The 115,343-nt window shown below is 40.1% G+C and carries 112 protein-coding genes, 2 tRNA genes, 1 other RNA gene and 4 pseudogenes; 54 read left to right on the forward strand and 65 right to left on the reverse strand.

The window, feature by feature from the left end; translation table 11 throughout:
* Window positions 1-451: 451 nt before the first annotated feature.
* A complete protein-coding gene (locus J7R13_RS00005) occupies window positions 452-2,443 on the forward strand; it encodes a M23 family metallopeptidase (RefSeq protein ID WP_208436916.1) in 1,992 nt (663 codons plus the stop codon).
* A 1,017-nt stretch (window positions 2,444-3,460) separates the two neighbouring features.
* Entirely contained in the window at window positions 3,461-4,972 is a 1,512-nt protein-coding gene (locus tag J7R13_RS00010; protein ID WP_208436917.1) for a metallophosphoesterase, read from the forward strand.
* A 53-nt stretch (window positions 4,973-5,025) separates the two neighbouring features.
* On the opposite strand, the gene J7R13_RS00015 is transcribed toward J7R13_RS00010, so the two are convergent.
* From J7R13_RS00015 to J7R13_RS00025, 3 genes are all read right to left on the reverse strand, one after another.
* Window positions 5,026-6,456, reverse strand: a complete 1,431-nt coding sequence (locus tag J7R13_RS00015; RefSeq protein ID WP_208436918.1) for a sensor histidine kinase — start codon at window positions 6,454-6,456, stop codon at window positions 5,026-5,028.
* A gap of 228 nt (window positions 6,457-6,684) precedes the next feature.
* Window positions 6,685-7,239, reverse strand: a complete 555-nt coding sequence (locus J7R13_RS00020; RefSeq protein ID WP_208436919.1) for an RNA polymerase sigma factor — start codon at window positions 7,237-7,239, stop codon at window positions 6,685-6,687.
* A 7-nt stretch (window positions 7,240-7,246) separates the two neighbouring features.
* The gene (locus J7R13_RS00025) at window positions 7,247-7,450 is read right to left on the reverse strand and encodes a NepR family anti-sigma factor (RefSeq protein ID WP_208436920.1); all 204 of its coding nucleotides are present in this window, start codon (window positions 7,448-7,450) and stop codon (window positions 7,247-7,249) included.
* Between the two features lie 169 nt (window positions 7,451-7,619).
* Between J7R13_RS00025 and J7R13_RS00030 the strand changes: the two genes are divergently transcribed.
* The 4 genes and pseudogenes from J7R13_RS00030 to J7R13_RS00040 all read left to right on the forward strand — a co-directional run bounded on the left by J7R13_RS00030 (window position 7,620) and on the right by J7R13_RS00040 (window position 10,585).
* On the forward strand, window positions 7,620-8,414 hold the full coding sequence (locus J7R13_RS00030; RefSeq protein ID WP_208436921.1) for a response regulator: 795 nt from the start codon (window positions 7,620-7,622) through the stop codon (window positions 8,412-8,414).
* Between the two features lie 20 nt (window positions 8,415-8,434).
* Complete coding sequence (locus J7R13_RS00035; RefSeq protein WP_208436922.1) at window positions 8,435-9,448, forward strand: sensor histidine kinase; 1,014 nt, start codon at window positions 8,435-8,437, stop codon at window positions 9,446-9,448.
* A 275-nt stretch (window positions 9,449-9,723) separates the two neighbouring features.
* Window positions 9,724-10,085, forward strand: a pseudogene (locus J7R13_RS09455) (hypothetical protein).
* Window positions 10,086-10,120: 35 nt separating this feature from the next.
* On the forward strand, window positions 10,121-10,585 hold the full coding sequence (locus tag J7R13_RS00040) for a hypothetical protein (RefSeq protein WP_246786235.1): 465 nt from the start codon (window positions 10,121-10,123) through the stop codon (window positions 10,583-10,585).
* 295 nt (window positions 10,586-10,880) lie between these two features.
* Here the strand turns inward: J7R13_RS00040 and J7R13_RS00045 are convergent, their stop codons facing one another.
* Window positions 10,881-11,630 carry a DUF4167 domain-containing protein gene (locus J7R13_RS00045; RefSeq protein ID WP_208436923.1) on the reverse strand — a complete coding sequence of 250 codons (750 nt, stop codon included), beginning with the start codon at window positions 11,628-11,630 and terminating at the stop codon, window positions 10,881-10,883.
* Window positions 11,631-12,503: 873 nt separating this feature from the next.
* Here J7R13_RS00045 and fdhE point away from each other — a divergent pair.
* Complete coding sequence (fdhE, locus tag J7R13_RS00050; protein ID WP_208436924.1) at window positions 12,504-13,382, forward strand: formate dehydrogenase accessory protein FdhE; 879 nt, start codon at window positions 12,504-12,506, stop codon at window positions 13,380-13,382.
* A gap of 612 nt (window positions 13,383-13,994) precedes the next feature.
* Here fdhE and J7R13_RS00055 read toward each other — a convergent pair.
* Window positions 13,995-14,450, reverse strand: a complete 456-nt coding sequence (locus J7R13_RS00055) for a hypothetical protein (protein ID WP_208436925.1) — start codon at window positions 14,448-14,450, stop codon at window positions 13,995-13,997.
* A 790-nt stretch (window positions 14,451-15,240) separates the two neighbouring features.
* Between J7R13_RS00055 and J7R13_RS00060 the strand changes: the two genes are divergently transcribed.
* Window positions 15,241-15,396 carry a hypothetical protein gene (locus J7R13_RS00060; RefSeq protein WP_208436926.1) on the forward strand — a complete coding sequence of 52 codons (156 nt, stop codon included), beginning with the start codon at window positions 15,241-15,243 and terminating at the stop codon, window positions 15,394-15,396.
* 429 nt (window positions 15,397-15,825) lie between these two features.
* Window positions 15,826-16,140 carry a phage capsid family protein gene (locus tag J7R13_RS09895; RefSeq protein ID WP_208437259.1) on the forward strand — a complete coding sequence of 105 codons (315 nt, stop codon included), beginning with the start codon at window positions 15,826-15,828 and terminating at the stop codon, window positions 16,138-16,140.
* 480 nt (window positions 16,141-16,620) lie between these two features.
* Here J7R13_RS09895 and J7R13_RS09465 read toward each other — a convergent pair whose 3' ends face one another.
* From J7R13_RS09465 to clpB, 14 genes are all read right to left on the reverse strand, one after another.
* A complete protein-coding gene (locus J7R13_RS09465) occupies window positions 16,621-17,307 on the reverse strand; it encodes a hypothetical protein (protein ID WP_246786236.1) in 687 nt (228 codons plus the stop codon).
* 873 nt (window positions 17,308-18,180) lie between these two features.
* Window positions 18,181-19,143 carry a phage tail protein gene (locus J7R13_RS00080; protein ID WP_208436928.1) on the reverse strand — a complete coding sequence of 321 codons (963 nt, stop codon included), beginning with the start codon at window positions 19,141-19,143 and terminating at the stop codon, window positions 18,181-18,183.
* Window positions 19,140-20,279 carry a tail fiber domain-containing protein gene (locus J7R13_RS00085; protein WP_208436929.1) on the reverse strand — a complete coding sequence of 380 codons (1,140 nt, stop codon included), beginning with the start codon at window positions 20,277-20,279 and terminating at the stop codon, window positions 19,140-19,142. Before J7R13_RS00085 ends, J7R13_RS00080 begins: the two co-directional genes overlap by 4 nt.
* Window positions 20,276-20,731 (reverse strand): hypothetical protein, encoded by a 456-nt coding sequence (locus tag J7R13_RS00090; RefSeq protein WP_425523222.1) that lies wholly within the window; start codon window positions 20,729-20,731, stop codon window positions 20,276-20,278. Before J7R13_RS00090 ends, J7R13_RS00085 begins: the two co-directional genes overlap by 4 nt.
* Before the next feature lie 166 nt (window positions 20,732-20,897).
* Window positions 20,898-22,361: a hypothetical protein gene (locus tag J7R13_RS00095; RefSeq protein ID WP_208436930.1), complete on the reverse strand. Its 1,464-nt coding sequence runs from the start codon at window positions 22,359-22,361 to the stop codon at window positions 20,898-20,900.
* 230 nt (window positions 22,362-22,591) lie between these two features.
* Complete coding sequence (locus J7R13_RS00100) at window positions 22,592-23,287, reverse strand: phage adaptor protein (protein ID WP_208436931.1); 696 nt, start codon at window positions 23,285-23,287, stop codon at window positions 22,592-22,594.
* 99 nt (window positions 23,288-23,386) lie between these two features.
* Window positions 23,387-24,505 carry a N4-gp56 family major capsid protein gene (locus tag J7R13_RS00105; RefSeq protein WP_208436932.1) on the reverse strand — a complete coding sequence of 373 codons (1,119 nt, stop codon included), beginning with the start codon at window positions 24,503-24,505 and terminating at the stop codon, window positions 23,387-23,389.
* Between the two features lie 280 nt (window positions 24,506-24,785).
* On the reverse strand, window positions 24,786-25,619 hold the full coding sequence (locus J7R13_RS00110) for a hypothetical protein (RefSeq protein ID WP_208436933.1): 834 nt from the start codon (window positions 25,617-25,619) through the stop codon (window positions 24,786-24,788).
* A 62-nt stretch (window positions 25,620-25,681) separates the two neighbouring features.
* Window positions 25,682-27,523, reverse strand: a complete 1,842-nt coding sequence (locus J7R13_RS00115; RefSeq protein WP_208436934.1) for a portal protein — start codon at window positions 27,521-27,523, stop codon at window positions 25,682-25,684.
* Complete coding sequence (locus J7R13_RS00120; protein ID WP_208436935.1) at window positions 27,523-28,848, reverse strand: PBSX family phage terminase large subunit; 1,326 nt, start codon at window positions 28,846-28,848, stop codon at window positions 27,523-27,525. Before J7R13_RS00120 ends, J7R13_RS00115 begins: the two co-directional genes overlap by 1 nt.
* A 103-nt stretch (window positions 28,849-28,951) precedes the next feature.
* Window positions 28,952-29,143, reverse strand: a complete 192-nt coding sequence (locus tag J7R13_RS00125) for a hypothetical protein (protein WP_208437285.1) — start codon at window positions 29,141-29,143, stop codon at window positions 28,952-28,954.
* Window positions 29,144-29,210: 67 nt separating this feature from the next.
* Window positions 29,211-29,402 carry a hypothetical protein gene (locus tag J7R13_RS00130; protein WP_208437286.1) on the reverse strand — a complete coding sequence of 64 codons (192 nt, stop codon included), beginning with the start codon at window positions 29,400-29,402 and terminating at the stop codon, window positions 29,211-29,213.
* A 60-nt stretch (window positions 29,403-29,462) separates the two neighbouring features.
* Window positions 29,463-29,804 (reverse strand): hypothetical protein, encoded by a 342-nt coding sequence (locus tag J7R13_RS00135; RefSeq protein ID WP_208436936.1) that lies wholly within the window; start codon window positions 29,802-29,804, stop codon window positions 29,463-29,465.
* A gap of 623 nt (window positions 29,805-30,427) precedes the next feature.
* Complete coding sequence (gene clpB / locus J7R13_RS00140; RefSeq protein WP_208436937.1) at window positions 30,428-33,007, reverse strand: ATP-dependent chaperone ClpB; 2,580 nt, start codon at window positions 33,005-33,007, stop codon at window positions 30,428-30,430.
* A 459-nt stretch (window positions 33,008-33,466) separates the two neighbouring features.
* Here clpB and J7R13_RS00145 point away from each other — a divergent pair, with 459 nt between their 5' ends.
* Window positions 33,467-34,486 (forward strand): DUF3472 domain-containing protein, encoded by a 1,020-nt coding sequence (locus J7R13_RS00145; RefSeq protein ID WP_208436938.1) that lies wholly within the window; start codon window positions 33,467-33,469, stop codon window positions 34,484-34,486.
* Between the two features lie 443 nt (window positions 34,487-34,929).
* On the opposite strand, the gene yacG is transcribed toward J7R13_RS00145, so the two are convergent.
* From yacG to J7R13_RS00170, 5 genes are all read right to left on the reverse strand, one after another.
* Window positions 34,930-35,130, reverse strand: coding sequence for a DNA gyrase inhibitor YacG (yacG, locus tag J7R13_RS00150; protein ID WP_208436939.1), 201 nt, complete (start codon window positions 35,128-35,130; stop codon window positions 34,930-34,932).
* Between the two features lie 124 nt (window positions 35,131-35,254).
* Complete coding sequence (locus J7R13_RS00155; protein ID WP_208436940.1) at window positions 35,255-35,953, reverse strand: Maf family nucleotide pyrophosphatase; 699 nt, start codon at window positions 35,951-35,953, stop codon at window positions 35,255-35,257.
* Between the two features lie 276 nt (window positions 35,954-36,229).
* Complete coding sequence (gene infA / locus J7R13_RS00160; RefSeq protein ID WP_004856585.1) at window positions 36,230-36,448, reverse strand: translation initiation factor IF-1; 219 nt, start codon at window positions 36,446-36,448, stop codon at window positions 36,230-36,232.
* Window positions 36,449-37,878: 1,430 nt separating this feature from the next.
* The gene (locus tag J7R13_RS00165; RefSeq protein ID WP_208436941.1) at window positions 37,879-38,454 is read right to left on the reverse strand and encodes a disulfide bond formation protein B; all 576 of its coding nucleotides are present in this window, start codon (window positions 38,452-38,454) and stop codon (window positions 37,879-37,881) included.
* A gap of 10 nt (window positions 38,455-38,464) precedes the next feature.
* Window positions 38,465-38,617, reverse strand: coding sequence for a DUF5993 family protein (locus tag J7R13_RS00170; protein ID WP_208436942.1), 153 nt, complete (start codon window positions 38,615-38,617; stop codon window positions 38,465-38,467).
* A 1,163-nt stretch (window positions 38,618-39,780) separates the two neighbouring features.
* Here J7R13_RS00170 and purE point away from each other — a divergent pair.
* From purE to J7R13_RS09475, 4 genes and pseudogenes are all read left to right on the forward strand, one after another.
* A complete protein-coding gene (gene purE, locus J7R13_RS00175) occupies window positions 39,781-40,278 on the forward strand; it encodes a 5-(carboxyamino)imidazole ribonucleotide mutase (RefSeq protein WP_208436943.1) in 498 nt (165 codons plus the stop codon).
* Window position 40,279: 1 nt separating this feature from the next.
* Window positions 40,280-41,434: a 5-(carboxyamino)imidazole ribonucleotide synthase gene (locus J7R13_RS00180; protein ID WP_208436944.1), complete on the forward strand. Its 1,155-nt coding sequence runs from the start codon at window positions 40,280-40,282 to the stop codon at window positions 41,432-41,434.
* Window positions 41,435-41,610: 176 nt separating this feature from the next.
* Window positions 41,611-41,850 carry a hypothetical protein gene (locus J7R13_RS09775; RefSeq protein WP_208436945.1) on the forward strand — a complete coding sequence of 80 codons (240 nt, stop codon included), beginning with the start codon at window positions 41,611-41,613 and terminating at the stop codon, window positions 41,848-41,850.
* Window positions 41,820-42,119 (forward strand): annotated as a pseudogene (locus J7R13_RS09475) (recombinase family protein); the annotation flags it as partial. The gene J7R13_RS09775 and the pseudogene J7R13_RS09475, both read left to right, overlap by 31 nt.
* 221 nt (window positions 42,120-42,340) lie before the next feature.
* Here the strand turns inward: J7R13_RS09475 and J7R13_RS00190 are convergent.
* Window positions 42,341-42,739 (reverse strand): type II toxin-antitoxin system VapC family toxin, encoded by a 399-nt coding sequence (locus J7R13_RS00190; protein ID WP_208436946.1) that lies wholly within the window; start codon window positions 42,737-42,739, stop codon window positions 42,341-42,343.
* Window positions 42,736-42,987 carry an AbrB/MazE/SpoVT family DNA-binding domain-containing protein gene (locus J7R13_RS00195; protein WP_005864558.1) on the reverse strand — a complete coding sequence of 84 codons (252 nt, stop codon included), beginning with the start codon at window positions 42,985-42,987 and terminating at the stop codon, window positions 42,736-42,738. Before J7R13_RS00195 ends, J7R13_RS00190 begins: the two co-directional genes overlap by 4 nt.
* 192 nt (window positions 42,988-43,179) lie before the next feature.
* On the opposite strand from J7R13_RS00195, the gene J7R13_RS09480 reads away from it, so the two are divergent.
* The 11 genes and pseudogenes from J7R13_RS09480 to J7R13_RS00250 form a co-directional block, all read left to right on the forward strand.
* A complete protein-coding gene (locus J7R13_RS09480) occupies window positions 43,180-43,584 on the forward strand; it encodes an AAA family ATPase (RefSeq protein ID WP_281432469.1) in 405 nt (134 codons plus the stop codon).
* Window positions 43,585-43,871: 287 nt separating this feature from the next.
* Entirely contained in the window at window positions 43,872-44,189 is a 318-nt protein-coding gene (locus J7R13_RS00205) for a hypothetical protein (RefSeq protein ID WP_208436947.1), read from the forward strand.
* 634 nt (window positions 44,190-44,823) lie between these two features.
* A complete protein-coding gene (gene ykgO / locus J7R13_RS00210) occupies window positions 44,824-44,949 on the forward strand; it encodes a type B 50S ribosomal protein L36 (protein WP_011181208.1) in 126 nt (41 codons plus the stop codon).
* Window positions 44,950-45,120: 171 nt separating this feature from the next.
* Window positions 45,121-45,912, forward strand: a complete 792-nt coding sequence (locus J7R13_RS00215) for a tetratricopeptide repeat protein (RefSeq protein WP_208436948.1) — start codon at window positions 45,121-45,123, stop codon at window positions 45,910-45,912.
* Between the two features lie 101 nt (window positions 45,913-46,013).
* Window positions 46,014-46,502, forward strand: coding sequence for a hypothetical protein (locus tag J7R13_RS00220; RefSeq protein ID WP_208436949.1), 489 nt, complete (start codon window positions 46,014-46,016; stop codon window positions 46,500-46,502).
* A gap of 68 nt (window positions 46,503-46,570) precedes the next feature.
* Window positions 46,571-47,521 (forward strand): hypothetical protein, encoded by a 951-nt coding sequence (locus J7R13_RS00225; RefSeq protein ID WP_208436950.1) that lies wholly within the window; start codon window positions 46,571-46,573, stop codon window positions 47,519-47,521.
* Window positions 47,522-47,528: 7 nt separating this feature from the next.
* Window positions 47,529-47,689: non-coding RNA, 6S RNA (ssrS, locus tag J7R13_RS00230), on the forward strand.
* A gap of 452 nt (window positions 47,690-48,141) precedes the next feature.
* The gene (locus J7R13_RS00235; protein WP_208436951.1) at window positions 48,142-49,476 is read left to right on the forward strand and encodes an MATE family efflux transporter; all 1,335 of its coding nucleotides are present in this window, start codon (window positions 48,142-48,144) and stop codon (window positions 49,474-49,476) included.
* Window positions 49,477-49,988: 512 nt separating this feature from the next.
* Window positions 49,989-50,597, forward strand: a complete 609-nt coding sequence (locus J7R13_RS00240) for a 5-formyltetrahydrofolate cyclo-ligase (protein WP_208437261.1) — start codon at window positions 49,989-49,991, stop codon at window positions 50,595-50,597.
* 3 nt (window positions 50,598-50,600) lie between these two features.
* Complete coding sequence (locus tag J7R13_RS00245; protein WP_246786237.1) at window positions 50,601-51,437, forward strand: TIGR00282 family metallophosphoesterase; 837 nt, start codon at window positions 50,601-50,603, stop codon at window positions 51,435-51,437.
* A 314-nt stretch (window positions 51,438-51,751) separates the two neighbouring features.
* Window positions 51,752-51,901: pseudogene (locus J7R13_RS00250) on the forward strand (BamA/TamA family outer membrane protein); the annotation flags it as partial.
* Window positions 51,902-52,237: 336 nt separating this feature from the next.
* Here the strand turns inward: J7R13_RS00250 and J7R13_RS00255 are convergent.
* From J7R13_RS00255 to J7R13_RS00280, 6 genes are all read right to left on the reverse strand, one after another.
* Window positions 52,238-52,618, reverse strand: a complete 381-nt coding sequence (locus J7R13_RS00255; protein WP_246786239.1) for a helix-turn-helix domain-containing protein — start codon at window positions 52,616-52,618, stop codon at window positions 52,238-52,240.
* A gap of 779 nt (window positions 52,619-53,397) precedes the next feature.
* Complete coding sequence (locus tag J7R13_RS00260; RefSeq protein WP_208436952.1) at window positions 53,398-53,706, reverse strand: hypothetical protein; 309 nt, start codon at window positions 53,704-53,706, stop codon at window positions 53,398-53,400.
* 305 nt (window positions 53,707-54,011) lie between these two features.
* The gene (locus J7R13_RS00265) at window positions 54,012-54,527 is read right to left on the reverse strand and encodes a DUF6622 family protein (RefSeq protein WP_343212161.1); all 516 of its coding nucleotides are present in this window, start codon (window positions 54,525-54,527) and stop codon (window positions 54,012-54,014) included.
* Between the two features lie 419 nt (window positions 54,528-54,946).
* On the reverse strand, window positions 54,947-56,857 hold the full coding sequence (traG, locus tag J7R13_RS00270) for a Ti-type conjugative transfer system protein TraG (RefSeq protein WP_246786241.1): 1,911 nt from the start codon (window positions 56,855-56,857) through the stop codon (window positions 54,947-54,949).
* Window positions 56,858-57,432: 575 nt separating this feature from the next.
* Complete coding sequence (murA, locus tag J7R13_RS00275) at window positions 57,433-58,731, reverse strand: UDP-N-acetylglucosamine 1-carboxyvinyltransferase (RefSeq protein ID WP_208436954.1); 1,299 nt, start codon at window positions 58,729-58,731, stop codon at window positions 57,433-57,435.
* 166 nt (window positions 58,732-58,897) lie between these two features.
* The gene (locus tag J7R13_RS00280) at window positions 58,898-59,050 is read right to left on the reverse strand and encodes a hypothetical protein (protein WP_208436955.1); all 153 of its coding nucleotides are present in this window, start codon (window positions 59,048-59,050) and stop codon (window positions 58,898-58,900) included.
* A gap of 188 nt (window positions 59,051-59,238) precedes the next feature.
* Here J7R13_RS00280 and J7R13_RS00285 point away from each other — a divergent pair.
* Window positions 59,239-59,313, forward strand: a tRNA-Thr gene (locus J7R13_RS00285).
* Between the two features lie 311 nt (window positions 59,314-59,624).
* Here the strand turns inward: J7R13_RS00285 and J7R13_RS00290 are convergent.
* The 5 genes from J7R13_RS00290 to J7R13_RS00310 all read right to left on the reverse strand — a co-directional run bounded on the left by J7R13_RS00290 (window position 59,625) and on the right by J7R13_RS00310 (window position 62,033).
* Window positions 59,625-60,398, reverse strand: coding sequence for a lambda exonuclease family protein (locus J7R13_RS00290; protein ID WP_208436956.1), 774 nt, complete (start codon window positions 60,396-60,398; stop codon window positions 59,625-59,627).
* 164 nt (window positions 60,399-60,562) lie between these two features.
* Window positions 60,563-60,817 carry a hypothetical protein gene (locus J7R13_RS00295; RefSeq protein ID WP_208436957.1) on the reverse strand — a complete coding sequence of 85 codons (255 nt, stop codon included), beginning with the start codon at window positions 60,815-60,817 and terminating at the stop codon, window positions 60,563-60,565.
* Window positions 60,810-61,007: a hypothetical protein gene (locus J7R13_RS00300; protein WP_208436958.1), complete on the reverse strand. Its 198-nt coding sequence runs from the start codon at window positions 61,005-61,007 to the stop codon at window positions 60,810-60,812. Before J7R13_RS00300 ends, J7R13_RS00295 begins: the two co-directional genes overlap by 8 nt.
* A gap of 6 nt (window positions 61,008-61,013) precedes the next feature.
* Window positions 61,014-61,403, reverse strand: a complete 390-nt coding sequence (locus J7R13_RS00305) for a hypothetical protein (protein WP_208436959.1) — start codon at window positions 61,401-61,403, stop codon at window positions 61,014-61,016.
* A 312-nt stretch (window positions 61,404-61,715) separates the two neighbouring features.
* Window positions 61,716-62,033, reverse strand: coding sequence for a helix-turn-helix domain-containing protein (locus J7R13_RS00310; RefSeq protein WP_208436960.1), 318 nt, complete (start codon window positions 62,031-62,033; stop codon window positions 61,716-61,718).
* A 469-nt stretch (window positions 62,034-62,502) separates the two neighbouring features.
* On the opposite strand from J7R13_RS00310, the gene J7R13_RS00315 reads away from it, so the two are divergent.
* On the forward strand, window positions 62,503-63,609 hold the full coding sequence (locus J7R13_RS00315; RefSeq protein WP_208436961.1) for a YdaU family protein: 1,107 nt from the start codon (window positions 62,503-62,505) through the stop codon (window positions 63,607-63,609).
* A 1-nt stretch (window position 63,610) separates the two neighbouring features.
* Entirely contained in the window at window positions 63,611-65,509 is a 1,899-nt protein-coding gene (locus J7R13_RS00320) for a toprim domain-containing protein (RefSeq protein ID WP_208437264.1), read from the forward strand.
* On the opposite strand, the gene J7R13_RS00325 is transcribed toward J7R13_RS00320, so the two are convergent.
* A complete protein-coding gene (locus J7R13_RS00325; protein WP_208436962.1) occupies window positions 65,506-66,234 on the reverse strand; it encodes a hypothetical protein in 729 nt (242 codons plus the stop codon). The two genes, J7R13_RS00320 and J7R13_RS00325, sit on opposite strands and share 4 nt — an antisense overlap.
* Before the next feature lie 279 nt (window positions 66,235-66,513).
* On the opposite strand from J7R13_RS00325, the gene J7R13_RS00330 reads away from it, so the two are divergent.
* Window positions 66,514-67,110 (forward strand): hypothetical protein, encoded by a 597-nt coding sequence (locus tag J7R13_RS00330; protein ID WP_208436963.1) that lies wholly within the window; start codon window positions 66,514-66,516, stop codon window positions 67,108-67,110.
* Window positions 67,111-68,877: 1,767 nt separating this feature from the next.
* Complete coding sequence (locus J7R13_RS00335) at window positions 68,878-69,228, forward strand: hypothetical protein (RefSeq protein WP_208436964.1); 351 nt, start codon at window positions 68,878-68,880, stop codon at window positions 69,226-69,228.
* A gap of 675 nt (window positions 69,229-69,903) precedes the next feature.
* On the opposite strand, the gene J7R13_RS00340 is transcribed toward J7R13_RS00335, so the two are convergent.
* From J7R13_RS00340 to J7R13_RS00385, 10 genes are all read right to left on the reverse strand, one after another.
* Window positions 69,904-70,518 carry a DUF6990 domain-containing protein gene (locus tag J7R13_RS00340; RefSeq protein WP_246786242.1) on the reverse strand — a complete coding sequence of 205 codons (615 nt, stop codon included), beginning with the start codon at window positions 70,516-70,518 and terminating at the stop codon, window positions 69,904-69,906.
* Window positions 70,519-70,525: 7 nt separating this feature from the next.
* Window positions 70,526-70,861, reverse strand: a complete 336-nt coding sequence (locus J7R13_RS00345; protein ID WP_208436965.1) for a hypothetical protein — start codon at window positions 70,859-70,861, stop codon at window positions 70,526-70,528.
* Between the two features lie 4 nt (window positions 70,862-70,865).
* Window positions 70,866-71,108, reverse strand: a complete 243-nt coding sequence (locus J7R13_RS00350; RefSeq protein ID WP_208436966.1) for a hypothetical protein — start codon at window positions 71,106-71,108, stop codon at window positions 70,866-70,868.
* Window positions 71,105-71,302: a hypothetical protein gene (locus tag J7R13_RS00355; protein ID WP_208436967.1), complete on the reverse strand. Its 198-nt coding sequence runs from the start codon at window positions 71,300-71,302 to the stop codon at window positions 71,105-71,107. Before J7R13_RS00355 ends, J7R13_RS00350 begins: the two co-directional genes overlap by 4 nt.
* 690 nt (window positions 71,303-71,992) lie before the next feature.
* Window positions 71,993-72,277 carry a hypothetical protein gene (locus tag J7R13_RS00360; protein WP_246786243.1) on the reverse strand — a complete coding sequence of 95 codons (285 nt, stop codon included), beginning with the start codon at window positions 72,275-72,277 and terminating at the stop codon, window positions 71,993-71,995.
* A 159-nt stretch (window positions 72,278-72,436) separates the two neighbouring features.
* Entirely contained in the window at window positions 72,437-73,414 is a 978-nt protein-coding gene (locus tag J7R13_RS00365; protein WP_246786244.1) for a DUF6990 domain-containing protein, read from the reverse strand.
* Between the two features lie 256 nt (window positions 73,415-73,670).
* The gene (locus J7R13_RS00370) at window positions 73,671-74,921 is read right to left on the reverse strand and encodes a DUF6990 domain-containing protein (protein ID WP_208436969.1); all 1,251 of its coding nucleotides are present in this window, start codon (window positions 74,919-74,921) and stop codon (window positions 73,671-73,673) included.
* A 1,214-nt stretch (window positions 74,922-76,135) separates the two neighbouring features.
* Window positions 76,136-76,675: a hypothetical protein gene (locus J7R13_RS00375; RefSeq protein ID WP_246786246.1), complete on the reverse strand. Its 540-nt coding sequence runs from the start codon at window positions 76,673-76,675 to the stop codon at window positions 76,136-76,138.
* Between the two features lie 45 nt (window positions 76,676-76,720).
* Window positions 76,721-77,290, reverse strand: a complete 570-nt coding sequence (locus tag J7R13_RS00380; protein WP_208436970.1) for a hypothetical protein — start codon at window positions 77,288-77,290, stop codon at window positions 76,721-76,723.
* 20 nt (window positions 77,291-77,310) lie between these two features.
* Complete coding sequence (locus J7R13_RS00385) at window positions 77,311-77,829, reverse strand: hypothetical protein (protein ID WP_208436971.1); 519 nt, start codon at window positions 77,827-77,829, stop codon at window positions 77,311-77,313.
* 1,122 nt (window positions 77,830-78,951) lie between these two features.
* Between J7R13_RS00385 and J7R13_RS00390 the strand changes: the two genes are divergently transcribed.
* Window positions 78,952-79,497 (forward strand): hypothetical protein, encoded by a 546-nt coding sequence (locus J7R13_RS00390; protein ID WP_208436972.1) that lies wholly within the window; start codon window positions 78,952-78,954, stop codon window positions 79,495-79,497.
* Between the two features lie 171 nt (window positions 79,498-79,668).
* Here the strand turns inward: J7R13_RS00390 and J7R13_RS00395 are convergent, their stop codons facing one another.
* Entirely contained in the window at window positions 79,669-79,908 is a 240-nt protein-coding gene (locus J7R13_RS00395) for a hypothetical protein (protein ID WP_208436973.1), read from the reverse strand.
* A 787-nt stretch (window positions 79,909-80,695) separates the two neighbouring features.
* Here J7R13_RS00395 and J7R13_RS00400 point away from each other — a divergent pair.
* The 12 genes from J7R13_RS00400 to J7R13_RS00450 all read left to right on the forward strand — a co-directional run bounded on the left by J7R13_RS00400 (window position 80,696) and on the right by J7R13_RS00450 (window position 91,921).
* Window positions 80,696-81,622 carry a YopJ/AvrA family T3SS effector serine/threonine acetyltransferase gene (locus tag J7R13_RS00400; protein ID WP_208436974.1) on the forward strand — a complete coding sequence of 309 codons (927 nt, stop codon included), beginning with the start codon at window positions 80,696-80,698 and terminating at the stop codon, window positions 81,620-81,622.
* Between the two features lie 553 nt (window positions 81,623-82,175).
* Window positions 82,176-83,114 (forward strand): YopJ/AvrA family T3SS effector serine/threonine acetyltransferase, encoded by a 939-nt coding sequence (locus J7R13_RS00405; protein ID WP_208436975.1) that lies wholly within the window; start codon window positions 82,176-82,178, stop codon window positions 83,112-83,114.
* Window positions 83,115-83,448: 334 nt separating this feature from the next.
* Complete coding sequence (locus J7R13_RS00410) at window positions 83,449-84,387, forward strand: YopJ/AvrA family T3SS effector serine/threonine acetyltransferase (protein WP_208436976.1); 939 nt, start codon at window positions 83,449-83,451, stop codon at window positions 84,385-84,387.
* A 279-nt stretch (window positions 84,388-84,666) separates the two neighbouring features.
* The gene (locus J7R13_RS00415; protein ID WP_208437268.1) at window positions 84,667-85,605 is read left to right on the forward strand and encodes a YopJ/AvrA family T3SS effector serine/threonine acetyltransferase; all 939 of its coding nucleotides are present in this window, start codon (window positions 84,667-84,669) and stop codon (window positions 85,603-85,605) included.
* A gap of 289 nt (window positions 85,606-85,894) precedes the next feature.
* The gene (locus J7R13_RS00420; protein ID WP_208436977.1) at window positions 85,895-86,830 is read left to right on the forward strand and encodes a YopJ/AvrA family T3SS effector serine/threonine acetyltransferase; all 936 of its coding nucleotides are present in this window, start codon (window positions 85,895-85,897) and stop codon (window positions 86,828-86,830) included.
* A gap of 289 nt (window positions 86,831-87,119) precedes the next feature.
* Window positions 87,120-88,052, forward strand: a complete 933-nt coding sequence (locus J7R13_RS00425) for a YopJ/AvrA family T3SS effector serine/threonine acetyltransferase (protein ID WP_208436978.1) — start codon at window positions 87,120-87,122, stop codon at window positions 88,050-88,052.
* 616 nt (window positions 88,053-88,668) lie between these two features.
* The gene (locus J7R13_RS00430; protein ID WP_208436979.1) at window positions 88,669-89,331 is read left to right on the forward strand and encodes a lysozyme; all 663 of its coding nucleotides are present in this window, start codon (window positions 88,669-88,671) and stop codon (window positions 89,329-89,331) included.
* Window positions 89,328-89,555 carry a hypothetical protein gene (locus J7R13_RS00435; RefSeq protein WP_208436980.1) on the forward strand — a complete coding sequence of 76 codons (228 nt, stop codon included), beginning with the start codon at window positions 89,328-89,330 and terminating at the stop codon, window positions 89,553-89,555. Before J7R13_RS00430 ends, J7R13_RS00435 begins: the two co-directional genes overlap by 4 nt.
* A complete protein-coding gene (locus J7R13_RS09490) occupies window positions 89,488-89,706 on the forward strand; it encodes a hypothetical protein (protein ID WP_246786256.1) in 219 nt (72 codons plus the stop codon). The genes J7R13_RS00435 and J7R13_RS09490 overlap by 68 nt, the downstream gene beginning before the upstream one ends.
* Entirely contained in the window at window positions 89,687-89,905 is a 219-nt protein-coding gene (locus J7R13_RS00440; protein WP_208436981.1) for a hypothetical protein, read from the forward strand. The genes J7R13_RS09490 and J7R13_RS00440 overlap by 20 nt, the downstream gene beginning before the upstream one ends.
* A 246-nt stretch (window positions 89,906-90,151) precedes the next feature.
* A complete protein-coding gene (locus J7R13_RS00445) occupies window positions 90,152-91,111 on the forward strand; it encodes an outer membrane protein (protein ID WP_208436982.1) in 960 nt (319 codons plus the stop codon).
* Window positions 91,112-91,726: 615 nt separating this feature from the next.
* Window positions 91,727-91,921 carry a helix-turn-helix transcriptional regulator gene (locus J7R13_RS00450; RefSeq protein WP_208436983.1) on the forward strand — a complete coding sequence of 65 codons (195 nt, stop codon included), beginning with the start codon at window positions 91,727-91,729 and terminating at the stop codon, window positions 91,919-91,921.
* A gap of 275 nt (window positions 91,922-92,196) precedes the next feature.
* Here the strand turns inward: J7R13_RS00450 and J7R13_RS00455 are convergent, their stop codons facing one another.
* The 3 genes and pseudogenes from J7R13_RS00455 to J7R13_RS00465 all read right to left on the reverse strand — a co-directional run bounded on the left by J7R13_RS00455 (window position 92,197) and on the right by J7R13_RS00465 (window position 93,589).
* Entirely contained in the window at window positions 92,197-92,613 is a 417-nt protein-coding gene (locus J7R13_RS00455) for a hypothetical protein (RefSeq protein ID WP_208436984.1), read from the reverse strand.
* Window positions 92,614-92,986: 373 nt separating this feature from the next.
* A pseudogene (locus tag J7R13_RS09900) lies at window positions 92,987-93,192 on the reverse strand (UDP-N-acetylglucosamine 1-carboxyvinyltransferase); the annotation flags it as partial.
* A 127-nt stretch (window positions 93,193-93,319) separates the two neighbouring features.
* The gene (locus J7R13_RS00465) at window positions 93,320-93,589 is read right to left on the reverse strand and encodes a hypothetical protein (RefSeq protein WP_208436985.1); all 270 of its coding nucleotides are present in this window, start codon (window positions 93,587-93,589) and stop codon (window positions 93,320-93,322) included.
* A gap of 253 nt (window positions 93,590-93,842) precedes the next feature.
* On the opposite strand from J7R13_RS00465, the gene J7R13_RS00470 reads away from it, so the two are divergent.
* Window positions 93,843-94,055: a hypothetical protein gene (locus J7R13_RS00470; protein WP_208436986.1), complete on the forward strand. Its 213-nt coding sequence runs from the start codon at window positions 93,843-93,845 to the stop codon at window positions 94,053-94,055.
* Between the two features lie 15 nt (window positions 94,056-94,070).
* Here the strand turns inward: J7R13_RS00470 and J7R13_RS09780 are convergent, their stop codons facing one another.
* A complete protein-coding gene (locus tag J7R13_RS09780) occupies window positions 94,071-94,202 on the reverse strand; it encodes a hypothetical protein (RefSeq protein ID WP_281432473.1) in 132 nt (43 codons plus the stop codon).
* 2 nt (window positions 94,203-94,204) lie between these two features.
* On the opposite strand from J7R13_RS09780, the gene J7R13_RS09785 reads away from it, so the two are divergent.
* Together J7R13_RS09785 and J7R13_RS09790 are read left to right on the forward strand one after the other, a co-directional pair.
* A complete protein-coding gene (locus J7R13_RS09785) occupies window positions 94,205-94,519 on the forward strand; it encodes a DUF3987 domain-containing protein (protein ID WP_281432474.1) in 315 nt (104 codons plus the stop codon).
* A 110-nt stretch (window positions 94,520-94,629) separates the two neighbouring features.
* Entirely contained in the window at window positions 94,630-94,713 is an 84-nt protein-coding gene (locus tag J7R13_RS09790; protein WP_281432487.1) for a hypothetical protein, read from the forward strand.
* A 144-nt stretch (window positions 94,714-94,857) separates the two neighbouring features.
* On the opposite strand, the gene J7R13_RS00480 is transcribed toward J7R13_RS09790, so the two are convergent.
* Window positions 94,858-94,942: transfer RNA gene (locus J7R13_RS00480), tRNA-Leu, on the reverse strand.
* A 197-nt stretch (window positions 94,943-95,139) separates the two neighbouring features.
* Here J7R13_RS00480 and J7R13_RS00485 point away from each other — a divergent pair.
* From J7R13_RS00485 to J7R13_RS00500, 4 genes are all read left to right on the forward strand, one after another.
* Window positions 95,140-95,748 (forward strand): YqaA family protein, encoded by a 609-nt coding sequence (locus J7R13_RS00485; RefSeq protein WP_208436987.1) that lies wholly within the window; start codon window positions 95,140-95,142, stop codon window positions 95,746-95,748.
* A 12-nt stretch (window positions 95,749-95,760) separates the two neighbouring features.
* Window positions 95,761-96,333 carry a disulfide bond formation protein B gene (locus tag J7R13_RS00490; protein WP_208436988.1) on the forward strand — a complete coding sequence of 191 codons (573 nt, stop codon included), beginning with the start codon at window positions 95,761-95,763 and terminating at the stop codon, window positions 96,331-96,333.
* A 230-nt stretch (window positions 96,334-96,563) separates the two neighbouring features.
* Window positions 96,564-97,094, forward strand: a complete 531-nt coding sequence (locus J7R13_RS00495; protein WP_208436989.1) for a type II toxin-antitoxin system PemK/MazF family toxin — start codon at window positions 96,564-96,566, stop codon at window positions 97,092-97,094.
* Window positions 97,095-97,940: 846 nt separating this feature from the next.
* Window positions 97,941-98,195: a hypothetical protein gene (locus J7R13_RS00500; RefSeq protein ID WP_208436990.1), complete on the forward strand. Its 255-nt coding sequence runs from the start codon at window positions 97,941-97,943 to the stop codon at window positions 98,193-98,195.
* A gap of 39 nt (window positions 98,196-98,234) precedes the next feature.
* Here J7R13_RS00500 and J7R13_RS00505 read toward each other — a convergent pair whose 3' ends face one another.
* Both J7R13_RS00505 and J7R13_RS00510 read right to left on the reverse strand, forming a co-directional pair.
* A complete protein-coding gene (locus J7R13_RS00505; RefSeq protein WP_208436991.1) occupies window positions 98,235-98,543 on the reverse strand; it encodes a hypothetical protein in 309 nt (102 codons plus the stop codon).
* Between the two features lie 290 nt (window positions 98,544-98,833).
* On the reverse strand, window positions 98,834-99,508 hold the full coding sequence (locus J7R13_RS00510) for a hypothetical protein (RefSeq protein ID WP_208436992.1): 675 nt from the start codon (window positions 99,506-99,508) through the stop codon (window positions 98,834-98,836).
* 934 nt (window positions 99,509-100,442) lie between these two features.
* On the opposite strand from J7R13_RS00510, the gene J7R13_RS00515 reads away from it, so the two are divergent.
* Entirely contained in the window at window positions 100,443-101,336 is an 894-nt protein-coding gene (locus J7R13_RS00515) for a VIT1/CCC1 transporter family protein (protein WP_208436993.1), read from the forward strand.
* A 143-nt stretch (window positions 101,337-101,479) separates the two neighbouring features.
* Window positions 101,480-102,022, forward strand: coding sequence for a dUTP diphosphatase (dut, locus tag J7R13_RS00520; protein ID WP_208436994.1), 543 nt, complete (start codon window positions 101,480-101,482; stop codon window positions 102,020-102,022).
* A gap of 425 nt (window positions 102,023-102,447) precedes the next feature.
* Here dut and J7R13_RS00525 read toward each other — a convergent pair whose 3' ends face one another.
* A complete protein-coding gene (locus J7R13_RS00525) occupies window positions 102,448-103,026 on the reverse strand; it encodes a biopolymer transporter ExbD (protein ID WP_208436995.1) in 579 nt (192 codons plus the stop codon).
* Complete coding sequence (locus J7R13_RS00530) at window positions 103,023-103,901, reverse strand: MotA/TolQ/ExbB proton channel family protein (protein WP_208436996.1); 879 nt, start codon at window positions 103,899-103,901, stop codon at window positions 103,023-103,025. The genes J7R13_RS00525 and J7R13_RS00530 overlap by 4 nt, the downstream gene beginning before the upstream one ends.
* Window positions 103,902-104,615: 714 nt before the next feature.
* Here J7R13_RS00530 and J7R13_RS00535 point away from each other — a divergent pair.
* Window positions 104,616-104,933, forward strand: a complete 318-nt coding sequence (locus tag J7R13_RS00535; protein ID WP_208436997.1) for an ElaB/YgaM/YqjD family protein — start codon at window positions 104,616-104,618, stop codon at window positions 104,931-104,933.
* A gap of 3 nt (window positions 104,934-104,936) precedes the next feature.
* Window positions 104,937-105,380, forward strand: a complete 444-nt coding sequence (locus tag J7R13_RS00540; protein ID WP_208436998.1) for a hypothetical protein — start codon at window positions 104,937-104,939, stop codon at window positions 105,378-105,380.
* Between the two features lie 290 nt (window positions 105,381-105,670).
* Here J7R13_RS00540 and glmM read toward each other — a convergent pair whose 3' ends face one another.
* The 7 genes from glmM to J7R13_RS00570 all read right to left on the reverse strand — a co-directional run bounded on the left by glmM (window position 105,671) and on the right by J7R13_RS00570 (window position 114,995).
* Window positions 105,671-107,053 carry a phosphoglucosamine mutase gene (glmM, locus tag J7R13_RS00545; RefSeq protein WP_208436999.1) on the reverse strand — a complete coding sequence of 461 codons (1,383 nt, stop codon included), beginning with the start codon at window positions 107,051-107,053 and terminating at the stop codon, window positions 105,671-105,673.
* Window positions 107,054-107,169: 116 nt separating this feature from the next.
* Window positions 107,170-107,304, reverse strand: a complete 135-nt coding sequence (locus tag J7R13_RS09795) for a hypothetical protein (RefSeq protein WP_281432475.1) — start codon at window positions 107,302-107,304, stop codon at window positions 107,170-107,172.
* A 249-nt stretch (window positions 107,305-107,553) separates the two neighbouring features.
* A complete protein-coding gene (gene ftsH, locus J7R13_RS00550; protein WP_208437000.1) occupies window positions 107,554-109,725 on the reverse strand; it encodes an ATP-dependent zinc metalloprotease FtsH in 2,172 nt (723 codons plus the stop codon).
* Between the two features lie 116 nt (window positions 109,726-109,841).
* Window positions 109,842-111,362, reverse strand: coding sequence for a tRNA lysidine(34) synthetase TilS (gene tilS, locus J7R13_RS00555; protein WP_208437001.1), 1,521 nt, complete (start codon window positions 111,360-111,362; stop codon window positions 109,842-109,844).
* Window positions 111,352-113,526 carry a tol-pal system YbgF family protein gene (locus J7R13_RS00560; RefSeq protein ID WP_246786247.1) on the reverse strand — a complete coding sequence of 725 codons (2,175 nt, stop codon included), beginning with the start codon at window positions 113,524-113,526 and terminating at the stop codon, window positions 111,352-111,354. The genes tilS and J7R13_RS00560 overlap by 11 nt, the downstream gene beginning before the upstream one ends.
* Window positions 113,527-113,578: 52 nt before the next feature.
* Window positions 113,579-114,100, reverse strand: coding sequence for a peptidoglycan-associated lipoprotein Pal (pal, locus tag J7R13_RS00565; protein ID WP_208437002.1), 522 nt, complete (start codon window positions 114,098-114,100; stop codon window positions 113,579-113,581).
* A 202-nt stretch (window positions 114,101-114,302) separates the two neighbouring features.
* On the reverse strand, window positions 114,303-114,995 hold the full coding sequence (locus J7R13_RS00570) for a DUF1013 domain-containing protein (protein WP_208437003.1): 693 nt from the start codon (window positions 114,993-114,995) through the stop codon (window positions 114,303-114,305).
* Window positions 114,996-115,343: the final 348 nt, after the last annotated feature.

The raw sequence follows: 115,343 nt of genomic DNA on the forward strand, positions 1-115,343 counted from the left end.
CAATCGCTGCGTATATGGTAAATCTTAATTCAAATACAAGGACAAAACCAACCATCGCAAGCAGAAACTGCCCTCGTTACTCCTCGCTATATAGACCTCTTTCCCATAAAGAGTCAATATCATTTTTAAAAAATATAGAAAATAAATAATACAAATTCCACGATATTTAAATAGAGTGTTAAAATGTTTTTTCGGAAAATATTCTTTAAAAATGGCACCTCTAAAGAGAGCAAATCCGGCCATAGAGTGCAGGTTCGTGTGTTGTATGGATCTATCCTCTCCAGCACTGTTATTGCTCTTCTGACTTTCTTCGCTATTATGATAAAGAAAAGTCAACGCTGAAGAGTTTGCTTTGTTTATAAAGTTTATAAAAAGAATCAAATTCTTGTAGAAACACACGAAGCTATGTTAGCCCCTTATTATTTAATTTTGAAAAGTACTCTAAGAATTCATGTGGGATAACGAACAACAGAAAAATGATCCTGGGCAGGAGCCCGCTCTTGTAGTCAAACGCTTGCTGCCAGCTCGCAGGCAGGTTTCTATCCGTTGGCTTACAGGAACAGTTCTCACAGGAATCACTTCCTGCATTCTTATGGGCATTGCACTTTTTGCTGCTCTCGATGAACAGCAACGATTGGTAACACCTCCACAATGGTTTACACCAGAAAACCTCTTACAAGCACAAGACCCTGATGCCAATGGATATAAAGGTGATCGTATTTCTCCCACGCATGCACGGCAAAGTTTTGACAGTAAGCGTCAATTTGAATTATCAATTCTACAAAAAAAGGGTGATGAAAAGGTCATTCAGACACAGCACTTCGAATGGATTCGCATGGCTTTAGCCGAAGATCGCCCCCAGCGATATACTTATCCTAAATTTGATTCTTTAAGCATGTTTGCCAGTGATTCGAAAATTTCAACTGTCAAACTACAAGATTCCGGACATATTTATGGAGCGAAGGTAGAAACAAAAATAATCTTACGAAACCGTAATTTTATCATTGACCAAGAAGACTTTGATGGCGCAGATACCCTAACAGATGGTGAAGTGCAACAAGAATTAAAAAAAGCTGGATTTTCTTTGGAAAAAACCAACGAACTCCTTTCAATCCTCACTCTTATTGACCCTTTAAAATTAGAAGACTTATCCTCATCCTCCCAATTTACAGATACCCCTGAAGTCCGTATCGTTCAAGAAAATGTAACCGTTTCCCCTCAAAATCATCGCATTGATCTCACGAAAAACTATGCTGAAGATATTATTCCCATTCATAAAAAACAAAAGATAGCCGATGTTTTCAAAGAGACAAACTACACAAAGGAGCAAATTGAACAGGTTGTAAGCAATTTAGTGAAGTTTAACCATTCGGACACACTTAAAGAGGGAAGCCTTTTACGCATTGGTATTATTACACAAGCTGGAGAAGAAGATCATCTAGTGCGGGCAAGCATTTATCAAGGGATGTATCATGTTCTCACCATTGCTCTGAATGACAAAGGGCAATTTGTTGAAAGTACAGAACCTCAAATGTCCCATGTGCTTAAAACGGCTTTTCAGAATGGTATTCCGCATTCTTATATCAATACAGCACAATTACCCACAGCTTATGACGCGCTCTATAATTCTCTGCTCAGCCATAATATGTCACAATCTCTCTCTCAACGTCTCATTCGTTTGCTAGCCACCAACATTGATATGAAAAGCCGAATAACACCAACAGATCAGCTTGAAATATTTTATGCCGTGCCACAGCAAAACGATAAAGAAACCCAAAACGGCAAAAAGAACAAGAAAACAAAAAGTCTACCCACCAATGTAGATCCAGAAATTCGTTATATCAGCGCTACCTTCGGTAATACAACGTATAAATATTACCGTTATCAATCAAAAGACGGAAGCGTCGATTATTATGATTCAGAAGGAAAAAGCTCTAAACCTTTCTTGCTCCGCAAACCCACTCCAAATGGCATTTTTGGTTCCCCCTTTGGACCACGCAGACATCCTATTTTAGGCTATGTTCGCATGCATACAGGCGTTGATTGGGTTGCACCAAAAGGCTCGCCTATTATTGCTGTAGGAGATGGTATTGTCACAAGAATTGGCGTAACAGGCGGCTATGGAAACCATACAGAAATTCAACACAGCAATGGATATATCAGCAGTTATTCACACCAGAGCCGCTATGCACCAGACATCAAACTAGGTGCTAAAGTACGTCAAGGACAAGTTATTGGCTATGTTGGAACAACAGGAATGGCAACCGGTCCGCATTGTCATTTTGAAATCATTGTCAATGGTGTAAAAGTTGATCCTATGCGCATTCGTATACCTGATAGTAAAGCTTTAACCAATCAAGATTTACAAGCATTCCTGCAAGAAAAAAACAATATTGATTCTCTGTTAGACAACCCAACAAAACCTTCAGAAGATACTTCTTAAGGGACCCCTTCAAAATGAACTCTTCTCAAGGTATCCCAGTCTTAAAGCTCTCTCCAACGCATACTGCCTCAAAACAGCGTAGCGATGCCCGCAAAATAGGCACTCTCTTCCCCTTTCAAATTCGCAAACAATAGAACAATTTGAAAAAGCTAAGAGAGCCAAGCAGAAAGAGAGAATTTCTTTCCCTTTAATGCATTCTCTCAAACCTTGTAAATCCCATCATTCTCTATGCAATCTTCTTTCTTGCTTCTTGCATTGCTTCCCCTTTTCCAACCTTATCAATGTACAGAGAAAAAATATCCGTGTTAAAACTTATAATGGAAGAACAAGCAAACCCATTTTGATCGAGGATTTGGATATAATAGGTACCAACACAGAGTTCTTTGAAGGTTGTAGAATTTATAAAGGCATTTTTTCCTTTCAACCTTAACAAACAAAGAGGAATCTTAAAGTCACCTTTACAAGGTCAACGCTATTTCTTTTGCCCTATTCATACGAAGTTTGAGCAAAAGAATTACAATCTTTGTGCCCCTCAAAACCACAGATTCAAAAAAGAGCTTCTCATCAAACTGTATACAAAGCTATTTAATGACCAAACGGCTAAGACCTGCTTTTTGCTTTAAAGTTTGGCTTTTCACCCCTACATCTACAATGAACATTAAGTGTCCCTCTGGCTCGGAACCGAATGAAAAACTCTTCAAAAACAACCCTGTATACAGTGCTTAGACATTCTACAAAAGAGACTATTCTCTCAGCAAAATGGCAAGGGGAAGTATAGATGTTAAAGCTTATCGCATTCTCTCAAGCTTTATAAAAACCTCATGATTGATGTCGAAATCTACCATTGATTGACGACTGTTTTAAGATGCATCACAAAAAGGTCATAAAGTTTTGTTCCTGGACTCTTCACCCATAGTTTAAAGCACAATCCATGAAAAAATTAATTTTAATGCCTTTCATAGCATCACACCTGTCAAATATTTTTTGGGAATTGTTTTAGTTTTGGATAAGATGTTTATGCAATACAAGTATAAGACAGTAGAAATTTTTTGTAGCATCTTGGTTTGTATAAAGCCTTATTTTTCTCACGCTCAAAGTCTTTCTGTGACACATGAAACAAGACGAAACTTCATTGAAAAATTACCTAAACCTCAACGAAGTGCGTTTGATGATCGTTCAACAGATGTGTACATCGTTAATGAACTTACCAATCCGCCTACTTCTATGGTATTAATTGGTAAAGGTATAGAGCGTGGCAAATGGAAAACAGGTGCGTACTGGGGAAATGCAGGGCCTTCGACTATGATTGCGTCTGGCTCGGTAGGAAAAGCAGCAACAACATCTCATGCTTGGCTTTTTGGATCTGGTGGGTGGGTTCAATACAGAGTACAAGACGATGGAACTCTTTTAAAATTCCGATGGTATAATCCATACAGTGGTGCCAATGAATATTCCGTTACCTCAAGCAACAAAAATTATTATTTTGAACGAATGGAGGGTGTAGGGGATAATGCTAGAACAATCTGGTACGTAAAAAGAAAGACTCCCAAAAATTATACTGTTGTCATAGCAGCTGATCCGCAACCGTGGCGCTTGGATACTGGTGATCCCAACGCGAATAGCAACAGAGAACCATGGATAAAAGTAAATAAAAAAGTTGCAAATGTTATAGAATCACATGCAGCAGCATTTTATATTATCAACGGTGACTTAACTGAGTTTGGTCGACCCAAAACCTATCAAGACTACGCGGATATCTATAAAAACATCGTTTATACTGTATATGAAGGACTAGGCAATCATGATTATTATAATAATATTCGTGATTGTACAATCCCAATATCAAATCTTTCAAAGGATGCATGTGCAATAAGTGCCGTTAAAAGAATGCTCCAAGAAATAGATAAATACAGCAGTTCTTTACCTGAATTCAATAAACATGTGGCTTTTCGTCGGCTCATTCGCTTTGAAACAGCGCATGATATAGTAACAGGGAGTTTAAGTTACTCATGGGATTATGGAGATATTCACTATGTACAACTGCAAAATTACCCAACTTATACTGCTCATTTATCTGATAGTCTCACGAAAGTGAAAATAACGAAAGCCCTGAATTGGTTGAAAAAAGATTTAGCTGCTGCTGATAAAAGAGGAAAAATTACAATTCTCAACTTTCACGATGCGCGTCCCTATTTGAAAGATAATGATTCACACTTTCTGCATCCCAAAAATGCGCGAGATCTTGCTGCATTTAAATCAATCATTACACGCCACAATGTAAAAGCAATCTTTGCTGGACACACCCATTATCAGAACTCTTGTCGCACACAGAATGATAAAGTCTTCGGAAATATCCCTGTATACACAGCAGGACCACTTTTTAGAGGAAACTACTATCTCGTCGACGTGCAAGGAAAAAACATTCACGTGAGAGCTTATAATGGAAGAACAGGGAAACCAATTTTAATCAAAGATTTAGGGCAAAATGGAGCCAAAGTATTCCTCTCAAAGAATTGTAGTAATTTATAAAGGCGTTATTTGCTTTCAATTTTAACAAACAAAAGGGAATTTTAAGATCACCTTTACGAGATAAACGGTGCGTCTTTCGGGCCATTTGTGTTGAGTTTTGGCAAAGGAATCACAATCCTTGTGCCCCCCAAAGAAGATGTTTCAAAAAGGGGTTTTTCACCAAATTGCATACAAAGCTGTTCAACAACCAAATGTCCAAGACCTGCCTTTTGTTTTGGAGTTTGGTTTTTCATACCCACACCATCATCTTCCACAATGAGCATCAATTGTCCATCTTGCTCGGGGCCAAAGGAGATATAAATATGACCAGAACGATGATCAGGAAAAGCATGTTTTAAGGAATTTGTCAGCAATTCACCAAGAATAATTCCAAGCGTTGTGGCATCTCTTGAAGACAAGCGACAATCTTTAAAGTTCGTGTGAATGGTGATATTTTCGCGCAATTCAAAAGGAACCGCCAATTCGACATCATGCACGACAGAACTGAGGAACTCTGCCAATAAAGTTGTCTCCATATCATCACATAAGCGCAAACGCCGATGCGCGGTGGAGATTGTTTGGATACGGTCGCGTGCGGCACCAAGAACAGAACGCACTTCTTCATTTTGGCTCCGATTTAATTGCAAACTAAGCAAAGAAGACACCGTACCAAGAGAATTGCCAATACGATGGCTTGCATCCTGTAACAACATTTCAACACGTTGCCGTTCTTTTTCGGCATGATTGCGTGCTCCTTCCAATTCTTGTGTCCGTTCTTTCACACGTGCTTCTAGGGCAGCATTTTCACTATGAAGCAGCAATTGATACATTTTTAAGGAGCGTATATCGCGGTTAAAACGGTTAATGACAAAATAGGCAGAAATAAAAGTACTCACGACAGAAACAATCGCTGCCAATGTTAAAGCAGCACGCATAAACGCTATACCCTCGCGCTGTTTTTGCCGTACCACATCATCACCATTAATAAAACTTGTCATCAATTGGGCTAAACGCGCCACTTCAATCTTGTGGCTATCAGCGGGCGCAGAAGGTTGAGAAGATTGATCAGGAAGCGTATCAAGAGCATGCATATGAGCAGTCAGAAAAGCTTTGCGTGCTTCGACTTCCTTTTTAAAAGCCGTAAACCATTCATACCATTGCGGATGTGCATAAACAATAAGCGCCGTATAATCGAGAATATCATCAAGCTCCCGTGCAACATTTTCAAAATGTACTTTATCTTCCACCTTTCGGGTTTTTGCATAATTACGGTCAGCAACAGCCATATCAATCAAACCAATGAGCACCAAATCAGCCTGTTCGCGCAATTCTGAACTGGTATTCAACTGAGCAACTTCCCGATCCACGGCATTAGAGAGCAGCATAATAAAAGCCGATGCCAAAAGCGCCATAACAAGAGAAACAACAATGGCCACCCAACGCCAGCTTGATATGGCTGAATCAGCAGAAAAACTTTGAGGAAGCAGCTTTATCTTTGTTGTCATAAAATTTCCATCAGCAAACCTGAAAATTGTCATTTTTCAGCACAAAGGAAGGCTTACCTTATGGATCTTAAGACATAAAGCCCGAGAGAGATTTCCACACAAGCTTCCTTTATTTTCCCTAAGGTTACACGCCAAACACTCTGAATTTCCTCAGATACTGACTTTACTTTAATAGCTATAACGGGAATAAAAAAAACAAGGCTGTCAACTATAATTATTATACTTTTTTTAACCGTTAAATGAACACAATGTACTTCCAGCCGAATAAGAATCTGGTCCATAATCAGATTCACCATTCACCTTGAGAAGTTCCTGTAAGCGGTTACGCGCTCTACTCACACGGCTTTTAATTGTACCAACAGCACACTGACAAATAGCAGCAGCATCTTCATAAGAAAAACCGGATGCCCCAATGAGAATAATGGCTTCTCTTTGGTCAGCGGAAAGCATATTTAAGGCTTTTTTGAAATCTTGCAAATCAAGTGATCCATATTGCGCAGGATGAACGGCCACATTTTGGGTAAACACACCATCGCTATCTTGAACTTCTCTTCCCTTTTTGCGCATTTGGCTGTAAAATTCATTGCGCAAAATCGTAAAAAGCCACGCTTTGAGATTGGTTCCCATTTCAAAACTGTCCTGCTTTGCCCATGCTTTCATAACAGTATCTTGGACCAAGTCCTCAGCTTTATCATGCTTGCCACTTAAAGAAACAGCAAAAGCCCTAAGAGCCGGTAGCACCAGCAGAAGTTCCTGTTTAAAGTTTTTTACGCCCTTTGTCATAAAGGATTCAAACCTTTTCCACATTGTTTAAACCAAATTGCTCTGCGCGCTCTAACCGATCTAAAAGCTCCAACAAACGCTTTGGGAGCGCTTCCTCCTGAATCTCCAGATAAAACTGGCGTAATTTTCGCGCTATTTCGCTATTGGCCCCAAGGAGGTCATCTCCAAACGTAAAATGATTGATAAGATTTTTTTCATCATGGTCGTTCATTTTTCCCCCCCCTAATCCATATACTATCAGTAGTGCTTATAAAAATTTTCGCCTTATGGTTGTAAATATAGTTATATGTAAAAAGTTCCATACGAAGAGAGGAACTTTTTCATCTCTCAAAGATTTCAGCCAACAAAGAGTGCTTCAAAGGTCAAAGGAGTTATAAACCATGTCATTATCCACACGTATCGCACCACATCTTCCCTATCTGCGGCGTTTTGCCCGCTCTGTCACAGGCAGCCAATCTTCTGGTGATACTTATGTTTCAGCGATGTTAGAAGCACTGATTGCTGATATTTCTATTTTTCCCAAAAAATCCAGTGATCGCATTGGTACCTATTGGCTCTTTTGCCACCTTTTTGACCAAACCACGCCGAACATACCAGAACCACTGCCACAATTTGGTCTTGAACAAAAAGCCAGTGCCAAATTATCGTATTTGACACCGCGTGCACGCCAAGCATTTTTGTTGATTGCCGTTGAAGGCTTTAACGAACAAGAAGCCAGTGAAATCATGGATCTTGATGCGAAAGAGTTCCGCAAACTTCTCAACCAAGCATCTACGGATATTTCTCAACAAATAGCCACTGAAGTGATGATTATTGAAGATGAGCCTCTTATTGCGCTGGATATTGAGCAAATGGTAGAAAGTCTTGGCCATCAGGTAGTAGGAATAGCACGAACACGTGATGAAGCTATCATCATGTATCATAAGAAAAAACCACGGTTGATTTTAGCTGACATTCAATTGGCCGATAACAGTTCCGGTATTGATGCGGTCAATGACATTTTACAAAATGACCATATACCGGTGATCTTTATCACTGCTTTTCCTGAAAGATTACTGACCGGAGAACGTCCCGAGCCAACTTTTTTAGTCACGAAACCCTTTAATCCTGATATGGTAAAAGCGCTTATTTCTCAAGCTTTATTTTTTCAAGAGAATGCTTCGAAAGCGGCCTAGAACAGATTAACATCAAAATCATGATCGTTACGCACTTTCCAAAGCCTCCCATGGATAAATCGCATCTAAGCGCTCTCATGCAAGCAATCAGAGGAGCTGATATTTGTGTTTTATACCAAGCCACAAATCTGGTCTATTTATGGGCTGAAAACTTACCGCAACATTTACATAATAAGTGGCGGGTGGGATGTCGTGACAGTGATTTTTTTTCCCTTGATCTTGCAGACAACATGGAAACAATTAAATTGCAGGTTTTAGCCACCGGCAAAATGCAAACCATCGAAGCTCGATTTGAGGATATGGCCAAACAAGCGATTTGGTACAAATTTTCTATTGATTGTCACCACAATGATAATGGAGACATTATCGGTATTATCACCACGGGTGTTGATATTTCAGGATTACGCCGACGTGAGCAAGTGCTGAAAATACTCCTTCGAGAAGTCAGCCACCGTTCTAAAAATCTTCTTGCCATCATTCAAAGTATTGCCAGCCAAACGGCACGTTATACTGAATCTTTGCCAATTTTCTTACGCAAATTTCAAGGGCGACTCCATTCTCTTTCCCATTCTCAAGATCTGATCACCGATTCTGATTGGCGTGGTGCGCAATTTCGCGAATTGGTACAAACGCAGGCCTTAGGCTACTTGATGAAAGAAACAGAACGTTTTTCACTTGAAGGTGTAGATCCTTATCTTTTTCCGAATGCCGCTTTGCATATTGGCTTGGCTTTTCATGAACTCATTGTCAATTCTCTTTCTTTTGGTGCCCTATCACAAGAAAAAGGAAATGTATGTGTACGCTGTGAAACCCACACAAAAATGGATGGAAAAACGCAACTCCTCATCAGTTGGAATGAAAATTTTGCAGCAGGCACTCTTCTCTCTAGCGAACAAAAAGCCTGTTTTGGAAGTGCTGTCCTAGAAAAGATTGTTCCCGTTTCTGTAAATGGTTCTGCTTCTTTCAAATTGACCGAGACAGGAATTGTTTACTGTTTGTGGGTTCCAGATACTTATTTTGATATCTTTATTTAAAAAAGCAGTTTAAAAGCCGAGTGCCGTAATATGAAAAACCAAACATTCTAAGAGTTGTTCTCATCACCACCATTATAGCCTAGTCAAAAGACACTTTCTCCATAAACCAATCGCTGGAACCTAACCCGCTGGAACCTAACCCGCTGGAACCTAACCCGCTGGAACCTAACCCGCTGGAACCTAGAACCTTTAAAAACGTTTATTCGTAAAGAAAAGACCACTAGAACTGGCAAAGTAAGCTCTATGTTGTCAACCTCTTATTTGGAAAGTATTTTATGAATACCCTGGTTTTTATCCTCTTATTGGTTTCCTGTACGGATGATTTTAACAGCTGTTATTCTAACAATACAATGGTTAAAACCTACAAAACAGCGCAAGCATGTGAACAAGCCATGATACCTTCCACAAAAAAATTTGCTTCTTATGGGCAACAAATCTTTGCCCAATGCACAAGCATACAGGAAAACTTACATCAACAAGACGTAAAGTTAATCTGGTACGTGACCAACCAAGGCAATTTTCTGCTTAAAACCCAAAATAGGAACGATAAGATATCTATTCACGAAGAAAATATTTCCCTGCCTCATCCCTTTTTCTAGGGCTTCCCTCTATAAACCTCTTGCATAAAAAACCTTAAAAGCATAAACCCATCAAGCTCTAAGGAAACAATCCATGGAAGAGGCCAGCATAATGGATCATAAGCAAATTCAACCTTCAAAAGACCATTGCACAGAGCAATATGCACACCCTCAAGATCCCCCCTTAGACCCTGCAGTAGAACGCGTGAGAAAAAAACTCATGCTTGTCATGATTATTTCCATTTCAATTACGCTTATTCTTATACTTGCTGTTCTCTTCGCGGTCATATACAAAACCGTAACAATGGGACCAACTCCAAAACAAACAGACCTCTTTTTCTCTCACAATACAAATCAAAAAGCTGTCCACCACATGCTTTCCTTACCGAAAAACACGCAGATTTTGTCGCAAAGCCTCTCAGAGTACAATATTATGTTGAAAATTTTAACACCAGACGGGCAGACAAAATTTATGATTTACAATTATCATACCGGTACACTCATCGCCATTCTTTCTGTTGAGACAACAGAAGAAACATTGAATCCCTTGCCCCGTTAAAAGAATACTGCCCCACTTAAATATCTACTCTGCTTTAAACACTTTCCTCTGCTGCAAACCATGTCCACTCAAAGTGCCTCTGTGGTTTTTCTGCATCTCTTTATCTCATACAGGCAGAGAAGAAACTTTTACCAACAACCCGTCTTCATTTCTGAAAAAACTCTGACGTTTCCTATGGAAAATGCAAAAGCAAGTTTAAAATAGGGAAACTCAAGGAATACTTCTTCTCGAAATGCACCACGCATTGCCAGTTGTTAGCAACATGTCCCACAAGCACTAAACATCAGGCTCTACTTTAAGCATTTTCCTCTGCCGAAGATACAACTACCCGACGACGACGCGGTTTTCTTGGCATCTCCTTATTTAAGGCAGGGAGAGAGGAAACTTTTTCCGTTGATGTATCTCCATTCTGAGGAGCTTCAGACGTTGCCCGTGAAAGTTCAAAATGTGAAATTTCAAGGAATGGTTCTTCTTGCGCACGCATATTACGTCGCCGTGAAATTCGCCGAGTTTTTTTGACAGGCTCAACACTTTCTTCAGCAATGCACTGCTCTTGAGCGCTTTCCTCATCCGACAAAGCATGAACTTCTAATGTATCTTCATACACATGTCCATTTTGTGCTTTGGCGTGCTGACCATGTCCATTTTTTTGCGATGGTGCTTGTGGTACATCCGTATCATAAGCAACAGGGCCTTTTTTTTCACCTTCAGCGTTTATTTCACCGCATTCTTGTTCATTATTTTCATCCCGGTTTTCATCACATCTGGCAGATTGGTTTTGTCCAACCGCTGCCAGAATAATACGCAAGTAGTGCTCGGCATGTTGGAGATAATTCTCTGACATAACACGATCGCCAGCACCTTGTGCATCACGCGCAAGACTTATGTACTTATCAGCAATTTGCTGAGCATTTCCACGAATCTTAACATCCGGACCGCTACTTTCATAATTCCGAGACAAGGGGTTAGGGCCGCGACGATTATTATTATTGTTATTACCATTATTATTGCGACCGCGTACCCGTCTATTTTGTTGTGGCCTCATCTTTATCCCTTTTTGGAGTGTGTGTGTGTCCTCATTGCATTATCTTCTGATAACGCTAATCATGTTCAAAATACGGTTATCAGGCTATCTGCGTTCTATTTTACTCAAATGATACCTACTGATATTTTAATACCTATCGATATTTGATATAAAGAATATATTTTCTGAAAATCACAAAAACATCAGGGAAATCATAAGCCTAAAATTCCCTACTCTTCTGCTAACCAGCGGAAACCTAGTGCTGTTCACATAAAATGCCAAGTGTTTTTTTTTAAATAGACCATATTTTACTAAAAAAATAATCATCTTGTGGAAAAACAAAAAACGAAAATAAGCACCAAGCACCCCCAGCAAATAAACAATTTCTGCCAGAGAACAATAGCGGCTCTTTTTTTTGTTCTAAAACCACCAAGTTTTAAAAACGCCGATATTCCCTACCCCTTTGTGCACCAAACTCACAAGCACCATGCCTCCACGAGTTACTGCACAAACATATCTACTTTATAAACATAGCCTTTCTTCTGTGCTAAAGCAACCCCTTTGTGAACGATAATCCACTACTCTGTTACAAAAGCCCCTAATTTTATAAATAGATTAACAACAAGCATTATTCAAGTCTTATGATCACCAACAGATCAGTCTTCTTGCCAAAATCCAGTCACTACACTACAAATTTCTAGTTTAGCTTTACAAGCTTTATAAATAAATTGAACCCTTTATTTATAATAAATATAATAAACGCACTGTAAAAGCCAAAGATAAAAACACTAAAAAAGATAAGCTTCTGAGAAAGAAACGATCAACATGCTGGGTACGCCAAAAGATTCAGAATCGCCTCAAAAAAATCCAAGGTTTATAAAGAAGAATGATACAATGGGTTCTTCGATTTTCATTATACTGCCTCATCAGGAAACTTTGTTTGCAAAACGCTGTGATCGTTTTGCACAGTTAGCCAATACCCTAGCAAACAAAGAGGCCCTGCTTTTTTTTGCGCATTTTTGTGATGCCCAACAACAATCGACCGAAAAATTTAAAGATTTTGCCATCCCTCTTAGTCGCTTTGGCGCCACTTCAAAGCTCCCTCTTGATCGCTCAAAACTTCTTACTTTGGGCTTTTATGAAAGCATTGTTGAAGATTTTTTGAAACGACTGTCAACCACAACATTCTCTAATCAAGGATTCTCAGCAACAAGACAAGAAGCTTTAAAACGGACACATCAACAAAAAGACCAATGGCGCCTGTGGGGAAACAATCTCTTAAACCACATTCTCCCCCCACAGCAATTAACAGAACATATTTTTATCACCGGCGCATTGCAAATTATGTATTCCTTGGCTGCTTCACAGCTTGATGCACAAAACTTAACCCCACAACAAAACAACCTCTGTCCTGCCTGTAGCGGCACACATTCTGCCAATCTCATTATGGATGTAAAACCGCACAAAACTATAAAATTTTGTTCTTGCCTTTATTGCGGCACTCTATGGAATACCCCATACACCCAATGTACTTTCTGTGAAACAACGCAGAACATTTCCCTCCACACAAGCGAAAATATTCCCGAAGGTATTTTATTTGAAACGTGTGACATATGTGGCTTTTATTGCAAACAATTCAATCAGCATAAAAATCCTACACTCGATGTTTTTGCCGATGATATTAGCACCCCCACGGCTCACTTTTTACACACAACCTCTTCTCATTTTAAGTATAAGAGCTTTAATCCCTTTTCAGCAGAAGACAGAAAGTAACGCACTTCATTCTAAGCTCAAGAGCTTAACACCAGAAAAGTCTCTAAAAGAACTCCACTTCCGGCAGCCGCAAAGGAAAGCTGCCGGAAACGCATGGAGCGATGACAAAAAATTTAAAACCACGGATCTTACACAGAACAATGTAAAAAATACAATATTTCCCTTGCCACCTAACGCGTACTATAACAAGTGCCCAAACAGCCCTTCTTATCAAGAACAATACGGTATTTTTATGGTTTATATTGAAGCGATCTTCAGAGGAAGAATGCACAAGTTCCAATATAAGAAAATGAATGCTCTTCGTGCGCACTAAAGCAAAGTCAAAAATACATTTTACCTCCCTTTTTCATCGCTCAGAACAATATCCATGAAGAAAGCAAACAAGGTTTAGTCTTTGTCTTTTCCTCTTTGTAATGTCTTGCAAATCGTGGGATAAAAAGAAAAATTTCAAAAGAGAAGCGCGTGCTCATTCAACAATGAGAGGATTTTTGTTCGTCAAAATGACGCGAATATAGAAACAGTTATGGACAAAACTAATAAGCTTTTATATTTTTTCATCAAATTTCGCATACTCTTAAGTTTCTATGTAAAAATAAACTTCCAAGTAAAAACTTAAAAATGGTTGCGGACCGTGCCTTTTCCCCCCTCTTTTTCCTTTTCTTTTTCACTCATAAAACAATCCCTTAAAAGAAAATAATTTCCATCCCCCGGTCGCACTATTTTCATACATTTTTTCTTTGTAAGCTCAGAAATCGTGTCCCACATTTCACGAACGGTAAAATAGGCTTCACTTTCTACATTAATACAATGCTGATAGACTTCCTTTTTCATATCAGGCATAACTGAAGCAGCAATTTCCTTGCAATATACGCGGTGATCAAAGACTGGAATCGTCAATTCAACAGGCGCTTTTTGTGCTATTTGTTTATGAGCAGAAAAAGAACTGATCATTTTTACAACAACAACGCAAAACACCACGATACAAAAGAGCACCATGAAAACAAAAGCGATCTTTCGATATAATCTTTTGAAATAAGCTTTTTGTCTTGCGCGGATCCTTTTTTCCATAAAGACTATATCCTTTAACACCTGAAGGTAGCATTCTACGGCAAACATTGATAGAAGCATCAATGCGCATAGTACATGTTATAACCGCAAAAAAACAATATTCTTATACCAAAATGCGCTTTTTTCTTTGTATTATAAACGTTTTATTCTTTTTGTTATTTGAAACTCTTGTTGGAAACTTTTTTCATTTCCTTCATGAAAAGCTATAGAGGCATTACCATAAGAGTTTATGGATGTAAAATGTCATACAAGCAATAGAATGGATTTTTGATCAGAATAAACAAACAATACACGCCCTCATTTTCCATGATACCATCCCCCTATTTGAGAGAGCCACTATCGCTAGTGTGCCCCTATTGCTTTTCGTAAAACTAGAAAAAATTTCACGTCACCTTTCACATTTTTCCCCATTACAATCAATACAAAGAAACCAGAAACGAAGCACGTTCCTACTGTTTTGCTTCTGAAAAGCCTCAGAAAAAATACTTATCCTTTATAAATGCCCCTTTTCGCACCGAGAACTCTTTACTAAAATAAAAGAAAGAAGGACGATATCCCAATTTTATGATAGACTTTTCGATATCATTGAACCATCATTATGGCACAACAAGAAAAGTAAAGATCTCCATATTCTCCAACCCACCAATATAAAACAAAAAGATGTATGGAAGCGGATTTTCGTCACTCTACGCCATTTAAGAGAAACTTTTGAAATGACTATAAAAAATAAAAATGCCAGAGCAGTATCTCTCCTCTCCTAGGCAATAAATCTCAATACAGCATCATCCAAGTGGAAGAGAAAACGGCACAAGAATTTACAGCCACTGTCTCTTTCAACTTACGTGTCACAGCGCTAAACAGAGGTGTTACCACAGGAAACATACTGACAGGAAACGAACAACCACTCTTTTATGATGAAGTGCAAATCGAAAAATTGAGATATTGACTCCAATCGCCTGACAAGTACTGTGTTCAGAATGCTCAAGAAACTGAACATCAACTTATTAATTCATACAACGAACTTCTAAACTTGATGTTTTTCATCCAAGTCTGTGGTTATACCGCAAACAGGATAGACTTTATTGAACAAAGCTTAACGCTCAAGCCCATCCATTACGGATTTAATAAGCCAACGACTCCGACAAGTAAACGTATCATACGCCCTTATGGAGTTCTCAAGGATGAAGATTTAACAGATCCCCAACAACACAACTTCAACCTTGACCTTATCGATCAAGCTTTCCAGCGCGCTAGAGGTACATCCCTCAAAATTCATCCAATACATATCAACAACAGAGAATTCTATGTTCTCTACCTCCACCCCACCCAAGTCACACAATTACAAAAGAACACTGAATTCAGTTTGTGAAAAGATATTCAAAATGCAAATGAAAGAATATCACGCAACCAAAACCACCCTCTTTTTGAAAATGCGCTTGGTATATATCGTAATGTTATTTTACGGGAATCTGCTTATGTGACCAACGGTGTCCATTTAACAAACAACACAGCTCTTGCCAATGTACGCCGTGCTGTCTTGCTTGGAAGTCAAAGTGTGATCATGGCTTTTGGCAAAAACTATAGTTTTGAAACCGTTTCAATAAACAGCGATGAAAATCCACCCACTATGACTCTCGAAACCATCAGAGGCATGAAAAGACACAAGCACAGCAAATTGTCCACCAGTTAAAAACCGCCCAATCCTCTTTACAACTTTACACAAATTGCGCTCAAATTTTTTACCACAGAAGTTCGGTTTAAAAAGCCGTAACAAGTCATTTCTTTCCGTACAAGAAGCACTCCAGCTTATCTATGACAAATTACTCCATACCGACAACACCACAATATGCTTGCCAGCAGACATTCCCTCATTGTTTACTGCACACCAATCCTTTTTTGAAATTTTTACATTTTTTAGAACAACTTAAATGCATTACGGTATGCAAAGATCAAATCGAAGATGTGAACTGGGAAGATTGAACCAATATCGAATGATACAGTTTAGCAGTTTTCTTTATTTTTTTATGCTCCACAGTCTTTCTTGCCTAGAATAAAGTTTTCGTCTATCTGCCGTCCAACATAACCACTTTTCATGCTTAGATGAGCTTTGCTACTTGTACCACTCATTGTCATAACGCTACCAACAGTGAGGCTTATTGGGCTACCAACTTTAAGAAGTTTCAGCTTTAGATTTTCTAGGTCCGTCATAGAATTTAGAAACGTCAAAGTGAGGAGCACTATATCCCACGCCACTAACTATGCTGTGCATAAGATTAGAGAGTGCACTATTCATTGCATCAATATCCGTACTTATTCCACCACTGCCCACACTTATTCCACCACTACCCGCACTTATTCCACCACTGCCCGCACTTATTCCACCACTGCCCGCACTTATTCCACCACTGCCCACACTTATTCCACCACTACCCGCACTTATTCCACCACTGCCCACACTTATTCCACCACTACCCGCACTTATTCCACCACTGTTCGCACTTATTCCACCACTGTCCGTACTTATTCCACCACTGTCCGTACTTATTCCACCACTGCCCGCACTTATTCCACCACTACCCACACTTATTCCACCACTGTCCGTACTTATTCCACCATTAGCTATGCTGCTTTTATCCCCTTCTTCAACATCTTGTTTATGTTTGCCATTGGTAAGATCTGTTTTTTTCAATTGTTGTTCTAAAGCATCTAAGCGCTGCGAGATTTTTGTGATACTTTCATGCGTTTGTTTCAACAGTGCATTCAAAGGGGCATGTCCCATTCTTCCGCTGGCATAAAGCACTACACGGATATGTTCAGGATCATCGATATCAGCAATAGAAAATGGAAAAAGTGCCATTATATTCCTCTTTTTGATGCGTTATAAACAGTCCTATTGGTAGGTTGCAGTGCACCTTTACCGATAAATTGTTGCACCGTGCAAACCAGCCCCCAAATACAATTCACAAGCCACAAATCACACTACCCCAGAACACTCCCCCAGCCACATCCTCTCAGGCACACCCTCTCAGGCACAAACCCATTGAAAAACTCCCACACATTTCAGCAAAGGGTCTTCTTAAAAACGCCTTTTTTATCTCCCGAAAAGCGCTGCTTTCAAATTATGAAGGCAGCGCAACAAATGCAAAATCACCTTGCGCCATTTGACGAGTCATGATCTTTTACCATGCGATTTTCTGGAAGAAATCTGAGTCTGTTTAAGGAAATGACCTCACAAACAAAAGTGTAGTATTCAAGAGATATTTGAATTTACCAGCCACATACCTTTTACAAGGTTAACGCTATCATACACCCCTATCTCTGATAGAGACCGTGGAGTTTTTTTGCATACCCTCATTTTTTGGCAAAAGAGGAAATGCCTTATTATCGTGCCATTCTTCTCAGCCACTTGTTTTGATACAAAGACCAAACATTGCTCCTTAAACAGGAGAAAAACACTAACGACAACGCCTTTGCTTTCTCTCTTACGGGCATGGCAAAAAATGGTAAAGAAATGAAAAAACACACATCCCAACGCTGGATCACGCATCTCACTTTTCTCTGCGCAAGGACGTTGAAGAAAAAGAGATAAAATAAACCAAGGATACATTTTTTAAATCAAAGATTTCTCTTCAAGCTTTATGTACGCTCTATTTTATAACATTTTATCATGTGCCTTTTTCTCGTGTCAGAGTTTTCGCAACAATTTTTACCTCTGTGAGCGTTGTAATTCTCATGTTTTGACAGCATAAATCACTGCCACATTGACGGGGCGCGTTTCATCACCACCTGTTTTTTTCAAAATGACTTTATGCTCATGCATCCCTGCAGAGGCCGTATTCATATCTCCTAAAGTGCCAAAGTAACTCTTATGCGGCCCATCAAAAGCTTTTACATTAGAGTAGTGGCAATCTTCAATTGTATGCTTATGCTCACCTGCTAAATCTGTTTTCCCTTCATGGCTATGTGCTTTAAAAGACTCTTCTTGCCGACTTCCCAAGAGACGTCCTTTATCAACCCCTTGTCCACTATCGAGCCCACGCAAAAACATTCCACGCAAATCGGGAACATTAAATGTTGTATACCCATTTCCTCTACCCCATGTTTCACCAAGAGCAGCGAAGAGATTTGCATAGATCTTGCGAGAATAAGCCGTACCATCGCACAAAAGCCAACCTTCCGGCATTTTTTCCATAGCAAAGGTGCCAATAAAGCCAGAAGGTAAAGGACTTTGCGTTGGATTTGTTAAAAACCAACCATCCGCATTTTTTCCGGCAATGTCACGAGTATAGACGAGCTCATAAAGCCCCCCGCTTTGGATTTCTCCACCTGTTAAAGGGACTATACCATCGGAGGTTACCATATAAACAGGACGTGCAAGCAATTGATTTAAAGAGGCATTTGTTATTCCCCTATTTTGCCCTTGTGCTCTAAAGCGCACAACAATCCCATCGCTATAAGCCTCAAAAGAAGACTTTGTAATCAAGCGAAGCGATGTTCTATTTCTCTCTTGATCGACAGTAAACTGCGTGTCAATCACTCCACTACTATCTAACAAATATTCTTTAATGCGTTGCATCATCGCGCGCGCACTATCATTGACTGAACTTGGAGGTTGTCCCTCTGCCCAGTTTATAATCTCATCGGCATAGGCATTTTCGGATGCAATGAGCGACCAATCATAAATTGAACTCATAGAATATATCCTTTTTGTAAAAAACGAAGACGAGCAAAGAGAGAAGAAAAGAAAGCAGCCATTTTCTTTTCAGGTGCTGGTTTTTTCTCCATTTTCATTTTTTCCATTTTCAGGCCGATTTTGTTATAATCAACATGCAAGAGTTTTGTTTTCGCATTGATATACACAGCATCAGGATTCAAGCGCAAAACTTCCTGAGCAAGAACACCACGATAACGTTGCGGATTTCCTTTATAATTAAAGGTATAAAGCGGATAGCCATTTTTTTCGCCGACAGGGACAATATTTTCTTTGGCTCTGACATCACAAAGTCCTAAAATTCCTCCCACCAATCCAAGCACCTGCTGTGCATCGCGCAAGGGATCTTTTGTAACGGAAGGTATTGTTGTGGACTTTCCTGATTGTGTTCCGTAATTTCCAGCAGATTGCGTTCCTACTTGTAACAAGCGTTCTAATCGGTTCCACCCTTGATTATCTTGTTCTGACCACTTTTGGCGCTCAGCATCCAAAGCATTCTGACGGTTCATATCTTGAATTACCCCGCCTTTCAAAGCATTGCTCTGCGCATTGCTTTGTCCTTGATAGTAGCTGTTTGCAGCATTCGTCTGATCATACAGGGAACGGTCAATCATCTGATTGGCATTCATCATATTATGCACATCTTGATTATATTGCTGTGCAGTAGCATTTGTTGCCAATGCACCAAGTTCATCGGCGAGCACCCCAGTATGGGCGCCAGATCCATAGCGGCCTGCTCCAGACATAGACTGATTAATAGCATCAGAAGTTTTACTCAAAGCATTTTGCAATGCAGCATTAAATTTACTATTACCTCCAATCCAGTCTCCCTTAGCCATCCCAAGAAGATTGGAAGCACTTTGGGTTGGTGCATTAAACCACTGGGTTAATGCTGGATTGTTATACTGACCAGCAGCCTGTTTTAAACCGGTGAGCGCATTTTTTGTCATATCGCTCAAGCCAGCAACGCGTTCACCTTGATAAACATTTCCGCCAATTCCTTTATTATAAAGGTCAAGCGCTTGAGAACTCGCTTGTTTAAAGATATCGGCCGCCCACGCGGGTGGTGCATTTGTTTGTGTTGTTGTTTGCACTTGAGGTGTTTTTTTTCTACTCATGGGTTGAGAACCTTTCTATAATGAATAAGATTACGAGAATATCCGTGATGGGTAAGCATTTTAGCCCATCCAGATCTTCCAAACATATGCATTTCCTCAGCATTGATTGTCCGCGCCCATTGTTCAACCTTATCGATCAATTTGACCAATTGCAGCCCTCCCTCTCCGGCAAGATCTGAGAGGACGACGCGTTTTTTCCCAGTATGGGTTATTTCAATTTTGGTAATAGCAAAGGCACTAAATTGGGTTTTGTTTTTTAAAACCAGCCACAATTGTGCTTGTCCTCTTACCAGTTCTTCAGCAATTGTTGCCAGACAAACATCATCAGGAAAGCGCTGAGCATATTTTTCCAATGCGGCATTGAGAGCCTCTTGATAAGGTGCTATTTTTTCCCATGGCCATTGCTGTGTAAGATAAGCAGAATAAAGATTTTGACTATCCTGTTGCAGTATGGTGATTTTCGTTTTTTCAGCTTTTTTACTGCTTCTCTTGAGCCATCTCACAGCGAACCCTCAGATAACTTTCAGCCTTCCCACAACACAGGCTTACCATACCATTTATTTACTATAACGCAGCAAGGCTTACCGCATCACTCTCTTCATTATAACTTGGCAGATTTCACCGTATGCCGGCAGCCTTTAATTCCACATCGAACCCAGTGACATGAGACCAATTGCGCCCTTCTGGAATTCGCAATTTAAAACGATAAAACCGCGCTCTTGCGCGAGAATGAATTTGCCCAGTATTATGAGAAGGTTGTTTTTCCGGCAACCAAACTGTTTCCTCTTCGAGAGATTGCCGAAAGCGCATTCCCACAGACAAATAAAACTCTCCACTATTTACCTGAGGCATAATATTTTTCACTCGGGTGATGACACCATTTGTCTGTCCCATTTCCTGTGAAGTCACCACACAAGCCATAGGGGAACCAGAAAACGAACCCATTCTCCCCTGATGATCAAATGCACCGAGAATAGGAGATTCATTTTTCCATGCTCTACTGTCAAGAGAAAAGGGTAAATCACCAATGTTCTGAGCAACCCGATCAAGTCCTTCTAAAGTCATTCCAGCCAAAAAAATGGGCAGAATTGTTTTGATCCCCACCACAGCTTTTGTCCATTTTTGCAATCCCCAATCATAAATGAGTAAAATGCATTTATCGGTACTCTCATCGCTATCGACCATCCAATAAACGCGATTATATATCCCATCAATAGCAGCAGACAGAGTATACAGATTATTCTGGTTCGATTTTGCCGTCATGGTTCGATCTACTTTTTCGAAGCCAATGGGTATAATCTGTCCCTCATTGGTTATTTGATAAAATCCACCCTCATCAGCAAAGAAAGCAAGATCACCGCGACAAACGATAGATTCAGCGTTTTTTGCGCCACGTTTATCGTGGATTTTTTGGAAACTGAAAATAATCTTGGAGCCAGGAATAAAAGAACCTGCATAGATTGCAGACCGCATAAAGATGATTGGATTTGTTGTCTCCGTTGCGCCTTGCACAAAACCACCATCGGGAAAGTCTTGATAATCGCAGCTTTTTTTTCCAACGGTCCAACATTCTGCATCGTTCAAGCCTGACCAATGGACTCGTCTTGGATGTTGGGTCAATTTCATCAGACAAACGAAATCGCCCCACACACGAACAATTCCTGCTTGTGGTGGATTTCCTCCTAAATCTCTAAATTTTTTATCATGATTAATATCAATCACTTGAGGCTTATCATTGGCATTAACAGCAATAACATAATCCCCAAACAAAGCGAAAGACCATGGAGCATCAACATTTGCGAGATAAGACTTTCCCTTTTGGCTAATATCTCTCCACCGCATTGTCGTATTATCGAGCAGGTAGAGTTTTTGTCTCGTTCCAACAATAATAGACACCCCACTTTTTGTTTTCACAGCAAGAGCCCCTAAAATTTTATCAGGACAAGGCTCTGTCAAGGGTTTAAAGCTAGGCATAGGAATATAGGACCCATCAGCTGGGAGCACATTGATGAGTTCATCGGTAAAGATGCCATTAATATCAGCAACATCGGGCCGATAATCAGCGATTGGGAAAAAAGCCATTGAGAAACCCCATGAGCAAAATATTTGAAAAGCCTTTGTGATGTTTCAAATCGCAAAGGTTTATTTTTAACCACAAGAGCCCTTGAAAAAAGACTCTGTAACAAGAGCGTAAAACTTAGAAATAGAGAACAATCAAAAATACATTGATGCATTCACGCGTAAGATGCCACCAACACCAACCACCAACATCAGCCACCAGTGCCAATAATCAACGATTGAGAAAAAACGCTTTAAAACTGCATTGGTAGAATATTTGAAGAGCTTTTTCGGCGCGATGTCTCCATTCGTAAAGCTTGAAGCTGTTCTTGATAGTCTCGAAAAGAAACAGCCGCATATTCAGAATCTTTGAGGATATTTTTGTAGAGCTCATATTTTGCACGTGCTTTAATGAGATCAAATGCATAAATCAACCAAGGATTATCATCTTCCATCACCCCTTTATCCCCGAAACGGACAGGAGCATAAAAAAGACGTACACTTTCAACCTGTTTTGGTGTTGGAAAGAGTCCTATTTTTTGATCAAGAAAAGTATAAAAGAGGGGTGTTCCTTGCACAGGTTGTAATCCATATTGTTTTTGCAACGCCTCAAAGGATTTAAAAAGCAAGGGTGTTTGTGTTACATCATCTGTTCCTAAAAGGACGCACTCCAAAGCCTCTTCTGATTCAAGAAAAATTCCCTCTTCTTGACCATACCATGTTTTTCCACTTTGTGTTTTGAAACGCATTTGTCTTCTTTCATTAAAGAAGAAGGGTTCCCGTTCACACAAACGCGAAGCGGCAAAAATGGAATCTTGAATTTGCACGGAATATTCAGCTGTTGTATCGTCAATTTCATCTTGAATAAGCGCAACCATAGAAGCAAAAGTTTTAGCATGATCTAATTGCGAGAGATTGTCATCATTGTGATCACTAAGAACAACGGTCATGAGCAGTCATAATCCTTTTATATATGCAGCATTTTACCTGTCTTCCCCCAAACAGAGTATTCCGTTGGGGGAAGGGTTTACAAGCTTTCACGAATAGCTTTAAGCAGGCGCTCCATAAGTTGGGATCACGATAGTAGCAAAATCCTGCACCCCTTGTGTGCTTCCTGGCACGGTGAAGCAGGTTTTTTTCATACCAATAATGGTTTTTGCTGCGACCCCGAATTCCCGTTCATAATCGAACAGTTCTTCCACTAATTTATAGCGTGTAGCACCGCGGTCTTTTCCAAAAGCAATAACAGCACTTTGTGCTCCAAGCAGAACAGCACGCCGCACATTTGGCACCGCTTTGTTTGTTGAACCTGACTCGACACCTTCGGTAACATGTTCCGCCTCACGCAAGACGACGCCATTATACATGCCCAAAGAGCCATCATAGAGTGGATTTTTGAGACGGCTTCCACTATAGATAGCCTTAGTAATGTCGAGCCACTGCCCCGCATCTGTATTGGTTCGCAATTGTGTGACCTGTGTTGGGTGCAGATAAAGCACATAAACATTTTCCCCCTCGACCCGCACTGGTCGAATTTTTGGATTTGCAAGCTTAGCACGTTCAACCGCTTTATCGATCAACTTGAGATCAAAAACATCACTTTCTTTCAAGTCTTCATCTTTTGTTTTTCCATTGGGGCGCACAATGCGTTTATCGGTTGGTGCGGTTGGCGCATTAAACCCGTAATGGACAGGTTTCAGTGTAATAGTGCGCCCTTCAAAGTTAATGGCTTTTGCAGTATAGCCACAAACTTGAATAAAGAACATCATACTCAAGCGATCCGCATACCAATCAACCAAGCCATTTTTAGCTTCGGTACGCAAATCATGCAGAACACGCTGTTGATCAATCGTGCCTTCATTTTTAACACGCACTGCATGGACAAGTTCATTAATTGCCAAGCGATCATTGAGAAATTGAAGAGCTTCTTCATTGCCTTCAATTGCCTGTCCTTCACTCACCCCATCGCCGAGCAGCTGGACGCGCAAATTAAAGCTAATCGCATCCCCACTTGCTTTCGTAGTTTCATCTTTTAATTGAACGATACTATTTGAATCATTCCCGATCAACGGTGCAATAGGAATTGCCTTTGAGACTTCCTGATTCAACAGTTTAGACCATGTGCGCACTGCCATTGGGTCATTGATTCCGATATAAGTTACGGCCATTTTATCCTCTTAAAATTATTGATATAAAAAAACCGGCAAAGCGCCGGTTGTTGACATTCCACATTTCTGGTTTTCGAATGGTGGATCAGTTGTTGCGTATTTTGTATGATTTTTGTTGAAAATCTTTTCCTCCCCCTTTGCGAAATTTCCTCATCGCATTTCCCCCTCTTCCCACACAACCCACCTCGAAAACTCCCAGCGCATGCACTTTAAAAGCTCTCCCTGAAAGCACCAAACCACATCCCTTTGAAGAGTTTTCCTACCACCTATTTTCTACTTTTTAAGCTTCTCCACCGCCCATTAAGCGGTTAAAAGCAGCTTTATTTTTGGGCTCAGAAACCCAACGACTAAATTCTGCTTCTGACATTTTGTCGAGCATATCCACAGAAAGAGGCCCATTTGGAGTCAAACCGTTATAGGCCGCAAGTGTACGTGCAGAATTTTGTCTTTCCTGCAAATTTTCACCAACATTACCTGAAACACCAGTGTTACTTAAAAAACTCGGGTTATTTAAAGTATTTGTATAGCCAATTTTTTGCGCAATGGTGTAGATCACTTCGGCAGGATTTTGATTTTTTTGCGCACAATCGCGCAAGATTTGTTTCAATTCATTGCCAATCACCACATCCACGACGTTTGGATCTGCCATTTCGGGATAGAGCGAAGCATAAGCAGCCAACTGCTTAGCCCGTGTATCATAAATAAAATCGGCGGCTTGATCAAAATCATGATGCTTTTGTTTCACGCTAACAACGGATTGCTGATAGAAATTCTGCAACTGTTCTGCTTCAGGAGCAGAAGAAGGTTGTTGTTCAGAGACCAATGCCCCTTGTTTGTAGAGTGTTTTTCCCAACCATTGTATATAACCCATAAAATCTTTTTTCGGATCTGGAGGTGTATCAACCCCTAGCGCCTTTTGAACCTCTTGCGCGCGCGCGTTTTCCTGCAATGATTGCTGGTGTTGCTGTCCGTCTTGATGCCCTTGGAAATTTTCTTCTAAAATTTTTGTTTTTTCTCCCCCCACCATTTCAGACGCTTCTCCCTGATCAGCGGTAGAAAGAAAACCTTGTTTCAAATGATTTTGTTCTGCTGGCGTTAAGTGTTCTTGATCCATACTGTTAGCCTTTTCTTTTTTGGACAATAAAATGATATTTTTTCAAATGAAGCCGTTTATCTTTACGCATTTTCTCTCTGCAAAATGGTTTGCAACAGCTGCTCAACGCCAGCATTACCACCAAACACCCCTCCAGCATGGGCACTATCCTGCAAAGGAGCACTTGGGCTCTCTACGCTCTGCTTTTGCGCTTTAATGGCAATTTTATGGATAAGCGAAGCTGGCAAAGGCGAATAATGTAAAAGATCAAGCATAATCTCTGGAGTTGCAAAATTTTGCATCAAAGGCAGCAATTGCATAATAATGGCAAAAGTCCGCTCTTTTTCATTAAGACTTGTTGGAGCATCATCGACCACAATATCATATTCCAAACTGGTGATCATTTCGCGTGTGAGTGGAACATATTGCGCATTTTCGTCCCCAGCAATACGTACCAATCGCCCATCGGAGAGATAATTTTGAATGAGATAGAGAATAATTTTTCCCTGTCGTTGCCGGTATCGACGCAAACCATCAAAGAAAGAAGCCAACAAATTGAGTGACGATTGGCGGCGTTGTTCTTCAAGAATTCCTGGTTGGTTCACCGCCCTTGTCCCAACGAATTCAGAAGACAAACCAGTGACTTGTTCTATAGCGCTTTTTGCTTCATTAAACAGCTGGAAGAAGCCCTGCGGGAATTGGGCAACGGGTTTAGGTTGGATTCTTCCACCCGAAACAGCTCCACTTTTAAGCCAAGTAATACTATCGGCCCTCGCCCAACTTTCCACAGCCTGTCGATCATCATCGAAAGCATCCCGTTCAGCCATAATTCCGCCTTTAGACTGACTATTCAGCAAGTGCATGATTTGACTAAAATATTTATTTGCCCAGCGTTGTGGATCTTTTGTTGGTTTCACAATACCATAAAATTGCCGGCTCAACTTATCAAAGGTACCGGTAATACATTCCCAACCCAATTGGTTAGGCGGAACCAAAGGTTTATCGGGTGCGTCGAGCAATTTTTTGCCCAAAAAGGCCCGTTTGACAACTTTTCTTGTCAACCGCGTTGCTTGAAGATGCGGAAAATTTTTACAAAAATTTTGGAAATCTCGTTCCGAATAATCGATAAACTTCCCACTTAAAGGATCAAGAACTCTATAAACAACCTCGCGTTCGAACCAACGACATTCAGCCAAAGTAACCATTTTAGGACGTTGATAACTACTCGCATCATCCCCATCACCATAAGAGCTTTGCCTCTCACCACTCCCCGTTTGAGGTAAAAACGTACATTGTTTAACCCAATCGGCATTAAGATCACTCCAATGGATGTGGGGGAACATTTCTTGAGCAACGTTCAGTGGTTTTTCATCAATATACCATACACGCTGTGCATCAATCAGATTTGGTTTTACAGCACTTGCATCCCAGACCATTTTCATCGGGTCCAATCGTGCAATCACCGGTTTTCCCTGTGGATCTTCTTCATAGTCAAGGCGGGTATCTGTCCAGCCCATTCCGCAAATAATCGCATCTTGAAAAGCATCCGAATCTTCATACTCTCCATCAGCCTCATCACGAAACCATTCAGCCGCTCCAGTAAGGATTTGGTTAGCAAAAGCCGCTCCCTCTTGGCGTGGAATAAATTGCACTTGTCGTTTATTATTGCGCTCGGTACCGATCACCGCATTGATCAAAGGGGCAATGCGGTTAAAGGTCATAACCGGTCTATTTTGTTCTTGCAACACGGCAAGATCTTGCGCATTCCATTGCCGCCCATTATAAAAATCGTAGTCCTCTTGGGCATTTTTGCGCCATTGCTCAACATGCACAATATCATCGTGATACCAACCGACCAGTTTCTTAAAGAGCGCCTGATGTTCAAGCGTCTCTAAGGGATCAAAAGAGTCTGTAGAAATATTCATTAAAAAGCCATCCATGAAGTTTGAGAATGGTGAAACGAGCGATAAACGTTTTTACGGGGACGAACATTGGGCTGTTCATAAGCCACACACATCAGCCCGAAACTATCGGCGCCATGGCTTGCCCAATCATGTTCAGCCCCTAATCCGATATTACGCTGTTCGTCACGCTTTTCGTGATACCAAGCGAGCGCTTTTCGGCCAGCATGTGTTGTCTCTCGATTAAACCATATAGCAGGAAACAATCGCCTAACAGCTTCGATGCGCATTTTAACGGCCCCCACGCCTTGATTAGGAATCACCTTGGTTTGAAAACCAGCTTGTTGAAGAGCACTTTCAAAACTGACATTATAGACACGATCTTTGGTTGCGCCATCATGAGGCAAGACCATCAACGCCTTATCATACCCCCTCTGAAACACCCATCCAACATGTTCTGAGAGAGGCTGTCCTTGTGCTTCATAGTAATCGAGAACACGGATTTCCCGTCCAACAAATTGCGCTACCCACAAAGCGGTAGCATCAGCCTTTGCCCCTGTTCCTCCAATATCCCAAAAGATCTTGATCTGTATCAGCGGATCACGCGGAACAGTAGTAATACGCCCTTCGCGTGAAGCTTCAAGCAACGCTTTTTGATAATAAGCACCTTGAACAGATTGGAGATATTCCCCTTCCCAAATATGATTATACTGTTCAGGTCTTTGTTCTAAATCCGCCTTTCGATCACGATTTAGTTTTTGGGGAAAGAGAGGATTATCGCGCCAATTAATTTCCACACCTTTGATATTGGGATCATTCACATTGCGGAAACGTTTTTCCACGGGAGCATTTTCATGACAAGGGTTCCATGTCACCCACAATTCGGCATTCCAATCTTTTCCTTCTTCGCGCAAAGTTGGAATAAGTGTTTGCCAAGCGGTCTCCGTCACGGGTTCTGCCTCATCTACCCAACAGAGGAAAACACGACCCATTGACTTAATACTTGCGATATTACGATCAAGCCCTGCAAAAACATAGACGATACGTCCATCTTTTGACTTGATATATTTGTCACCAATTTCATAATAATCTCGAAGGAAAGGATAAGCTTCAATCGCCCGTTTAATTTCCTCCAACGAACTTTCATTGAGTGAATTTTGAAATTGTCGTGCACAGAGAATAATACCCCGTTCACCAGCCTTTCCATGCCGATATCCGATCACAGCAGACATGAGGGCAAAAGAACGTGTTTTCCCAGATCCCCGTCCTCCCCAAGCGGCACGCACATCAGCTTTTCCAGTAAAGACAGGAAGTAGCTTTGGAATGAGAGCAATTTGCGCTGTTGTCATGAATCCTCAAACACGGCGATCTACAAAACCATACATTTCAAAGACCACCCTCCCAAAACTCTACAGTCTTGAAAATCTCCCCAAGCACCACAATTCTCAAGCATCAGAGTTTTTCGTTTCCTGCCCGCACAATTTCTTGACAGACACCGCATCCTTTGCCTTCACCGGTACAATTTTGGGCACGTGAAACTGTTTTAACATCACCTCCCATTTCTCCCGTCACCTGCAGAGGGAACAGCTTTGTAAAAAGCACAAAAATAACACTATAAACACAACAGTCTACAAAACCGTACATTTCAAAGACCACCCTCCCAAAACTCTACAGTCTTGAAAATCTCCCTAAACACCACAATTTTCAAGTATCAGAGTTTTTCGTTTCCTGCCCGCACAATTTCTTGACAGACACCGCATCCTTTGCCTTCACCGGTACAATTTTGGGCACGTGAAACTGTTTTAACATCACCTCCCATTTCTCCCGTCACCTGCAGAGGGAACAGCTTTGTAAAAAGCACAAAAATAACACTATAAACACAACAGTTTACAAAACCGTACATTTCAAAGACCACCCTCCCAAAACTCTACAGTCTTGAAAATCTCCCTAAACACCACAATTTTCAAGTATCAGAGTTTTTCATTTCCTGCCCGCACAATTTCTTGACAGACACCGCATCCTTTGCCTTCACCGGTACAATTTCAACACGTGAAACTGTTTTAACATCACCTCCCATTTCTCCCGTCACCTGTAGAGGTAACACTTTAGCCAGAAGCGAAAAAAAAGGCACAGGATTATTCAAGGCATGATATTGGAGATAAGAGACTAACCCATCCTCACCATAGTGATGTCCGGCTTGTTCAGCAGCTGTAAGAAGGGCTTCATTAAAGCGCGTTGTTGTTTTATTTAAAGCACCTTTTGGCCGCCCTCTTCGGCGTAAAGGAAGGCAACGTTCATCTGCCATCATCCTGTTCCTTCAAATAAAGAGAAACGCATTGCACAACATAAAAAAGAGCGTAAAAATCAGTAACGAAATTCCACGCACAACCAAGAGCCTTTTGACCAAAGATCAAAACCACTCGGATGACTTAGGCCATCTCCTTTTCAGAGAAACACAACTCCTAGAAATTCCTCAATCAGATAGAAACTTATTGATGACACAACAAAGCCCAATTGATGAACGCACAAAATTCCGGATAAATCGATAAAATTCAAGTATTATAAACTGACCACTGCCTCTCACTTGAAATCTACCCTAGGAGAGTGCAAAATACACCATTTTGGCAAGCAGAAGATCTAAAATCTTACAGATTCCAGCAGGTACTCTCAAACAGAACCGATAGGAAAAAAACAGAACCGATAGACAAAACCCGAAAAAGCATCACTTTTCACAGAAGATTTCTTTCCACGTAATGAACGCCTACCCCATCATTTCATACGCTTTGCAAAAACGCGCAATTCCGATTGTATCATTATGATACCTATTGAGATTTACCTTGTCAAGTTTTTTTATGTTCTCATGAGCATTTTTTGTCAAGCTTATGGCCATACTCCACCATAGGCATATTCCTCTTCATGAGAATTTTCTTAATTTTCAGATAAAAAAATCAAATGATCACCTTCTTTTGCAATTGTCACGGTTGATTCATCATGAATTTTTCCAAACAAGATATTTTCTGCCATGGGATCTTGAATTTCTTTTTGAATAATCCGTTTGAGAGGACGCGCCCCATAGAGGGGATCATAGCCTTTATGGGCAAGGAATTGTCGGACTTCTGGTTCGATATGCAAGATTATTTTGCGTTCATTGAGCAAATTTTGCAAATGTTGGATCTGAATATCAACAATAGCTTCCATATCCTTGCGTTGCAATCTTTGAAAAAGGATAATCTCATCAATACGATTAAGAAATTCAGGACGAAAAGCAGCTTTCACGACATTCATAACATCATTTTTTGCCTGATCAGTTGTTTGCCCTTCAGGTAACGCAGTTAAAAAATCAGCGCCAAGATTTGAAGTCATAATCAACAAAGTGTTGCGAAAATCGACGGTTCGTCCTTGACTATCGGTTAAGCGCCCCTCATCCAACACTTGTAGCAAGAGATTAAAAATATCGGGATGGGCTTTTTCAATTTCATCAAACAAAATGACCTGATAAGGTCTTCTACGCACGGCTTCGGTAAGCACGCCGCCTTCTTCATAACCAACATATCCGGGCGGAGCTCCAATCAAGCGCGCACCGGCATGTTTTTCCATATATTCAGACATATCAATGCGCAACATTGCATTGGAATCTTGAAAGAGAAAAGCAGCAAGCGCTTTGGTTAATTCGGTTTTTCCCACACCGGTAGGACCGAGAAACATGAAGGAGCCGAGTGGGCGATTGGGGTCTTGTAGCCCCGCACGCGCACGGCGTACAGCGCGGGAAACAGCTTGAACGGCTTCGCCCTGTCCCACCACACGTGTGCTAATTTCATCTTCCATACGCAAGAGTGCTTCTCGCTCTGCCTCAAGCATACGATCAACAGGAATACCAGTCCAGCGTGAAACAATACGCGCAACATGTTCAGCAGTAACAGTTTCTTCAACGAGATGATTTTGTTGATCATCATTTTCAGCAATGCTCAATTGTTTTTCGAGCTCAGGAATGACACTATAAGCGAGCTCTCCAGCCCGTTGAAACTGTCCATCACGTTGTGCAATAGCTAAAGCATTACGTGCTTCTTCAAGTTGTTTTTTCAAATCGGCGGCATGCCCTAATTTTTGTTTTTCAGCCTGCCAAGCGGTTGTCATTTCCGCAGACTGTTGTTCCAATGTATTCAGTTCATCCTGCACAGTTTTGAGACGTTCTTTTGCCGTTGGCTCCACATCTGTTTTCAAAGCTTCCCGTTCAATTTTCAACTGGAGGATACGCCGATCAAGTGCATCAAGTTCTTCAGGCTTTGAATCGACTTGCATACGCAACCGCGCCGCCGCTTCATCTACCAAATCAATGGCTTTATCGGGCAAGAAACGATCAGTAATATAACGGTTAGACAAGCGCGCAGCCGCAATTAAAGCACTATCAGCGAGACGCACTTTGTGATGTTGTTCATATTTTTCTTTAATACCGCGCAAGATAGAGATTGTATCGTCAAGCGTTGGTTCAGGCACGAAGACGGGCTGGAAGCGACGCGCAAGAGCGGCATCTTTTTCGACATATTTGCGATATTCATCCAAAGTCGTAGCCCCCACACAATGGAGTTCTCCGCGTGCAAGTGCTGGTTTTAACAAGTTAGAAGCATCCATAGGGCCATCGGATTTTCCAGCACCAACGAGATTATGCAATTCATCAATAAACAGAATGATTTGACCGTTTTCCGCTTGCACCTCAGCAAGTACAGCTTTGAGACGTTCTTCAAATTCCCCACGATATTTTGCGCCAGCGATAAGCGCTCCCATATCCAGAGCATAGAGTTGCTTATCGCGCAAAGTTTCAGGTACATCCCCATTAACAATACGCAGCGCCAACCCTTCAACAATAGCGGTTTTTCCAACTCCAGGTTCACCGATGAGAACAGGATTATTTTTGGTCCGCCGTGAGAGAACCTGAATAGTCCGGCGAATTTCTTCTTCACGCCCAATAACAGGATCCAGTTTTCCTTCCCGTGCATCTTTTGTCAAATCGCGCGCATATTTTTGTAAAGCATCATATTGGCTCTCGGCATGGGGGCTTGTTGCTGTTTTTCCTTTACGCAGAGCATCAACAGCTTGATTAAGCGCTCGCGGGGTCAAACCACCCTTTGTTAAAATATCAGCTGTTTTTGCGGATTTTTCCATGATAAGCGCTTGTAATATACGCTCGACAGTAACAAACTGATCACCGGCTTTTTTAGCAAGATCCTCGGCCATTGCGAAGACTTTAGCCAACGGCTGTGACATATAAAGTTGCCCATTTCCCCCTTGCACTTTTGGCAAAGCCTCAAGCGCTTGCTTGAGATCCTCTTGAATAAGAGACAGATCACCACCCGCTTTTTGGATCAGTGACGCTGCCAATCCTTGAGAATCCTCTAACAACACTTTGAGAAAATGCTCTGGCATAAACTGCTGATGATCAGAAGAAAGGGCATTATTTTGTGCTGATTGTAAAAAACCTTGCAACCGTTCGCTATATTTTTCCAAGTTCATTTTTTTCCCTTTCTTGCACCACCACCGCACTTTAACTCTCCAAGACACCCCCAAAAAAGAACCGCTCATCACAAAACACTATGAACGAGGCTGCATGAAGAATAGCCGTAGTGCTAAAAGGAATATGGGTCCTCACAAGCTCCATAGCAAGAGGGAGAGAACGACGTAATGTCATTTTTCAACAAAGCTGCGGTTTTGTTATAAACGCCCCCCATCAAACACCATCACCAAAGCCTTATCCATCAAACGCCACCATTATCTCCTTCATCAAGACTCTATCATTAAGAAGTTTAACAACAGAAGAATACATGAAAACATATCTTTCTTTATAAAAAGTATTAATTTACAAAATGTAGTTTATCTAAAAATATTACTTATATTTTTACTTAACAAAATATTGAATATATACTTCAATACATATAAAATTACACTGTCTTTATTGAAAGAAAGGAGTTAAATATGTACTACAACATAAAAAAGATACTCTTAATTTTTTTATTCCTTCTCATAAGCAAACCAAGCTACGCTGTTTTTGCCGGTAAAGTTATTACAATGCAACACGAATGGCCTGACAACATGTCATTCGATACATTTTCTTTCTTTCAGCAAATAACCCATGATGGTGGACCTAACTCCATCTATTTCTGGGGGAACCAATTTCAGTTCCGAAATGGAAAAAGCGGACATATTGGTTTATTCAACAGAGGGACCCGCACCATACACTTCTCTATCTGGAATGCGACGGGATGGAAAAGTGATAAATGTAAACATTTTACTCATGAAGGCTCAGGAGTGCGCTGTGAAATTGAATTTCCGTGGAAGATTGGACGTCGGTACAGATTAGATGTTTCCAAGAAGGGAAATCTGGTTACAGGAACAATAATTGACCTTATAGCTGGTAAAGCAACAAAAGTCGGTGTCATCGAAGTTCCAAACACATTTGGTAAACTGCATAAATCTTCGAGTTTTGTTGAAGACCATTCACGCTGGAAGAGGCATCTTTCCTCCTGTTATGTGTTAAGTCCGCAAAGTTCCACCTTTTTCAGCCCTATAGCTGATTACAAATACCAAGCGCTCATAAAGGCCTCTGCTGAAGGGCACTGTAAAGATCCTTACGTCGTCCAAATATTATGTAAGTTCAGTACGTGCATGAATAGTATAAGCGACCTTGGGGGATTAGCCTCTCCCGGTATTCCAGAGATTCCCATTGTCGACAGGCAAGACCTGTCGGCACAAACTGTTGCGGATAAATTAAAAAAAGAGGAGCTTATCGTCATCCATTTACAAGATGGTGCTTGGACACCCAATATCTTTTTCCCATCTCCTAGCGCATTTCAGTGGAAATCAATTTTTGTGGACAATCGAGCAGCCTTGAGTTCCTCAATTCACGACAATCACGGTACAAAAAAAATAACCTCAGGACAGCAAATTATGTATATGTCTGATGGGAAAAGCTGGAAAATTATGCAAACAAACTAACTTTCTTCCTTACAGATACAAATCCCTCACCTTGATTAAAAAAACCAGCGTGAGGGATAGTTTTTTACCTCCTCACCACTGTTTTTCTCACTTTCCTGATTATTTTTAACCCTAATTGTTTTATTCTAGATAAAAGAATGCTTTCATTTTAAAAAATTCTTTGCTCCTTCAGACGCCTCACTTCTCCTAGCAGCTAAACCTCTATCCGCTCTTCACGTCAAAGAGTTAATTCTCTCTAAGACTCACATAACCTGCCAACAGCTCTCAAAAGCTAAAGTTTCTCAACGTGCAAAAAATCTTTTCATGAGAGCTCAAACACCTGATCTTTTTCCAGCTCCAACGCCCCTCATTTTTTAAAAAATGCCTGACTTCTCCCACCAGCTGCAAATCTCTACCTGCACCATAAACCTTATTTTCAACATTTTGAAAGGCCTTGCTACTTTCTATTCTTCTTCATCACTTGTTTGCGGCGGCGGCGGCAAAATATAAGCACCCGAAAGCCACCGATTGAGATCAACTGCGCGGCATCGTGTTGAACAGAAAGGATAGGCATTTTGTTGTGCCCTCTGACCACAAATTGGACAAGGACGCGGAGGACGCGTTAGAGATGTCTTTTTTTGCGTTAAATCTGACTCTTTTGGCATTTTGTATCTGTGTGATTTTTTGGCAGTTTTTTTTCATTTTTTGCTGTTTGCTTTTTTCATTTTACTGTTCTGCTTTTGTTGTTTTTACACGACTCCCTTGTTTTAGCCAGTGGCATAAGTTTTTCTAACGGATCTCTCCGGTCCAATGAGGGAGCATTGGATAGTGATAAGCTGTAAGAAGATCCATTGTTTCAGCCAACGACAAGCCAACCACATTGGAATAAGAGCCAGCAATATAGACGACAAAAGCACCAGCTATTCCTTGAATAGCGTAACCACCAGCTTTTCCTTCCCATTCTCCAGAAGCAAGGTAGGCATCCATCAAAGGCGCAGTTAACCGTCTAAAACGAACACGACTTTCGACCAATTTCACGGTTATTTTTCCACGTTCATTGAGTGCACAAATAGCACCATAGACCTTGTGAGAGCGTCCAGAAAGGAAGCGCAAACATTCATATGCCTCATCTTCACCCTTTGGTGAGGGAAGAATGGTGTGCCCCACAGCAACCACCGTATCAGCAGCCAAGATGACAGTTTTCTGAGCTGATGCTTCTCCTAGATCATTTTGACTGCGCCATAGCATAATTTCTTGTGCCTTAAGCGCTTTTTCTTTAGCCAACCGTTTTGCAAGAGAGGCAGGATGTTCTCTTAATTTTGGTGTTTCATCGATATCGGTTGCATACACTTCATGAGGATCAAGCCCAATCTGCGCTAAGAGTGCCAAGCGACGCGGAGAAGCAGAAGCAAGCACCAATTTGATTTCTTGGACAGGATTTTCCGATACACGCTCTTTTCCTAAGAAGGTTTTCTTTAAGTTTCTCATTTTAGCCCCCTCAGAATGCTTTTAAGCCCTTACCCAATTTTTGGTGCTAAAAATATCCTTTACAGATTGATTTCACACATTGTTGGCTTTGATCAAAAGGCTATTTTCCAAATCACGACACAATTGCACGTGCGAGCCCGTGCTTGGAAAAACCATATCCGCTCTAAAATCACTGTATTTTCTATTTCTTTTCATTTTTCATTTCTAAAAAGATATTTCAAGGTATTTTAGACACAACACGAACAGGTTTTACAGAAAACAACCATCACCCATAACTTACTTATAGCGATATATAATGCGCCCTTTTGTCAGATCGTAAGGGGTCATTTCCACCATGATTTTATCACCGGCTAACACACGAATACGATTTTTGCGCATTCTACCAGCGGTATGAGCAATAATTTCATGATCATTTTCTAATTTCACACGAAACATTGCATTAGGTAAAAGTTCGGTCACAATACCAGAAAATTCCAAAACTTCTTCTTTTGACATAAAAAAACAATTTCCTTTGTAGTGCACATGCCTTTTAGGCCGTGCGTTATTTTTCAGCGTTCATATCCTATTTTGCTAGTTTTGTGAACAAAAATTCAACAAAAAGGCAAAGGTTTTTCTTTATTACATTGGTTCCTTGACGCTCTCAAAAAGCTTTAGCGCCTCAATTCAGTCTCCCTGTTTAGTCCCCCAATTTAGTTCATGATGCACATGACTTTTGAGCAGATTCAAAAAGAAACAAGAAACTGTCAACACATTCCCACAAGCTCTTTATACCTCTTTTTTACTCCACAAGTCCAGCTCTCCTTCAGCCATTCACTCCACGTTTTGCTTCATTTGATTTTTCTCATTTGCAAAATTTTGTTCCACCCTCATACCCTCATCTTCACGCTCCTTTTATTCCCCTTAGCACTCTTTTCTCCCCACCCCAACCTCTCTTCCCTCTCGACCTCTCCTTCGCCTCCGTCCTCTCCTTCACCCCACATATACACGCTCACAAAAGCACGCCTCATATCCTACGTCTTTGCGTTACTCTTTTAAAGATTCACATTTTTACGCTTTTACATATTTACAGAAAATAGTAAAATAAACCTCTGACAAAAGTACCCTGAAAATATATTTTTTATGACAGTTTGATACATATGGAATGGACGAAAATTCATCCACCTTACCATTTTTACTGCTCAGCACGGTCAGATAACCCCTCAGATAATCTCTGTCACCTGTACTCCAACATTTAAAAATGATCTTATTGGGTGTTTTTATCAATATAGCTAGCAACTCTTAAAACAAGGAAGATTTCTTTTTGATTCACTCTATTTCTGCTGTAAGAACAGCGTTAAAATGTTTGTCTCTTTCTCAGCACAAAGACTAACGCAATCGATACATGAAAATGGAAAAAGAATGGGTTGTATTGCCAAGCATATAAGCAAAAAAAAACACTTAAAAAGAAAGACCCATTCATCACAAACAGACCCTAAAAGAAAACCATTTAACAAGAGCTTTCTAAACTTGAAATCCACAGCTCTAGAAGCATTGAACACACTCCTCAAGCATTAATGAATACCAAACTGCAGAGTCCGCGTAACACAGAATTTTAAAGGTACAAGAGTAAAAAAATCTCATCGTAGAGGTGTGAAGATCTTAATCAAAAAGTTTTCCAGACAAACTTATGATAAAGTTTTCGATGTGTAGAATTCTTGAGCATTTGGCAAGGGGCTTTTGCATAAAGAATACAGCAGCTCAATGTTGCGGATTGATAAAAGCGATACTCTACAAAGAAAATCAAAACTCTGGAAAAATCAAAAATCTAGATTAGATTTCCCTCAGAAGTTTTATAAAAAAGAGGCACCAATGGAGACATCACCGCCTCTTTATCTCTCACCATTAAGATACATATCCGGAGATTTTATTGAAAAAACACTTTAAGATCAGGAAGGAAACCAGTTTGACAACAACTCATATCTCACGGGATCATCAGCACATTGCCCACCACCGCATTCAAGTATGGTAGAAATCAAATTTGCTGCAATCAAAAACACAAATAAGAAACTTGCTGTCCTACTCAAGATGGGAAAAGGAGAAAATACTTTAAATTTGTGCGCCACTTCACCTAAAATCATGACAATGGAAACCGCAAGAGTACAAAGGACGGAAATAATGAACGCCCAAGTATAAAAATGCAACCCAAAAAATGTTGAGCCATATCCAAGATCATCTGGTGTGATATGCAAAAACACCTGCCTTGCAGCGATAGCACTGGTGACCATACAACCGAGAATAACCATACCATAATGGGTATTTCTCACTTTGTAGTGAATATTGAGTAAGAACCCACATCCTGCAAGCATCAAACCAACGCGTTGAAGAAGACAAAGGGGACAAGGTAACTCAAACTTCACCAGCTGATAATAAAAGGCTATCACCAAGACAGTGGATAACCCAATAAGCCCTAATGTATTCAGAAATATAACAAAATAAAGATTTTTTTGTTCAATATGTTCCATTGCTATTCTCTCAAAAAGACAAGTTCAAAGACGAAGTTGCGTGGTGATTAAAAGTGAAAAGAATGACAACCAACAAAATCGTCCATAAGGCATAACTGATATTTTTCTTGCCAGATATCGTCGTTAGTGCTGCACCTAAAGCAATTAAAAATGGAAGAAACATGGCTTGAAGTCTCCTTTCCTTACTTATTGGTCGTGTAACATATTACAAAATTAGGCAAAAAAGAGACGGTCAACCTACTATTAACACCTCATCCTTCACTTTTCAAGATAACAATGATATAAGAGGCATATAGGACACGAGAAGCGAAAATCAACAAAAGATTTGACCCTATATTTTCCTTTAGTAACAAGCAAAAGAGCCTATTTGCCTCTTCTAACACTGAAAGAATGGTTTGCATGATGAAATAAATATCATGTACTGAATATTGAGACTTTCACATGTGTCTTTTCACAATGGCCTCTCGTTATTTTTTAAACGCATTTTTGCCATTTATTTTTTTCTCTTACAAGCAATGGTTCAAATTGCTACACTTTTTACATTTTATGACTCTTTCTCTTCACTTTAGGCAATAAAGAATCACAAGAATGTCTGAAAGCCTTACAACAAGCGCTATCACTATTCATTTCCGACAACCATCGCCCGTTTCCAATCACTCTCCCCAATCACTCTCCCCAATCACTCTCCCCAATCACTCTCCCCAATCACTCTCATTGTATATTTTGGCAAATCTTGTTTTCAAAACGTGATTTTAGAGTAATAAACCGAAAATCAAAAAAAGCTTTTGTCTCATCTCGTATACCCCTTTCCCAAAACAAACACGCTGAGCACCCCTTTTCCTGAAACGGGAGGGGAAAGTCTCTACTTTAAATCTAAGATTGTTTTAAGCATCACTCCACAAAAGGGTGTTTTCTCCCACAAAAGGGTGTTTTCTCCCACAAAAGGGTGTTTTCTCAATAACTAGAGTAAACTGGATATATTCCCAGAGCACCCGAACGTGATTGAGATTTTTGGCTTGAAATTGACACATTCGAAGAAATCCACAGAGTTGAGAATGCTTAAATTTTTGATAAAAAGTATTCTCTGCACCAAAAACACTGTTTATAGAAAAGGAAGGATCCATCACTTTTCTTTCAAATTTTTGTCAATGCCCTTTCAAATTTTTGTCAATGCTTGTAAATTTTCTGTCTGTAAACTTTGTAATCTACCCTAAAAGCACGGTTGAAAAACTGTTGGGGTATCACCAATTGACTTTGCAAAGAGAGTGTACAACTCTTACAAAATAAGGGAGAAGAATCGCATTGGACATTTAAAAAGGATATAAAATGGCTAAAAAATCATATGATGTAGCGATTTTAATGGGCAGCCAATCAGATTGGCAAACAATGCGTCATAGTGCGGATATTTTGACATGCCTTGGTATTTCTCATATTTCGCAGATTGTCTCGGCACACCGAACCCCTGAACGGCTTTACCAATTTGCGAAAGAGGCAAAAGCATCAGGTTTTAAAATTTTGATAGCCGGTGCGGGAGGTGCAGCGCATCTTCCTGGTATGTTAGCAGCACTCACGCCTCTTCCTGTTTTTGGTGTTCCAGTGCACTCACAGTCTTTATCTGGTCAAGATTCACTGCTTTCCATTGTGCAAATGCCAGCAGGCATACCGGTTGGCACATTAGCGATTGGCAAAGCCGGTGCCATTAACGCAGCGCTCTTAGCTGCAGCGGTTATGGCTGTTTACGACGATATGCTTGCACAGCGGTTACAAGATTGGCGTCAGCAACAAACAGCCAGTGTTGCACAAACTCCAGTAACTGAGGTTTAAGATGACAGAATCTTCCACCACATCCACCGCACCTACCACATCCACCACATCCGACACATCCCTTGCATCCACTATGTTACCTCCAAGGAGCACAGTCGGTTTTATAGGCGGAGGACAATTGGCACGCATGCTCGCCATAGCGGCAGCAGAACTAGGATTTCGAACGGTTGTTTTTTGCCCTGAAGCAGATTGCCCAGCTGCGCAAACAGCCAACGACCATATTGTTGCTGCCTATGATGATCTTTCGGCATTAGATCATTTTATTTCTGTGTGTGATGTTGTGACCTATGAGTTTGAAAATCTTTCACTTCAAACGGTTCAATATATAGAGAAAGCCAAAAATGTTTATCCCTCTTCCAAGGCATTAGAAATTACGCAAGATCGGCTTTTTGAGAAGCAATTTTTGCAAAAGCAAGGCATCCAAACGGCATCGTGGCATGCTGTTGACAACATTTCTTCTCTCCTTTCAGGTCTTTCATCGTTAGGCGAACGTGGTCTTTTGAAGACCCGCCGTTTGGGCTATGATGGAAAAAACCAGATCATGCTGAATCATCCAGATGAGCAAGCGCTTGACGAAGCCTTGAAGAATTTTCAGGAACAACCCTCGATTTTGGAAGAAATTGTTCCTTTTTTATCGGAAATTTCGGTTCTTTCAGCACGCACGAAGCAAGGGGAGCATATTTTTTATGATTGCCCTGAAAACCTGCACAAAAACGGCATTCTTCACAAATCATTTGTTCCATCACGTATTCCGCTCAAAGTGCAAAAACTTGCGCAAGAAATAAGTGTAAGGGTGATGGATGCTCTCAATTATGTTGGTGTTCTTTGCATTGAATTTTTTGTCTTGATAGATGGAGATCTTTTAGTGAATGAATTGGCACCTCGTGTTCATAATTCTGGTCATTGGACGCAAAGAGCGTGTATAACTTCACAATTTGAACAACATATCCGTGCTATTTGCGGGCTTCCTTTGGGCAGCACACACCGTCATAGCAATTGCCAAATGATCAACCTTCTTGGCAATAATCTCAGTGAATTCAAATATTTTCTCACACAAGACAACACATCGGTCCATTTATATGGTAAAAGCTCTGCACAACCTCTACGCAAAATGGGGCATGTCATCCAATTAACAGGACCAGCCACAAAATTTTGATGAGCCAGCCACTAGATTTTGATGAGAGAGTATTTTTCTAACAAAACGCCTCCTCACACATAATCAAAGGAAGAGGAAACAGAGGAAAAGCACCATCTCTCACAAAGACTCTTCCAGAAATTATTGCTGGTTTAATTTCTGGAACAAGTGGTGGAAGTGGTGCAACTATTGGAGCAATGGCTGGTGCCGCTGTAGGAGCAGCTGCGAGCATAGCTTCTATAGCAGCAACTACTGGAGCAGGAGCGCCAGCTGCTGCTGGTGGGGTAGGCGGTGGGGCTACGGCAGGGGCAGGTAACAATGTAAATGCTTCTAAAATGACAGGAAACTCTTTTAAAGATAGTGGTAGTAAACCTCCATCGGGAGGAAATCCGCGTATAGCTGGAGGGGTAAGGTTTCACAAATTGAACGGCATTTAATTCAAACACGCACAAAAGAAGCCTTAAATGTTGCTCGTCAGCGTGGTATAAAACTTGGCCGGTCAAAAGTAAGTAAAGCTACGCAATTAAAGCTGGACAATCACATTGATGAAATTCAAGCATTTATAAATGTTGGTTTATCACAGAACCGTATTGCTAAGACATTAGGAGTTAGTGTGAACACCTTACGTTTATTTATTGAACGTAAAAACATCAAGCTTACGAAAATAAAGCCTATCATTACCATGCCAAGAATATTGGAACATTAAGATAAACTGCGCCAATTTGATAGTTCTTTTCCATGACGTGATGCATTGAAATATGTTTATTATTTACGTACAAAATACGTAATAAATAAATGATATTTATTTAGTGTTTATTCACTAAATAAGAAATATCTTAATACCTGTAATTACTATGTGTTCAACAAAAGGTGGTGTTGGAAAATCCACATCTATAGCTTATTCTTTTATAGGTATTAGCTTACTCATTAAGAAAGGAGTTTTACTAACTGTCCGTTTTTCTTTAACAGGTCTATTGCTAATTTATCAAACGAAACAAACGTCTCACCACCTAGCCAATTTCCCTCATAAGATATAATTCCATCAGCAAAATCACCACCAGCCTCTAAAATAGCAAGTCCTGCTTCAACAGCTGGTCTATTCATCACTATATTACTGGTTGCTAGCAGATCGCGTAACATTCCAGCTACATCTTCTTTTGATAGTCTTGCACCTCGGCGAAGTATCCAAACAAGTTCGCATAGACAAGATAGAGAAATAGCTATGAGAGAAGCTTCTCTTAAGATCTTACTTGCTACTTCCCCTTGCTTTTTATCATCTTGTAAAACAGCACGAGCTAGAACATTTGTATCTACAGAAATCTTCATTTTTTCCCAGCCCAACTAGAAGCCGTAATTTCGTTCATTTCTTCAATGGTTAGAGGTTTTTTTAGTTTTCCAGAAAATCGTCCAATAAAGCTCTCAATTGTGCTTGTAGGTTGTGATGCTTTTATACGAAGTTCGCCACCTGGTAGTTTATCAAAGTCAATCTTCTCACCTGGTTTAACACCAAGATGCTGTAGTAAATCTCGCTTCAGCGTAATTTGTCCTTTTGCTGTAACTGTTAATGAAGGCATAAAAAATTCCTCTTACTATATAATTATCCAATATATATAAAAGTAATGTAAAAATCAATTACACTTAAGAAACGAAATTGTGAAATAAACTCGTTTGCATACTGGAATGTGCACACCAGATCATACCTTATTTGAAATTAACAACATATAAATATTTATTTGGTGTTTATTCATTGAATAAGGAATATCTTAATGCCTGTAATTACTATGTGTTCAACAAAAGGTGGTGTTGGAAAATCCACAATGGCATTAGTATTAGCTAACGTTTTTGCTAAAGCTGGATCTAAGGTGAAATTAATTGATGCAGACCCAAATCAACCACTTGTGACATGGATGAAAAGATCTGTAGATACACCGCCCAAAAATATAGAAGTTTCTGGAGATATTACAGAACAGAATATTGTTTCTTGCATTGATGATGCTGTAGAAAAGTTTCCATTTGTTATTGTTGATCTTGAAGGTTCTGCTAATCTTGCGGCTTCTTTTGCTATAGGGAGAGCGGATTTAGTTTTGGTTCCTATGAGAAAAAAACAACTTGATGGAGATCAGATAGGAAAGATCATTGCTTTAATAAAACAACAGAGTCAGTTTTTTTAAAAGAGAAATACCTTTTCGTATCGTATTTTCTATGACCAATACCTTAAACAGTCGCGAAGGACAGCATATATAGAGAAAACGTTAGAAAAAGCTAATGTTCCTATTTTACCTGCTTCATTAACTGAAAGAGGAGCTTTTAGTGCTCTTTTTCAGATAGGGGGATCACTCTTTGAGTTATCATCCTCTGATGTGAATAATCCTCAAGCAGCACAAGAAAATGCAACGGTTTTTGCTAATGCTGTTGTGAAAGTATTAGAGACTGAAAATTTATTAAAGGATAAAGTAGCATGACAAAAAGAGCTGAAGTTCCGTTACCTAATTTTGAAAATTTACAACCATTTACAAAAGCGCAAAAAGTAAATGAACGAGTTTTAGGTGAGATAGGTCAAAAAAATGGCTTTACAACACGTCATAATGTAGAAAACAAAACGTGTGTTGGACGTAGAAGACGTAGCTTAAAAACAGCACGACTAACACTTGCAGTTGAACCAGAAGTAAGAGACAGTTTTTGGGTTTTAGCTGATAAGCTCAATGAGGATGGTGGTAATTTTCTTAATCGTCTTATTGAAGTTTACATAAATAGTAATAAAATAGAAAATACATAATAAATATTTTATAAATCGGCTGAACAATATTCCACAACTAGCTTTCACAGGTACAAGTTGCCCACAATCCACTACGTGTCATGATGGACAACTCTAGTTATGGAAAATTGTTGTTTTTATTAAGCTTGCTTACTCGTATAGGTTGGTCACTACAGCGCTATATGGAGGCGCGTTCTCTTCCCTATATGTCGCTTCGCTACGCTTTTTAGAATGAGAGACTTTCCGCCTCTCAAACTCTCTGCAACGCTCACCAAAATCGTGAAAGCACAAGAAAAGCAGAAAGAAGCTTTGAGATTTTCGCATCTCTTTTTCTCTTCCAATGAAGACAGCATAAGGGATTTAACTAAGGGATAGTCCATTGACAAGAAGAAGAGTTCTTGTTAAAAGGGTTTCAGTTTTTTTTGCAATTTTCGCTTCTTCATTGTACGAATGAAATCTGTTAAGCGTGTCTTTGTTTTAAGGGATGCGTTTTTCCTTTTTTGGTCACAATGAAAAAGTAGAGAGTATGATGTCGTAACAGTCTCTCAAGAGGCACGCACATTGGTTTATAAGAGAGCAGTGTGGTGTTGTATTGAGGTTATAAGACTAAAATTATGATATGAGTTCACACAAGTGTGTATAAACGGTGAGTATGATGAAAATTAAAAATTCGCTTAAAGCACTAAGGGAGCGTCACCGTAACAATCGTTTGGTGCGTCGTAAAGGTCGTGTTTACATTCTCAATAAAACGAATCCACGTTTTAGAGCACGTCAAGGTTGATATTCTGTCAATCTTAATGGTGCATGAGGGCTGATGGTTTTTATGCCTACTTTTTGTAGGCATGAGAGCTTTTAGCTTTTGAAAGTTTGTTTTGGGATTACAGGTCCATTATTTGATCGTCATCGCTTGATTGCCATTGCTTGATCGTTTGTGGTTTGAGGACTTGTCGCGATGAGGTTTTTTATTTTTTTAAAATCTTTGCGATTACGGGGGGGGGTTGTTTTCCAGCAAAGAACTTTGCGTCCTTTTGCAGTTTTTTTACTTGCTGTTGTAGAGTGTTTTTGTTTAATTTCTGCTGGATACGGGCAAAGTCCTCCTTCACTCCCTGAAGATCCTCCTTCTCCGCAATTGCTGATACCGCTGGATGACCTCCTCCCCAGCCCTTCCCCTTCAAGACCAGCAACATCTGATTCATCCGCGACCATTCTTGAAGATTTTGACTTAAACACCCCACCCCATTCTGACAGAGTTAAACAGCGCAAAGAAGCAGAAGTTGTACGTTTACTGAAAGAATTAAAATCTTGTGCGAATGTTGAGCAAGCAAGAAAGATAGGTCAACAGCTTCAACGTTTATGGTCACAATCGGGCAGTGAGACGATTGATCTTTTGATGTCATGGGCTGAAAATGCTATCAGTGCTGACAATTATGGTCTTGCCCTTGATTACATTGATAATGTCCTTGCTCTGTACCCCACTTATGCTGAAGCGTGGATAAGACGTGCTTGGGTTCATATTCAACTGAGTGATTTTAAACTTGCCATGCTTGACCTTAACCATGCGGTCGAACTTGAACCACGCAATTATATGGCATTTTTTGAACTTGGCGTTACTATGGAAGCAACGGAACGCCCAAAGCTTGCCCTCAAAGCCTATGAAAAGGCTCTCGAATATTACCCACAAATGCAGAAGCTTCAAAAACGCATTGAAGTTCTTTTAGACGAACAAACACCCCAGCCCCTTTAAACATGCTCTTCATGACATTGCTAACACCCTTGCATTAACCCCACCTATACTGAAGCATAGGCAAAACATGCTTTCATCTTCCACCCGCGGTTAAACTTACCATGCTTGACCTTAACCATGTGCTCTTGAACTTACCACCACGCAAACAACTTAAACCACCACCCTCAAAGCCACTGAAAAGTGCTCAAATATTACCCCCAAATGCTCAAAAACTTCAAAAACGCATTGAAGATCTTTTAAACAAACACCCAAAACTCTTTAAAGATGCTTATAAAAGAGAAAACAATGATGATGAATTTAAATGCACTGTTGTCGGTTATTTAGTTGAAAAGCGAGAATATCCTATTAAAAATAATAATGACGGTAAAATTTCATCACAAGATGTTGCATACCTTTATTTAAATGATGGTCGTGTTCTATTTGTCACTGCACATACTGCTTTAAGAGACTTTTTTGAAATCGTAAATCAATTCGGATTACCAAGTGATAATAAAGGTTTAAATATCTCTATTAGTCTCATTAAAAAAGATAAATCTTGGTATATGATGAAAATATTAGGAGCTGGTATCGATAATGAACATCAATATTAATCTATAAACAAACAAGCCCTCTGCTTGCAACAGAGGGCTTCAAACAGGGGATAACATTGGGATCGACAATGTCAAAAATAAGTGAACTAAACAAATTAAAAAAGCGTATTAAATACGCAAATTCACATCTTAACACTACACTTGGTATAGAAACAATGAATAAATTTGTACCAAGTGTGCCTGTTCCTGTTAAGAATATCCGTAAAATTACCAGAGAATTGAAAAAATGGCAAGCGGAAAAGAAATTTAAACAGAAAAAAGAAAATTTTGCTGTCCGTGCTTATAAATATAATGAATTAATTCCTAATAACGCTTTTCATTTTAATGCATATCCAGAAACAAAAAAACAACTTTATCATTACGATAAATACTTAAAAAAATTAAAAAGAAATATCATTAAAAAAGATGAATCCGATAAAATTGTTTTATCTAAAAATTTCTTTAAAGCTAAAGATGAGGTTGTTAGCGATATGCTTAAAAGACACTTCATAAAAAAGAAAGATCTTTTAAGAAAATATGACACACTACCTACACCAGTAATGAAAAGTCTCTCTGAACTTACAAGAGCTACCTTCAATATAAAAGCGATTAAAGATAAAAGAAATTTTTTTTCAAAAGCTGATCTAAAAGGTTTTAACGTAAAATATCATCAAAATTTCATTAAAGCAGCACAAGTTGCAAATTTACCTGAATTAGAAAAATGGATAAAAAAACAAGGTCAATACATGTCTTACTATCTTTATTTACAAGGTTTTACAATTGCTGATTTCTATTTAAATTACATGATAGGTGTTGATAGAAAAGAACTTATTTCATCTACAATAGAAAATTTAAAAACTATCATAAATGAAAAATCACATGTCTCATTAAAAATAGATCAAAAAGAGCACGCCACCGCCATCAGATATCATCTCCTCGCCCCCAGCAAGCATCCAGCAACGTGCAAAAAAACCACAGCCCCAAAGAGATTGCGTTGGAATCATTTTATATCTAGCAGAAGATCTCAAACTGTTTTATAGTGAGCGAGGTGTTCTGCGCTTCTCGACAGGAAATAACGCATTCCTGAGACCTTAGTGATCTCCAAGGGAGCTGTCCCTGATGAAGCCCGTGGGCTTTTTCATATGGCGCCCACCTATTTATGTAGGTTCTTGGGGTCAACTTTTTCCATCGGCTGTCGTGGATCACCATTTTTTGCATAAATAAAACAAATCGTTATCGTCCTTTTTCGTGTAAAGTAAATTGCTGTGCTCTTTCTCAAGAGACCCAATGCGCCTTTGACAATGAAGAGAACGCGTATTAAGTCTTGTACCAAAAAATCTTCCAGAAAATTTTATTGAAAATAGAAGAGCAAAACGAACAAACGTTTGCTAAGGATATTTTATAAACGACTGTAGCTGCTTGGGGCATAATGCTCTACAAAAAACGCATGGCATGAAGCCAAAAAAATGAATAAAGGTGCATTGCGCTTCTTCTTTAAGAACTGGGCATCTCCTCTTCGCTTAATGAGTTCTCATGATGCATCTTTTACGAAAGATTTGCGATGGAAAGACTTTACGGAAAAAATCACGGAAAAAATCAATGTGTTTTGTTTAAAAGATCCAAGCTTAATATACCCTTCAATATGGAAGGGTATTTCACCATGTTTGTTGTGATGAAGCAATTGCTCTCTCTTGGCATGCTGCTGGCTGTTGGATTTATCTCTCAGATGATGATTTCCTTCACAGATGCAGCGCTTGTGGCGCATTTAAGCGTTCAAGCCTTGAGTGGTACAATGTTGGCTCTGAGTATGTTGAGTTTTGTTATGTTGTTAGGGCTAGGTATACTTACCGCGGTTGCCCCAAAACTTGCACAAAGCTTTCGCAGACAAGATAGATATACATTGAAGGCATGGTTTGATCAAGGAATATGGCTTTCCCTTTTGATTGGAATGATGAGTGCAATCCTTTTACTCAATACGAGGAATATTTTGTGTTTTCTAGGCCAAGATGGGGCAATTGCCAATAGAGCACAGGAATATAATAATGGCGCTGCTCTAGGGGTGGTGTTTTTTTATCTTTATGTGAATAGCCGCGGATTACTGTCAGCAATTGGTAATCCAAAGCCCTTAACTTGGGTTATGCTTGCGGCTATTCCTATAAATTTTCTTCTCTCTTGGCCGCTTATTTTTGGTATAGGTCCTGCAAGCGGATTAGGTGTCTTTTGTGCTGGAATTGCAAGCAGTTTGATCCGTATTTTGATTGTGATGGCAGTGGCAATAATTCTGGCGCGCAATTCTGCTTTTCATTCCTTTCACCTTAATTATTTGAGACCAAAGTTAGAGATTTCACGCATAATACAATTGCTGCGCGTAGGGCTCCCCATTGGTATACGTATTCTTATTGCGGAGGGCTTTCCTTCTATCATTGCATTCATGATTACGGCTTATGGGGTCGAAGCTTTAGCCGCGCATACGATTGGGATGCGTCTCGATATGCTTATTTCTGTGGTAACTTTAGGGATTTCCAGCGCAGCCACGACAATAGCAGCGTGGTATAGAGCAGATAGAAATAATATAGCTCTAAAACAGTTGCGTATGAGTGTCACAGTTTTTGCTGTAGCTTATGTCTTGCTTTTATCAGGAGTTGTTTATCTCTCTTATGGATTTATCCTTACAACCATCTTTGATATTTCTGAAGACAGCGTTGTTGTTTTCTCTTGGGAATTGTTTCCACTCGTCTTATTGTCTTTTGCTTTTGGCACTTTAGGAGCTATGCTCAATGGCATACTTGTGGGATTGCTTGATACGTTTTGGTCAACAATTGTTGTCGCAATAAGCTATTGGGGAGTAGGCCTCTTTGGGGGGATGCTCATGGCGCATTTTTTGGGATATGGTTTTATTGGCTACTGGCTTGGTATGATTGGTGCAAGCTTAATTGTTTCTCTCTTTAATTATATGCGCGTGGATTATTTAATAAAACGCACTTCTATATTTTAGGTGGGGTGCGTATTATAAAAGCACTTGTAAAGCACTCACTGTGAAGACAGTGCACCTCACCCCGTCCATAGAGGCTGTTTACTTCTATGAAGATAACAAGATAAGTTACAAAACTTGCTTAATATGCAAAAGAAGTGCCTTTGTTTGTAGCCTTAAGATTATCTATTGAGTTTATAAAATAATATGAGTTTATTAAAATCATTCAGCTTCAATTTAAGAGTAAGTTTGGTAAATTGGAATACTTTCATACCGTAAAAAATGATGAGAAAAAGCGTGCCTCTCTTTATACGCCATTGAGGAGTCACTTAAAGAGGAGTCATTTAAAAAAGGTATTGTTTTTATAAGTCATGACAATCGCGGTGCCAAGGTGCATGCGCTTGTCAAAACAATCGTAGGTGCTATTCTTTCAAGTTCTTTTTATTGCGGGTTTTATTTTATTACACTACAGCCGATTGATAGAAGGGTAAGCAATTGATAGAAGGGCAGCAATATACATCATGATTGACGAAACAATGGTACAAAGCACAAAGCCTCCACAATCTACTTCATCGCTTCGCGCACAACTGCGCAAGAGCGGACTAACCCGTCGTGATGCTCTTTCAGCACAAGAACGTGCTGCCTTTTCGCAGCGCGCCTGTTCCCACCTGATAAAAACCCTTGAAGAAAAGGGAGAAGATTTTTCGCGCATGATTTTAGCAGGCTATTGGCCAATCAAATCGGAAATGGATCCACGTCCTTTATGTGATGCAATAGCGTTACGCGGTGGAAGTTTAGCACTACCAGCAGTGCTTGATTCCACCACCATGGTTTTTCGTGCCTATTCACAGGGCACAGCGTTAGAGCCAATGCGCTTTGGCACATGGGGTCCTGGAGTAGAAAATGCTCATGTTGTACCGAATGTGATTATTGTTCCCCTTTCCGCGTTTGACAATCAATGTCACCGCCTTGGCTATGGGGGGGGATATTATGATCGTGCAGTTGAAGCTCTTGAAAAACAAGGTCATCAAGCACGTTTATTGGGCTTAGGCTTTTCATGTCAGGAAGTTGAATCCATTCCCCATGCAGAACATGATCTGGTCGTGCAGGGAATTTTTACAGAAAAAGGTTTCTTAAAACGCTAAAGTATGATTAAAACGCCTATGCGTTTTTTATTTTTAGGTGACATTGTTGGAGCAACGGGCTGTAAAGCTGTTTTTGAACGGCTTCCATGGCTTATTGAAGAATGGCAACTTGATTTTGTTGTGGTGAATGGTGAAAATGCGTCTCATGGTTTTGGCATCACGCAAGAAACTTATCAAGACCTTCTCATGGTAGGTGTTGATGTTGTGACAACGGGTAATCACGCTTTTTCATGCCAAGAAACATTGCGCTATGCCCATGAAAGCGACCGTTTTTTACGTCCAGCCAATTTTCCTCAAGACACTCCGGGAAAGGGCTCTGGTATTTTTACCGCAAAGAATGGAGCGCGTGTTCTTGTTGCCAATCTTTTGGGGAATGCTTTTATGCCGTGCAAGGTAGATGATCCATTTGAAACGGCTGAAAAGATTCTGTACGCTTGCTCTTTGATGGAACAGGCAGATGCGATTATTTTTGACTTTCACGCAGAAACGACGAGCGAGAAGCAATGTCTTGGACATTTTCTTGATGGCCGTGTGAGTGTGATTGTAGGAACGCATACCCACATTCCCACGGCTGACGCACAAATATTAGAGTATGGCAGTGCTTATTTATCGGATGCGGGAATGTGTGGAGATTATAATTCATCGCTTGGCATGGATAAAGAAGAGCCTTTACACCGTTTTCTTTATAAAACGAAGCAAGACCGTTTTGAACCAGCATGTGGTCCTGCAACGCTTTGTGGTCTAGCGGTTGAAATTTCTGATCGCACAGGTTTAGCAGAAAAGGTCTCGGCGGTACGCATTGGTCCTCATTTAAAGCCTGAAGTTCCAGATTTTTGGTAGTCTTTTTTAGCGGCTTCTTTGCTGCCGCTCTCCAATGTTCCCTTTTTAGTAATCTTTTTGGCAAGACAATCCTTCAAGCCTCCCAACTTTTTTCTCAAAGAACTTCGCGCCCCCAAACTTCACCCTGAAGAAGGCTTCACCCCAAAAACCTCATTACAAAGATTCCCAAAAAGCATGTAAAAGAATAATCCCTCATAAGAACTATAATGGTAATAAAAGGAGTATTGAGAAAAATCTCTCCGCTCTCAAATGCTACACCCTTTCTTCAAATGAATCCGAAACCTTTGGCCAAAACATTCCCTCATCTGCCCTTCTTTTTCTCAAAAATAACATGGGGAGCCGGCATTGGAGGTCGCTATATCACAGGTCTTGGTCCTTTACGCATGGATTTAGCTTTCCCTCTTAAGCGGGGGGAAGGTGATCCTCATATTGGTTCTTATGTGGATATAGGGCAAGCGTTTTAATGAAAAAAAACTGTGCGTTTATCAGCTTTCTTATTTGGTCTTTCATTTTCAAAATGATCTTCAAGCTGAAAAGGATTCCGTTGGTTTTATGGAATTTTTATCACAGCAGCTCAAAACCATAGCTTTTAAGACAATTTAAAAATATAAAAATTTCCGACAAATTCGCCCAACACAAATGAGCCATCCTTTAAGAAAAGGATGAAAGATGAAATTTTCTATGATTTTTAAAATGAAGAGAAGGTGGCCATATTGGGATATTTCTGCGGGGGGAAATGTTAACAACCCCTTCCCTCAAAAAGAACCTATAGGATAATTTATATTTTAGCAAGAGAATATTTAAAATTTTTCATTCTCATGAGAAATTAAGCACAAAATCGCCTTCTTTTTTTGAGGTTTAAGCACTCTAAAATTTTTCAGGAGCAAGTATTCCTCTTTGCACGATACTCCCTCATCACAAGGGTATGGGGGGTATGAGGCATTTTCTTTTGTTAAGAGATCGGAATAAAAAAAGGTAAGTGGAACATCCAGTATATCAGCAATTTCTTTTAGGCGCCCTGCCCCTACACGATTTGTTCCTTTTTCGTACTTTTGGATTTGTTGGAAGGTCACGCTTAAATGGTGACCTAATTGTTTTTGAGACATTTTCAACATTTCTCGCCTAAAACGAATTTTCCTGCCGATAGAAATGTCGTTAAAATGTGGATTTTTGGCTTTCACTTTCAGGTCCCCCCCACTGGGTGCGAGCGCCCTCGCATGAGTATTCCGGGAGTTAAAAGCACTGAATCCGAGTCAGCTTTTTGCTTTTAGTGCTGAGAGCACCTGGACATAGCAAAAACTCCCGGAATTCCGGGATACCTACAAAGTAGGTTCATTTTTATGCTCGGACTTTCGGGCTTTTAATCCCCTATTGATCGTCGCGTATACGATCAAAATCACAAGGTTTATTCATAAGGCAATTTCAGGAGATTGGCAATAAAAATTAAACCATTTGAGACGTTCTCAATATTTCTCTTCTCGCCTAAAACGAATTTTCCTGCCGATAGAAATGTCGTTAAAATGTGGATTTTTGGCTTTCACTTTCAGGTCCCCCCCACTGGGTGCGAGCGCCCTCGCATGAGTATTCCGGGAGTCTGAAAGTACTGAGTTCAGTCAGCTTTTTTTGCTTTTAGTGCTCATCGCACCTGGACATAGCAAAAACTCCCGGAATTCCGGGATACCTACAGAGTAGGTTAATTTTATGTACTGAACTTTAGGGCTTTCAGACCCTAATGATCGTCGCGTATACGACCAAAACTACAAGGTTTATTCATAAGGCAATTTCAGGAAATTGGCAATAAGAATTAAACATTTGAGACATTCTCAATATTTCCCTTCTCGCCTAAAACAAATTTTTTTTTACCTCACAGCAAGCGATACATCGGTGCTAACGTTCTCTTTAAAAACACACCGATAATTACAAGCAGCTTCAAAAAACAGCCTACCCAATGAAGTCCTAGCTAGAGGGTTGCATGCACAACGCAATAATGGCACACCGATTCCCGCAAGCGTGCTTCACATATTGTACGCCTAGCCTGTACAGAGTCTGCCGCTCCTAAATACTCAGACGTAATGCTACTGGGCCGTACAGTAACCGCAGTTGCATCCTTAAACACACCGGCTCTACCCATATCATAATGGATTCCTACCCATATCATAATGCTTGACAAAAGCATCATGCCATCATAGCAACCGCTTTGCGTATGGGTTCCACAACATAGTTCTACAAACTGTTGAAGCATTGCCAAGCGAAGAGTTTTCTTGCCCACCTACGCCAATGAGATCATCACTATCCTCTTTTTGAATCGTAAAACAAAATGATTTCCCATGAGCGATAAACCATCTGCTCAAAGTCCAGCTAGCTTAAACTCATAGCACTCTAAACCTTTAGGATCGCTCTGCCCCCAAGGGAGCATAGTCAGATATATCATTTCCGTCACGTATTCACACACGCTGGGACAAAAAAATCTAAAACTATGAGACAACGCTGCATTTGTATGCAGCGTTGTTGTTAGGAATAAGCTTCTATTGAGATAGTTCTGATGGGAAACACCCACAGCTAATGGTATAGGGACTAATTTGGATTCTTTCGAAATGCTATATATAAATTTAATGTGCCGCCCCAAAGCACACCATCAGTGAACCCACTTAAAAGACCAAAAAGAAGGTTAAAATCAAATGCATATTTCAAATCAGGTTGAACCTTGAGAAAAACAATCAATGTGAATTTGATGACAAAAGCGATAAGAATAAATGTCAGCGTCAACGGCGTACCAGGCCGAATAATGAAATCCGTTCCCTCTTTGATTTTTAAACGCGGAGTAGCACGCCAGAGCAACCAGCCAACGCCAAAGCCGATCATCAGCCCTGCCAACATTGCGATTGCTCCCCAGCCCCAGAACGCCAGCTGGTTAATCACATCGCTTGCGCCCAAAAAAAGAAAAACTAACGGCAAGAGAAAAAGGCGGTTAACCTTTATTTCCCTATCTTTCAATGCGATTATTCCCCTCGCAATAAGAAAAATAAGCAAAATCCAAACCCATATAGGGGTTCCGTTCAGAATGTTAAACAATGACATCTTATGCTCCATGATGTTTGATGTTTGATGTTTGATGTTTGATGTTCATAGGGTGCTGCTCCCGCCGTGTCTCCAAAAAAAGAAAGAATAGAAATAAAGCTATCCCACCAGCAAAGAAGTTTAAGAAGATCTGAACTGGTTTACGAATGAACAATAGAATAAGGGAGAGCGCGTAAATCAACTTTTTAAATATTGCAGCCAATATTCCACGGATTATATTGAACACACCCCGCATTATAGTTGATGTAAAGCTCCTTTTTGTGTCTGAATTTTTTTCTTGGGTGTTTATCTTCTGAAGAGATATGCTGTTCATCACTTCCCCCATTTTCAAGCCACTCTATTCTAAAAATAGTACTATAAAATCAGTTATTTCTCATTATATCATCCCAAAATACAAGAAATTTATTCATTTTAACTACAAAACAGGTGTTTTATTTAGAAGCAAAGCTAGTTTTATTAGCAAGAGTTGTTAAATCCTTACGTCTAAAATAGATAGCGCGTCCACAACGAATAGGGGGCTGTCCTTGTACGAGAATGATCTGTTCGTCTTTTCGCATTTCTCGTGTTATCTCATGTGGATAAATGAGAGGTCTATGCTGGGTGTTGATATTTTCTAACCCTCTTTTATGGAATGCTCCCAGTTGTTTGCTTGAATCTTTCACTTCAATAGTCATTTGACCACATGCCTTAGAGATACTTTCTGCTGTTTTAGTATCTTTGATAGCGGCATAGCTTACAAAAGCACAACTTTCAAACCATGACTTAGCGCCTGCTTGACCAAAATGGTTTTCAAGTTGTCCTACAGCTTGATAAAAGAGCATAAGGGATATCCCGTATTTACGTCCACGGTCACGCGCTTCCTCTAGGATGTTCATATATCCTAAAAGGTCAATTTCATCTAAGACAAAGAGTACTCTTTTTGCATAATTACCATCAGCGTTTTCCATAGCTCTGAGAAAAGAGCCAATAAGGATACGCCCGATACCCGGATAAGATTTTAAAACTTTTGAGGGGATATTTAGAAAAACATCAATATTTCCCTTTGTTATATCGGCAGTTTTAAAGTCATTCCCACTGATAAGGTCTGCATAGTGAGAGAGAGAAAGCCATTGTAGATCTTTTGAAGCAGTAGCATAGACACCTGAGAAAGTTTGTTCAGCCATGTTTGTAAAGACGCCAAGGGTTTCACGGATGAATTGTGATGGTGATGAAGACTGTAGTAGACGTAGTCTTTCAATAACAGAGGGTTCTGACTCTAATAGAATAGTGTGAAGGGTTTTTAAGTTTTTTTCCTTTAATGTGTACTCATCAGAAAAAACCACATGGGCAAGTAGTCCCGTTAACAAATTATGTGCATGAGATGTAGATAATTGATCCGTTGAAGTTGATTTGTCGTTTTCGGCAAGAAGGAGTCTAGCGATTTCAACTAAACCAGCTTCCCTTTCATAGAGAGGGATATTTTCATCTAACAACCAATCTAAAGGATTAAAAGTTGCTGTTGATTTCCCCTCAGGGTCTAGAACATAGACGGCATTTTTGTTCATACTCTTTCGTGCTTCTTTTACGATCGGAGCAATTTCTCTTGTCGGGTCAAAAACAACCATTGGACCGGAATATTTGAGACACGTAGGAATAACCGTACTTGTTGTTTTATAACCGCTAGAACCAGCAAAAAAAAGCATGTGCGTTGAATCAAAGTTAAGTTTGTATGTTAACAATGGCTGGCGACCACCTTTTCCCCACGTTGTTTTATCTTGTGGATTAAAAGCGACGTCCTTAACAATATCTTCGTCGACTCTATAACGTTCTCCAATGATGACCTCACCATCACTAGGGAAAATCTCTCCAAGGCGTTTCATCCTCATCCATTGCATACCACCGAAGATCGTATTTTTTGAAATTTTCAGAGACGAAGCTTTTGCTAAAGAAAGTTTCACCGTGTAACCAAAGATAACAATGCCAATAAGAACACCGGCCAAAACCATCCTATCAAAATATGGGAAAACATCATTCCACGTCATGTTATTTTGCCCAACATAAGGGCTTAATCTGATGTATTCATTTGCACTATAATAAGTTGCAAACAAACCAAAAATAATCATGGATGAAAGAGTGATATTTTTTCTGTTATGCTTTTTTTGTAATAAGATGAATGAAGAACATGAAAGTGCAATAAGGATTAAAATATCCAGTGGTTTTGATCTTACAAACCAATAAGCATCGGGCGTCGTTCCATTTTCTGTAATGTTATTGATAGTTATATTTACGAGAAAAGCTACAATGATTGAAAAGATGAAGGGTAATATTAAAAATATAATCTGTTTTTTGTCTGACTTATTCATGATTTTCCCCCCGCATATCAGAAAACGCTTCTCTTCCTATTTTTTCGAAGTCTTTGTATTTTTTAAATTGTGAAAAAGCAAATAAAAAGAATGACTGATTTCATCAATGATAAGCAATAAAATTAAAAGAGGAGCTCAAGGGTGAAGGATTGCGTTCTGAAATCTCTGATAAAATTATCGATGTTATTCAACAACGTTCTCAACATTTGAAATTTTAATCTCCTTGTTTTTGGCTCTCCCTGCCCTAAAGGATAGTGTTTTACAGCGCTACGGATCATGAGAGGCACCTCGCCTCTCAAATAATAATCGCACTCCAAAATCATGACATCAGCCCCGCGTTTATTGCGAGAACTAACCAGCCTTAGTTCTTAAGGTCAAAGCACCCCAAAAAGAGATCGTAAAGGGGAGTCTAAAAGAACGAGGTCCTCTCAACTGCACTTCAAAAACTTTTGCACAAAATAAGAATTCTTGCGAAAAGCAAACTTCTCAAAAGTTATTCCAAACATCCCCTCTCAAGGGGGCAGCAAAAAACATCCCTCGCAGAAAGCTCTTTAAAAAAATATCCCCGAAGGGGATCAGGCTGTTACCCGTTGAATGAGTGCGCCACATTGGGCTAATTTTTCTTCTAACTTCTCAAACCCGCGATCAAGATGATAAACACGATTGATGATCGTTTCACCCTTAGCGGCCAGAGCAGCAATAACAAGAGAGACAGAAGCGCGTAAATCCGTAGCCATGACGGGTGCACCTTGTAGATTTTCTGTTCCATAGACAGTTGCTGTCTGCCCATCGAGCTTTATCTGAGCACCCAAGCGATTGAGTTCCTGAACATGCATAAAACGATTTTCGAAAATTGTTTCCGTGATATGAGAAATACCTTGAGCCCGTGTCATGAGCGCCATGAATTGGGCTTGGAGATCGGTTGGGAAAGCGGGATAAGGACCTGTTTTGATATCCACGGGCATTATTTTTGTTTGACGTGGATTTCGTTTAACGTGAATTCCCTGAGGTTCTATTTGAATATCGAGTCCAGCTTTTTGGAGCACACCAAGCACTTGGGTAAGATGATTAGGATTTGCATTTTTAAGAAAGACATCCCCCCCCACCATAGCAACGGCCATTGCATAAGTTCCTGCTTCAATTCGATCCGCAATGACACGTATTCTAGCCCCATTGAGTTTTTTCACGCCCTCGATAGTGAGTGTAGATGTTCCCTCACCGAGTATTTTTGCACCCATAGCGTTGAGGGTTCGAATAAGATTTGCAACTTCTGGTTCACAAGCAGCGTTATCGAGGACAGTTTTTCCCTTTGCCATTGTCGCTGCCATAAGCAACACATGTGTTCCCCCAACAGTGACTTTGGGAAAGCGGTAGTGAGCACCCTTTAAACCACCCCTTGGAGCTTTAGCACGAACATACCCATTTTCGATAGCAATATGCACTCCTAAAGTTTTAAGCCCCTCAAGAATAAAATCGACAGGTCTTGTTCCGATAGCGCATCCTCCAGGCAGAGACACATATGCTTCTCGGCATCGAGCAATGAGGGGTCCGATCACCCAAAAGCTTGCGCGCATTTTTTTCACCAATTCGTAGGGCGCACGTGTTGTAGCTATTTTCTGAGCGGTAAAATGGATTGTTCTTGAACCCTCACAATCGTTGTGGGCTTCTTGTCCGTCGACGGCATATCCGACACCATGATTATTGAGAATACGAATGAGCAATTCGACATCAGCAAGATGCGGAATATTTTCTAAGGTAAGAGTTTCTTCAGTAAGTAGTGACGCAATCATAAGAGGCAATGCGGCATTTTTTGCTCCTGAGATAGGAATTGTTCCTTTAAGTTTTTTCCCGCCAACAATTTGAATAGAATCCATAGTGTTTTCCCTTTTCCCCTTTGAGTGTCCCCTTCCAAAGGTTTTACCCCCGAGAAGTTATTTTTCTTTATGATTTCAGAATGAAATCGATAAACTTAGAACAAATTTCAAATATTAGAACGAATCATTGAGAAGTTTGGTTGCAAAGGTGCCATAAGAAACATTCTCAGAGCTCTGTTTGTGCTTTTTTTCGACTTTGCTCTTTTCGGCGTTTCAGGTTTTGGCGCAATTGTTGAGCTAGTCTTTCTTGGCGTCGTTTTGCTTTTTCATCTTTATGATTAATTTCTTCTTGTTTTTGTTTTTGATGCATCTGTGTCATTGCGCAACCTTTTGAGCAGTGTTGAGTTTTTTTTCAAGCAACTTCACGGCTTTTGTATAAGAAACTCATAGCTTTTGTATAAGAAATGTATGTCATGAGACAAGGGGGATTTTCTTTCAAGAATACACAAATGTTCTCTTGCCTATTTTATGACAATATGGCACAAGACAGCGCACAGATTGAAAAGGGCTGCGGTAGCTCAGTGGTAGAGCACTCCCTTGGTAAGGGAGAGGTCGAGAGTTCAATCCTCTCTCGCAGCACCATTGCATCTCACAGCACCATTGCGCAGAACATTTTAGCATTACAGTATTTTTACCACCACCATACCTTTCTAGTATTTTCTTAGCACTCTAGCAATACTTGCTTTTATAACATTTCAATAATACCTACTTTCTTAGCATTTTATTAATATTTACTTCCCTAGCATTTTATCAATATTTACTTTTATAGAATTTTATCAATACCTACTTTCATAGAATTTTAGAAATACCTACTTTCCCAGCGCTCTAACAATACTTACTTTCCTAGCATTTTAGCAATACTATTGTTGTGATATTTTTGTATATCTTCAATACTATCCCGCTCCTTGTTTTTTCTTTCTTGTCCTACGGCTTATTCCAGTTTTCCGTCCAAGTTTCGCGCCTGTACTCTTCTCCAACGTCCTCCCAGCTCTTGCTCCTCGTCCCCGATGTACGCGCTCTTCCAGAACATTTTCCATTCTGATACCAAATCCTGTCTCAGCAGACTTAATTTGTTGTACCATAATCTCCAAAGCCTCATTAAAACGGCTAATCTCACTTTCAAGCTTTCGAATATAAACTTCGTCACGATAAGCGCGCTTAATCAGAGGTGGCATATCAGGCCAATAAAGCATCAAATCCACCCATTCACGTTGCGCAATCCATAATCCTCCTTGACATTGTGCTTTATGCTCTTGCGGAAAACTCTTTTGTGTGAAATGAGGGATCAAGATTTCAGGTTTTTTTGTTTTGATTTCCAACAATCCGTTTGTTCCCACAAAAGCATCGGGAGAAAAGCCTTTCCTACGATCATCAGCAAGCACAAATCCTATACATTCAGGCTCTGTGTGCGTGAGTGTTCCATAAAGCTGGCGCGCATTTGGTTCTAATTTTGTTCCTCGTCGCATAGAAAGTGTTGTTCCCTCATCGACGGTTTTTCCCGTGATTCTTTCCCCCGCGAGTTTCATCATCACAGCGTGATATTTTGAAGTTTTTTGCCCTTGTTTTTTTTGCGCCATCACCATTTCAAACAAAGAAGCCGTAATCAAACCATTGCGTGCTTTTTGCCATTGTTCTGTCCCCTGAATACAATCGATAATAATTGGCATGATATTTTATCTCCCCCATTTTTAACACATTGTTTTTGAAGCGCTTTTTTACTTAAGCACCTTCTCTTCCCCTTAAAAACATCTGTTCTTTTGAAAGCACCTATTTTTTGAAATATTTTATCACTGATCAACCTTGACCTTTTTTACAGTTTATGGAAAGCCGTTTAGGCTTGCTCTATAAGACATCCCCCCTCACAACCAATCTCCTCAAAACACCATAACCTCACAAGCCCCAACAGCCACGCCCACACAGCCGCACCGCCCCCCCACACAACCGCACCCCCCACATAGCCCACGCTCACCCATAACTGAAGGACACAGCCCTGAAGCATTTTTCCCCTAGAATCCAACAACCCCAACGAAAAAACGCTTAAAGACTGTGCCCTTTTCTTTATTGACTCATAATCCCTCTCACTCATGCTGTTCCACGACGCAAAAATCATCTCGAAGATATTCTTCCGACAAGTTTTTCGCGGCACACTCTGCAGCCTCTCGCGATATGAAAAGAACTGCGTTGTATTTTTGTGGTTCGAGTCTGATGGTAGTTTTAGTATTTCCAGCGTAGTAAAGTGGAATCCCCTGATAAAAAGTCTTGAGATAGCTGGCCATGATTTTTCACCACCAGTAATCGCTCAAGACATCACAGGGGCGCAAGCGATGTTGCTTTTCATAAGAGCCATAGAGATTATCTTCATAATCGCGTGCAACTTTGTCCTCTAAACAAGCATGGTATGCATCACTATTAAGAATAAATGGCTGGACTTGTGTATCTTGTTCATCGATTTCATGATTTGCGATGTAGAAATCAGCGAGTTGTTCACTCACATCCTCCGCATGAAGTGTGGTAAGATCAAGACGTAAAAGTCTGTGAACAGTTTCATATTCTTCGATAATCTCGAGCACTTCTTCGATTTGGTCGAGTGGTCCCTCATAAGCATCACTCTTTTCTTCTTCACAAAGAACAATGAGAATTTCATCCTCTTTAACGAATGGAATATTTTTCATAATTTCCCCCCTTTCGATAGTTGATAAAGCACAGCTTTGTCTTGACAAGGCTGAATATACTATTAGTCTTATATCCTCTATGGGAGATATGTCAAATATTTTATCCTCAATAAAAGATACATTTTTAGTCTTTACGACGTCCAAACGGCACACATGAAGAAAACCTTGTCCTATTTCATTCACCCCATGCCTTTGTGTTGTTCTCTATTTGTTCTTAATCAACACAATCACAAACAGACAGGAGAGCTAAAATGAGTGATTTAGAATTGATAAAATACTGGTGCACTCTTGATAAAGAAACACAAAAAGAGTTTATTCTGATGCTTCGCCAGTTGGTCGCCGCAAGAGAGTCAAGATCGCCTGTCTTTCCTCAGGAGAAAGCTTTGAAATAAGATCTATAAATTCTTTATCTTCAAAACTGGCACCTTCCCCATAAAGGATATAATTCATACTGATATTAATTTCATGACAAATCCGCGCGAGTGACTCAATTGTTGGCTCTTTCCCTTCAGCGAGAATGGAATGGAGGTACCCTGCTCCTTTTCCGGCTGCGAGAGAAATAGATCGCTTTGACCGTCCACTTTTTTCAAATGCTGCATTCAATCTTTGACGCCAACCATCAATATTCATAGTTTCACCATATAGCGCGTCTTTAAAGAAAGACACGTCCTTTTGCAAAATGGACTTGATTTATCCTCTAAAAAGGATAAAATTAAGTAAACAAATTTTACTTTTTTGGGGAGGCAAAAGCATATTTTCGAGTCACAAAAACCATTCACCACCTCAAAGAATGCAAAAAGGGCTTTCGAAAGCGTCCCCCCGAAAGCCCATACGTTTAGAAATATTGTTCTATTTATCCTTTGTCATCGACATAATCTCAAACTGTAAGGTTGCACGCACTGAAAGCACGTCCAATCATTGATTAAACTTCAAAAAACAACCTAAAGCGCCATCAACGAACAAAACAAACTGCAACAAAGCCGAACCAGTTTGACTCAAGCGTCTCAACTTCAATCAAATTTCAATGCATGCATAAAGATACTGTTCTCGGTTTTATTGTGAAGTGAAATGTATAAAAAAGAAGAAAGTAGATTGAAACATGAAATACGCCAATCAACAAGAAACTCCTTGCTATGAATCGTCTAGGCTTCCTTATGTTTGTTGGTATCAGAATGATTTTCTAGGGGGAGTTCGTGGAATGCGTGCACACGAAATTGGAATCTATACGATTCTTCTCAACGAAATGTACGCCCGCGGTCGTCCTTTAGAGTTATCGGTAGAACGTTTAGCGCGTCTTTGCGGTTGTGACAAGCGAACTTTCACGAATGTTTTAGAAATGCTGATAGAAGAAGGAAAGATTTTAAATTTAGCGGGTGGTTTATGGAATAAGCGGTGTGAAAATGTGTTTCAAGAGCGAGCAAAATTGCTTGAACAAAAATCCTTTGCGGGGCGTTCTTCAGCAAAAAAACGCAAAGAAATCAATGCTGAGATTCAACAACTGCGCAACGAAAGTGCAAGAGATGATAAACAAAACTTAGAAGCTCAGAAGGAAGAAGAAAAGGAAACACCTAACGGTGTTTCAGAAAAGCACTTTTTTTCTTTTTCTGCAACAAAGGAGGAGTGTGCGCGAGGAGAGATATTTACACAGCTTTCTTCTCCACTCCCATCCACAAAACCTTCTCCACTCCCGCCACCACAACGAGATGTCACGAAGAACCCTGCTCACTCTAGCAGCAAAGCAGACAACCCTTTTGCTGCTAACGAGAGTGGAGAGATCCTACAAAACGCTAGCAAGAAAGCTAAGAGCCTTCTCGCCACACCAGAAAACACAAAAATCACCCCAAAGACACGCAGCAAAACCAAGAGCGACGAAACAACAATATCCAAAGGCGCAATCCCCAAAGGGCACCGACTTCCAAGCGATTGGCAAGCAGATATCAACGCGGCGATCTCAGAAGGTTTGAATGAAGAACAAGCCCGTTGGCAAGAAAAAAAATTTCGTGATTATTGGCATGCAAAAAGTGGCAAAGAAGCGCTTAAAGTCGATTGGCAAGCCACATGGCGCAACTGGTTTCGCCGAGAAATTGAGCGGATAAAGGAACAGCAGGAAAAACTTGCGACTTTTTCCGCTCATCCCTCTCTCACACCACAAAGCAGCAACGACGAAACTCTCTACCGCACGCTTATCAACTACCGTATATCTTAACATGAGCACGATTTTTGAGATAAAACAGCAGCTTATCGCACAAGCAGGTGCAATAGCAGAAATGCTACTTCCACAAGGGCACAAACGCGGCAACGATTGGATTATAGGCAACACGCGTGGTGAAGCGGGAAAAAGTTTATCGGTATGCTTAAGCGGAGAAAAAGCAGGGCTTTGGTATGATTTCGCAGAAGGAAAAGGAGGTGATCTTTTAGACCTATGGTGTGAAGTCAAAGGGATCAGCCTTTCTCAAGCGCTAGAAGAAGCCCGTGCCACTCTCAATCTGACGCGTCCAAAACCCTTTATGGCCCCTCGTCATTCTTATCGGCGCCCCCCCCTTCCCACAGGTAGCACACCACAGAATTTGGTAAAAACCTATCTCCACAAAGAACGCCATATCCCCCTTGAGATTTTAAAGCGTTACCGCATAGGAGAAGATGGAGAAAAAATCATCTTTCCCTTTTATAAACCCGACGGCACCCTTGCCCTCGTAAAAGAACGACGAGCACAAGCGGGAGCAAAACCAAAACCTACAGCAGCACAATGCGAACCGATTTTGTTCGGCTGGCAAGCTCTTTGCCCTACAAACCACGCACCCACCGCCACAAACCACGCACCTACCACCACAAACCACACACCCACCGCCACAAACCACGCATCCACTACCACACAACACGCTTTTTTTTCGACAAATCGTACAATTGTCATCACTGAAGGAGAAATTGATGCACTTTCCTTAGCTGCCTATGGATATCCAGCACTTTCCGTACCGTTTGGAGGGGGAAGCGGGGGCAAACACAACTGGATTGAAAATGAATTTGATCATTTAGAACCTTTTGAAACCATTTTTTTAGCCACCGATATGGACAAACCAGGTGAAGAAGCAGCACGTGAAATTGCCAGCAGGCTTGGCCGTCACCGCTGCTACCGTGTCCACTTACCCCGCAAAGATGCGAATGACTGTTTAACCGCTGGAATTGATGCAGACACCATAAAAGCAGCCTTTTTGTCAGCGAAAAGCTTTACACCAGAAGGATTACGGCATGCCTCAGACTATAAAGATCAAGTCATAAGGCTGTTTTGGCCAGAACCTGAACAGCATCTTGGTTACACGGTCCCCTATCCTAAACTCAACGGCAAACTGTATTTCCGCCCCGCAGAATTAACACTATGGAGCGGCGCAAGTGGTGCTGGAAAAAGCCAACTGTTATCAGACTGTATTCCCCATTGGATCTCTCAAAAGAGCCGCCTTTGTTTAGCCTCACTGGAAATGAAAGGAGAACAATCGCTGCGCCGTTTAACAAAACAAACGGGAGGCTTAGAACACCCCACAAGAGAGATGATTGAGCGGATACTTCATTTTTTAGATGATGGGCTGATTCTTTATGAACATGTTGGCAAATCGAGCGTAGACACATTGCTGGATGTCTTCGACTATTGCCGCGCACGCTATGGCTGCGATCAATTTATTATCGACAGTCTCATGCGCCTTGGCATCTCTTCAGATGACTATGCCGGACAAGAACAAGCAGTTTATAAAATGGTTGATTGGGCTGTTTTAAACGCAGTACACATTCATCTTGTTGCCCATGCACGCAAAGGTGGTTTGGATAAAGATATCCCCGGTACAGAAGATATTAAAGGCGCCTCAGAAATTGGTGCAAATGCCTTTAACATCATCACCATTTGGCGCAATCGCTCATTAGAAGATAAAATTTTTGCCGCATCCCTCAAGCAAGAAAAAGTGGAGTTAGCCAAACGTCCCGGTGTGATTATGAATATCGCCAAGCAACGTTCAGGTGATTTTGAAGGAAAAATCGGTCTTTGGTTTGATCCACAAACCTATCGCTATCGCTGTTCCTCTGAACGCCCATTAACGCCAAGGCGTTATCTTGAACGCTAAACCCAAAACACCACCCTCTCGAAGAACGCTTTCCCTACCACACGAGCACACCTTGCTCCATGATAAATAAAAGGAGAGGTAAATCCAAAAATCAAGCAAAACACCCATCCATTCGAAAACCAAAGCCAGTCCACCCCAAGACGCTGCGCTCCCCCATAAGCAAAAGCAAAGACAGCACCCACAATGCAGGAAAACACCAACCCATTTAAAAGCCACAACGACCTCCGCAAGACCGAATCGCCTCGCTCCCGCATAAGGAAACCCCGCATAAGGTAACCCAAGAGCAACTTCAACAATATAGCCAAAGCCAGCCCTATCAAGAAAATCCCCGTAAGACCAATGCTCCTTACTTCCCCATAAGCAAGCCAAAGGACAACACCCACAAAGCAGCAAAACGCCAATGCCTTCAAGAATAAATCCCACGTAACCCCAAGGCACTTCGCTCCCACGTGACTAACGACAAGGACAGCGCCAAGGACAATACCTATCATGCAGGAGAACACCCATCCATTCGAAAACCAAAGCCAGTCCACCCCAAGATGTCCCCCTTCCGCATAAACAAAACGAAAGAAATCGATAAACATGAAAGTATACCCCATCCCCATCCAGAACTTCCACCATGTAACGCCCAACCGCCTCATTCCCATGTAAATCAAAGCAAAGATAAGGCCCACAATGCAGAAAAACGCCAACCACGGCAAAAACACATCCCACATAACAGCCATATTCCCCGCTCCTTCATAAACAAAAACCAAAAACAACACCCACAATGCAACAAAACCCCACCGCCTTCAAGAACAACACATCACCAGAACATCAACGCCACCGCTCCCAATCACCGACATTCAAGCAAACGGCCACTAAAGCAAACCACCCCCATTCCCAAGCCTGTCCTCAAGGAAATACCCAGCAAAGCTTCCCCCCTCAAACACCCAGACCAATTTACATCCGATTTTTTTTAAAACAGAAAACCAAACGACAATTTTTAAAGGAGAAAAAATGATATGAAAGATCAAGAGACAAGAAAAAATAAAGAGGACCCAAAAAACAAGACACAAACTTTCCCTCTCTCCCACCAAGATAAAGAGAAACAGCACATTGGCCACTTAAAAACGCAAGAATTTACTATTGAAACGAGTAATCCTTATTTTCAACCAACCCATCCAGAAAGCTCCAGTAACCCGCGCACCATCAAAGCCATTGCCAATGCACAAAGCCGTCCTATCGCACTTTTATACGCAAAAGGGCATCTCAGCAAAGCACAATATAAAGCAGCAGAACGCTTTTATGTTTACTGGCGTCAAAGTCAGGCAGATCTCCACATGAGTCCTGACTACGCACGTGAAAAGGTTGAGAACAGCCAAGGTTACACACACCCCATTGAACGTCAAATAGAAGCATCCAACCATTTAAAAACAATCAAGGTCGACCTCGGTGTTCTTGGCTATTCGCTTGTAGAAAAGGTTGTTGGTTACGGTCAAGCAATCAAAGAGTTAAACGCCTCAAAACGCAAACAAAATTCCCTCGCGGATCATTTACGAGATTGTTTAGACTTGTTAGCATTTCATTGGGGATATGCAAACCGTAGGGACTCTCAATAATCTCTCACTTCCCATAACAGGACAGCAGATTGAGGCATCACACAACGAACCAAACAGCCAATGAAACAGTGCAAAACACAAAAACAAATCGGAAGGACCGTCCGAAACACCACAAGCCTATGTCATTGAGCACCACCGTCATTAGGAAACGGCTTCATGAGCAACCTCCTCTACCGGAGCGCATCTCATCGGCACCATCCCACCAATCTCCATCACACCAGCAACAGCTTCCTTCAGTGTCCTTTCTCCACAAACATCTACGCCATTGGCAAAGCTTCACAAAAAACCATTCCCACCGACAATGAATCATGTGATCTCATTTTCACAAAATTATATCTTTCTTCTTGAAAAGAGATGAAAGGGTGTGTGCCTATACCATCTAGCCTTGTAGAAAGCAGAGTTTTTTATCAACGAACATCCTCCACTGACACACCCACCACCAACAACACTCACCCCCACAAACAATCTACTTCGCGGGAAATACTCTTCCTGAAAGGACTTTGGCTCTTATAAAAATTTGTAGTTTTTAAGATTTTTATCTGTTTAAAACTTCATTCAGTAAAGAGATGGGCATAACTCTTATTATTTTTCATGCATACACAGATTTTCATACTGATTTTTCTTCTCAAAACTCTATTTTGCAAAGAATAAAAGATTTTTTATAACAATGTCATAGTGTCTACAACCCTTTAAGACAGGATAATAAACCACACTTTGAATTAAAGTGATGTGTTTAAGAGTATATATCACTGTATAATTTGGTAATAAGATAACAGTTATTAAGCCATTTATCCGCCGTATACTGTTTCAATATGTTTATTTTTGAAACACAAGCCTTTTATAGAAACATACCTTATAAAGTTTGTGTAAACAAAATAAAATCAAAAAAAGACCATAAAGAAGACCATAATATCCCAATCACTATAGATTTTTTATCTTCTTTTGCTATTATGCTGACCTGCTAATTATCTTAGCATACAATCACTCCAAATATTGAAAATGCAAGATGAATATTCATAGAAAGTGCAACAACCCGTCGATATAGGATAAAAAAAACACAAATTCATTTAGCTATCTTTATTTTCCCATGGAACACACTCCCACCCTTAAGGAGTGTGTCCCAGCCTTCACGGGACACACTCCCACCCTTGAGGAGTACATCCCAAGCCCTCACGGGACACACTCCCACCCTTGAGGAGTACATCCCAAGCCCTCACGGGATGCACTCCACCCTCAAAGGAGTACATCCCAAGCCCTCACGGGATGCACTCCACCCTCAAAGGAGTACATCCCAAGCCCTCACGGGATACACTCCACCCTCAAAGGAGTGTATCCCACAACCCTCACGGGACACACCCCACCTCAAAGGAGTGTATCCCAACCCTCACGGGATACACCCCACCTCAAAGGAGTGTATCCCAACCCTCACGGGATACACCCCAATCTTCATAGGACATTCTCAGCTTTTATAGGCACTTCATTCTTACAAGCCCTTCTGTCGTGGTATAAAAAAGAAGCTTACCAGCAGCTACTTTGTCATTGATTTCTCTATAACTATATGTATGGACCCCTCAAACTTCATAAAACATTTATTAAAATAGATTCTGAAAGAATTAATTGAGGCAAATAAGGGTAGATTTTGTCAAATTATAGACAAAATATATTCTTTTTTGTGATTGTTGCATTTTTACTATAGTTATTTAAATGGATTTTATATATGATCCGTTCTGATATTTATTTTCAAAATAAATACTTAGGAGAAAAACTATGAATATCAGATATTTTTTTATAGCAAGTGCAGTAACAAGTGGTTTAGCTCTTGCAATCCAATCATCTGATAGTATAGCCAATAAACAACCCTCTCCTATTGTTGCTTCTTATACTGTTTATGAAACTGATTCACAGCTTCTTAAACCTGTAAGTAACACATCGGATACATTGAATATACTAGAAGTGCAAAGTAATGATGAAACACAAACAGAAGATACGGAAGCTTTATACCAAAAAGGTACAGAACTTTTGTCGCAACTCAGTGAATTCTTACGTACTCTTTTCATGCTTTGCATACAAGCATTTCTTGCAGGATCAGGGGGAGATACAGCATCTAGCAGTTCTTAAAGAAAAATCCTACGCATTTTGATGTATTACACAGATAAATATTGAGCAGCCCCCATAAAATGGGGGCTTTAATTGTATTTTTCTTTTTTTCAACGATGATATTGTTTTGTGCTCTATAACATTTTTGTTTTCGCTTAACGTTCTTGTCCTCCTAGAGAGCTTAGATTCTTAACCACCACCAATCCTCACAAAATTGGTTTCACCCGAGCGCTCCCCTGCCGATCGCCTGTTTCTTGATCACTTGTGCGACTCACTTCATAAGCACACGCTCACCGGTCGAGCCCTATCCTGAACAGTTGGTTCAGCTTTATTCTTATCCGAAAGGAGAGGGAATCAAGCACAGACAAGATTTTTTAAGACAAAATAAAGGGTCCTCCCCTCACCATCGCGAAGAACCCTATTTTACACAGTATGACAGATAAGAATCATTTTTCCCAAAAACAAAACAACAGCAAACACAAATCTTTTCTTCAACGATGAGAGAACAGTGAATTTGGTATTGATTATTTTATGTGACTTTTTTTTAGGCCTTGATTGAGGTTATTTTGAGTCCCTTTTCTTTTAAAATCTGCCTGTGATTCTTTATTTTCCTTAAAAATTTTGGAAAAGCCCTTCATCTCGTAGAAAGGGATCCCTTTCTCAACGCCCCTTTTCTCAAAAATGTGTTGATCTCAACTAATCAATGCTTACATCGATAACCTGTAATTTTCCATCCTTAAGAGTGACAATATCGGGACAGTACTTCCTCCCTCCAGCGTTAAACATCACTGCCTCATCACATACAATGGCTCCTTGTTCCTTTAATTGCTGTTTTTTCCATTCGACTCCTTCCCTATGCAAAGCTCTTTTTTCATTGCACAAGTTAGGGTCTCTGACTCTAAAATACCGATAATGATTCACTTTCATGGATAATTTCTCTGCAACCCGTTCAAGTACAGCATAACTGGGCTGCTCTGTTTTGGTCACCTCTTCTGCCATCAGCAAAGCACGTTCAAGATGGCTTTCGTCAAGAGTTGCAGATTCGGTACCTGCATCAAAGCCTAGATGATCTCCTGCTGCAAAACTCCTTTGATAAGAGCGTAAAGTCTCAACATCGCCAAGCAAAGCAAGAGCGCCAAGATGCAGCAAAGCGTAAGGTGCTCCAATGGTTTCCTCTGTCGACCAAGCTATAGTATCCTTTTCTAAAGGTGGAGCGCTATATTGAGAGCGAAGCATTTCACGAAGACCAAAATCCCCCTTCGCCCACTGTAAAGCTTCATCAAGCGCCCGCTTTAAACGATTCTTTGTCACTCTCTCTTCAAAAATTTCCAGTCCTTATAGCCACAAACGTCAGATGCACCGCTGGCAAAGCTAGAGAATTATAAGGATTAATAGTCTGGCAAGCAGCAGCAAAAATACCAGTCATAATTAAAAGCCCACAATCAAATTTTAGGCAATTTTTACTGACTTCGTCATGAATGAGAAATTGCACTTCGCGATCTGGCAAGAAGATAGTGGCCAAATAATCCCCTTTTCCATCAATTTCAATCGACCACCCCAAGCTCTTTAAAAGCGCTGTTGCGCTTTCCATAGTCAGAATTTCATCATCCTCATAAATTTCATAGAGCTCGTCTTGCTTTTTCTTCTCAGACATCTGCTTAATCCCCTTCTACTGAATCTCTGCCTGCTTTATCTCCATCACCTTCATTTGTTTTTATCCCTCCATCTGCTTGATCACTCTCTCTTCCTCGATAATTTCTCATACGCTGTATGAGGTTCTTGTCCGGCACTCTTTTTCGCTCTTTTCTTAACTGAAAGTACATTCTCGCCTGCTTGAATCCAGAATAATAAAGTGCCACAATGCGTACGGTAAAAACAGAAACCAAAAACGTTACGATCACAAGCCCCATGGTAAATAACTGTATAAGGTAATTGTTTGTTTTTCCCTATCGCCCTTTTTATCCAGATCATTTTGATAACAAGGTGTTTCATCTTGCTGCCGAATGACTTCTTGCAATTTTGCGATATTTTTTTCTACAACAGCAAAAAGAGTCCGTAGTGCAGCAACAGAACCGGTATAAAAGCAATAACACACACACCACGATGACTTCGAATAGCACAAAGACAGAAAAAAGCGTAGTATCCTGCGCCACAGTTACTTTCTACTTTGCCAAAATTGGTATAGAAAGAACCCTTCTGCCCATCTCAATGATAAAAGAGAGGCAACAGATCACGATCTCATCTCTTCTTGAAAAAAAACACCTGTTCAGACAGAAAAACGCGCAGCGCTTTCTCAACTGCCCACTTCTTCCCCTTCATTTGCTCCTCTCTTAACGCATGAGAACGCATTTAACGACCGCTCAAGTGTATGCGCATTCTTTCATTGCTTTATTTGTTGCTGGAATTACCTTATTGCACACTTTCGCATAGTGAATAAACGCCACAACTGTTTCTTTAACAAAACATCAAGGGATACCCTCAAAAAGAAGCAACCCCTTTCTAGGCTCTGTCTCTCTTCTCTGTGTCCCACTTTTCTCTCCCTCTCTTGTTCTTTCTTTTTTGTTCTCACAACACAGGCAAACACAGCGCACAACTTTGCACCGCTTTGCTTCATTATCCTGTCGCCTTACAGGAGACTCTCAAATGCTTGATAAAAGAAAATAAGACGCCACGGTGATCATATTGCCTAAAATGGCAAATACCCATGACACTGAAAGATAAACCCAAACGATATGGCAAGAAAGAACGCAGACTGCCTCAGCATCTATCCTCTAACCAATTTATCTTATGCTTCAGGTGTTTTTTCTAATTTCTGTTTTGTTTTTTTCAACTTACGCTCTTGAGCACTACTGAATGCCCAAAGGATAGACAAAGATGTGAAAAGAGAGACCCAGATAAAAACCGGTAAAAGAAAGATAAGATAACCCACACCATCCCATCTTTCCCACTGAACCAACTCTCTTAAAGGCTTAGCACAAACAGGAAATTCCAAAGCCATCATGGTAAGAAATGTGCAAAACAGGATAGAAAAGCTACGCGATAGCATTTTATATTTTTTCAATAAAAACATCACAAATTCTCTGCACGAAAGAGAACACGCTTCTTTTTCAAACAATGAAATTGTTTCCCCTTCATTTTTCCCTTTTTTATTTTTTATTTTCGTTAACTTTTTGGGCTGTTGTTAATGTTATATAAAGGAGTTCTTTGTTTCTTTCAACAATTGATTACTTTAAACCCCAGTTTTTATATCCATAAACTTTAGCGCACCATCCTTGATATAAAGAATATCATGGCAATAATTTTCCTCATCAACTTGGCACATCATTTCCTCTTCATAAACAATGAAGCCCTGTTTCCTTAATTGTTGTTTTTTCTCTTCCACTAATTTTTTATGGGAGTCTCTCTTTCTATTGCATAACTGCGGGTCTCTGCTTCTGAAATACTGATAACTTTCCACTGTATCTTGAGGAAACAAATCCACTGCAACCCGCTCAAGCAAATCATAACTGAGCTGCTTTGCCTTTACACATTCTTGAGCCAACACCACAGCACGCTCAAGATGAATTTCTTTGATGTTTATATCGAAGAGACCTTCCTCAAAGCCAAGTCGATTGCCTTGTGCAAAGCTTTTGCTGTAAGATTTCAAGGTCTCAACATCGCCAAGCAAGGCAAGAGCCGAAAGATGCCGCAAATCATAAGAGACCAACTTGGATTCCTCCTTTACCAAAAATAACGTGTCCTTTTCCCAAGGTGAAGTACCACAATGAGCGTGAATCTTTTCACGCAGATCAACAGTTTTCATAGCCTTTTCTAAAGCTTTCTCAAGCGCCTGCTTTAAGCGCCCCACAGAGACCCTTTCTTGAAAAATTTCCAGTCCTTTTGCATTAAAATCCAGTTGTAAACCTGGCAAACTTTTAGAATTATAAGGATGAAGAGTTTCGCAAGCAGCAGCAAGAATGACGCTTGTGACCACAATTCCACAATCAAATTGGGGGGAATCCTTCACTTTCTCATCATTATAAAGAAATTGCACTTCACGATCTGGTAAAAAATAAGTTGCCAAATGATCCCCTTTTCCCTCAATTTCCACCGACCACCCTAGACTTTTCAACAGTGCTGTTGCACTTTCCATAGTAAGAATTTCGTCATCATCATAATCTACACAAGGCTCTTCTTGCTGTTTTTGTACACCTGTGTGCTGCAGCATGACTTCTTCTTTACACATTTGCTGAACCGCTGGTTCGTCCTTCCATGACCTCTCCAGAAGTGTGTTATGTCTAAGCACGCGTTTCAGTTCTTTTCTGACTTGGTAAAACATCCTAGCCCGCTTGAATATAGAACAACAAAGTGCAAAAAATACAATGATTATGAAACCCGTAGGAAGCGCTATTAAATAGATTGTTACTATCATTGTTAGTAAAGAATTAATGTCCATTTTCCCCTCACCCTTTATACGGGTTGTCTTATAGACGGCTTATGTTATGCCATCTGAAGATTGCTTCATCGAGTTTCTGGATATTTTTTTCCAACAAATATCCCAAGAAGACCTGAATCCCCCACATAACTGGGATTAAAATGAGAGCGTATATCATTATCAGTAACTGCACTCCAATAACAGTAGCAAAAAAATCTTTATGCCCCTCTAAGAAGAGTGGTATACCAAGGACTGTACTCCCCACCAGAATGATGACAACAAGAGAACAGATGACTTTATAAGTTTTCGCTGAAAGAAATGCCTCTTCAAACAAGAAAGAGCGTGGTTTTCTATACAACTCTTTCTCAAACCGTTCAAGCAAGTCATAACTGAGATGCTTTGTCTTAGCACTTTCTTTGGCCAACACCACAGCATGCTCAAGATGAATTTCTTTGATGTTTGTATCGAAGAGACCTTCCTCAAAGCCACGTCGACGGCCTTGTGCAAAACTTTTTCTATAAGAGAGTAAAGTCTCAACATCACCAAGCAACGCCAGAGCTCCAAGATGAAGCAAAGCAGTATGCCCTCTTTTAGTCTCATCCCTTTCCCAAGGTGGAGTACCATATTGGGCACGAAGTACTTTACGAAGATCAACAGCTTTCATTGCCCATTTTAAAGCTTCATCAAGCGCCTGCTTTAAATGCCCCACACGCACCCTTTCCTCAAAAATTTCAAGTCTCTTAGCCTCAAAATTCAGTTCTAGATCTGGTAAAGTTTCAGAATTTCTAGGGTCAAGTATCTGGCAAGCAGCAGCAAGAATGCCGCTTGTGACCACAAGTCCGCAATCAAATTGGGGAAAATCCTTCACTTTCTTATCATTATAAAGAAATTGCACTTCACGATCCGGTAAATGATAGGTCGCAAGATGATCACCTCCTCCTTCAATTTCCACCGACCACCCTAGACTTTTCAACAGTGCTGTTGCGCTTTCCATAGTGAGAATTTCGTCATCATCATAATCTACACAAGGCTCTTCTTGCTGTTTTTGTACACCTGTGTGCTGCAGCATGACTTCTTCTTTACACATTTGCTGAACCGCTGGTTCGTCCTTCCATGACCTCTCCAGAAGTGTGTTATTATGTCTAAGCACGAGGCGCAGTTCTTTTTTTAACTGGCAATACAATCTCCAACGCTTGAATAAAGAGTAATACAGCGCAAGAATGAACATGCTAATGAGAACGAACACAACCTCTCCAAACAATTCCGCTCCAAGAATTAACCCTATAACATCACTGCGCATTTTCCCCTCATTTCTCTTTAGACGTCTCGTCTCGTAGAAATTTGTCTCGTTTGCAGATTACTTCTTCCAATTGTTGAATGGTTTTTTTCAACTTACACGTCACGATGATGCGAAGCACCAACATAACGGGTATGAAGACCAGAATACACAACCATATAACTTCCTGTAATATATAGAGAACAGAAAGAATGACTTTTTGCCACTCTGCCGGCTCCCAATCTAAAAAGATTGAGAAAATAAAAGCCGCTCTACACAGCATCAAGATGACAGAGATGTAAAAGATGACTCTATAATTTTTCGCTGAAAGAAACGCCTTTTCGAATGAAAAAGGGTGCGGTTCTTCATCAAGCGTTGAATTTTTCCCCTTCATTTGCCCTCATTTTTTTCATTTTCTTTAATTTTTTAAGCTTTTCTTAACCTTGTATAAAAAAACTCTTTGTTTTTCTTAACAACTGATTGCTTTCAATAAACCTTTATATTCATAAAATTTAACGCATCATCTTTTATGGTAAAAACGTACAATGACATTTGTGTGGATGTACGGGATAAGAATACGACTCCGAGAATAGCGAAGCTATTTATTGAATAGAACCATAAGAGTACATATTTTCCTTTTCTCTGACGTTCTATAGACAAATGGTTTTGTCTTGTTGTTTCGCTTCTTCTCTCAATTGCTGAATAATTTTTTCAATTTACGCTCCTGTGTAAAAGAGAGGTAAAAGGACAAGAAGACATGCCCAAAACAAAATGAGTCATAGCAACATCACGTAACCAACCACATTCCACGAAACGAGCCCGCCTTTTTTCTCCCGCCTTTTTCCCCCAATTTTTCGCAATGCATCAACACTGTAAGAAATTTTAAATGCAGAGGAATTTTCATACATCGCTATGATCAAGCGAAATGCTCTTTGATGATGTTAGTGTCCAGAACATTCTTTTATAATCTTTTTTAAAAGAGAGAGAGAGATTCTCCAAATAACGAAAAAACAGCCTTTTTCTCAAAGAGTAAATCCTGCTTCACTTTGCTTTCTTATTTTACTTGTTTCTCAACCATTGCATCGCGTTCTTGCAGCACTTTTTTCAGTTCTTTTTTTACTTTACAATACAGCCTCGCACGCTTGAAAAACAAATAATAAATGGACAAAATGAGCACGTTACTTAAAAAGCCCATTATTACCGAAAACAGAAAAGAGAGGCCCAAGAGTGTTGCAAAACTACTCGTCATTTTTTCCTCCACGCACGTCCTGCATGCAAATTGTTTTCTCTTGTTGCGCAGTTGCCTCTTCCAGTTGCTGGATCGTTTTTTTCAATTTACCAGTCAATTTTATGCACAACAGCGCAATGAACGGTGCAAAGAAAAGAAAACATGACACTACACAATTTACCAGCAGAAGGAAAAAAACACTCGTGTCACTCTTCCAACCTGCCATATTTGCTGTAGCGAGTGAGGCACTTAAAAGCACTATGATAAGAGAGAGGATACAGATTATTTTCAACTCTCTTGGCCAAAGAAACAGAGATTCTTTAAACTGAAAAACAGGTACAGCTGCATCAAATGCTGAATTTTGTTCCGTGGTTTCCCTCTGGTGAGAATTCAATGAATGCGTTGTATTCTTTTTTAGTTCCTCAAGCATGTTGAAGTATAATCTTACACGCTTAATGAAAAAATAATGAAGCCCGATGGTAGCCATGCCAACCAAAATGGCCATGATGATGAGTCCTAAAAGACCCCAAAATCCTAAAAAAAGAAGCACTTGTTCCCCTTTCGCCTTCTGTATCCTTATCGATTGCGTTGCCGCTTAAGCAAACGTTTCCAATCTTTTCATCCTCTTTTTCACGCACTGATTGAGTATACCATAGAGCACTAAAAGCACTGGTAAAGAGAAAGCAACCAATACCACGATCAAAAACACTAATTGAGAGAACAGCGTATGCACAGCAAATAATGCAGGATCACTATTCATCAATTGTTTCAGGTCCATTCCTTGTAATTTCTTCTGTACCTCTATACCAGTTAAGATGATAAAAGGTACAAAGATGAGGACAAACACACTCAGAGAGACAATGAATATTCTTTTATAATCCTTTTTTGAAAGAGAGAGAGATTCTTTAAACGAAGAGAGATAAACTCTCGTGTTAAACGTTGATCCCTGCTCTTTTCCTTCCCTCTCATGACCGCTCAAAAGCTGTGTTGCGCCATTTTTTAGTTTTTTAAAGGTCTTGGAAAGCGCTTGTGCACGAAGAAGACGCTTAATAAAAGAGTAATAAACTGCAACAATTGCCATAGAGCCACAAAAACTTACCATGATACTCATTACAATCATTGAGCCAGTGGTTAAGAGTGCCATCAATATTGCCAAAAAATCCATTTTTCCCTCCCTATCCTGTTCTATGAAAGAATTGGATCGTGCTGTTCGGATGATTTTTCCAATTTCTGGATCATTTCTTTTAATTCACGATTCAAGATAAAGTGGAAAACAAAAACAAGTGGAAAGAGTACTCCAGTAATACCAAAGATCGCTTGCAGCATCATACACAGAAAGGCCCAAACGCCATTCCACCCAGCGGCACGCAAAAATTCTGTCATAGACATTCCACCCAAAGAAAATTGTGCCAAAGTTAAATCTTTCAAATTTTCCAGAAGCGTTTTGTGAGCACTTCCCTGAAGCATTGCTTTAAGCTGTTCCTGGGATACAACATGAAAAAATTCCAGAGGCTTTATGTATCCTACAGCAATAACAAAAACCAACGCTAGAAGAGAGAGACAGAAGAGAATGACATAATCTTTTTTTGAGAGAAACAAAGCTTTTTTGAAAGAAGAAAGCTGGGATTCTTTCCCACACATTCCTTGTGACGCAACAGCTGCCTCACCCTGGAGAGATTGGTGTTGTGATTTGTTCATACACATACTTATAAGCCCCTGCTTCTTCACTTTTTCTCTGCTAAAGCTCCCTCACTATTCCCCATACACGAACATATACAAGAAAAAGCCCTCAGACCCCTATAAATGTACGTTTATTGCCAAACCAAAAAGCAGCATGAATAGCGCTACAGCTCTTTGCATTGTGTTTAACCAACAGGCAATATGGAGGCATTTGCTCACTTATGCATTAAAAGTGTGTGTAGCAGTCTTAATGAAAATTTTCAAGTCTACCCTTTAAAGTTCCCATCAAGAAGATATCTGGCCTGTTTCCAAGAAGGCTCCCCAAACCTTTGCAAAAGAATAGACCTGTAGAAAAAAACAGCTGTTTTAAGAGTCCATCCTATCATTTCAGAACATTCATGGTCAGGTTCATTTTTATAAAACAGCAAAGAGAAAGAGTTTATATTTGCACTCTATAAAGGATATCTTTATAAAGAAAATGGCTAATCAAAAAAACCAGCCAAATTGGATAATTTTCTCACTCATTTTGCTATTAACATTGTATTATCGCTCTATTATAGATATTTTATTTGAAAAGATAAGGACTCTTGTGATACTATATATAGGAGATTGTGTTTGCTTTTTTCAGATATATTCTGTTTAAAATATGTTAATTTTTTCCTCTAAAAAGGATATGAAAAATGCCCAACAAAGTGATGCGCATCAAGCTTCTTAGCACTGTACAAAACAACGGCTTCTCAAGCAAAGCTTGAAAACTTCTGCAGAGACTCCTCGAACAGAGCGAAAAATAAAACAACATTTCAGGAAACACTCTGCTTATTACCGAAAGCATGAGAGACCATTGTATTTTTTGTTCCCATTTTGCAAACAGTGCTCTTCAATTTCTTAACAGTTTGAAAATTTCTAGAGAGAGAAAATCATCAGCTATAAATGACACGATAAAAGTAGTGATGCACAATTTGTGACAGAGATTATTCTGCCATTGAAGGAACGTTGCTCTCCTTTGAGAGAAACAAAACAACCCTGCCTCTTTTATCATCAATCCCCTTCCGTTGTACGTTCCTCATGGGGGTATTCTCTCAAGTGTTTTTTTAATTGCCCCCCTCTTAAACAGACAATTTCTTTCCAATCCAAATGGTTAAGTTCATGAAAATACGTAAAAAACGCGGTAGACCCAGAATAACAGGCAAGCTAAGAGAACCCAATGGCCGTATTTCACGTGCGCAAAAACCACACACACCATCTCCTCAACAGACCATTGAAATGCGTGCTAAACACTTTGGTTTGACCATAGAAGAGGCCAAAAACCCACTTGTCGGTACCTATATTGGGCGTCTTTGTTTACTTGGATATAAACAAGAGATATCGAGCATCAGTAAAGAGCAATATGATACTGCGCAACGCTATCTACAAATCAGAAACGACTATTTATGTGCAAAAGGTTTGCCAAATGGCTATTATGATGATTTTACGCACGCATCCGATGAAAAGGCACAAAAACAATGGATTCAAAAAGCAACCGATCGCTATGAGAACATGAAAGAAGTGATTAAGGAAACACAACATCTGTATCGCCAACATGACTTTCATGCCGCGTTACAATATCTTGTTGTAGAAGACCAACCACTTCCCTATCTGGTCTGTTCATTGCGCATTATTCTTAATGCGCTTCATAAATATTTTGAAGGTTAAATTTATGCCCGCTTTGTCTTTCCTGCTTCCCGCTTTTTTTCTGCTGATTGTCTAAAGAACGAGCACAAATGAAAATAAAGATGCGTCAATATTTCCATATTACGCCCCCATCTCCATACAGTATGACACTCTGTTGTTCCATGAACAACAGCTTAAAAATTTATTGCAAAACTAAAGTGTAAGAACGCAAAGAAAAAAGAGGCTTCCCCACCAACAGCCCACCACACCAGCACCCACCACCACAAAAACCGCCTGCATCAAAACAAGCAACTTCAGTGTCTTAATCTTGACACAACCACATTTTTCTTCCCCAAAAGAGAGAAAAATCGCTCTTTTTCCGCATTCAAAAAAACTTCCGATAAAAACAGCAAGCGTCGCTCCACAAAGCGGATGAGCTAAAATAAAAAACACAAGATTATACTTTTCTATTGACAGTATACGAAAAATAGTATTTAATGACATCTGCGGGGTATGTTTTTTTGTGTCTATATTCTCCTTTCTCTCTCTCTAGAGCATACCTCTCTACAAATCATAAATATAAATTTCTACGAATTGTGAACTGTGCTTTTTAAGACATCAACAGTGTCCTTTAAGGCAATGGTTCTTTAGGGCAACGGAAGTGGGTGTATGAAAAAGACAGCACTGCCTTTATTTTGTCTCCTTTTTGCATCAACCAAACAATTACGAGAAATATAATAATCGTTATAACACCAACGTAACATGTTTATAAAAGGTGTCACATATCTGAAATGTCAGATCATCAGCAAAAACAACCACAATTGATGCATCCATAGATCTCTTCCTCTCATAAAACATAAGCTTGAACGGAACATTCACGGAATATTCAGGGCAAGACTTTCCCAATATGGTTACGAAATCAATCACTGCGGTGATCAAGCGAAAAGACCTCACAAATCTCTTCTTTTTTAATGCCGAAATATTTTAATACCAAGACAAATTCGCAAACGCACTTAAGCTGCGAATAATTGAGAGATTTGTATATACTGAAAACGCTGAGATTCTTGATTCTAAAAGACCTCTCATACGACTCTGAAAAACTCTCTTATAAAAATGACTCAAACTTAAAAGATAGTTCCATTGCATGATATCCAACGTTAAAAAACAATATTTAAACATAATTAAGTCTTAATTGCGAGAATAGTGTTTAATACCGACTGTTAGCATGTGGATTAATGTCATGAAGCCACAAGATTCAGAAAGTACTGGCCAGAGTTCATCGCAAACACAAGAAGATGAAAGCAGAAATCAGTTATTAACAAGTCTTCTAGAGCACCCTGAGAGCGCTACCAAAGCAGAAAATATCCCATACAATTATGAAAAATTAAAAGATATTATTGTAGGTCTAGAAAATGATATCGCTAATGGGGAATGGATAAGAACTGATTATGCCGAAATGGATTTTGAGTTGATGCCAGTCCTCATAGAGCGAGCAAACCGTAAATATTCAGGCTTGAATCTTAAACTTGCTCTAACGCCTCGCGAATTTATCCGATTAGTAAAAAAAGACATTGAAAATGGGATTTACGCTTCTAGATTTATCCTTAGTATAAAGTGCGGGGGAATTCATTTTGCGGTGATCGATCATCGAACCATTGAAGAAAAGACATCCTTAATATTTTTTGAGCCTACAACTCTCAAGAGTATGCAGACCGAGATGCTGGCAATAAGGACACAAGCAACGGTTAAGTGTTATCCCTTACCTGATTGTTTTCTTTCCATAGCGGCCATGGGTATTCAACATAGTTTCTCTGAATGTGGGACGTTTAGTTTAGCTCTTGCCAAAAAGCTTCATACCGAAGCTAACAGCTTAACAAAAATGCACGAAGATAATGTGAGCGGTGTGTTACGCGAACTAGGGACTCCTTTGCAATCTGAACAATTGGACCAGTATCTTCCACCTACTTTTTACAAGCACCTGCAAGGGAGAAAACGTTTTAGGAAGTATGTAAAATCAAATCCGGAAGCTGAACATAAAAAGGTGAACAAAAGAGGCGAAACTCTTGCTGAAAGGTTTGAGAAGAACTTAGTCACAGTAGAGGGGAAAGCTATCTCTGTTTCAGCACATAGAAAAAGGATACGTGAATACAAATCTCTGATGATATAGATTTTTAATATTTTTGCGCATCTGCAGAGTAAATAAAGCGCTGCCTTCAGGTTAACCGGTTAGGATAGATCAAATTCGCGTTGATAGATTTACCTCTTGTTTCAGTTTATAAAACGCAAGCAATATGAGCAGTTTGCCTCTTAGGATGAAATGGAGCTGTTCTCTCAAAAACAGATAATCAGCATTCTCAAAAATTCCACGGTTATTGCGCGGTAATAAGAGCATAAGAAATGAAAAGCGTGCAAAGAATTTTCATTGTAAAACATCGAGCTGAAGTTACCAATACACCCAAGTTTTTTGCTTTTTACAGATTTTGAAGAAACAAAAGAGACAAGAATCGCAGCTCTAAAAAGCCTATAATCCTCATTTATGAAACTTTCTTACGAAAATTTCTAAAACTTTAAAAATACTCTCACCGGCTTACTCTTCAAGGTAGGAAGAAAATCGATATAAGATACTATTTAAAAAGAATTTTGCTCTCATTTATGCGGTAATTTTGCCATAATTTAGGAAATAATATTAAGTGTCAATTATGAACATGGAGGTTAAGATTATGAGACCACAAGGTTCAAAAGATACTGCGCATAGTTCACCACAAATGCCAGAAGGTGCGTGTGCAAAGGAATCATTAGAAAATCTTTCTGCGAATTTAGAGAAGCTCAGCCTCGAAAAAGAAAAGAATATCCCATTCAGTCATGAAGAATTAGAAAATATTATTGCAGATCTAGAACGTGATCTTGCTGATGGGAGCTGGGTCAGAGACAATTCCCATTATGCAAGCTCAGATCTTAAAATGATGCCCGCTCTGGTAAACAAGGCAAATCATAAGTATCCTGGCATGAATCTTAAACTTGCTATGACACCTGAAGAACTTTCCCTCTCAATAAAAGAAGCAATTGATGCTGGAATTCAATCTTCCAGATATATCACTGGTGTCAAAGACGGGGGACTTCATTTTGCAGTACTCGATCATAGAACGATCGGTGACCAGACATCTTTGATACTTTTTGAACCTGCAAACATCGATTCTGTACTGTCATCAATGCTAGCAGTAAGGACACAAATAGCCATCCAAAAACAACAATTGCCTCATTGTCATTCTACTACGGTGGAAATGAACATTCAACGAAGCCGCTCTGAATGTGGGATCTTTAGTTTAGCTCTTGCTAAAAAGCTTCATACCGAATCTGAGAAGCTGACAAAAATGCACGAGGATAATATTAGCGGCGCGTTATGTCGATCGGATGATTTTCTACCTTATAATAAAGTAGATCCGTATCTTCCATCGAGTTTTTACAAACACACACAAAGTAGAAGACGTTTTAAAGAATATGTGCAATCAAATCCAGGTGCGGAAAATGAAAAAGTTAATAAAAAAGACGAAACGCTTTCACAGAGATTTAAGAAAAGCTTAGTTAAAGTAGAAGGAAAGACTGTTTCTGTTTCGTCACATCAGAAAAGAGTGCGTGAATATAAATCTCTGATGATGTAATTTTAATATTTTTGCTACCATGCATGAAGAAATTTGTTGTAAGCGATACAATAAGTCTGGCAAGCAAAAGGAGTGCTAAAAGCTTTCATTTTAAAACATGAAGCTACAAATACACGCATGCTTCTCACTTTTTACAGATTTTGAAGATGCAAAGGATAGCAATATCATGACATCAAAAGAGCCTATCATTCTACTTTAAAAGCCTTCTCACAAAAATTGCTGAGATGTAAAAGATATTTTATCGCTTTACCTTTTAGCATCAATGCCAAACATTGTTTCGTCAGAATTAAGGAAATAATATTGAGCACCGATTATGAATACGGAGGCTCATATTATGAAACCACACAATTTAAAGAATACCGCTCATAGTTCATCACAAATGCAAGGAGGTGCGTGCGCAAATGAATCCTTAGAAAGTTTTCCTGCAAGTTCAGAGAATAGCGCTGCCAAGGAAGAAGGAAGTGTCGTATTTGATCATGGAAAATTGGAAAGTGTTATTTCAGAATTAGAGAGTGACCTCGCCAGTGATCGTTGGATTGATGGTGATTATGCTGAGTCAGATCTTGAAATGATGCCCTCTCTGATAAAGCAAGCAAATCTTAAATATCCAGAAATGAAACTTAACTTTGTGAGGGCACCTGAAGACTTTTCTCTATCATTAAAGGAAACACTTGATAACGGAGTTCAATCTTCCCGATATATAGTGAACACAGGGATGAGCATAATACATTTTGCAGTCATCGATCATCAAACCATTGATGGCAAAACATCCCTGATATTGTTTGACTCTACAAAATTCGATAATATAGGTTCGATTGCAGTAAAATTGGGAATACAAGAATCTCTTCAGGATTGCCCATTGTCTGATTATCATTTTTCCATGGTAGAAATGGATATTCAGCGTAGTTTCTCTGAATGTGGAATTTTTAGTTTATTCTTTGCCAAAAAGCTTCATACTGAATCTAATAAATTGATGAGAATGCATCAAGATAATATCAGCGGTGTTTTATGTAAACCAAATACTCCTGTGCCTCCTGAAATTGTGGATCAATATCTTCCTCCCAAATTTTACAAACACACACAAGGTGTGAGACGTCTTAGGGAATATATAAAATCAAATCCGGGTTCTGAAAATGAAAAAGTCAATAAAAAAGGCGAAACTCTGCCAAAGAGATTTGAAAAAACCTTAGTTGAATTAGCAGGAAACGCTGTTTCTGTTTCAGCACATAGGAAAAGGACGCGTGAGTATAAATCTCTGATGATGTCATTTTAGTATTTTTTCCACTATGCACGGCAAGTAAGCACTGCATTCCGGTTTATAGATGAACAGGCTTCTCACTTCCAGATTTTGGAGATGCAAAGGGCACCAGGATAATCCCTATAAGAGATCTGTAATTTTCATTAAAAAGCTTTTTAATGAAAATTACTAAGATATAAAACATCACTTTGGCACCTCACTTTTCAAGAGAAGTAAGATCAATATATAACCATAATGAAAACACAATTGAGGGGATAGTGTTGCGTATTGACTATGAATACGGAGGTTAAGATTATGAAACCACAAGGTTCAAAAGATACTGCGCATAGTTCATCACAAACGCCAGAAGGTGCGTGTGCAAAGGAATCATTAGAAAATCTTTCTGCGAATTTAGAAAAGTTCAGCCTCGAAAAAGAAAAAAATATCCCATTCAGTCATGAAGAATTAGAAAATATTATTGCAGATCTAGAACGTGATCTTGCTGATGGGAGCTGGGTTAGAGACAATCCCCATTATGTAAAGTCAGATCTTAAAATGATGCCCGCTCTGGTAAATAAGGCAAATCATAAGCATCCGGGCATGAATCTTAAACTTGCTATGACACCTGAAGAGCTTTCCCTCTCAATAAAAGAAGCAATTGATGCCGGAATTCAATCTTCTAGATATATAGTTGGCATCAAAGATGGGGGTCTTCATTTTGCGGTGCTCGATCATAGAACGATCGGTAACCAGACATCTTTGATACTTTTTGAACCTGCAAACATCGATGCTGTAATGTCATCATTGCTAGCAATAAGGACACAAATAGCCATCCAAAAACAACAATTGCCTCATTGTCATTCTTCTACGGTAGAAATGAATATTCAAGAAAGCCATACCGAATGTGGGATATTTAGTTTAGCTCTTGCCAAAAAGCTCCATACCGAATCTGACAAATTGACAAGAATGCATCAAGATAATATCAGCGGTGTGTTATGTACACCAGACACTCCTTTACCTTCTGATAAGGTAGATCCGTATCTTCCTCCTAAGTTTTACAAACACACACAAGGTACAAGGCGTCTTAGGGAATATGTAAGATCAAATCCGGAAGCTGAACATAAAAAAGTCAACAAAAAAGACGAAACGCTTTTAGAGAGATTTGAAAGAAATTTAGTTGAAACGGAGGGAAAAGCTGTCTCTGTTTCGCTTCATCGGAAAAGAGTTTCTGAGTACAAATCTCTGACGATGTGATTGTAATATTTTTGCCAACATGCATAGCAAAGAAGCGCTGTATCCAGGCTTATCGATGAGCAGGCTTCTGACCTTTTACAGATTTTGCAGATGCAAAGGATAGCGATATCATGGCATCAAAAAGGTCTATCATTCTGCTTAAGAAACCTCCTCACAGAAATTGCTAAGATGGTAAATATCACCTTGGTAGCTCACTTTTCAAGAGAAGTAAGATCAATATATCAACATAATTAAGACATAATTTGGTAGAAAATATTCCACATTAGCCATGAATATGGAGGTTAAGATTATGAAACCAGAAGGTTCAAAAGATACCGCTCATAGTTCATCAACAACACAAGAAGGTAAGAGTGCAGATGAATCATTGGCAAGCCTTCTCGCACGTTTAGAGGATAGCGCTGCCGAGAAAGAAGAAGAAAGTGTCATATTCAATCGTGAAAAATTAAAAGATATTATTTCAGACTTAGAGAATGACCTCGCCGATGGCCGTTGGATGAATGCCTATTATGCCGAGTTAGATCTTAAAATGATGCCAACCCTGGTAGACCGAGCAAATGATAAGTATCTGGGTTTAAATCTTAAACTTGCTATGAAACCTGAAGACCTTCCTCTGTTGATAAAAGAAGCAATTGATAACGGAGTTCAATCTTCCAGATATATAGTGAACACAGGAACGAACAGGATCCATTTTGCAGCCATCGATCATCAAACTGTTGACAACAAAACATCCCTGCTATTTTTTGAACCTACAACGTTTAATAATAGAAGCGCGGCTATGTTAGGATTGAGAACAAAACAAGCCATTCAAGATTGTCAATTGCCTGATTGTTATTTTTCCATGGTGGAAATGGATATTCAGCGCAGCTACTCTGAATGTGGGATATTTAGTTTAGCTCTTGCTAAAAAGCTTCATATCGAAGCTGGTAAATTGACAAGAATGCATCAGGATAATGTTAGTGGTGTGTTATGTACACCAGACACTCCTTTACCTTCTGACAAGGTAGATCTGTATCTTCCTCCTAAGTTTTACAAACATACACAAGGTGCAAGGCGTCTTAGGGAATATGTAAGATCAAATCCGGAAGCTGAACATAAAAAAGTCAACAAAAAAGACGAAACGCTTTTAGAGAGATTTGAAAGAAATTTAGTTGAAACGGGGGGAAAAGCTGTCTCTGTTTCGCTTCATCGGAAAAGAGTTTCTGAGTACAAATCTCTGACGATATAATTTTAATATTTTTGCCAATATGCATGGCAAAGAAGCGCTGTATTCAGGCTTATAGATGAGCATGCTTCTCACTTTTTACAAATTTTGCAGATGCAAAGGAGAGCAATATCATGGTATCAAAAAGGTCTATCATTCTGCTTAAAAAACCTTCTCACAAAAATTGCTAAGATGGTAAACATCACCTTGGTAGCTCACTTTTCAAGAGAAGTAAAATCAATATATAAACATAATGAAGACACAATTGAGAAAATAGTGTTCCGTATTTACTATAAATATGGAGGTTAAGATTATGAAACCACACGGTTCAAAAGATACCGCTCATAGTTCACCACCAACACAAGAAGGTGAGAGCACAAATGAATCATTGGCAAGCCTTCTCGCACGTTTAGAGGATAACACCGCCGAGAAAGAAGGAAATGTCGCACTCTATCATGAAAAATTAAAAAGTGTTATTTCAAAATTAGAGAGTGACCTCGCCAGTGATCTTTGGATTGATGGTGATTATGCTGAGTTAGATCTTGAAATGATGCCCTCTCTGGTAAAGCAAGCAAATCTTAAATATCCAGAGATGAAACTTAAATTTGTGAGAGGACCTGAAGAGTTTCCTCTATCATTAAAGGAAACACTTGATAGTGGAATTCAATCTTCCAGATATATAGTAAACACAGGGATATTCTTAACACATTTTGCCACCATCGATCATCAAACCATTGATGGCAAAACATCCCTTATATTGTTTGACCCCACAAAATTCGATGGTATGGGCTTGTTTGAGTTAAAATTTGGAATACAAGAAGCTCTTCAGGATTACCAATTGTCTGATTGTCATTTTTCTCTAGCAGAAATGGACATTCAGCGTAGTTGTGCTGAATGTGGAATTTTTAGTTTAGCCTTTGCCAAAAAGCTTTATACCGAATCTGATAAATTGATGAGAATGCATCAGGATAATGTGAGCGGTGTGTTATGTAAACCAGATACTCCTGTGCCTCCTGAAATTGTGGATCAATATCTTCCTCCCAAATTTTACAAACACACACAAGGTGTAAGGCGTTTTGCGGAATATATAAAATTAAATCCAGAGGCTGAACATCAAAAGGTTAACAAAAAAAACGAAACGCTTGCTGAAAGATTTGAGAAAAACTTAGTCACAGTAGAGGGAAAAGCTGTCTCTGTTTCAGCACATAAGAAAAGAACGCGTGAATATAAATCTCTGATGATGTAATTTTAATATTTTTGCCAATATGCGTGGCAAAGAAGCACTGTATTCAGGCTTACAGAATAAGGGGAGTGTGTTTCTGTATATTGGCAAATTCACCTCTTGTCTTGATTTATAAGATGCAAAAAGTATAAACAGCTTACCTCTTACACTGTATCTCAAAAACAGGTAGATCTTAAAGCCATCCAAAGTTTCAGAGCTATTGCATTGATAATAAATGTCCAGCTGGATACCGGAGAGGCAAAATACTAAGTGCTTTTGGAAGAGCATAAGCGGGAGAAACATATGCTTTTAAACACTCCTCTCATAGCATTTCTCTAGAATGGTAACTTTTATCTCCAGCTCTTAAATTTCAATAATCATTGGTAATTTCAGCCTCATAGGTGCTGTGAAAACATAACCATCAATAAGTCCCCCACCACACTCAAATCACACCCCAAACACAACCCAAACCACAATCTAACCACAACCGCAACCCAATCACACCGTGAGCCTCTTTACCAACCTCATGGTTTCGTCAAAGTTTCATTTCTCTCCCAATCTTCAAGAATAGAAGAGAAATGATTTTTTTAAGATGTCAGTCAGCCTCACTTGATGTGAGGCTTTTTTTATGGAGGAGTTTATGCGAAAAATATCAAAAGAAGGACTTGCAATGATTAAGCAATGGGAAGGTTTGCGTTTGAGTGCCTATAAAGATGCCATTGGTGTGTGGACAATCGGTTATGGACATACAAGCTCTGCCGGAAAACCCTTTGTCCATAAAGGCATGACAGTCACTGAAGAACAAGCCGAAAATGTTCTTTGCCAAGATTTAAAACAATTTGAAAATGCTGTTGAACAAGCAGTTCAAGTTTCCTTAACAAATGAACAATTCGCGGCATTAGTATCCTTTTGCTATAATATAGGAACGGCAGCCTTTTGCAACTCGACACTGTTAAAAAAGCTCAATAATGGTGAATATGAAGCGGTGCCATCTGAATTACAAAAATGGACAAAAGCAGGCGGGAAGCGTCTTCAAGGTCTCGTACACCGGCGTGCAGCAGAAGCAGGGTTATGGGCGAAAGGGGCTTATGTTTCTCCCAATTATCAAACAGTCGAAACGCAAGCACCAACGGGTTTTTTCAAAGCAGAAGCGCTTGCACCGATTATTGGTTCTTTTTCTGGGCTTGGAGGCTTGTTAGCAGGAAACGGTCCGATTCAATGGGCCTTGGCCACCATTATGATTTTAGCCGCATGTGCTGGTATTTTCTTTGTTGCTAAGCGCTTTCAGGAGCATCGTCTATGATCTGGTGGGTGAAAAAAAATTTAATGCTAACAGGAGCGGCTTTAGCCGCTTTTTTTATTGTTTTAGCAAAAGCTTTTAGCCTCGGAAAAAAAGCTGAACAGCAAAAGCAAACAGAAAACGCTCTAAAGACAGTAACAACAAGGCTTGAGGTGGAAAATGAAATTAATCAAAAAAGTGATGCTGATGTGCGTGCTGCTCTCTCTGACTGGTTGCGCGACAAATAAATATAGCTCTTCTTGTGTTGGTTGGTTGCCAATTTATTTAAAACAGCAAGATCTGAACGCCATTAGCTCAAACTTAGCAAGAGAGATTTTAAAGCACAATAAACAGGGTGAACGCTTGTGTGGATGGAAACATGGCCAGAAGAAAAACTGAAAAACACATAGAGCTTTCGGACACAGAAAAAGAAATGCTTCAGGAAATGATCATGACCTATCAAAGCATTAAAATGATGTCTCGTCTTATGAAATGGATTGCATTTATCATCTTTTTATTAATTCTTGATTTCACCCGTCTCATGGATGCAATAGATAATATTTTTGCACATTTAAAACAGTGGTTCTCAAAGAATTAGACATTTACTCATTGTATGTTAAAGAGCATTCTTTAAGATAAGAAAGATATTAAGTAAAATATCAAGAAAATGCTTGAAAAATATAACGCATTGTTTGGTTTGCTGGCACCACAAACAAACTTGAGCAACTCTTTAAAGATTGGCCACTGTAAAACCCATACAGTGTCTTATTTTTATACAGATATGGCTTTTTTAATTAAAGTATGCATAATGAGGGGCCTGTTTTAAAATAAATTAGGTGTTCATATGAATACAAAATGTTTAATTGCGATTTCTGTTGCGATTTTAATGACCTCTTCTACAGTGTGCGCAGCGCGTAGCGGTATTTATCCAGTGCGCGCATCTGTTAGTGATGTTTATCCCGTACAAACAGTTGAGAACGGTATTTATCCAGTGCGAACAGCTGAGAGCGGTGTTTATCCAGCATCAAGATCAGGTTATTCACAGGTTGTAATTTCTCAACCTTTTTCTTGGACCGGACTTTATCTTGGAGGGCAAATTGGTGGCTTCTCAAGCACAAGTGCCCTTACTTACTCTCAAGATCTTAATACTGGAAAATGGCCTTGGATTGATAAAGATTTATCACCTAAACCTTCAGGGTTCATAGTCGGCCTTTATGGGGGATCTAATATTGCTATAGGCAATGACTTTATTCTCAGTATTGATACAGATGCGGTCTTCTCTGGTAGACAAGACACAAAGACAGATAATGGAAAAAAAATTCGAAACGCTGACGAATTAGGGTCTATTAATACAACCTTTGAAAAAGCTGGCATTCAAATTAAAAAACCTGATTCTCCTGATGAGACGATCCTCGATATCGGTCATCAGCTTGTAAGCAGTATCACTTTAAAAGAAACATGGGCTGGTGCTATGCGTGTACGTTTTGGCCTTGCTTCTGATTATATCATGCCGTACGTTTCAGGTGGTATTGCTTATGCACAGATGCAATATATCGTATCACTTTTAGCAAAATCAGAAGAAGATCCATCTACAATACTCGCTTCTGGCAATGTGTTCGACAAAACAAAAATAATGGTTGGTTTTACAGCTGGTTGCGGTATTGATTTTGGAGTGACTGAGAGTCTTATCCTGCGTGCAGAATATCGTTATTCGGATTTTGGTAAAAAAGTATTCGAAAAAGATAAACTTGAAATTGGCTACAAAACTAATGATTTCCGCATTGGTTTTGCTTATAAATTTTAATTCACTGCAAAATTAAATTGCTAAAACCCCTACCAAAGGCAGGGGTTTTATTGTTTCTCAGGTTGTGAAGATCTGCCCTTAAAGAGCGAAAAGAGAACGATAAAAAAGGTCATATCGTTTTTTTTTAATATTCATGAGGATTTTTATAACCAAATTTTCCACTGCATAGAGAGGAATAGTTTCAACAATCTCAAATGCTATAAATGTTTCTTTCTGCTCATCCCTTTTACAAGCTTAAGCAAAAGCCGTAAGAACAACAAATACCCCTTATGAGGTCGCAGAAATCATTCTAGCTCGTAGGGTGTGAGTAAAGTAGAGCGTACCTTATCGTTTATACAAACTCTTTAGAACAGCACCCTCTCTTGATGGAGACATGGGCTGCTTATATCACCGGTCAAAGTTAAGAAATGACATGTCTTCCCTCATGATCTGTAGAGAACTTTTTCTCTCTCTTTTCTCTCATTCTTTCTCTATAGGACTTATAAGGAGTCATCTCAGAAAAAATCTAATAAGATACTGTTTTTATGAGCAAAGTTACTTTCCCATGGCTCAAAAATATGGCTCACGAAATGGTTATCGATTTATTTGAATTTTTTATCTTGAAAAGATTTTATAATGAATGATACCCTTTTTACTGCGCATGAAAATGCAAAACTGCTTCATATGAGTGTTTCAACATTCCGAGGTCATGTGGCCAATGAATCTTTACCAAAGCCCTTAAAATTTAGTTTTTTATCGCGTTGGTTACAATCAGATCTGATAAATGTAAACGAGAAAGCAAAAACGCACCACCAAAGTAACGCGGCATAAAAAAAACCTTGTTCGTCCTTACGTGACAAGGCTTTCTAAATTCCCCAAATTATGGATAAAAAACTGTCCCGTGACGCAACATCACAGGATGAGAAAATTTACAGTGATATGAATACACAAAGTTTTACCAACGCCTTGCGCAATGAAAATTCAGCACATTCTTTATGCTATATTGCTTCATAGACAGTGCTAGGAGGGCGGATAAAAGAAACAATCCCCGCCATTCTAAGCAAAAACAAGGAGGGGAGATTGTTTCTCATCACAAGCAGCAAAACTTAAGGCTGGCATTCTGGTTGATCTTTATTCTCTTTACAATGAGGACTATTTAAGCGTATCTCAACACTTCGCTGAGGAATAACAGCATCAGGTTGACAAATGGGAAGATTATAATCTTTATACTTCTCATGCTCACACCACTGCGTCTCTTTAAATTTATTATGAAATCCCGCTTGGAGCATGCAAGCATCAACGGATGCCTGTGCATTGAGTCTTTCACGAACGCTCAAGTCTTTTTCTGAAGGAAGATCAGAAAAAGCCTGTGTTCCACATTCTAACAATGCTTTTTTTATCTCAAGCCTATCTGCACCAGTCTTTTCCCACGCATCTACAATCGTTAGAGGAGTTTGATCTGAGCCACATCCAGATATAATGAACAACGCTATTCCGCTCAATAATTTTAAGATTTTCTTCATTTCATCCTCTATAATAACTTTTCATATTATAAAACAATCCATATATTTTTATATTCTAGTTTCTCGCTTCAAGAACAATCATAGCTATTATCAGTGCTTTATATAGAAAAACTGTCCTGTGAAGCAATATTATAGGATGAGAAAATACACAATTATAGGAATGTTCAGAACATAACACATGTCTTGTACGGTGTCTGGCGTGGACGTTATGGACTTTTGCCCCTTGTCCTGCCCATAACGATAGGTTGGCTGATTTATCCCTTGCCAATGGAAATGATGAGCGTCCCTTATTCTATTGTTATGCTAGCTGTCCTTTTAGAGAGATCATAAAAGCGCTCAGAAGAATTAGTTTACTAAGGAAACAAACTTATGATCACACGCTTTTTTCTTCTAACCTCTCAAATCCATGATCAAGATGATAGACACGATTGACAATTGTCTCTCCCTTTGCCACCAATGCCGCAATCACAAGAGAAACAGAAGCGCGCAAATCAAAAACCATGACGGAGTCCCCACTTGCAAATGCTCTGTTGCATGAGATGCGTTTCCCTCCAACCCACAGCGCTTTATCCGTGCCCCATCAACAATATCACTCTTTCTCAGCTTTTAAAGAGTGAAGCTACTTTTTTGTTAGAGCCGTCTTTTATAGGTTTTCCATGTCCATTGTTTCATCAGTTAAAGAGATTACATCACCATTTTATCCGTGTCAGTCCCAGTGCCCAAGAGTTTTGCTAAGCTTCCGTGGATTGCCAGATTCTAAAGGATTACAATCCGGATGCTTGTCATTTACTATACACCATTCTATAAATGCAGGATCATTCTGAAAATCTTCTTGGTCACCATGAACAAGAACTTTTTTTTCAAATTGATTTGCACCATATTTCTCCCATATACCTGCAATCGTTTGAGGCAATTGAGCCTGATAACATCCAACCATAATCAATAAAGCACCCAATAATTTCAAATTCTGCTTCATTTTATTATCCTTGAACAATTATAAACACTATAAAAATACATAAATTATTTTATTACCATATTTTTATATTAAAAAAATAATAAATATTACGAACATTTGCTATCATTTTGAATATATATTTTAATACTTTTCTGAGGAATGAGAACACAAAGAAGAAGATCTTCAGTATTATAATTCTGATAGTAAACCCGCTTTGTTCTCTGGTTTGTTATCGCACCCTGTGAGTTTGTGAACATTCCTTTCAGCCAATGAAATGATGCGTGCAAATTTACCCGATATCAAAGCCCGTCTCACCAGTGCAATAAATGGCGATGATGCGGGTCATAAAGCAGGTTTCACCCTCGCTGCGCATGCTTATAAACAAGGCTTTGATATCTTTATGCTGCAAGCCACGTATGGCTCTCATTTCAATGATTTCACAGTATCAAAGGTAAATAACATGGCACAAGAGAGCAAAAATGTTTGAGAGAATAATTCTCCTTTAAATGATAACGATAAGTCTCTTTAAAAAAGCACGCTTGTTTAAAAGCCATTCCTTATGAGCAAAACGGTTGAGAGAAATTACAACCGCTTCAATATAGCCTCTTACTGAGCGATCCTCTTCACGTTGCACAAGTGCCTTTAACCTTAAGCCGCTCTATTGATAACGTTGCTGAGAGCCAACAATCCTCTCTCGATCTTATTGCTGCTTCTGCTTTATGTGGCTTGGCTGCTATCATTGGAAATGGCGTGCAGTATTGCTCCAAAACAACATACCAATTGGAAAATTGCCCCTCATCTCTGGGGGGCATTGTTGGCAGAGCATCAACACGCAAAACACCAGAAATGAAAGCTGCTTTAGCCCCTCTCTATGATCTTCAAAAGGAATGGTATCAAGAATGGAGACACCAGAAAAAACGACAAGAAACAAAAGATATTCTCATGGAATGAGACAAATGAGAAAAGAAAAAACAAGCCCTTGCTCTTCTTTCACAACCTCTTGAATACAAAGAAGTGATGATAATGACACCCTTGTTAAACGGCGTCTTATTGTCAATGATGTGACCGTAGAAAAGCTTAGGAAATTGTTAAAAGAAAACCCACGTAGATTATTGATGGTCCGTGATGAACTGGCTGGTTTTTAGCCAATCTGGAAAGAAAACTGAAATCAGACAAAGATGATATTGTATTTTAGGCTCTCTGGATATGCCTTCTCTCATCGTCTTAAAGGATAACACCCTACAGCACACCAAACGCCCTACTGGAAATAAGGGGGAATGCCTATAAAGTGGTGCGGGCGGTCGGACTCGAACCGACACTCCTCTCGGAACCAGATTTTGAGTCTGGCGCGTCTACCAGTTCCACCACACCCGCACACCATTCATAAAGGACAGACTTGTCCACTATCCCCCTGCACTATATGAAGAAGGATAGATTCGTCAACACCCGATTTTTTTGTTTTTTAAGAATCCGTATTATTTTGCCTCTCTAGTCTTACGGAAGGCATGCTCCATGGGATTTAAAGGGAACAATTTGTAAAGTTTTTACTTCTTAGATTTATGAAAGTCCTCATGATATTGAACAGACTAAAGCTTTGGACGATTTCTTTAGCAAATCGGCGCACAGCGCCCCATTGGCTTGGGTTTATTGCCTTTATTGAAAGTTCTGTTTTTCCGATCCCAGCAGATGTTTTGTATATCCCGATGGCACTTGTGCATCGCAAGCGGGCTTATCGCTATGCCTTTATTGCCACTGTATGTTCTGTTTTAGGGGGAATTGCCGGTTGGCTTATTGGGTATTTTGCCTATGACACACTTGCCAAACCAATTTTAGAGTTTTATGGTAAAGTTGAAAGTTTTGAAGCACTGAAAAACAGTGCAACACTGCAATTTCTTATAATTTTACTGATCACTTCTGGTTTTTTACACCTCCCTCCTCTCAAGATTGTCACGATTTTGGCAGGTGTCATGGGTGTACATCTTGAACTTTTCATTCTTATTTGTATTTTTGCTAGAGGAGCTCGTTTTTACCTGCTTGCGTGGCTCATTCAACGTTTTGGACAACAAGCAATGAATTTTCTTTCCCACCATTTCAAATGGATTGTCCTGATCTGTTGTGTTACTCTCCTATTGGTTTATGGAATTTTCATAGCCTTTGTGAACAAGCACCTTTTATTTTAAGGAATATGCTCAATGGCACACATTTTGTCTTCCCAAAATATCTTAAAGAAGCATTTTCATCTTAAACCAAGCAGAAAAGAGCTAAGTTTATGGGCTTTTTTTCTAGCGTTTTGCTTATCAAGCACGATAGGCTTAGCACTTGGTTTTGAACATCTGGGAGGATATCTTCCTTGTGATTTATGTCTCATTGAGCGTTTTCCGTATTACGGTGCCCTCCCATTTTTGCTTTTAGCGGGTTTTGGAGCATGGTTTTTCCGCATATCTTTTGGAATACAACTTTTATTTTTCTGCGTTTTTGTCTTAATGTCCATTAGCTTTGTTTTAGCAGTATATCATACAGGGATTGAATATGGTTTTTGGCCAGCTCCCCCCAGTTGTGGTTTAAGCGTGATAAGAAAAACAACAGACGCTAACCAACTGTTCGATCTCTTGAACAACATCCATCCCCCTTCTTGTTCTGAAGCGTCTATGCGCTTTCTTTCTCTCTCCTTTGCTGGTTGGAATGTTGTTGCCAGTCTGTTTTACATGCTTATCAGCCTTTATATTGCTTCAAAAGGGATACTCTCAGGTGCTAAAAAACGATAACCAAAAATAAGGGTGAAACCACATGCTCCCTTCCCCCAAACATCTTTCCTCGACACCAGCTCCTTTCCCCCAGTATCTCTCTCCAGAAAAGACTCAAAAGAGGAAATAACAGACGCAATACATTTTATTATTTCGCCTCTCTGTACTTACCGGAAATATTTTGATAAAAGCCCGCGATGGAAAAGCGATAAACAAGAAGTGAGGGGACCAATAAATACGAATGGTCTGCCATGCCTGAGGATAAGAATACAACGCCTCCTGTTACAACTCCGTCGCCCACTCCCTTAGATATATGCCAACTTGAAGAACCGCACATCATGATGGAACATGATCATGATGCATGGCTGGAGCATGCGCGGGTAGGAGATTTAAATGCTCCTTACAAAAAACCACCCCATATAAAACCACGAATCAAATCGGCACCCCGCATTAGGCAAGTTTTTTGGTGCGATTTTCCTCATGATTCAATATTGCCTGAATTTTGGAAAAAGCGGCCTGTTTTAGTGCTTTCTAAGAATGCAAAACTCTATGGGAATGTTACGGTTTTGCCTTTTTCGACGAAATCACAACCCAATAATCCAGCCGCCTATCCACTTCAGTCTCCGATAGAAAATAAAAAAGCATGGATTATCTGCAATTATGTTACAACGGTTTCCGTAAGTCGCTTAAGTTGTTCGCATACTGTTCCAAGATTATCTGAAGAAGACTTTCATAAAGTCGTAGCTCTTATGCTCAAACATTTACCGCGTTTACACCATTGACTTTTTAAAAAAATAAGCGTATATATACCAGCATACACGGCATCAGCAATGGTGGCCGCTTCCCCGCAAGGGGAGATAGGAACGGAGGAGTGGGCAACCGCTCCTTTCGTCGTTTTTAGCGTTCAACAATATCATAAACGTCATCATATAATATAGTAAGCTGAAGCAAAAAAATTCTACCGGATGCGAGGATATGGTAAGAGATTGTCATTTCGCCAATCGCTTGCTCAGTCACTTACCTAATCGCTTATTTGTGGAGGGCTGTTTCATAAAGAACAAGCTTTCATGACCTGTTGTCCTCGTACTGGTTCATACTTTTCTCCTCGAGAAAGCGGCTCATCATGAAAAGCTGATTCTTTAGGTGCTCTCAAAAGAGCCATGCTGATACATATGTAGCGCAAGAAAAAAGTCTGCTCCGTTAATCTGCTTCATCATCATCCATTGCTACGGTAAGACATTGCCACGGTAAAGCACGTTTGATGATCTGAGAGCTTCAGTCATATCATTTCGCTGGTAAAAATTTTTTCCCAAAAAGAGCATGCTCCTGTAACAAACCAGAAGTCAATGCAAAACCACTTTCTTTTCCTTCAAAAAGAACACCATGTTGTCTATCGCCTTAACTTAAATGCACTGCCTCGTCTGTAACAGATCGACAATATAGCTTGTACAGGAAGACTTTCAGCTTTCAAACCATCCCTTCACAAAGAGCTCCACGCCAAAGCTCTATACTAAATCTCCACACCAAAGCTCTATGCTAAAGTATTTTTGGGTTGATTGGGCTTACTTCTAAATTTCTTGCGCCTTGGATGCTTTTTTTTGCTCAACATATTTCTCCGCAGAGAAAAAATGGAGAAAATTTTTCTCCAAAAGAAAATTATTTTGATTGTCAGTTTTATTTCCAAAACACGCATATTTTTAGCAGGATACATTCTTCTCTCTATCCGCCATATCGCTTTCAGTATGCTTGTCATTCCTAAAAATGTACAACCAGCGTCACAATGCAGAAATAAGCATCCCTCCATCCCCTTCACAAGAGACAAATTGGTGTGTTGGTCATCACGCGCGGGGCAGCGTGCCGGTGCATGGCAATCCAGTTCATAGCGATCACGCCATACACACGTTCTTTTTTTGGCATTTTTATTATAAACCATTCATGATGTCCTTTAAATGTTGTACCACAGAACGCGTTTTGCTCTTGTACAAATTGGCTGTTGAAAAGAAATCTTGTCCTGTCCATAGCAAGGTTTCTTTATGCGTCGCGCTTATTACCCTCCGCTTTGCTTGCTCTAATAACAGTGATGTTACGAATTTTTCCCAGCACGATAATGCGCCTCTTGTGAGCGATTTGTGCATCATCTGATCAGCAATACGCTGCCAAGATATCAGTACACTTATCCGAAAAATTTTCGCGCTTTCACGCACAGGGAAAAAAGAGGGAATTTTAGTCATTCTCGACTCCATTTTTTTTAATTTGGATTGCAAGATGCCCAAAAAAATCCAACAAAAATAGAGAGATAAGTTACGAAAACTATGGGAGAGATTTCAGCTTTATTTGATCTTTTTCACCCTAAATGATGATGATAAAAAGCCTTTAGAAAAAAGATAAAGAATATTTTTTCATTTAAAAACAACGCACTAAAACATAAGGGAGGTTACCTTAAACCTCCCCCTAGATAAAGTATTTTTCAATCCACAAGAGCACGAGAAAAAACAGAATTATCACTCTTTTTAGCATCTCCTTATTCTAAAGGAGCAGCAGCCATTGTTTTTGGAGCACCTCCTTTAGGTTCCCAATTAGCAACACTTGCGAGCTGCTCAATGACACCATTGTTTGGCTTATCAGTTTTCTTATCCAATAAATTATATTGAGAAGCATGCTCTTGCAGCCATTTTTCAAGTGTTTGTTTAACAGTTTTATTGGGTGCAGCTTCCTTCACCGCTTCCCATGCTGCAACAACCGCAGCGAGCTTTGGAGCATAGCGCGGATGCGTTGGATCTTGAAACCCATATTTTTGATCCTTCATTTCATGAGAATCATCCTCAGGAAAGAAAAATTTAGGTCGCTTATCGCATGATAAAAGCCATTCTTTCAAATCCTCAATGGAAACAGTGGAATATGCAACTATACGATCATTCTCCATAGGATTAAGCGAAAGATACTGATCGTAGAACCATTCTATCTTTAATTGCCCTTCTTCTCCTGCTCTTGTCATCTCGTTATAAACAGCTCGAAACAAAGCAATTTTAGAGTTTCCTACAAAACTACCTCCTTCGTGAATATTACCCTTTTCAGGTCTTATTTCGTTAGAAAAGCTACAAATGAGGGGGTTCACTTCTGCTATCAATAATGCTGCCTGCGGTAATGTTAGTTTTCCAGAACGCCGAAGCCATTTCAAACTTTCATCAATTTCCATATATGTCCCCTTTTATCTGTAAAACTTGACTATCTTTAAAAACACCAAAAATACTCTCTTTTGGCACAGTGAGATTATGCGCTTCTCACGCCACAACTTATCACATTCCATAGCCCCCCCTTGTGATACACAAACAAATGATTTCGATTGATCAATGATTAAGAAGTCTTTGGATTAAGAGAATCTACTGTATTCAGAGCTCTCATTCAAGTTTCAAGGCGATAAATTATCATGAATAAATTATAAATTTTCATGCTGAATCAAACAATTGACTATTCCACTATCTTTCTGTTTTATGCACTCTCACCCCGCAATCAGCAAAATCCATATGATCGCAATACAAAAGGTGGATTGGTTACACGCAAACCAACCACTTGTGTGCAAAAGCAATAACAACGTTAAGTGCCAGTAAAAAGAATATAGAGAATAGCATATAGCATGATGACGCCCGCTTGCATCTTCATAAGCATAAAGAAGATGATACCCATTGCACCAGTGTGCAATGACATCCACTCTTGCACAGAAGCAGTTGATTACAACGCATGCTCTTCTTCTCATCTCAACATCAACACAAATCTCTCACAATGCTCTGAAAAAGCATAGCCTTCGCACATCACACCAGCCCAGCAGATCTCCTCCAGCCCTCAGTACCCTCCCCAAGCGCAGCACATCTCCCCTTTTTCCACACCCCCCTCTCATCCGCTGGCACGGTTGCCCAGATAATCTCCCCATTTTTTTCATATACTGTGTTCTTCCAACTTATTTCCTTTTTCTTTTGTAACCAGTTTTTTGTACCTTCTTCACACACCAGCTTGACACATCAATACCCCTCTCTTCTCACCCCTGTCTTTTACCAATTCTTAAATTTTAGATTGACTTTCACATTTTTGTTCTTATATCCTTAGAACTATTCTAAAGTACAAAGGAACAGAAAATGTTGAAATTGTTTTTTTCATTTGTACAACGTAAAGCTCTGTCCTTTCGTTCAGCACAAAAAATGATGATTCGAGCACTCAAGGCAAAAGAACACCATGCGGCTCTTTATTTAAAGTACGCAAAGGCTCTCAAACCTTATTCTTCTAAGCAAGCAGCAATTTTTGCAAAAATGGGCATGCAAGAGCTTGAAAATTATAAGCAGCTGCTTTGCCTTTCTTGTAGCAATCGTGCAAGGACTGTAGATTCATTGTGCGACCATCCTGCCCTTGTAACAAGTAAGCACTCCAGCGCAAATGCATGCACGATAACCCCCAACGCAAATGCAGGAACAATAGCTGCAAACACGAATGCGCATACAATAGCTGCAAATACAAATGCGCACACAGCAACGGTGAAAAAACAAGCTCCGAAAAAGCCATCAAAAACGCATCAACAAATGCTTTTAACGTGGATTCAACCTGGTCTTGCAGGCTTAATGGATGGCTCTGTTTCCACCCTTGCGCCCATTTTTGCAGCAGCTTTTGCAACGGGAGATACGCATCAAACTTTTTTGATAGGGCTCTCGGCTTCAATTGGAGCAGGTCTTTCAATGGGTTTCACAGAAGCAGCCCATGACGATGGCAAATTGTCAGGTCGCGGTTCTCCATTGAAAAGAGGCATTGCCAGCGGTGTCATGACAACGTTAGGCGGATTAGGTCACGCACTTCCTTATTTGATTAATTCTTTTTACGTTGCAACAGTTATTGCATTTATTATTGTCTTTTTCGAACTCTGGGCGATAGTCTGGATTCAAAACAAATTTATGTCGACCCCTTTTTGGCGCGCATCCTTACAAGTTATCATTGGTGGAGCTCTCGTTTTCGCTACGGGGATCTTCATTGGCAGTATATAAAACAAACACTATGGAAAAAAAGCATTTACCATACAAAACAAGCTGTGGAATCTCTCACTTCCAGAGATCTTTAGCTGCTTGTTTCAAAGGCGGTCTTTTGTTAGAGTTGTGTTTGTTTTTTATATTTTGGAGATGCTTTGACCATGCCCTATACGCACCTGAACAGCCCAAAGAGCCCCTCTTCGTCGAATGCATCCCCTCATCTTGCACAAAAGATAACCTTATCAATCCAGCGCCTTGAACATGGGCAAGGTCTAGAACTTCCCCACTATGCCACAGCGGGTTCTGCTGGTCTCGATCTACGAGCAGCAGTTGGGGAAGAAGAAACACTCACTCTTGCTCCAGGACAGCGCGCCCTTATTCCAACAGGTCTTGTCTTTCACTTGTCTCCTGGGTTTGAAGCACAAATACGTCCACGCTCTGGTTTAGCCTTAAAGCATGGCATCACATGCCTAAACACCCCTGGAACAATTGACAGCGATTACCGTGGTGAAGTCAAAGTTCTTCTCATCAATTTAGGGCAAGAAAACTTCTCCATTACACGCGGCATGCGCATTGCACAAACAGTCATAGCACCGGTTACCCAAGTGGATGTTTGCGAAATTGAACCAGATCAACAAGACAACTCCCAAAGCAGCACGGGAAGTCGTGGCACAGGGGGCTTTGGCTCAACAGGACAGACCTAAACAGTGCATTGCACAAAAGGAATGGACATCCTTGCACGTGAACAGAGCACGCTTAACAGATTTCATCTTTTGCCTAGTTTTGAAGCTCAAATATGTTTGCGCTTCAATCTCACTTTAAAACACACCACCACATGTTTAAACACCCCTAGAACAATTGCGTGCAATTATCTGGGTGCGAAAGGTACTTCTTCCTCAATTGAGGCAAAAAACTTTCCCCTTAAACAGGGTATGGCGCAGTGTGTAAACGATTGTCGCACCGATCATTCAAGGAAAATGTTTGCACTCTTGAACAAGATAAAAATATCTAAAGCAATGCGGGGAGATCGAGGTACCAAAAGAGCGAAGAACAGGGAAAATTAAGCACAACAAAATAGAATGAGAGCAAAAATAAATGGCAAAGCACCACTCTCTATCGACAGTTTATTTTACTCTATAGGGGAAACAGTTCCCCCTAGGGAAGTATTCGCGTTTACCACGTCGCTTATCGACGCCGCCCCCACATTACCAGTAACGTTCACACTTTCTGCATCTGTAGGATTTGTTGTTCTATCACTTTCTGTACTTTTTGCCGTGCCACTGGAAGACTTTTGCAACCCCATAAGACCGACTTTAGTGTATCCAGCAGCTCGTATTTGATTGAGCAAATCAACGACAGCCCCATAATCAATTTCACTATCGGCTTTGATCAAAATTTTTGTCTCTAAATTTTGGTTCGTTTCTTTAAGCAAAGCTTCAGTAAACACCGTTTGGTTGACAAGATTATCACCAACATAAAGAGAACGATCTTTTTGCAAAGTCACATAAAGAGGCTGATCAGGTTGAACCACAGGGGGTGCTTGGGTGATGGAAGGAAGTTGCACTGGAATAACAGATGTTGCCAAAGGAGCAGCCACCATAAAAACAATAAGCAAGACTAGAACAACATCAATAAAAGGGGTTACATTGATCTCGTGGTGCAACCCACCCTCATCTGTCTCCCAATGATCATTAAAGCCTGCTTTCATTTTTTATGACTTTTCTGTTTTCTGTGTCTATCGAGCTCACGGCTCAAGAGCCTTTCAAGTGCAGCGGCAATATCGCCCAAATCATTGCGATAACTACTCAGAGCACGCATAAGGCTATTATACATAACAACGGCGGGAATGGCTACAAAAAGCCCAATAGCCGTTGCAAGCAAAGCTTCAGCAATTCCAGGAGCAACCACATCGAGCCGCGTTGTTTGAGACTGTGCAATACCGATAAAAGAATTCATAATTCCCCAAACGGTTGCAAAAAGACCAACAAAGGGAGCAACTGCACCAATCGTTGCAAGAACAGCGCTCCCACATGCAACACGACGCGTAGCAGCTAACAAGCAGCGTGACAAAAGCGAATGGACCCTCTCCTTTACGCCTTCATTCATATCGCGCGTAACCTCCTCATAGCGATCAACCTCCTCATAAAAGAGGGGATATTCATCAGCAATGGTTTGTGTCCCCTTTTGCATCTCTTGTTTTGCATTGCCTCTTTCACCAGCAGCTCCACCGATTTCCTCATTCCCAACAAAATGAACCTGTTGTGTAGAAAGATACACTTCTTTAAGAAGTTCTTTGAGAAAGAACACACCAGCCCCTTTACTTTCTTTTAAGCTAGCAGCCAAACGCGTGAGGGTTTGAGCACGAAGAGTCAATTGCAGTTCGTAACGCGCGCGTCGTTTTGCCAAAGTAATCTCAACGATTTTGACAAAAGCAATTGTCCAAGAAGCAAGAGAAGCAAGCAACAAAAGAACGATAACAGCTTTCACAACAAAATCAGCCGCCATAAACATAGAAAAAGGGGAAAAGTCATGTGCTGCAAACACAGCAGACATGCTCTCTAAGGGTACTGTCTCAGATTCCATTTCTGTCTCACACGGTTGTAGTTTTCTATTTTAATCTTACAGCTGTGCCATTAGCCCCCGTAGCATCACTTTTCTACAATGCCATATCCCTCTTAATCTCACTCTGTATTTGTCTTAAGAAATAAAACTTGATAAATCAAGTGTAGTTTTATTTCATGGAACGTCTCTTTCAAGAGGGATTTTTAAGAAATTTTTTTCTATACACATTCCAACAAATGTATCGTACCACAAGACTTAACAAACAAGATGCGCATTACGTTCAAAAATTTGATTTATAAAAAGAATTGATAAAATATCCTATACATGCGTACATCAAAAATAAGAATATTTTTCCCCCCTCTTCCTCAAAATCATAAGAAACCGTTTTCTTTCCCATCACAAGCCCCCCACATACGGATAACACCTACTAGAAAAAGACAACAGAGCACACACCCCTCATACAAAATGGGGAGCAATATTGAAATCTGACAAACAATACGATAGTGCTGACGGATTTTTTCATAAGCATAAAACTGGCACGGCCCAAGGGGTTTTTCGTCATATTCTTCACAGAGAAAATTTATTTTATGCAAAATGCTTTTAAATTGACCAAGAGATGGAACTTAAAAAAACATTTGGCGTTACAAAAGCAGTGAAAATTTTTACTCCAATGCAAATGATCACTATGAACACACAAATACTGAGTAATGATGAATCAGAGAGGGAAAGAGCATCATGGCAAACAATAAAACACCAGAGAATAATAAAACGAAAGATCTACAAGGACAGTTAGAGAAGTTACGCGGTGAAATTTCAGGAATAACCTCAACACTAACAGATCTTGGAGCAAACAAGTTAAGCACAGCGAAAGATAAAGCCGAAAAACTATATCATTCCGCGAAAGAAAGCGGTGAAGATATGATGTCTCAAGCAAAAGAAAAAATCGGCGATCTTGAACAAACTATGAACCAATGTGTTCGTAAAAACCCTGGCAAAAGCATTCTATTTGCAGCAGGTGTTGGTTTTATTCTTGCTCAATTATTGCGTCGTTAAGCAATGCATAAGTTTATCGTTCCTCTTTTAAACCATCTTGCCGGTGGAGGATTAAAAAGCACCGTCAAGCAGGTCCGCCTTCAAGCAATCTGCTGTGGGATTATAAGCATCTCATTGTTCATGTCATTGCTCTTTTTATGTATGATAGGCTTTCTTGCATTATGTTCAATCATGAAGCCTCTTGCAGCAGCCAGCACAATGTTTTTCGTTTGGCTTTTTGTTGCAGGCTTGGGTGTTTTGATTGGCCGTGTTGTTAAAACTTACCAACACTACGAACAACAAAAGAAGTCGGAAGAACAACGCCATCAACTTATGACAGATGCGACGCTTTCCAGCATTGAGCTTCTCAGCAAACATCTTCCTTTTGCCAAATTGAGCGTTCCAGTGCTTGGACTTGCAACTTATTTCCTGTGGAAAAAAGATAAAAAAGACCGCTTTTTAAAGTAGGATATGCAATGCTGCACTTCTAACCCCCTGTGGTGTTTTCTTTCATCTGAAAGAAAACACCCTTTTTATTTCCCATCCGCTAATGTTGTAGCCACGTTCACTTTTAAGAATTACCCCCCTAAAACCAAAGAGTGAACAACAAAACCGGCATCATTCCTTTTACCCTTATAGGAACAATAAAATGCTTTTATCGTTGTGTACGTAATAAAAGCATCATGAGAATATTCGACGCATTTAAGCGATCATGTATTCCAAGGCATCTGAACTATTCTTCAACGACGCAACAACTATCAAAAGCCAAACTGCTGAGAAGTGCTCACTTTTGAAAGGGCATCATGATGCGTGAGTACATTGATCATCTCTGTCACAACAACATTTAAAACTTCTTGATCATCGCCTTCCGCCATAATGCGAATGACTGGCTCAGTCCCAGAAGCACGGATTACCAATCGCGCTTCTTTCCCCAAACGCTGCGTTGCTTGATCTATTGCCGTTTCAACCGAATTATTTTTCAATATATTTTTGTTTTTAATCGTTACATTTTTTAAAATTTGTGGCACAGGCTCAAACCGCTTACACAATTGGCTCATAGGACTTTGACTTTCCTGCATACAAGCTAAAATCTGTAAAGCAGCCACCAATCCATCTCCAGTTGTACCAAAATCACTGAGCACAATATGCCCAGAAACCTCACCACCGACATTATATCCTTTTTGACGCATCGCATCGACCACATAGCGATCCCCAACATTTGTCCGAACAAGATCCAGCCCTTTGCTGTTTAAGAAGCGTTCAAATCCCAGATTTGACATAATGGTTGTGACAACACCATTACACTGTAACCGCCCTGTTTTATGCCAATGTTCCGCTATAACAGCAATCAACTGATCCCCATCAATGGTTTGCGCTTTTTCATCAACAATGAGAACACGATCTCCATCCCCATCGAGAGCAATCCCCACATCAGCACGCACTTCATGAACTTTTTGTTTTAAAGAGGTCAAATCGGTTGAGCCACATTTTCGATTAATATTGGTACCATTTGGCGTATCATGAATAGCAAATACCTCGGCTCCCAATTCCCACAAAGCGCGTGGAGCAGCTTTATAAGCAGCACCATTGGCGCAATCCACAACAATACGCAAAGAATCCAAACGCACATCCCGAGGCAAAGTCCGCTTGGCATATTCGATATAACGATAAATATCGCCCTCAACCCGTTTTACGTATCCAATTTCTGAACCACTCGCTAAGGATTTTGAAAGATCTGTATCAATTAATTGTTCAATTTTCTTTTCTATATCATCGGAAAGCTTAAAACCATCGGGACCAAAAAGTTTAATTCCATTATCATAGAAGGGATTATGTGAAGCAGAAATCATCACCCCAAGATCAGCACGTAATGAGCGACAAAGCATAGCAACAGCGGGTGTTGGCACAGGTCCCAACAAAAAAGCTTCCATGCCCGCAGCAGTAAAACCTGAAACCAAAGCATTTTCTAACATATAACTCGATAAACGCGTATCCTTACCAATCACCACACGGCGCGTTTGATGCTGTGAGCGAAAAAAAATCCCTACAGCCATACCCACTTTCATGGCAAAATCTGGTGTCATGGGAAAAACATTGGCTTTACCCCGAATTCCATCTGTACCAAAATATTTTTGTGCCATCCCTCTTTTCCTTTATATACACTTCTTCTCTTGCGATACTGATAAAATAGAATCTTGGTATCGTAAAAGACTCCAATGGTAGCAGATCATTTGCATCCCTTCATTCTTTCAGACCTTCAACCAATCACGCCTTCCAAATCTACCCTCTCAACGCGTCTCCTAAAAGAATCCACTAAACCCACCATTGAAAACAAATCTCTGTTTCCACCAACAACCACACCGACTTTACCAATGATGCTTCTCCATCCCATGCATCAAGCATTCCCTCTCACATGCCTTACACATACAATCCCCTTCTCAACAAAACCACAAGATAGCTAGGTTCTGACAAAAAACAACCGTTCCACTACCACCCAACATCGCATCTCCCTCATCCGCAAAGCTCTGCAGCCACAAACACCTCCGCTCACACATTCCCCCTAAATTGCTCCAAAGGCGCAAGCCTTGCTCGCGCCTCTTTCAAAAAAACTTGCTTAAAATCTTTCTCGAAACATAGTTACTCAAGTCTTGTCAGAAGGCTCTTTTTTTCCTTTATCACGTTCCATAGCATTTGACTTTTTTCCAACACCGGCTTTATTTTTAGGGTGACTTACTGCTTTGTCGGTATTTTTTGCGCTTGGCGCTTTTTTCTCAGCTCCATGAGATTGCGCTCCTTTAAATTCAACATCAGTGGATTTTGTTGTTTGTTTTCCAACTTTTTCCTCTGCTTTTCGCACCTCTCCTTTACCGGAAGCTGTTTTATCAGCATCCGCTTTACCAACATCTGTTTTATCACCCGTTTTTATATGAGCCTCAACCTTCATTGCTCCAGTTTTAGGTACAGAGGAAGTACGCACAGAAGCACCTTCATCTTTTTGTGTTCGTGAAGGAGGCTTTCCCGCAATAACTTCGTTAATTTCAGCCCCAGTTAAAGTTTCATATTCCAATAAACCTTGCGCAAGAGCGAACCATTCTTGTCTTTTTGTTTTCAAAATTTTGGTAGCATTTTTATAAGCATCATCAATGAGTTTGCGCACTTCAGCATCAATCATGCGTGCAGTTTCCTCAGAAACATTTTGTGTTCGTGCAACGGAATGGCCTAAAAAGACTTCATCCTGATTATCGCCATAAGCAACATTACCAAGAAGATCAGAAAACCCCCATCGTGTGATCATCGCACGTGCTAATTTTGTCGCCTGTTCGATATCGGACGAAGCACCAGATGTGATATTTTCCTTTCCAAATTTCAATTCTTCGGCCACACGCCCGCCCATCATGATGGCCAGACGAGAAATCATCCACCGATAACTCATGGAATAGCGATCACCTTCCGGCAATTGCATCACCATTCCCAAAGCTCTTCCCCTTGGCACAATTGTTGCTTTATGAACAGGGTCAGCAACAGGAACATTGAGAGCCACAATAGCATGCCCTGCTTCGTGATAAGCGGTAAGTTCTTTTTCTTCTTGTGTCATGGCAGTTGAACGACGTTCAGCCCCCATCATCACCTTATCTTTTGCATCTTCAAACTCTTGCATAGTCACAACTCTTTTATTGCGGCTAGCAGCCATGAGAGCGGCTTCATTGACAAGATTCATCAAATCAGCACCGGAAAATCCTGGTGTTCCTCTTGCCAAAACTTTCAAATCAACATTAGGCGCTAAAGGTACATTACGCACATGCACCTTCAAGATTTGCTCACGCCCAGCAACATCGGGGTTTGGTACGACAACTTGCCGATCAAACCGCCCTGGTCTTAACAGAGCAGGGTCGAGCACATCAGGACGGTTAGTTGCGGCAATAAGAATGATACTTTCATTGGGCTCAAACCCATCCATTTCGACAAGCAACTGATTTAAGGTCTGCTCACGCTCATCGTTTCCACCTCCCAGTCCAGCACCACGATGGCGACCAACAGCATCGATTTCATCAATAAAGATAATACAGGGCGCATTTTTTTTCGCCTGCTCAAACATATCGCGCACGCGGCTTGCCCCAACACCAACAAACATTTCGACAAAATCGGAGCCTGAAATAGTAAAGAACGGCACATTGGCTTCTCCAGCAACAGAGCGCGCAAGCAAAGTTTTACCAGTTCCTGGAGGCCCCACCAGCAAAACGCCCCGTGGAATACGCCCCCCTAGGCGTTGAAATTTTTGTGGTTCACGTAAAAATTCGACAATTTCCTGTAGGTCTTGCTTTGCTTCTTCAACACCAGCAACATCCTGAAAGGTAACACGCCCCTGTGCTTCATTAAGCAATTTTGCTTTTGATTTACCAAATCCCATTGCGCCGCGTGATCCATTTTGCATTTGTCGCATAAAGAAAACCCACGCCCCAACGATGATAATAACAGGCAGCAAAGAAAAGAGGAGATTGAGGAAGATACTATTGCCGGAGCTTTCAGGAATAGCTTTAACATTCACATTTCTGCTTTCCAATTTTTGTATCAAACCTGGATCTCGTGGAGCATAAGTTGAAATAACTCTGTGCTCAGTGGTTTGTCCTGTTAACTTTTGACCTTGAATGGTCACAGATTTCAGCTCATTATTCTCAACTTTTTGCAAAAATTCAGAATAAGAGACTTCTCCACCTCCAGAACGCTGGCTATCGCCATTAAAGAAGGAAAATGACACAATCAAAATCAAAGCAATAACTCCCCAAATAAGGAGAGAGCGGTAATTGGAATTCATATTCAGCCCACACTTAATCAAATACAGATTGTTAATATTTCTCCCTAACATATAACCTTGTCGGTCCCTTGCCAAGATATGAGAGGAAGTTTATTGTCTTTTAGAGTGATTTTTCTTTATCTTTTCACCTCAATATTAAAAAAAGGTTCCACAACATCCACCAGAGCAGCATCTTCGTGTGAGGAAAGCCAATCGAAAGGAGCCATAATCCGTTTTATACTAATATTTTTGTGAGAATGAGAAACAGCCTGATAAGTCAGCTCTGGAATATCATATCCTTTGTCATTTGAGATCATGAGCAGCGATTGCAAAGAGGGAAAATGGGGATTTTTAAAATGAAAGTGACTGTTGTGGAATAAGGATTTCAGCTGTTCCAAACCCGCTGCACCAACCTTTATGGCATCGGCTCCATGGTTCGTAATCTGATAGCGCCCGTCCCATAAACAAGTTTTCCCTGGTTCAACAATCGCCTCTTTCATATTTCGAGCTTCGCGCCAAAGAGCAATCCCATCCCTATTATATTCAATAACAGATCCAGCATAAGTAAAGCGCCGCGTTTCTGATGAATGGAAACACAATTTTGAGATAAGATTGATCAATTTTTGCAAAGAAAGCAAATATCCCCCCCCTCCCATCAACACAGCAAAGAGCCCAACAACAAAGGGAAAACCTGGATGCTGCTGTAAGAATGGCGCAGGCTTTGCAATAAAACACCGTCCATATTCAACCATGATATCCAAAGCCAAGATCAAATCGGCAATAATTTGTGCCTGTTGTCGACGTTGAAATGCAGCTTCACGAACATTTTGGACAATATCGGCAAGCTTTTTTTGGTGAAGGGATTGACGCACACGCACGCGCTCAAAATTGCAATCTTCATTGGTTGGATCATCAATCCATGTTTTTCCCTTGAAACGCAAATAGGCGCGCAATGTTTTACGCTCTACACTAAGGAGCGGACGAATCAAGCGTATTTTCCGATGCAACAACGCTTCGCGGGGAATACAAGATAAACCACGTGCATACATCAACCCATAGCTTTTTTCGGCAAGAACAGAGTTTTTTTGCGCAATATTTTTTTCAGTTTCTGTAAAATAAACCCCATTATCCACGCCCATTAAAGCTTCGCGTTGCAAAGCATCCACAGGCTCTCTCGCATACCCCCCATCATGCATACCCCCTAAAGCCCCACGTTGCAAAGCATTTATACTTTTTTGGAGACGTTGGGAGCGCATTTGATAGGTTTCAACCTGATCATTGAGCGTATGCCCCGTCATAATAAGCGTTGCACCTTGTTTTTGTGCTTCTTTAAACAAGAGATTATAGCGAGCAACACGAGCACTTGAAGCAATATGCGTCTTTGGCTTTTGACCTTCCCACCGCACAACGATATGTTTAATGTGATGGGCGCGACAAATTTGTGCAACATTTTCTGCTTCACGAGCTGATTCTTTACGCAATTGATGATCAACGGTAACAGCAATCATTTCCGGAGGAGCAGAGAGAGTTTTTAAATGGTCTTTGACCAAAAACAGCAAAGCCAGAGAATCACTCCCTCCTGAGACCGCAAGGATCAACTTCTTACACTGGATAAAATCCGATGTTTTAAAGAGATTTCCTGCTAGTCTAACGCCCACTGCGAACGACTCCGCCCCTTTTTAGAGGTTTACAAAAAACAGACTCTAACGTTTTATGACGTTTTTGTCTTTTCGCAAAAAGCGCACAAGTCTCTTTGTTTTGATCGAGAGAAACCATACTCATTGCTAATTTCAATAAAATCTCAGAAGTATAAAGTTCCTTTTTATCTGTATACCATGCATTAAGATAAACTTGTGCCGCTTCATGATAACGCTTTTGTCCCAACAAAGCTTCTGCTAACCAAAACAAAGCATCATCACTCAAGGGATCTTTTTTATAGTGATGTTGAAAAGTGCAAAAGGTTTTTTCAGCATCGACATAGTTGGCAGAAGCAATAAAATTATAACCTTTTTTATACAACACTTTAGAAGCAAGAAGAGAGGAATCTTGACCCTGATGCGATTCGTCACGAACGCTTTCTTCATGTACCTTCTCCAAGTGCTTATGCACTTCCTTCAGACTGTGCCCTGTTTTCTCCACATCTTTATGTGCTTCTTTAAAATGTTCAGCAGTTTTTTGTAAGCGCTCGTCCATTTCGTGCAAACGACTTTTATGATCATGGCTTTCCACATTGGTAACACTGCTCTGACCATCTTTCGTACTCTGTTCCTGAACCGTTCCTTCCTTTACAGTCTGTAAATTTTCATCCAAAGAAGCACTTTCAAAAGCACAAGAATAAACAGAAGAGTCTTTTTTATCAAAAAGTTGGTGGAATTGCTTTTGCACATTTTTCAAATCATTTTGCTCAAGCACCGTACGTATATCATGCAAAAGTTTATCCAAATCATAATCTTTAAACAGAGTTCTCTGATTTTCTAAAATAAACTCCCGACTTTGAAGCATCCCCTGAAAAGACGGAGCCGCACCTGTCACATCGGAAGCTTTATCCGCCGCTTCAGAACCAGCCTTATTTACCGCATCAACAGCCTTATTCGCAGCATCAGCACCAGCCTTGTTCACCGCATCAGCAGCCTTATTCGCAGCATCAGCACCAGCCTTGTTCACCGCATCAGCAGCCTTATCCGCCGCCTCAGCACCAGCCTTGTTCACCGCATCAGCAGCCTTATCCGCCGCCTCAGCACCAGCCTTGTTCACCGCATCAGCAGCCTTACCCGCAGCATCAGCACCAGCCTTGTTCACCGCATCAACAGCTTTATCGGCAGCTTCAGCACCAGCCTTGTTCACCGCATCAGCAGCCTTACCCGCAGCATCAGCACCAGCCTTGTTCACCGCATCAGCAGCCTTATCCGCAGCATCAGCACCAGCCTTGTTCACCACATCAGCAGCCTTATTCGCAGCATCAGCACCAGCCTTGTTCACCGCATCAGCAGCCTTACCCGCAGCATCAGCACCAGCCTTGTTCACCACATCAACAGCTTTATCGGCAGCATCAGCACCAGCCTTGTTCACCACATCAACAGCTTTCTCCGCAGCATCAGCACCAGCCTTATTCACCGCATCAACAGCTTTCTCCGCAGCATCAGAACCAGCCTTATTCACCACATCAGCAGCTTTATCGGCAGCTTCAGAACCAGCCTTATTCACCACATCAACAGCTTTCTCCGCAGCATCAGCACCAGCCTTATTCACCGCATCAACAGCTTTCTCCGCAGCATCAGCACCAGCCTTGTTCACTGCATCAGCAGCCTTATTCGCAGCATCAGCACCAGCCTTCTTCACCGCATCAACAGCTTTCTCCGCAGCGCCAAAACCAGCCTTGTTCACTGCATCAGCAGCTTTATCGGCAGCATCAGCGCCAGCCTTGTTCACTGCATCAGCAGCTTTCTCCGCAGCATCAGCGCCAGCCTTGTTCACTGCATCAGCAGCTTTATCGGCAGCATCAGAACCAGCCTTGTTCACTGCATCAGCAGCTTTCTCCGCAGCGCCAAAACCAGCCTTGTTCACCACATCGGCAGCCTTATTCGCAGCATCAGTACCAGCCTTGTTCACCACATCAGCAGCTTTTCCCACAGTATCAGAATCAACCTTTTTCACCGCATCAACAGCTTTTTCTGCCACCTTATTCGCTACATCAGAAGTCGAGTCATCTGTAGAATATTGAGAGAACCACCGCGCTCCACTCTGAACAGATGAAGCTGAACAGGCTATGAGAACTGCCATACAAAAGGCAGTTTTCCAATTTTGTTTAAGATACATCCACATGATTTCCTCCCCTCAAGAGTCAATATAATAGTTTAGATAAACATTTGTTTTTTTAATTACCGTTCACGTTATTAAGAGTTGTAACAGCACGTCGATTTTGGTTCCAACAGGAAATATCATCACACACTGCTACAGGTCTTTCTTTTCCGTAAGAAATTGTTTGAATGCGTTGCGCAGACACACCAAGAGAAATCAGATAGTTACGCACAGCAACAGCACGACGCTGTCCCAGTGCCAAATTATATTCGCGCGTACCACGTTCATCCGCATGACCTTCAATCATAATAGAATAATAAGGATAACGAAGTAACCATTCTGCCTGACGCATTAAAACACGTTCAGCATCAGGCTCAATTGAAGAAGAATCGAGACTAAAGAAAACACGATCTCCAACATTAACAGTAAATTCCTGTCCCGAACCTGGCATTGCTTGATTAAAGCCTGTATTATTCAAAGAAGCGCCATTCATACCGTTGAGTGCACCAACATGTCTTTTTCCACACCCCAGCAAAGACAGTGAGAAAAAAAGGATCACAGCTAAGGGATGAAGGATAATATTTTTGGTAGAGCGCATATACTGATTCTCCTTATTATAAATGTGAAAATTGAAAGGACCTATTCTTTCAAAGGCGCTTTAAAAATAGTTGCTAATTCCTAATGAAAAAAAAATTTCTCATTTTTTACCTATTATCCTTTTTAAATCTCCATCGCTTTTTTTCCATAACCTTTCAGCATCAACGAAAAATCGCCTTTATATTTAACCACGTATTATCTGTTTATGCATCTTCATTCTGACGGCTTTTCTGCAACGCATTGAGTTTTGCAAAAACTTTATCTGCATCAAAACTTTTATTAGGATCATCCTCACTTTGATCTTCATGAAGAGCAACATTTTCTGTCACTGATGCTGGAAGCAAAGACTGGTCTCCTTCGGCAGAAACAGGACGATTTTTTGCAGCACGCTGGAGTTCGAAATCCAAATCAATTTGTGAACACAACCCCAATCCTACAGGATCAAGCGGAACCAAATTAGCACTATTCCAATGGGTCCTAAGGCGAATTTGCTCAATCGTTGCTTTTGTTGTCCCAATCAATCGAGAAATCTGTGCATCTTTCAACTCAGGATGATTCATCACCAACCATAAGATACCATTTGGACGATCTTGACGTCGAGAAAGAGGGATATAACGCGCCCCTTTACGTTTTTTTTCAGGGATACGCACCCTAGACTCAGAAATTCTTAAGCGCGCATTTTGATCAGCCTCTGCCCGTGCGATTTCACTGCGTGTTAACTGTCCTGAGCTAATCGGGTCTAGTCCTTTAATACCGTGAGCAGCATCACCATCGGCAATAGCTTTCACTTCCAAAACATGCAATTTACAAAATTCTGCAATCTGATCAAAAGAAAGCGCAGTATTATCAACCAGCCAAACAGCTGTAGCTTTGGGCATCAAAAGTTGCGTTGCCATCTTTATAATATCCTCTCACTTTGCCTCTTTATTAAAGGTTGAGGCAGGTTATCGCCCACTCTAGAGCATTGGAGTCTTTGTTCTTATATATCAGGTTCTCTTCCTCCCCACTTTTATAAAGCGAGTTACGGAATAAACCACTTTTGCCATGAAATTATATTCTGTTATAGCCTGATTTTTAATCAACGACAAGACATCATGTCTTGTCATGATCCTCAACAGGGTGTCTTTACCTTTAAAGTGAATTTTCTTATAAAGGGTTTATTTGATAATTTCATCTTATATTGCGGCATATTTATTTTGGTGGGGAGTGTATTTCACCACCTCTAATTCAGAAACACCCCAACT

The organism is Bartonella taylorii 8TBB, assembly GCF_902825155.1.
Classification (GTDB): domain Bacteria; phylum Pseudomonadota; class Alphaproteobacteria; order Rhizobiales; family Rhizobiaceae; genus Bartonella; species Bartonella taylorii_A.

Bases quoted from the DNA above. Each gene is read 5' to 3' on its own strand.
- J7R13_RS00005 (WP_208436916.1), top strand. From the start codon at position 452: ATGTGGGATAACGAACAACAGAAAAATGATCCTGGGCAGGAGCCCGCT.
- J7R13_RS00010 (WP_208436917.1), top strand. From the start codon at position 3,461: ATGCAATACAAGTATAAGACAGTAGAAATTTTTTGTAGCATCTTGGTT.
- J7R13_RS00015 (WP_208436918.1), bottom strand. From the start codon at position 6,456: ATGACAACAAAGATAAAGCTGCTTCCTCAAAGTTTTTCTGCTGATTCA.
- J7R13_RS00020 (WP_208436919.1), bottom strand. From the start codon at position 7,239: ATGACAAAGGGCGTAAAAAACTTTAAACAGGAACTTCTGCTGGTGCTA.
- J7R13_RS00025 (WP_208436920.1), bottom strand. From the start codon at position 7,450: ATGAACGACCATGATGAAAAAAATCTTATCAATCATTTTACGTTTGGA.
- J7R13_RS00030 (WP_208436921.1), top strand. From the start codon at position 7,620: ATGTCATTATCCACACGTATCGCACCACATCTTCCCTATCTGCGGCGT.
- J7R13_RS00035 (WP_208436922.1), top strand. From the start codon at position 8,435: ATGATCGTTACGCACTTTCCAAAGCCTCCCATGGATAAATCGCATCTA.
- J7R13_RS00040 (WP_246786235.1), top strand. From the start codon at position 10,121: ATGGAAGAGGCCAGCATAATGGATCATAAGCAAATTCAACCTTCAAAA.
- J7R13_RS00045 (WP_208436923.1), bottom strand. From the start codon at position 11,630: ATGAGGCCACAACAAAATAGACGGGTACGCGGTCGCAATAATAATGGT.
- fdhE (WP_208436924.1), top strand. From the start codon at position 12,504: ATGGGTTCTTCGATTTTCATTATACTGCCTCATCAGGAAACTTTGTTT.
- J7R13_RS00055 (WP_208436925.1), bottom strand. From the start codon at position 14,450: ATGGAAAAAAGGATCCGCGCAAGACAAAAAGCTTATTTCAAAAGATTA.
- J7R13_RS09465 (WP_246786236.1), bottom strand. From the start codon at position 17,307: ATGGCACTTTTTCCATTTTCTATTGCTGATATCGATGATCCTGAACAT.
- J7R13_RS00080 (WP_208436928.1), bottom strand. From the start codon at position 19,143: ATGAGTTCAATTTATGATTGGTCGCTCATTGCATCCGAAAATGCCTAT.
- J7R13_RS00085 (WP_208436929.1), bottom strand. From the start codon at position 20,279: ATGAGTAGAAAAAAAACACCTCAAGTGCAAACAACAACACAAACAAAT.
- J7R13_RS00095 (WP_208436930.1), bottom strand. From the start codon at position 22,361: ATGGCTTTTTTCCCAATCGCTGATTATCGGCCCGATGTTGCTGATATT.
- J7R13_RS00100 (WP_208436931.1), bottom strand. From the start codon at position 23,287: ATGACCGTTGTTCTTAGTGATCACAATGATGACAATCTCTCGCAATTA.
- J7R13_RS00105 (WP_208436932.1), bottom strand. From the start codon at position 24,505: ATGGCCGTAACTTATATCGGAATCAATGACCCAATGGCAGTGCGCACA.
- J7R13_RS00110 (WP_208436933.1), bottom strand. From the start codon at position 25,619: ATGGATCAAGAACACTTAACGCCAGCAGAACAAAATCATTTGAAACAA.
- J7R13_RS00115 (WP_208436934.1), bottom strand. From the start codon at position 27,523: ATGAATATTTCTACAGACTCTTTTGATCCCTTAGAGACGCTTGAACAT.
- J7R13_RS00120 (WP_208436935.1), bottom strand. From the start codon at position 28,848: ATGACAACAGCGCAAATTGCTCTCATTCCAAAGCTACTTCCTGTCTTT.
- J7R13_RS00125 (WP_208437285.1), bottom strand. From the start codon at position 29,143: ATGTACGGTTTTGTAGACTGTTGTGTTTATAGTGTTATTTTTGTGCTT.
- J7R13_RS00130 (WP_208437286.1), bottom strand. From the start codon at position 29,402: ATGTACGGTTTTGTAAACTGTTGTGTTTATAGTGTTATTTTTGTGCTT.
- J7R13_RS00135 (WP_208436936.1), bottom strand. From the start codon at position 29,804: ATGGCAGATGAACGTTGCCTTCCTTTACGCCGAAGAGGGCGGCCAAAA.
- clpB (WP_208436937.1), bottom strand. From the start codon at position 33,007: ATGAACTTGGAAAAATATAGCGAACGGTTGCAAGGTTTTTTACAATCA.
- J7R13_RS00145 (WP_208436938.1), top strand. From the start codon at position 33,467: ATGTACTACAACATAAAAAAGATACTCTTAATTTTTTTATTCCTTCTC.
- yacG (WP_208436939.1), bottom strand. From the start codon at position 35,130: ATGCCAAAAGAGTCAGATTTAACGCAAAAAAAGACATCTCTAACGCGT.
- J7R13_RS00155 (WP_208436940.1), bottom strand. From the start codon at position 35,953: ATGAGAAACTTAAAGAAAACCTTCTTAGGAAAAGAGCGTGTATCGGAA.
- infA (WP_004856585.1), bottom strand. From the start codon at position 36,448: ATGTCAAAAGAAGAAGTTTTGGAATTTTCTGGTATTGTGACCGAACTT.
- J7R13_RS00165 (WP_208436941.1), bottom strand. From the start codon at position 38,454: ATGGAACATATTGAACAAAAAAATCTTTATTTTGTTATATTTCTGAAT.
- J7R13_RS00170 (WP_208436942.1), bottom strand. From the start codon at position 38,617: ATGTTTCTTCCATTTTTAATTGCTTTAGGTGCAGCACTAACGACGATA.
- purE (WP_208436943.1), top strand. From the start codon at position 39,781: ATGGCTAAAAAATCATATGATGTAGCGATTTTAATGGGCAGCCAATCA.
- J7R13_RS00180 (WP_208436944.1), top strand. From the start codon at position 40,280: ATGACAGAATCTTCCACCACATCCACCGCACCTACCACATCCACCACA.
- J7R13_RS09775 (WP_208436945.1), top strand. From the start codon at position 41,611: ATGGCTGGTGCCGCTGTAGGAGCAGCTGCGAGCATAGCTTCTATAGCA.
- J7R13_RS00190 (WP_208436946.1), bottom strand. From the start codon at position 42,739: ATGAAGATTTCTGTAGATACAAATGTTCTAGCTCGTGCTGTTTTACAA.
- J7R13_RS00195 (WP_005864558.1), bottom strand. From the start codon at position 42,987: ATGCCTTCATTAACAGTTACAGCAAAAGGACAAATTACGCTGAAGCGA.
- J7R13_RS09480 (WP_281432469.1), top strand. From the start codon at position 43,180: ATGCCTGTAATTACTATGTGTTCAACAAAAGGTGGTGTTGGAAAATCC.
- J7R13_RS00205 (WP_208436947.1), top strand. From the start codon at position 43,872: ATGACAAAAAGAGCTGAAGTTCCGTTACCTAATTTTGAAAATTTACAA.
- ykgO (WP_011181208.1), top strand. From the start codon at position 44,824: ATGAAAATTAAAAATTCGCTTAAAGCACTAAGGGAGCGTCACCGTAAC.
- J7R13_RS00215 (WP_208436948.1), top strand. From the start codon at position 45,121: ATGAGGTTTTTTATTTTTTTAAAATCTTTGCGATTACGGGGGGGGGTT.
- J7R13_RS00220 (WP_208436949.1), top strand. From the start codon at position 46,014: ATGCTTGACCTTAACCATGTGCTCTTGAACTTACCACCACGCAAACAA.
- J7R13_RS00225 (WP_208436950.1), top strand. From the start codon at position 46,571: ATGTCAAAAATAAGTGAACTAAACAAATTAAAAAAGCGTATTAAATAC.
- J7R13_RS00235 (WP_208436951.1), top strand. From the start codon at position 48,142: ATGTTTGTTGTGATGAAGCAATTGCTCTCTCTTGGCATGCTGCTGGCT.
- J7R13_RS00240 (WP_208437261.1), top strand. From the start codon at position 49,989: ATGGTACAAAGCACAAAGCCTCCACAATCTACTTCATCGCTTCGCGCA.
- J7R13_RS00245 (WP_246786237.1), top strand. From the start codon at position 50,601: ATGATTAAAACGCCTATGCGTTTTTTATTTTTAGGTGACATTGTTGGA.
- J7R13_RS00265 (WP_343212161.1), bottom strand. From the start codon at position 54,527: ATGGAGCATAAGATGTCATTGTTTAACATTCTGAACGGAACCCCTATA.
- traG (WP_246786241.1), bottom strand. From the start codon at position 56,857: ATGAATAAGTCAGACAAAAAACAGATTATATTTTTAATATTACCCTTC.
- murA (WP_208436954.1), bottom strand. From the start codon at position 58,731: ATGGATTCTATTCAAATTGTTGGCGGGAAAAAACTTAAAGGAACAATT.
- J7R13_RS00280 (WP_208436955.1), bottom strand. From the start codon at position 59,050: ATGACACAGATGCATCAAAAACAAAAACAAGAAGAAATTAATCATAAA.
- J7R13_RS00290 (WP_208436956.1), bottom strand. From the start codon at position 60,398: ATGCCAATTATTATCGATTGTATTCAGGGGACAGAACAATGGCAAAAA.
- J7R13_RS00295 (WP_208436957.1), bottom strand. From the start codon at position 60,817: ATGAGTGAGAGGGATTATGAGTCAATAAAGAAAAGGGCACAGTCTTTA.
- J7R13_RS00300 (WP_208436958.1), bottom strand. From the start codon at position 61,007: ATGGCCAGCTATCTCAAGACTTTTTATCAGGGGATTCCACTTTACTAC.
- J7R13_RS00305 (WP_208436959.1), bottom strand. From the start codon at position 61,403: ATGAAAAATATTCCATTCGTTAAAGAGGATGAAATTCTCATTGTTCTT.
- J7R13_RS00310 (WP_208436960.1), bottom strand. From the start codon at position 62,033: ATGAATATTGATGGTTGGCGTCAAAGATTGAATGCAGCATTTGAAAAA.
- J7R13_RS00315 (WP_208436961.1), top strand. From the start codon at position 62,503: ATGAAATACGCCAATCAACAAGAAACTCCTTGCTATGAATCGTCTAGG.
- J7R13_RS00320 (WP_208437264.1), top strand. From the start codon at position 63,611: ATGAGCACGATTTTTGAGATAAAACAGCAGCTTATCGCACAAGCAGGT.
- J7R13_RS00325 (WP_208436962.1), bottom strand. From the start codon at position 66,234: ATGGCTGTTATGTGGGATGTGTTTTTGCCGTGGTTGGCGTTTTTCTGC.
- J7R13_RS00330 (WP_208436963.1), top strand. From the start codon at position 66,514: ATGAAAGATCAAGAGACAAGAAAAAATAAAGAGGACCCAAAAAACAAG.
- J7R13_RS00335 (WP_208436964.1), top strand. From the start codon at position 68,878: ATGAATATCAGATATTTTTTTATAGCAAGTGCAGTAACAAGTGGTTTA.
- J7R13_RS00345 (WP_208436965.1), bottom strand. From the start codon at position 70,861: ATGTCTGAGAAGAAAAAGCAAGACGAGCTCTATGAAATTTATGAGGAT.
- J7R13_RS00360 (WP_246786243.1), bottom strand. From the start codon at position 72,277: ATGTTTTTATTGAAAAAATATAAAATGCTATCGCGTAGCTTTTCTATC.
- J7R13_RS00365 (WP_246786244.1), bottom strand. From the start codon at position 73,414: ATGCTGCAGCACACAGGTGTACAAAAACAGCAAGAAGAGCCTTGTGTA.
- J7R13_RS00370 (WP_208436969.1), bottom strand. From the start codon at position 74,921: ATGCGCAGTGATGTTATAGGGTTAATTCTTGGAGCGGAATTGTTTGGA.
- J7R13_RS00380 (WP_208436970.1), bottom strand. From the start codon at position 77,290: ATGGATTTTTTGGCAATATTGATGGCACTCTTAACCACTGGCTCAATG.
- J7R13_RS00385 (WP_208436971.1), bottom strand. From the start codon at position 77,829: ATGTGTATGAACAAATCACAACACCAATCTCTCCAGGGTGAGGCAGCT.
- J7R13_RS00390 (WP_208436972.1), top strand. From the start codon at position 78,952: ATGAAAATACGTAAAAAACGCGGTAGACCCAGAATAACAGGCAAGCTA.
- J7R13_RS00400 (WP_208436974.1), top strand. From the start codon at position 80,696: ATGAAGCCACAAGATTCAGAAAGTACTGGCCAGAGTTCATCGCAAACA.
- J7R13_RS00405 (WP_208436975.1), top strand. From the start codon at position 82,176: ATGAGACCACAAGGTTCAAAAGATACTGCGCATAGTTCACCACAAATG.
- J7R13_RS00410 (WP_208436976.1), top strand. From the start codon at position 83,449: ATGAAACCACACAATTTAAAGAATACCGCTCATAGTTCATCACAAATG.
- J7R13_RS00415 (WP_208437268.1), top strand. From the start codon at position 84,667: ATGAAACCACAAGGTTCAAAAGATACTGCGCATAGTTCATCACAAACG.
- J7R13_RS00420 (WP_208436977.1), top strand. From the start codon at position 85,895: ATGAAACCAGAAGGTTCAAAAGATACCGCTCATAGTTCATCAACAACA.
- J7R13_RS00425 (WP_208436978.1), top strand. From the start codon at position 87,120: ATGAAACCACACGGTTCAAAAGATACCGCTCATAGTTCACCACCAACA.
- J7R13_RS00430 (WP_208436979.1), top strand. From the start codon at position 88,669: ATGCGAAAAATATCAAAAGAAGGACTTGCAATGATTAAGCAATGGGAA.
- J7R13_RS00435 (WP_208436980.1), top strand. From the start codon at position 89,328: ATGATCTGGTGGGTGAAAAAAAATTTAATGCTAACAGGAGCGGCTTTA.
- J7R13_RS09490 (WP_246786256.1), top strand. From the start codon at position 89,488: ATGAAATTAATCAAAAAAGTGATGCTGATGTGCGTGCTGCTCTCTCTG.
- J7R13_RS00440 (WP_208436981.1), top strand. From the start codon at position 89,687: ATGGCCAGAAGAAAAACTGAAAAACACATAGAGCTTTCGGACACAGAA.
- J7R13_RS00445 (WP_208436982.1), top strand. From the start codon at position 90,152: ATGAATACAAAATGTTTAATTGCGATTTCTGTTGCGATTTTAATGACC.
- J7R13_RS00450 (WP_208436983.1), top strand. From the start codon at position 91,727: ATGAATGATACCCTTTTTACTGCGCATGAAAATGCAAAACTGCTTCAT.
- J7R13_RS00455 (WP_208436984.1), bottom strand. From the start codon at position 92,613: ATGAAGAAAATCTTAAAATTATTGAGCGGAATAGCGTTGTTCATTATA.
- J7R13_RS00465 (WP_208436985.1), bottom strand. From the start codon at position 93,589: ATGAAGCAGAATTTGAAATTATTGGGTGCTTTATTGATTATGGTTGGA.
- J7R13_RS00470 (WP_208436986.1), top strand. From the start codon at position 93,843: ATGATGCGTGCAAATTTACCCGATATCAAAGCCCGTCTCACCAGTGCA.
- J7R13_RS00485 (WP_208436987.1), top strand. From the start codon at position 95,140: ATGATATTGAACAGACTAAAGCTTTGGACGATTTCTTTAGCAAATCGG.
- J7R13_RS00490 (WP_208436988.1), top strand. From the start codon at position 95,761: ATGGCACACATTTTGTCTTCCCAAAATATCTTAAAGAAGCATTTTCAT.
- J7R13_RS00495 (WP_208436989.1), top strand. From the start codon at position 96,564: ATGCCTGAGGATAAGAATACAACGCCTCCTGTTACAACTCCGTCGCCC.
- J7R13_RS00500 (WP_208436990.1), top strand. From the start codon at position 97,941: ATGGAGAAAATTTTTCTCCAAAAGAAAATTATTTTGATTGTCAGTTTT.
- J7R13_RS00505 (WP_208436991.1), bottom strand. From the start codon at position 98,543: ATGACTAAAATTCCCTCTTTTTTCCCTGTGCGTGAAAGCGCGAAAATT.
- J7R13_RS00510 (WP_208436992.1), bottom strand. From the start codon at position 99,508: ATGGAAATTGATGAAAGTTTGAAATGGCTTCGGCGTTCTGGAAAACTA.
- J7R13_RS00515 (WP_208436993.1), top strand. From the start codon at position 100,443: ATGTTGAAATTGTTTTTTTCATTTGTACAACGTAAAGCTCTGTCCTTT.
- dut (WP_208436994.1), top strand. From the start codon at position 101,480: ATGCCCTATACGCACCTGAACAGCCCAAAGAGCCCCTCTTCGTCGAAT.
- J7R13_RS00525 (WP_208436995.1), bottom strand. From the start codon at position 103,026: ATGAAAGCAGGCTTTAATGATCATTGGGAGACAGATGAGGGTGGGTTG.
- J7R13_RS00530 (WP_208436996.1), bottom strand. From the start codon at position 103,901: ATGGAATCTGAGACAGTACCCTTAGAGAGCATGTCTGCTGTGTTTGCA.
- J7R13_RS00535 (WP_208436997.1), top strand. From the start codon at position 104,616: ATGGCAAACAATAAAACACCAGAGAATAATAAAACGAAAGATCTACAA.
- J7R13_RS00540 (WP_208436998.1), top strand. From the start codon at position 104,937: ATGCATAAGTTTATCGTTCCTCTTTTAAACCATCTTGCCGGTGGAGGA.
- glmM (WP_208436999.1), bottom strand. From the start codon at position 107,053: ATGGCACAAAAATATTTTGGTACAGATGGAATTCGGGGTAAAGCCAAT.
- J7R13_RS09795 (WP_281432475.1), bottom strand. From the start codon at position 107,304: ATGGGATGGAGAAGCATCATTGGTAAAGTCGGTGTGGTTGTTGGTGGA.
- ftsH (WP_208437000.1), bottom strand. From the start codon at position 109,725: ATGAATTCCAATTACCGCTCTCTCCTTATTTGGGGAGTTATTGCTTTG.
- J7R13_RS00560 (WP_246786247.1), bottom strand. From the start codon at position 113,526: ATGTGGATGTATCTTAAACAAAATTGGAAAACTGCCTTTTGTATGGCA.
- pal (WP_208437002.1), bottom strand. From the start codon at position 114,100: ATGCGCTCTACCAAAAATATTATCCTTCATCCCTTAGCTGTGATCCTT.
- J7R13_RS00570 (WP_208437003.1), bottom strand. From the start codon at position 114,995: ATGGCAACGCAACTTTTGATGCCCAAAGCTACAGCTGTTTGGCTGGTT.